This window comes from Micromonospora sp. NPDC023966, from assembly GCF_040639095.1.
Classification (GTDB): domain Bacteria; phylum Actinomycetota; class Actinomycetes; order Mycobacteriales; family Micromonosporaceae; genus Micromonospora.
In genome coordinates, this window is sequence record NZ_JBEZZJ010000003.1 from 1 (window position 1) to 115,343 (window position 115,343).

Sequence of the window (115,343 nt, forward strand, 5' to 3'; positions counted from 1 at the left end):
ACCCCACCCCCCCCCCCCGGGGGTTCCCGCCCCCGCGGGCGGGCCCCGCCCCTCCCCCGCGGGGGCGCGCCCCGGGGCCCCCCCCGCCGGCCAGGGCCGAGGTGTCAGTGACAGCATGAGCGATACCGTGCCGGGTCGTGGCGTCGAGAGTGCGGCTAAGGGCGCCCTGAAGATCATTCCAACCGTTCAGTACGGCCGGGCTGGTGGACAGGGCGCGATGCATGTTCGGAGCGACACGCAGCTGCTTCTCGGTGGCCTCGGGGACAGGCCGGGATCAGCTGCGAGTGATGCGTGTGACGTGCAGGCGCATGTCAACGAGCGTTGCCACGCGCTGACCTCCGGCGCGCCGCTCACGACGCCTCGCCGAGCAACTCCTGAGCGATAGTTTTGACATAACGAGGACTAAATAGTCCAGGAAAAGGCTCGTCCCACCGATGATCTCGCGGACATAGCACCCGGTCAGCCAACTGGCAGCGCATGCGCTCGTCGTTCACTATCATTCGAATGCGACATGACGCCGAATGGACTCCAGCGTCCCATTCAGCAGGGATTATCTGGCGCGCTGGATACACTTGAGCGATGAGCGACGAGCAGGTGGCTGCGCCGACGAATCGGCGGAGGATCAGTCAACGGGGCATCGCGACCCGAGAGCGGATCCTCGAGGCGGCGAACCGGCTGATGTTCGTGCGCGGAGTGAACGCGACGACCCTTGACGACGTCCGCGAGGCAAGCCAGACCAGCAAGTCGCAGCTTTACCACCACTTCGCCGACAAGCAGGAGCTCGTACGCGCGTTGGTCAAATATCGAGGCGCGCTTGTGCTTCAGCGCGAGCGCGGAGGCCTCGAACGACTGAGATCGTTCTCAGGGCTGGTCCGGTGGCGTAACGCGCTGGTCCAGGCCAACTCGCTGAACAACGGCAAATACGGGTGCGGCCTCGGGTCGATGGCGGTCGAGCTGTCCGATCAAGATGAGCAGGCTCGATCGATGCTGTTGGAGACGTTTGCGGCATGGGAGAAGCTGATCAGTGATGGCCTGCACCGGATGCGGGACAGCGGTGCACTGCGCCAGGACGCCGACCCGGAGAAGTTGGCCACGGGGTTGATGGCGGCTCTGCAGGGCGGCTACTTGCTGGCGAACGCCGCGCACAACGTCGCACCCATGGAAGTTGCGCTGGACATGGCGCTGGAACACATCAAATCGTTCCTCTCGCAGCCGTCCGGCGAGCCGACCCGTTAACTGAGCCCTTTTCATCGTGATCAGGCCGGTCACGGCGGTGTGAGCAGCCCGGAGATCGATGGCGGCGAGGCTGCAGGTGCGACAGCAGTCGAACCACGATCCGATGCCCCGACCGGGAGCCTCGCCGTGCTGTCTCACCCCGCCACGATCCCGCTGCGCCGTCTTCGATGAGCGCTCCAGCACGCCCGACGAGCGCCGACTGGCCAGGCGCCGGTCGGGCCGGGGGCGCTGCGTCGGGGGAGCAACGCGTGCAGGCTCGGTATCCAGCGAGCTGGGCGCTGGCCGCCCTCGGGTGAAAGTCGAACGTTTCCGTGCCAAGGTCCTGGCGCGACATGATGGCCGGCAGTAGGTGCCGGCCGTCTTCACCGCGGTGAGAAAGATGCCATCGAGTCGTTCCTCGCGTCGTTGGATCGCCTCGTACCGCGACCGCGGATCACTGAGCACCGATGTTCCTCACATTGTCCGGATTTGAGTCCCCCCAGTCGCGGGAGGGCATAGCCGCCCTGATGCGTGAACAGCGGCATATCCTAGCCTTAACGGACTGATGAGTCCATCTTTGGATTTGGCGATTGAGCGAGTTCAGCTGGGGGATCTTGGTCCCGATCGCAGCTTAACATGCCCAGGGTGATGGTTCGCGAGGGCCGAGCGGCTCTGGCGACGAGCGATCATTTGGACTATCCAGTCCGCAGAGGCTAGCCTGCGGAGGTACTCGGTCACGGGGTGACTACGCCCGGCCACAGCCCTCGCTCAGACTGCGGCTCGGCTGCTGCTGGATCCGCGTACCTGGACCCGTCACTACCAGGATCTACAGGAAGGCGCGGCTGATGGAAACCGATCAGGATCGTATCGTCGCATCCGCCCGAGCTGTCCTTCCGGCCAATGAGCGCCGGCGCACGGACATGATCACCCGCGGCTTCACGTTCGTCGCCGATGAACCGCACAACGGCGCAGTCGGCGAAGGCCCGACGCCGACGGAGTACCTGTTGATGGCGCTCGCGTCGTGCACTGCTCAGACGCTGCGGCAGTATGTCGACTACAAGTACGACACCGCCGGTGACATCACGGTCGAGATCGACTACCACGAACCCGAGCAGGAAGGCGCACAGCGCTACCTGCAGCGCACGATCACGCTGAGCGAAGAACCTGACCCCGACGATCTGAAGGTGATGCATGAGATTGCCGAGAGGTCCCCGGTGACCCTGCTGATTCAGTTCGCATGGAGCGTGAAGACCGAGTTCGTCGGGCCGCGCTGAACTCAGGCCGCTTGCTGCTCGGCTATCACGGCCGAGCAGCAGGCGGTTGTCGTTGCGCCCCAGGCGGCGGCAGTGTTTCCGTCGACCGCGACAGCTTGAACGCGATGCGGCGCATTGCATGCGGCGCAGGTCCTGGTCCTGGCGGACGGCCGGTGACTCGTGCCGGCAGCTCAGAACAGAGTCCGTGCGGTCGGCTCGGTGACCTGGAGCGTCTGCCGAGCAGGGCGAACTTGCCGGAGGTCGTATCCCCGGGGATCGGCAGCCCGTGGCGCTGCAATACCTGGTCCACCGGTGACCGGACGAGGTCGCGGTAATGACGGGGCGTGCGCGAGCCGTGCGCGTAGAGCTCGGCGTACGCGCGACGCAGTTCGGGATGCTGGCGGCGCAGCCAGGCGAAGAACAGGTCTTTGACGCCGCGCATCTGGTACGGCGGCGTCGGGAGAATGTTGCCTGCCCCTGCGTCGGCCAGAATGCCGATCAGCTCGTCGATCTGCTCGGTGCTGCCTTTCAGTTCGGGCAGGACCGGCGCGCGCTGGTCCTGCTGGCCTGCACGCTCGGCGACCGCTACGGCCGCACGCGAATCCTTTCGTGGGTATCGCCGGGTTCACCATCGCGTCGATCATGTGCGCGGTCGTCCCGACCATGAGCTCACCTGATAGTCGCCCGCATCCTGCAGGACATCGGCGGGCCTCGTCGCTTCCTCAGCAACAGCTGGGGCAAGCGCGATCAGTACTGAACCGAGCGGTCGCGTGCCCGCGTTGCGGCACGCGATCCAGCTATCCATGCTGGCCCGGCCAGCGCGTCGGAAGGTGACGTGTGACCGAAACCAAGATGAGCGGCCGAACGATCTGGAAGCGGAATCTAGCGCCACCGCTGCAAGCCTTTCTGCGGACTGAGTCCGGCAGCGCCGGCGTGCTCGTGGCCGCCATCGTCGCCGCACTGCTCTGGGCCAACATCGACCTCGACTCCTACGAAGCCGTCTGGCGCACCCAACTGTCCCTGCGACTCGGGCACCTCGAGCTCTCCCGCGACCTGCACACCTGGATCAACAGCGGCTTGATGACTTTGTTCTTCCTGGTCGTCGGCCTTGAGACGCGGCGCGAGTTCGACCTCGGCGACCTACGCGACCGGCGACGTTTCGTGCTGCCCAGCGTGGCCGGCGTGATCGGAATGCTGATCCCGGTGCTGATCTTCCTGGCGATCAACCACAGTGGGCCGGGCGCGCATGGCTGGGGTGTGGCCATGTCGACCGACACCGCCCTCGCGTTGGGTCTGCTGGCGCTGCTCGGTCGGGGCGTGCCCGACCGGGTCCGGATCTTCCTGCTCACCGTGTTCGTGGTCGACGACTTGATCGCACTCATCGTCATCGCCCTGGTCTACAGCGACGACATCAAGATGATGCCCATCGTGGTGGCCGTAGCGGCGTTCGCGGTCATGCTGGCCATCCGCGCAGCCGGCGTCCGACGTGGCTCGGCGTACGTGCCGGTCGCCATCGTGATGTGGGGCGCGCTGCTGGTCAGCGGAGTCGACCCGGTGGTGGCCGGACTGGCCATCGGGTTGACCGCGTTCGCCTACTCTCCCGGCCGAGCTGAGCTCGAGCAGGTCAGCGGACTGTTCCGGTCGTTCCGTGAGCAGCCGACGCCCAAGCTCGCGCGTTCGGCTTCGATCGGCCTCGCGAATACGCTATCGCCCAACGACCGCCTTCAGCGCATCTACCTCCCTTGGTCCAGCTATGTCATCGTGCCGCTGTTCGGCTTGGCCAACGCTGGCATCAGCATCGACGGTCCGTTCCTGGCCCGGGCGTTCGCGTCGCCTGTCACCTGGGGAGTGCTGCTCGCGTATGTCGTCGGCAAGCCGCTCGCCGTGATCGGCACCTCGGCGGGGCTCACCTGGATCTCACGCGGCCGTATCCGTCCGGCCGTGGGCTGGGCGGGCGTGCTCGGCAGCGGCACGATCGCCGGTGTCAGCTTCACGGTGTCGCTGCTGATCGCCAGCCTGGCCTTCACCGGCGACCAACTGGCCGAGGCCAAAGTCGGGGTGCTCAGCGCGGCGATCGTATCCTCGGCGCTGACCTGGATCGCGTTCCGCGTCACCAACATGTTGCCCAGTGACAAGCGCACCCGGGCGCTCTTCGGCGAGATGACGGAGCTGGTCGACCTCATCCCAGACGTCGACGAGACGCGGGACCACGTCCGCGGCCCAGCCGATGCGTCGGTAACGCTGGTGCAGTACGGCGACTTCCAGTGCCCGTACTGCGGGAAGGCCGAGCCAGTCGTCCGGGAGTTGCTGGGCCACGCCGACCTGCGTTACGTGTGGCGTCACCTGCCTCTGTCAGACGTGCACCCGCAAGCCCGGCTGGCAGCCGAGGCCACCGAAGCAGCCGCCGCTCAGGGCAAGTTCTGGCAGATGCACGACCTGCTGCTCGAACACCAGGACAAGCTGAACATCCCCGATCTAGTCAAATACGCCGGCGACCTCGGTCTGAATCAGAAACGCTTCCACGACGATCTGATAAGCCACGCCCACGCCGGCCGCATCGAAAGCGACATCGACTCGGCCGACAGCAGCGGAGTGTCCGGTACCCCGACGTTCTTCATCAACGGCCGCCGCCACTACGGCGCCTACGACATCACGGCCTTGACCGCCGCCATTCGTATGGCCCGAGCCCGGGCCCGCCTCGGCCGCGAGGCACCAGCGGACCCGGAAAATAAGCGCGTTCCGTTGGCTCGACAGCACGCCGGTCAGCCGGTACCAGTAGTGGATCAAGCACGGCCGGCAAGCCGCCGGGGGTGGCGACGATGAGCCCGTTCGGTTTGTGCAGATCCGAGCCGATCTTCACCGATGAGTTTCGAAGCGCCTACGCCAATAAAGGCGGTGACTCCTCCCGGCGGCCGCCGCGATCGCTGTCTTGATGTCCCCAGCGAGGCAGTGACCCGGGCCTTCTCCGGGCACCTCGACCTCGTTGCGGCCGCCATCATCGCCGAACGTTCTCCGGGCGGCGGTTCCACCACCCGGCAGCGGGTGGTGTTGCCGGAGGTGGTCACGCACCGTCGAGCCGGCCGGCACCTGCCCGGTGCCGACCGGTTCCGACGTGACCCCCGCCGCCTATCCAAGGCGCGCGAGGATCAGTGGCCCGTGGAGGCCCGCCCACCATCCGGGGGAGTCGCTCGCCCCCAAGGCGAGGGTCCACAACACCCACCGCAAACCCGGTGAACGTCAGTGGACACCGCACTACGTCCTGTCCTGCCGATCGTGCGGGTCGGCTATCCGGTACTCCCAGCCTTCACGCCAGGCGAAGTCGGCGTTGATCAGATCTTCTAGCGGAACCCCGTCGATCTGGTGGTCGAGAGCCCATCGGGTGGCGACATGTCCGATCACCAGGACACGCTGGCCAGCCCACCGCAGATACCGGTCATCGAGGAATCGACCAACCCGGTGTACGGCCTGCCGCCAGCTTTCGCCACCAGGGTAGGGCTCATCGAGATACCGATCCCGATGCTCGTGCAGCTCGGCGGCGGGCATGCCGTTGCGGTCGCCGTAGTCGCACTCCCGCAGCCGCCAGTCATGCAGGATCGGGATCTGAGTTCCCGAGAAGGCGATGTCGGCCGTTTCCGCTGCCCGGCGCAGATCCGAGACGAACACTGCGGCGATGCCGTCGTCTCGCCTGCGCTGGCCAAGCTCCGCTGCCAGCACTCGTCCTCGCGGGGACAACCGACCGGGCAGCCACCCGGTGGCGATGCCACGGTCGTTGTCCTCGCTCCAGGAGTGAGTCTCAAAAACGATCTCCGTCGACATGCGGCGAGGTTACCGGTGAGGTGAGAGCCCCGGGGGGGGGCAGCTGATTCGCGAGGCGCCGATCGACGAATTTTCCAGCTTCACTGACGCCGGCACCGCCAGCCGCGGTGGTCACGCGCTGGCCACGGCATTGACGCCGTCGCCCAGGTCGGCGGTCGCTTGAGCCCGTGCGGGCGCGAGTGTCTGTCGCCGGGTCAGGACCGGGTGCCGCGGGACGTCCATTCCTGCCGGTGGAGGTTGTCGAATCCGTCGAGCAGCAGGTCGAGGGCGAACTCGAACTCGAACTCGTCGTCACAGCCCTGGCCGACGACGGACCCCTGGTCGTGAGCGGCGGCCATTGCTATCTCGGCGATGTGGGGATACCTGCTGGCCAGTTCGCGGAATGCGGCCGCCTGCGTCTCCGGGTCCTCGGGCAGCGGTGAGGCGGGAAACAGTTCCTGGGTGAACCCCCACACCCGGCTGCCGAGAGCGTGCATCACGTGGTGGGTGAGGTCGACGGAGAAGCCGCCGGCCCGGAACATGCCGACGATCGAGTTCAGGTAGTCCAGCACGACCAGAGTGGGCTTCGGGCGGGACTCGATGACGCGCCACGACCAAGGGTGGCGCAGGAGGGCACGTCGCGCCGAAAGGATGCGCTGCCGGATCGCCGACTTCCAGTCGGTGCCGTCGGCCGGTGGGTCGATCTCGCCGACGATGACGTCGACCATGCCGTCGAGGAGTTCCTCCTTGTTGGCCACGTGCTTGTAGAGCGCCATCGGTACGACGCCCAACTCCTGGGCGAGGTTGCGCATGCTTACGGATTCGACGCCGCTGTGGTCGGCGAGCGCGACGGCGGCGTGCAGCACCCGGTCCCGGTTGAGGGGGGCCCGGCGTGTGCCGTCCAGTTGCTGAACCATCCGTCGCCTTCCCCTTGAAGCGGTCGCCACACGGTAGCGCCTCTTGACGGTGTACGCCGTACACCCTACTCTGACCACTAGGTGTACGCCGTACACCTCCGGGCAGGGGCGATGTGGCCGGCTGGACGGATGACCAGCAGATGAAGGGATGTGCCATGACCCCCTCGGCCAAGCGAGAGTGGCTGGTACCCGCCGGCCTGATCATGCTCAGCGCCGTTCCCGTGATCGCCGGCGCCGCCCGGGCCGCCGAACTCACCGGCGGTGCGACGGTCACCCCGGACAATGCCCGGTTCTTCGCCTCACCCGTACCCGTGCTGACGCACATCATCGGCGCCAGCCTGTATTGCCTCCTGGGCGCGTTCCAATTCGCCCCCAGCTTCCGCCGCCGCCGGCCCGGCTGGCACCGCCTCGTCGGACGGTTGCTGATCCCCTGCGGGCTCGCCGCCGCCCTGTCGGGCTTGTGGATGACGCTGTTCTATCCCCGCCCGCCGGTCGACCACGTGCTGGTGACCCCGATGCGGCTCGTCTTCGGCACGGCCATGCTCTGCTGCATCGTCCTCGGCTTCGCCGCCATCCGGCGTCGGGACATCCCCCGCCACCGCGCCTGGATGGCACGCGGCTACGCAATCGGTCTCGGTGCGGGCACCCAGGTCCTGACCCACTTGCCCTGGATGCTGCTGGCCGGCCAGCCGAGCGGGGTCGGCCGGGCGCTGCTGATGCTCGCCGGCTGGGTGATCAATCTGGCCGTAGTCGAATGGGCGCTGCGCAGGCGGCCGACCAAGCCAACCCGGAGCATCCAGCGCCTTGCCGACGCTCCCAGCGGCGTTCTTGCCCGCCAATGACGGGGATGTGCCGAGCTGGGGCGGCGCTGCCGCATGGACCGCAGCGACGTCGTCGCGGCCGTGACCGAGCTGGAGGAGAAGAGCTTCGTCGAGCGCCGACCCGGCGGACCGCCCGCGCAACACCGTCACGATCACCAGGGCGGGTACACAACAGCTCCAACGGCTAGACCGCGCCCTCGACACCGTGCAGGACGAACTGCTCGCCCCGCCGTCGGCCGCCGAGCGGCAGACTCTGGTCGCGTTGCTCCGGAAGTTGCTGACGCACCACGGCGGCGCGCCGACCTCATGAAGGACCTGAACAAGGTCCATCCGGAGGGTTTCGGCCCACCGGTCGGCTAGCTAGGTTAAGGCTGCTCGCGGCTCCGCCTCATCGGCCAGGTGGGAGTCGGCAGTAGGGCTCGGACAACGGCCGAAGCCTGGGCGGAGACCGCTCGGGTGTGCCAGCCACCGTCTCCGATCCGCCGCTGCCGCACGTCGGGCAGTACGGGGGAGATCGGAAGCACATGGCGTCGCAGGTGATGCCGCCGAATCTGACGGCGGCCAACGATCTGCTGCTGCAACGGGGACCATTGCCTCCGGAGGAGGTCGTGACCCTCCTGCGGGAGAGCGGCATCGTGGTCACGGCGGCCCGGCTGGCGAAACTGCCGGAGCGGTTCCCGGAGGCGTTCGTTCTCGACGAGCACGGCCGTCTCAGCGTTCCCTCCCAGGCCTCCGCCGACGTGGACGATCAGCCGACCGAGCGCCAACCGTCGAGGGTTCCGGCATGGCGGCGAACGCCGCTCCCCGCCACCATTTCGCTGGCCGACTGCGTCGTCCTCGCCGTGTCACCGCCGAACCCGCAGGGGGAGGTGACGGCGGCGGCCGTGCGGATGAGCGACGGGGAGTGCCAGCTCTTCCCCAGCGGGGCGGACCAGAGCGACCGGCTACGCCGGTTCGCCGCCGAGACGGCGTGCGTGGTGACGCACGACGACGACTGGTCGCGGCTACCGCAGCGCCTCGCGGAGTGCCTGCCCGACGTGCACATCGACCTGCGCCTGTTGGCGTTGCTGCAGGAGCCCACGCGGCCCGGCGCGCGGCTGGCCGAGCTGTGCGAGAGCTGGGGAATCGTCCGCGACGGTGACGACCTTGCCGCCGATGCTCGTGCCGAGGCTGCCTGCCTGCGCCTGGTCCTGGAGCAGATCGACGAATCGGAGCCGTCTTGGCAGCTCACCCGGGTCTGCCTGGCGGCGGCGGGTTCGCCGGTGGCACGGCTGCTTCCGGACGGTTCCCTGCCCGAGCGGGTGCATGACGGACTGACGTGCGCGCCGGATCCGTTGCTCGACGTCTCGGGTGAGGGGCACCGGTCGGCGCTCGAGGCGGTGCGCCAGGTGTTCGGCCGGCTGACCGGACAGGGCTACGCCGCGCGGCCGTCCCAGCGCGAGATGTCCACGGCGGTCGGCGAGGTGCTGGACGGCGGCGGGCTGCTCGCCGTCGAGGCGCCCACCGGCACGGGCAAGTCGCTCGCCTACCTCACGCCGGCTGCCGGGCGCGCCGGTGGTGCACGCCGTCCCGTCGTGGTCGCCACCGCCACCAAGGTCCTGCAACAGCAACTGCGCCGCGATGTGACCCGGTTGCGGGAGCAGGGGCTCTTCTCCGTTCCTCTGCGCCAGCTCTTCGGGGTCTCCAACTACATCTGCCCGCGAGAGGTCGCTGCTGCCCTCGACGGTTCCGGCGAGGACACCGACCCCGACCAGTGGCTGGCGCTCGCCGTCGCGATCCGGGGTCTGGCCGTCAGTCAGGTGGGGGTGTGGGACGACATCGCCGACCTGGCGTTCAGCCGCGGCCGCCCGACCTACGCCACCGCGCGCGACGTGCTGCGCACCGATGCCCGCTCCTGTGAGCGGCAGCGGTGCGCGTGGGTGGCGACCTGTCCCTTGTTTAAGCGGCTCGCTGGCATGGCCGAGCGTCCCGGCGTCCTGGCCGTCAACCACGCCTTGATCGCCGCCTGGGCTCGGCTCGCTCAACAGGGGGTGCGCAGTCCCGGCGATGTGCTTGCCGACGGGGCGGGCGACCTCGTCTTCGACGAGGCCCACGAGCTCGAGGATTCCCTGACGGCGGCCTGGACGGAGGCAATCGGCCGTCGCGAACTGCTCGGCCTGGCCAGCCGGCTGGACGGGCGGTCCGGCCTCGACCGTCAACTGCGCCGACTGGTTGCCTCGGGCATTGATCTCCGTGCCGGCCGCCAGTTCCCCGCCCTGGCCCGACGGTTGCGGCGGGATTGCGACAGCCTCACCTCCTCCGTCCTGCGTTACCTGCACGAGTACGGGGGGACGAGTCGTTCCGCCGTGCCCCGCAGCGGGGTGGTACACGGGCGCCCCGAATATCGACAGCTCGTCGAAGAGGCCCGCCAGACCGGCCGTGACCTGCGGGAGTTGCTGACCGAACTAAAGACGGTGGAAGCGGCCGCGCGAGCCCGCCTCGCAGATGTGGGCGACGGTCATCCGCTGCTGCGAAGCATCGTGTCCCGCCTCGCCGGGCTGACCCATGCGGTGACCGATGCCGGGGAGGTGCTGGGGCGGCTGCGGGACCTGCCCGATGAACACCTGTGGGTGTACCGGCTCTCCGCCGACCCGCCATCCGACTTTCCGGCCGGCCCCGAGGCTGCCGAGGAGCAGCTGGACTGGACCTTCGAGTGCATCCCCGTCGATATCAGTCCGGCCTTCGCGGACGCCGTCGTGCATCCCGCCAGAAGCGTCACGCTGACCAGCGCAACCCTCACCACTGGCGGCACCTTCGACTACCTCGCCTCCCGGCTGGGGATCCGGATCGAGGCGGGCAGCAGCCAGCCCGGGGTGTTCGACGGCCGCCAGCTGTCCAGCCCGTTCGACTACCCCGCGCAGTCAGCTGTGGTGCTCACCAGTCACCTGCCGGTCCCGGTGCCCAGCCAGGAACGGGAGTTCGTCGAGGACCTCGCCCGTGACCAGGTGGGGCTGCTGTCGCTGACCGGCGGCAAGTCCATGACGCTGTTCGCGGCACGCCGGCGGATGCAGGCGGTCGCGCACCTGGTGCGGCAACAGGACGACGCCCTCGCTGACCTCGGAGTGCGACTGCTGGTGCAGGGGGAAGCTGGCCGCGGGGAGATCGCCGACAAGTTCCGGGCCGATCCCGGCACCGTCGTGTACGGGTTGCGTTCCTACTGGCAGGGCTTCGACGCCCCCGGCGACACCCTGAGCTACCTGATCATCGAGAAGCCACCCTATCCCCACCCCGACGACGCGGTGGTCAGCGCCCGGGTCCGCGCCATCGCCGACCGCGGCGGTGACCCTTTCCTGGAGTACGTGGTCCCCAAGACAGCCGTCCTGCTCGCACAGGGCTTCGGCCGGCTGATCCGCACCGAGTCGGACCGCGGCGTGGCGTTGATCTGCGACCGGCGTATGCAGTCGCCGAGCAGCGCCAACCGGCTGCTGCTGTCCACGCTTCCGGGCCCGCAGCTTCACCACGCCGTCGACCGGGATGACGCCTGGCGCTACGCCCTGCGCTTCGTCACCGGCGAGGAACCGGACCTGAGCGCGGCGTTGGCGCTGGCGGGCAGCGAGGTCGATGCGATCGTGCAGCGGCTACGCCTGTTGCCGGGGGAGGACCCGGAGCCGAAGCTGCGCGAAGGCGCGCGACTGCTGTTCGGGGTGCAGGAGCTGCGGGCCGAGCAGCTGCAGCTGATGCTGGCGCACCTCGGCGGCCTCGACACGGTCGGTGTGCTGCCCACGGGCACCGGCAAGTCGCTGTGCTTCCAACTGCCGGCGTTGCTGCGCCCGCAGGACCGCGCGACCGTCGTCGTCAGTCCTCTTGTCGCGCTGATCAAGGACCAGCTGGACGACCTCCGCGGCCGTCGCGGCCTGCGCGGTGTCCAGGGCATCACGGGCAGCACGCCGGCGGCCGTCCGCAACGAGATCCTGCGGGACCTGGCCGGGGGCAAGGTGCGGTTGCTGTACGTGTCCCCGGAGCGGCTGGTGCGCGATCCGGTGCTGCGTGTGGCGCTGGAGCGGCAGGACCTGGCCGGCCTGGTTGTCGACGAGGCGCACTGCGTCAGCGACTGGGGGCATGACTTCCGGCCGGAGTTCCGTCAGGTTTCGCGGGCTGTCGCCCACCTCGACCGCGCCCCACGGATGGCGTTGACCGCCACCGCCACGCGCCCCGTGGCGCAGGACATCATCGCCACCCTCGAACTGCGTGACCCGGTCACCGTCAGTCGGCCCTCCGACCGTCCGAACCTCCGCTTCCGCGTCACCAAGGTGGCCGATGAACGGGAGCGGGCCCGCGAGCTGCTGCGTATCGCCACCGCCATGGGCTCCACGCCCGGCATCGTGTACGCGTCGCGGAGGGCGGTCACCGAGGAGATCGCTGCGCTCCTGCGGCGGGCCGGGCTGGCAGCCCGCCACTATCACGCCGGCATGGTGCCGGAACAGCGCGAGGCTGTCCAGGACGACTTCCTCGCCGGCACCACACAGATCATCGTTGCGACCAAGGCATTCGGGATGGGCGTGAATAAGCCGGATGTCGGCTGGGTGGTGCACTACGACCTGCCCGAGTCGCTGGACGCGTACGTGCAGGAAGCCGGGCGGGCGGCGCGCGTCGCCCAGCTGCGCGGCGACTGCGTCCTGCTCTACAGCGGCGGCGACATCGCCCGCCGCCGCGCTCAGGTGGCCAACACGGCCGAGGGCGACCGACGCGCCCAAGCGCAGCGGGTGCTGACGCTGCTGCGGGAGCAGCGCCGGCGGGGCGGGGACGTGGTGTTCCATTCGGAGGAGCTGGCCGAGGCGGCCGGTGTCGAGTCGGACGAGCTCAACGTCCTGCTGGGCTGGCTGGAACGCGCCGGCGCGGTGGAACAACTGCCGGACTGCTCGGCCCGCGGGACCGTGCACGTGGGTGTGCGGGAGCCGGAGAACGAGCAGCAGCGGCGCCGGTTCCGGCACATGTCCGTGCTGCTGCGCATGCGACCGCAGGTCGGCAGCCGCATCGACTTCGACCGGCTGGAACAGGAGCACGGCATCGACCCGGACGAGCTGGAAAACGATCTGGTTGCCTGGTCGCTGGACCGGCTCATCACCTTCTCGTCGTCGCAGCGGTACCGTCGCCTCCGGCTGCGGGCGCGTGAGGTCGACACCGCAGTGCTGACGCGGGAGATCCGCCGATGGAACGTCTGGCAGCGCGAGCAGCTCGACGTCGTCATCTCCTACGTCGGTGGCACGGAATGCCGTCGCGCCGCGATCGTGCGGTACTTCGGATTTCCCCCGTACACCTGCGGTGATCAATGCGAGCCGTGCGACGCCTGTGGGGGACGGTCGGCGTGGCATGATCTTCCCGCTTCGGCGGTGCCGGATCCGGAAAACCTCGTGAACGTCGAGCTCACCGTCCTGCAGGCCGTGGCGTGGGCGTCCACCCTGCGTACGGGCCGCTACGGCGCGGTCGGGCTGAAGGCGGCCGTGCTGGGGGCAGAGGTGTTGGCCGGGGGACATCCGATCGGTGCCGGGCTGCGTCGTTGCCCACAGTTCGGTGCGCTCCGGCACGTGCGCGGTGCCGAGCGGCGGTGGGACCAGGCGGCCGCTCGCCTGGTCGCCGAAGGGCTGCTGGCGCGCGACGAGGTCAGCAGGGACAGCAGGAGCTACACGAGCCTGGCGATCACCGATGCCGGGCAGGAACGGTTGGGGGGCCGTCGTGGGTGAGTTGGTCAGCGTCGAGCGCGTCATCACCGAACAGCTGCTAGAGACCGGGGAAATCTCCCTGGGACCGGTGGAACACACCCGCCTGCGGCTTCCCAGCCACTCCGCCGACCTGACGGTCGTGGTAGACGACGAGTCGCTCCCCGTGGCGTGGATCGCCGGCCGGCGGCGCCTGCATGGAGAGGCACTGGCCGAGTACCTGCAGGACACCGCGCGGGTGGGTGGCCTGCTGCGGTTGGAGCGCCGCGGCGAGGATGCGTTGCGGCTCGTGGTCTCCGCTCCGGGAGCGCGGCTGTCGACCGCCACCCCGCTGCCCGGCGTCGTAGTTCCGGCACCGGCTACCCCGATCGCCAAGGGCGCCGCTGCCACAGCGGCGGTCGCCCGGTCACAGCGCCGCGCGAGCACCGGCGGTCGCTACCGGCTGCGAAAGCGCGAGGAGTACGCCTGGCAGGGGGAGATCGGCTTCCTCAAGAGCGCCCGCAAGCACGCCGTCGGCGCGCTGAAGAACCGCGGCTGGGATCCGGCCGACGCGGTCGAGATGCGGTTGGAGGGGGAACGCCTGGCCACCCTCGACCAGTTCGACGAGCTGCTGGCCATCGACGCCGCGCACATCGAGCACATGCCGCACCAGGAGGCGGCGGCCCGGACCGTCCTGACCCGGATGGGTGGGCGCGGGATCCTCGCCGACGAGGTCGGTCTCGGCAAGACCGTCGAGGCGGGCCTGGTCCTCAAGGAGCTGATGCTGCGCGGCCTCGCGCAACGGGTTCTGATCATCTGCCCGGCGCCGCTGCGGGACCAGTGGCGCGACGAGCTGCGGGACAAGTTCGACGAGGACTTCACCGTGGTGGCCAGCGGCCTGGACGCCGCGGCCTTCGAGCAAGACCGGCTGATCATGACCCTGCAACTGGTGCTGCGCAACGCGGAGCGGTTCCGCAAACGCTTCGACCTGGTCATCGTCGACGAGGCACACCGGCTGTCCGGCGCGGGAGCGAAACGCACCCGCGAGACGGTCGGCGATCTCATCGCCAAAGCACCTCGGGCGCTGTTCCTGTCGGCCACCCCGGTGCAGAACAACCTGCTGGAGTTGTACCGGCTGGTGGAGCTCCTGCGGCCCGGCACCTTCGACTCGGAGCACGACTTCTCCCGCCGCTTCGTCGACCGGCGTGACCCGCGCCGGCCGGTCAACGCGGTGGAGCTGCGGAAGCTGATCAGCAGCGTGGTGGTGCGGACGACCCGGCAGCAGGCCGGGGTGGACCGGGTGCACCGGATGCCCCCGCAGGACCACGGCGTGGTGCTGACCCCGCCGGAGCGTCAGCTTTACGACCTCCTGCTGGACACGCTGCGCCATCGGATGACCGGGCCGGCCGACACCATGCGTCGGCGGCAACTCGCGCTGCGGCTGACCGCGTCTCCCCAGGCGGTGTCGCGCAGCGCCCTGCGGATGGCCGAGCGGGAGTCGGACCGGCAGTTGCGGCAGGTCCTCGCCGAGATCGGTCACCTGGCCGGGGACATCCGGCACACGTCCCGGGAGCAGACCGCGCTGAAGGTCGTCCAGCGCTGGCTCGACGAACACGGGCGGGTGCTCATGTTCACCCAGCACACCGACACCCTCGCCGGCATCCTGCGGCTGCTCGACGGCGCCGGCATCAGCGCCGCCCCGTTCCACGGCGGCATGACCCACGCCGCCCGAAGCACTTCCGTCGCCGAATTCCGCTCCGGCCGCGCGCAGGTGCTGGTCTCCACCGATGCCGGCGCCGAGGGGCAGAACCTTCAGGTCAGCAACTGTGTGCTGAACTACGACCTGCCGTGGAACCCGATGCGGGTCGAGCAGCGCATCGGCCGGGTGCACCGGCTCACCCAGACCCGTGACGTGCACATCGCGAACCTCTTCGCCCGCAACACCCTCGACGAGGCCGTCTACCGGCTGCTGCACGACAAACTGGCCATGTTCGAGCTGCTGTTCGGTCAGGTCGTGACGGTCCTCGGCGAGCTGGAAGGCACCCAGGACTCCAGCATGGAGAACCGGGTCCTCGAAGCCCTCTACGCCAAGAGCGATACCACCATGCAGCGCCGGCTCGACGAGCTGGGCACGCAGCTGGAGCAGGCCCGCAGCCGCGCTATGACCATGATGACCGCGGACGCCGGGCTCAGCGACTGGCTCGCCCAACGGCAGGAGGAGCGGCGCAAGCGCGCAGCCCAGCCGGAGGCGCGGGAACTGCTGCCGCAGGCGTCCAAGCGCCCGCGGCGCCGGCAGAAGGACCTCGAGCGGTTCGTCGGCCGCTTCCTGACCTCGGCAGGGGCGACGCTGACCCAACCCTCCGAAGGGTTCACCATCGCCACGCTGCCGGACGACCTCGCCACCGCCCTGGGTGGCCGCCGGGAACTGTTCCTCGCCTTCACCAACGCCGCCCTGGACCACCATCCGGAGGCGGAGCTCTGCGTCGTCGGATCCGAGCTCTTCGACGAACTGCTGGAAGTGCTGCGCGAACGCGGCGACCTGGCGGGCACGGTGGCCGCGATCCCCGACGTGCACCAGAAGCCGGCCCTCGCGCACAACCCGGACGTGCAGCTGGTCAAGCGCCACATCGAGCCGGCGGACGAGTGGGGTGCCCGCGCCACCTACCGGGTGCAGGAGGGTGCCACGAGCGGCAACCAGCAGCTGGTGACCGTCGCCGTCGGACCGGCGGTCGACACCAGCCGGCGCCGCGTGCCGCTTCCCGACGGGGCCGCCATGCCGGCGGCCCTGCCGGAGAAAGACGTCCTCGAGGGCGTCGACAAGCAGGCCGCCGTGCAGCTGCGGCAGACCCTGCGGGAAGCCCGGGAAGCCGAGCAGCGCCGGCAGCGGGAAGCGCAGGAAGCCCTCGTCGCCAACCTGGAGAAGCAGCTCGCCTCGGCGCAGAAGGCTTATCGCAAGCGCGGTGACTCTGAGGCGTACCTTGAGGTGTACGAGCGGGAACGCCAGCTGACCCGCGCGATCGAGGCCGCCCGCCGGCCCGCACCGAAGATCGTGGACACCGAGCTGCGCGCCGAGCTGCTGACCCTGGAGATGCACGGCTCGGATCGGCTCGTCGTGGTGGAACGCTGGGAGCACACCAGTGGCACGGTCCGCGAGCTGCGCTACCCGTGGAGCGGCAACCTGGCCCAGCACGGCCTGACCTGTGAGGCCACCGGGGCGCCGCTGCGCACGTTGGCGCTGTGCGGTGATGCGCATGTCGTGGACAGCTCTGCCTTGTCGCTGTGCCACACCTGTGACACCCACTGGTGTGACGCCTGCGGGCCCGAACGCGAGGTGTGGGCGTGCCGCGGCTGCGGCCGGGACGCCTGCGGGACTTGCCGTTCCGGTGGTGGCCCCCTCTGCGGCAGCTGCGCCCGTCCGCAGCGCGCCCCGGATCTCGACACCGATTGGGAGATCGGCTGGCGGCTCGGCGGGTCGGCCCACCTCCTCGTCGGGCAGCGCCACGCCGTATTGGTGGACGCACGGGGTGAACGACACACGTTGGTACCGCCGGCTGATGCCCACGACCCGCTCCGGATCCGGCTGCGCGGGCTGGCCCACCGGCTGCAGCTGCCCGCCGGCGCCGGTCTGACCGCGGCGGCGCCGAAGGTCCCGCACGGTCATCTGACGACCGGCAGTGTGTGGGCGACGGTGTCATCGTCGGCCTGGTGGACCTGGCAGCCCGAAAGTGGCGCCGGTGTCGACACCTCGGTGGCCGAGCTGGTGCCCGTACTTGCCAGCCCACCCGTCACCGCCGAGGACGAGGCCGGATTCACCGTGCTGCTGGCCGACCTCCGCGCCCGCGACGCGGTCCCGCCCGCCCCGGCCGTCGCCGCGATGCCGTTCGCCGTCGTGCAGCGGGTCGACATCCATGACGGGCAGTTCGTCTACCGAGAGCTCTGGCACGACGGTGACCGGGAACCCCAGCTCGCCCGCGAGGACCGCGAACCGCTGCAGGCCAGCCGCCACGACGTTGCGTCGTTCTGCCGGGCTGTCGCGCAGACCCAGGTGGGGCCGGTCAGCGTGGAGGTTGACCGACTGCACCGCTCCTACGTGTGCCTGCTTACCGACGGCTCCCGCAGCAGCACCCTCTTCGTCCCGGGGCTGCCCGGCGCGACGGTGCAGGCGGAGGAACATCTCGCGCGCCGGGTGATGGCCGCCGGTCTGCCCACGGACCGGGTGGTCGTTCGACACCCCTGGACCGCGCCGCCCGCCGCCGAACTTCGCTACAGCCCGGCGGCGGCGGACGTTCATGTGACGCGCACTGTGAAGACCCAGCGGGCGCTGGTGGAGCAGGAGATCGGCGACCCGGAGACTGGCTTACTCGGCCCGGATGCCACCACGGGAGAGTTCGCGGCGGCCCGCCGCGCCGACGACGATGCCCTCCGGCAGGTGCTCGACCAACTGGCGGAACCGGTCACGCCGGTCTCCGTCGCCGACTGCGTCACCATCGACGAGCAGTGGCACTCGTCCCACGGCGCGGCCAGCCGCCAGTACCTGGTCGCGCCGGCCGCGCCACTGAATGCGCGGCTGCTCGACTGGCGGACCCTCGTCGCTCCCGGCGAGACGATCGCGGTCACCCTGGCAGACGGACAGCCGGCCCGCGGACCGGTGTACGTCGACAGCGGCGGGCACCTGGTCGACAGCGAGCAGGTGGCCGGCTGTCCCGTCTGCGCGCGTGCCTACGGGCCGTGCTGCGGTGACGGCGGCGTCATCACCGACTGCGGGTCCTGCCGGCGGCCCGCGTGTGGCACCTGCCGGTCGAACGACCCGTCCATGGTGACACCGACCCGGTGTGATCGGTGCGGGGACCACTCCTGCGGCGAGTGCTCCCGTCACCTGCCTGTGCACGGGTGCCAGGTGTGCGGCCGTGACGTCTGCACATTCTGCAGCTCCGGCCCGGTCTGCCTCACCTGCCAGCATCTCGCCCCGGCCACCGCCGAGCAGGTTGCCGGCCTTCCCGCCGAGCTGTGCGCGGACGGCCTTGCCGTGCTCATCGGGGAGGACGATGGCGGCAGGGTGGCGGTGCTGCACGGCGCCACCCGCTCGGAGGTCGCCGTCGTATCGCCGTCGGGCGTGCATCGCTGGGAGACCGTCACCGGCGACGACGAAACGCTGCTGCGGGTGCGGCTGGGCGCCGCGCGGCTGGCCGGGCACGGCGAGGTGACTATCCGCGCCGTGTCTGCCGAGACCCCGCCCGGGCGTACCGACTCGCTGGTCCTGCAGCGCAGTCACGACACTATGTTCCAGTGGCTCGTGCAGACGGATGACCTCCGGCACGCCGGCAACGGCTCCGGCCTGGCGGCGCTGCCGAGCGCGGGGGACCTGGACGCCGAGCTCACCGACGCCTTCGACGCGGCACTGCATGGAGCAGCGGCGGACGTGCCGGTGCCGAGGCCGGCGTCGGTGAGCCGGCGGAAGGCGGTGCGACGGCTGACCGCCGCACTCCCGGCACCCAAGACCCGTACGGTCGCCAGCGCCTGCCGGCAGCATACCGAGACCAGCCTGGCTCTCACGCCCGACGGCCTCGTGCGTCGCCGGTCGGTCGGCAGCACGGTCTTCGAGGAGCGGGCGGACTGGCAGGTGCCGTTCGAGGCGCCGGTGTGGACCGGCGAGGGCTGGCGTCCGGCGCCGCGGATCATCGCCACCGCCGTGCTGGACGGTTGGGCCGCGATCGTCGCGGCCGTCGGCGCGCACGCCCTGCTCGCGCTGCGCCACGGCGGCGAGAAGCCGGTCTGGTACCGGCTCAGCGAGGACACCGAACAGGATCTGTACCGGGCGGTGCTCGGTGCCGAGCTGCTCGGTGAGCACGCTCTGGTGACGGTCGTTGACCACACGCCCGTCGACCAGCTCATCGGGCCGATGGTCCTGCGTGCCCGCCTGATGGGCCGTCGTACCGCACCGCTCGTGGCACGGCAGCCCTTCGGGCAGCCGCGGCGCAAGGCGCTCTCACCGGCGGCTGCCGTCGCCGCGATCGTTCCTCATGCCGCGCCCGCCGCGCCGGCGCCTGTCGCCGGCCTGCCCGAACCCGTGGTGCGGGAACTGCTGGCCCGCGTGGCGGCTCACCGGGTCGCCCAGGTGAATGTCGTCGTCGGCCTTCAGATGAACGAGCAATGGCAGTTGCCCAACGGGGAGTTGCTCGGCGTCCGGTACGAGGTGCCGGCGGGGCAGACCAACGGCTACGTGACCGACGCCGTCACCGGCCAGCCGCTCGCCCAGGCGGCGGCCTGCCGGCGGCACCACCTGGTCAACTCCCTGGAGCTGTGCAGCACCTGCCTGAGCGCCACCTGTGCCGTGTGCCCCGACGCGGTGCGGCCGTGTGCCCTGTGCGGCGGACGGCTTTGCGGCACCTGCGTCGCCGACTCCGACGGTCGATGCCCCACGTGCGCCCAGCTACGCAAGGTCGGGCTGTTCGAGCGAGGGAAGTTCGGCGTGTCGATGCGGGGTGCCGCCTGGCACGGCGCGGGCCGGCACGTGCAGGTCACGGTGCGCCGCGACAAGGGCGCCTGGACGCTGGACAGGTGGGACAAGGACGGGCGGGTCACCGTTCCTCTCGACGGTGACGCCTTGGCATCGGTCACGCGCCTACTCGGCGAAACCCCGTGAGCGGAAGCTGACGACCACCCAAGGGCATCACCTGCCAACAAGGAGCCATCCAGCGTGGGAGCAGCTTCCACGCCGGCGAGGGACGGACATGAGAGGGAAGGGCGTTGTCTCGGACAGAGCAGCCGTTTGCGCTGTGGATCGGACGGATGGAGAAGCAGACGGTCGTGGCGCTGCGACCCATGATTGTGCCGGGAAGCAAGAACGGTGAGGCGAGCAAACCCGGCGCTCCCTTCCGCACGGTCATCCCCGCCGACACCAAGCTCGCGCAGGGCCGAGAGCATGCGATGGTGGTGTTGCTGCTTCTCTCCGTCGTGGGAGCGTTGATCTCCTGCCTGGGTGGAGCGGCCTGGCCGGTCTCGATCGCACTGGTCGCCCTCGCCTTGATTCTCCTGATCGTGCTGGGAAACTCGACCTCCGGCGACGTGACGCTGCAGCGGCTGGAGAAATCGTTCCCCGACGAGCACGTCATTCTCCGCGACGCACACGGACGGGCCAGGTTCAACAAGATCGAGGGACTGGGTCGAAGGATCGACAAGAACACGGCGATGCTGCAGCAGATCATCCCTCGAGACGACGCCAACGACACGTTGGTGCACGCCCTGTGGGAAGGAGCTCGGTTGGTGGCCTGGCACCAGAACGTCCGAGAGACGATCGTCGAGCTGAGCAGACAGAACACCGCCACACTGCCCTCAGACAGCGCGGAGCTACGCCAGCAGACCGTCGAGCGCGAACGGACCATCGCGCTACGGGGGGACATCGAATCACAGCTTCAGGAACTGCACACCAGGCTGACGGCGCTGGCAGACGCCGGCGACGAGTTCATCCGGGAGCAGAAGGACCGCCAGGTAATCCGACACGCACAGGAGAGGCTCGCCAACAGCGGCACCTCCGCGATCGGCAGCCGACTGGGCATGGCGGATGAGCTGGCCGACCACACCCTCACGCTGCTGCAGGCGCACGACGAACTCACCGAGGCGTACGCGAACACCCCGTAGCGGCTCGTCAGCACGCCGCACGTCCACCGCCCGCAACCCGTGCCGGCGAGTGAGATATGCGAGCACGTCACCACCGCTGGGGGCGTCGTCGTAGAGCGCCAGCGCGACGGCAGTGGTCAGCCTGCGGGACGCGGCCACGATCGCCGCCTCGACATCGTTGTGCGACACGCCCCAGGCCACTCGCCGGCGCCACACGATCTGGTGGCAGGCCGCCTCCGCGAGTCGGGCGAAGCTCAGCCTACGCGATGTCGCCGCGGTGACCGACGTCCGCAAAAGAGCCTGAAAGTTGGTCACGTTCAAGTTGGTCGGGGACAACGCTTTGTTCACCACTAGGCCACTATGGAGGATGGGTGGCGCAGTAGCTTTCCTGCTGGCAGCAACTCCCATGGACGGGCAGTCAGTTGGTCGGGATCGCCAGCGAGGGGGCAGTCATGACAAGTCAGGTTCGCACTCGACGGAAGGTCGTGTGCGCGGTCGTCGCCGGTGTCCTCGCCGCCGGGTCGCCGGTCGCGTTCGTCAGCCCGTCGGCTTCCGCCGCGGACACGAGCACGTCCGCCAACGCCGTCATCGTCTGGGACCGCAACGCGCAGTCCGCGATCTGGGATGTGGCGGGCCAACAGCCGCAGGTCCAGGCGCGCAGCTTCGCGATGGTGCACGGGGCCGTCTATGACGCGGTCAACGCCATCGCCGGACGGAGATACCAGCCGTACCTGATCGCGCCGGCCACCAACGGCCGGGAGTCGGTGGACGCGGCGGTCGGGACCGCGGCCTTCCAGGTGCTCGGCTCCCTGTTCCCAGACCAGCAGGCGCGACTGAAGACGCAGTACGACGAGTGGCTGGCCACCATCCCCAACGGCGGCGCGAAGCGCGGTGGGATCTCGGTGGGCAGCCAGACGGCCGCCGCGATGATCGCCGCACGGCAGAACGACGGGGCGTTCGGCTACCCGGCCTGGCCGGTCGGCACCGAGCCCAGCCAGTGGCGGCCCACCCCGCCGACCAACGCCAACGACGGGTCATGGGTGGCGACGCTCAAGCCGTTCCTCATCCCCAGCGCGTCGATGTTCCGCTCATCCGGCCCGCCCGCGCTCACCAGCGAGCAGTACGCCCGGGACTTCAACGAGGTCAAGGCGATCGGCGCGGTCAACAGTCCGATCCGGACGGCGGACCAGACTCAGGCGGCGATCTGGTGGCACGATCGGCACCTGGGCGAGTGGGAGATCAAGCGCCAGCTCGCCAGGACGCAACGGCTGAACCCGCTGCAGACGGCGCGGATGTTCGCGATGGTCGACCTCGCGGAGGCCGATGCTACAACCGCCTGCTACAACGAAAAGGGCGCCTGGAATTTCTGGCGGCCGGTCACCGCCGTCCAGCTGGCCGACACCGACGGCAACCCGGCCACCGAGGGCGAACCCAACTGGATGCCGCTTCTCGTCACGCCGCCGCACCCCGACTTCACATCCGGGCACACATGCTTCACCGCGGCGAGCATGCTGGCGCTGAAGCACTTCTTCGGCCGGGACGACATCCCGTTCAGCGCCTACAGCGAAGCCTCGGGCACCACTCGGTACTTCGGCAGCTTCTCTGAGGCCATCGCCGAGGTCATCGAGGCCCGCATCTGGGGCGGCATCCACACCCGCACGGCCGACGTCGAGGGCGCGAAGATCGGCGCCAAGGTCACCGCTTACATGATTGAGAACTACTTCCGCCCGCGACGGTGACGCGCCGACCCCTCGCACTAGATGAGCACGGTGGTGACGACCGCTGGCCGGCCGGCTGCTCAATACCGCCCGTGCGGGCAGACGCATGAGGCCGGGTTGGTGGCGGAGTGGCGGAGCGTGACTATTCGTATGGCCGCCGGCCCGAACAGGCCCCAGCCGCCGAGTACGCCGAGGATCCCGAGCACCAACGACGCCGTCGCCATTGCCCGACGTCAGCGTCGGCCCTCCGACGACCTGCTGGGCGCCGGAGGGGAAGCCGCGGGTGTGGAAGACCAGGCCCGCGCCCGCGACGCCCAGGGACACGAGCGGTGACCCAGCGGTACGTCATCCACCTGCCGGTCGTCGCCGCCGACCCGGCGGCCGCCTGGGGCCCGCTGCTCGCCGAGGACGAGAACCGATGGCGGGCCTGGGCCGCCGAGATCGACGCGTTGCTGCCCTGCGAGCTATTCCAGACCATGCTCGATTACGCCAGCCCTCTTGGGCCTTCACGCTGAGGAGCTGGACCCCGCAACCGGCGCCCACCTCGGCAACTATCCCCAGACTCTGACCCACGCCGCGCTCGTCCAGGCCGCACTCGCGATCCGGGACGCCCCGACCAGCGATCCTGAGCCCGCCCAGGCCGCCGGAAACGCACTACCGCCAATCGCCTGGACCGGAGCTCTCCGACCTACCGTCGTCTACCGAGTCCGGGTAGGCCGTTAGGGACGATCGAACGGATCCGGCCCGGTAGGTAGTAGTTGCGATCAGCGACGGGAGTGCGGTCTTCGTCGCCGAACGGGTTCATGCCATCGAGGAACTCGGGCAATCCGAGTAGCCGGCAGGCGTGTTCACGGGTGGGGCCGCGGACTACAGCCAAGGAGGTTTTGTAGCGGTTCCGGCAGTGCCCGCAGGCGGCTGCGACAGTCGATGGGCCCGCCCCGAGCGGATAGCTCACCGGGGCCAACACTCTCATCGGGACATCTCTGCGGCAGAGGCTGCAGAGACGTGGGGTGTCCGGACGACAAACGACAGGCGCGGCGACATCACGAGCCATGCGGCTGGCATGCAGCAGGCTCAGGGGATGGATGATCGAACGCACCCGTGTGACACAGCTGCGACAGGCCACGAGAGCGACGGGCGGCATTCTCGGGGGCTCCAGAGAGATCGGCACGAGGGAGCTAACCGGCACGGGCTTCGCACACAACCCGCACGGTGGCACAGGCCGGGACCGTACCGTCCCCGACATCATGTGCTCACGCCTGCTGGAACCGTCCGACGAAAGATAGGCTGGTATCAGCTCGCCATCATGCTGCTGGTAACAAGCTGTGCATACTGCTACGACTCCACTGGCTACCGAGCGACCGCTGCGCGCGGTTGCTGGCGTCGAGCCCCGGCGCCGGCGAGCTTCTCGGACCGTTACGGCCCCAAGGTCCGATAGCCGCAACTGGCGCCGACAGTAGTGGCATGGGCGGCGAGGTTCAGGACTCGTCCGCCCCTGCGATGATGGCCGCACAATCGCACAATATCCCAGGCAGGCGCACTCTGAGGTTGACGAGTCATCGGCACCCGGGTAAGTACCGGACTGCACATACGCGCCTGCGACAACGGAGGCCGAGCCTCGGCAGGGCGGGACCCGATGGCGGCGGGCTCCACCGTGGTGGCGTCGATGCGCAGGTTGTCCATCCACTAGATGCCGTCGCCAGGCCCGTTTGGTCGCCATTCGGCTCCGGTAGCTACGCAGGCCGGAGCCCGCTCTCGGGGACGTCGACTTTGCGTTGTCCTGTTCGCTGTTTCTGGCAGACTGCCCTCATGACCGGTGGGTGGAGGCTGGAGCCGCCCCAGCAGTATCGGCGGGCGTCGTTCACGCAGAGGCTGCAGCTCCGCTGGCAGTGGATCCGGTACTTGCGCAGGGCTCGACGAACTCCCCGATAAGAATCGCGATCAGGCTATGTCCGGGACGCGATCGTGGCGAGGCCGCTGCTCCGGCTCATGCGGACAGCAATCTACGGAGCCGCTCGTCGAGGCTGATGAGCCGCTGCAGCGATGTGGGTGCGTCGGTGGCGAGGGTCCGCACGGTGTGCATGACAGCGTGCCGCAGCTCGATGAGCGGAGCAGAAACCTCGCTCTCCCACTTCGCTGCGCTGTAGTCACCGAACGCCCCGCGTAGCGCATCCGTCTTCTTCACGATCTTCAGCAGGTCGGTGAAGTCCATCGCCGCGACGATGTCGGCGACGACATCCTCGCGTTTCTCCGTGGCGAGTCGATCCCGGATCCGCTCCTGACGGGACTGCGGCAGTAGCAACAGAGCTTTCTCCTGGTCGGCGAACGACGCACGCGTCCGCTCTGCCAGATGAAGTTCGAAGGCACTGACCAGCAGATAAAAGTACGTACGCCCGGGCTGCTTGTTGAGGTCGGCCGGGCTGACGATCCCCACGAGATCGTGCCCATCGACGACGAACAGGAACTTGGCGCGGCGAAGGGCCGGCAGGAGGGTGGCCAGCGGTGTGTCGCCGGCGATGACCCGGGAGGCAGTCAGCGGGCGGATGTGCGCGGCGAGCGTCCCGGGCTGGTCGACCAGGTCCGTGCGGTGGACATAGCCGCAAATCTCCCCGTCCCGGGTCACGGGCGCAAAGTCGAAGCCGGCGTCGGCCAGGGCGTTGGCGACGTCCGAGGCGGGCGTGTCCGCGCCGTAGCAGAGGACGCGAGCGATCGGTGTCTGCAGGTGTCGCGTGCGGATCGCCGTCGCGATGTCGTCGGAATGCCCCTGGTTCATGTCGACAGTGTGTCGTGGCGGCGGCTGGGTCGACGATGGGGGTGACGGCGACGCGGCCCGGTCGTGCCTCACCGCCCGGCGCCGACCAGTCCGCCGGCCATGGGCGCAGCTATCCGGGTCTCTCGACGGCGGTCACATCAGCCGCCTCGTCACCGAAGAAAACCCGGACCGCAGTCAGCACTTCCTGCGCGTCGTTGGCCATGGCCGTGCGCGCCTGGACGAGCAGGACTTCGGGTTCGGCCTGCCGCTGTCGGTCGAGGTGGGCCAGCAACTGGTCGATGTCCGGCACGTGCCGTTCGCCGGTCAGCGCGCGGGCTGGTGGCCGGAGGTCCATGAGGTGGCAGAGCAGTCGCAGCGGCCGGTGCCCGTACACCCGGGTGCCGCTGGGCAGGGCGGGCAGGCCGTAGGTGAGCAGCCGCGTGACGGCGCCGTCGAGCAGCGGGGTCGCCCAGTGGGCGTTGTCGAACAGGCTGTTCGAGGTGGCCTGCGGCAGGCCGAGGTTGGCCACCACCTGGTTGACCTGTTCTGCCTCGGCGTCGGCGACGACGAACACGTGGGGTGAGATGCGGCTGCGGTGGAAGACCTTCGACCAAACACGGCCCGGCTCTGAAGATGTCACCGGGGCATTATGCGAGGCGTTCACGTGAGGGTCCCTCCTGGTCGTTCCGCTGACGAGCTACGTCTAGCAGGCGGCCGAGGGCTGCGCGGGTCCGGCCGGTTGCGGTGGTGAGGGCACCGAGCGGATCGGCATGCCGGCGGCCGGCCAGGTCGTCGTAGACCGCGAGCAGGTCGGACTCGAACCCGTCCGCGGTTACACCGCGGGCCTGGGCCAGCTCGGCGAGCCGACCCTCGATGTAGCGGCCCACCATCACCTGGTACGCACCGACGCTTGGCATGGCATGGAACTCCGCCACCATGTCGTCGACTTGCCGGCCCATCCGGTGCAGGACCGCCGACGTGATGCCGTGCCGGCGTACCTCGGGGGCTGCCTCGTCGGAGATGCGGATGACGACCTCGTCCGGTCCGTTGATCTCGTCCGATCCGGTGTCGCTGTTCCAGCGGGCCATGACGACAAAGCCGTCGTCCCGCCGGGACAGCTCGAGGGAATGGTCGGGCACGGCGTGGAGGGGATTCTTCTGGGACATGCATTCCTGTCTTTCCGGCGGCCTCGTAGGCGCCTGTTCCCGGGCCGCAGTGCCGGCCGCGTGTCACACCTGTTGTTCCGCCCCGGTTCAGGGTGTCGGGGTGGCGGCGCTCAGGACGCTGCCGAAGAAGACCATGACGGTGAAGAGGATCATGGGACCGACGAAGACGTAGCCCAGGACGAGGCCGGCGACCGCCATGCCGTGCCCCGACCGCATGCCGTGGCGGGTCTCCCGCAGGGCCAGGTGGCCGAGGATGACGGCCAGTACGCAGGGAAGGCCGAACAGGCACCAGCCGCCGAGTACGCCGAGGATCCCGAGCACCAGCGAGGCCGTCGCCATGCCGGAGGTCAAGATGGGCTGGACGCTGAGCCGCTGCACGCCCGGCGGGTAGCCACCGCCCTGGTAGGGCATGGCCGGGAGCGGCGCGTAAGCGCCGGTGGGCGCGGAAACCGGGGGATAGGGCCCCAGGACGGCGGGCAGCGGCGGCTGCGGGCGGGTGGGGTCGAGGCCGGGCTGCGGGTATGTCATCGGTGCGGTTCCGTTCTTCCGTCGAGGTGGGTGAGCAGGGCGCTCACCTCGGTGTGCAGGCGACGCAGCTCGGCGGCCGTCGGCGCCAGCTCGTAGCAGTGGTGGTGGGCGGCGGCCGACAGGGCCGCCCACGTGAAGGCGACCCGTCGGGCGACGGCGGGGCCGGGCCCGAACCGGCCGCGCAGCATCAGCTGCTTCGCCCGGCCCTGCCGGCACGCCGCCACCACCGGGCGGGTCCGCCGCCAGTAGGCGTCGATGCCGCCTTCGAGGGCGAGCCGGATCAGGCAGGCGCACGCCCGCGGCCACCAGCCGGCGGTCACCGCGGCCGCGCCGAGCGGGCCGGTGCCGCGCAGCATCTGGTCGGCCGCCGCCAGGCAGTGCCGGGGCGTCGGCGCGGTCACGACCGGACCTCAGCGCCGTTGCGGGGTCCGGGCACGGCAGCGTCGGGAACCCGCAGCGCCGCCGCGAGGTAGCGGGCGTCCGCGACCAGGACGGGCAGGTCGAACAGGTACGCCCCGTGCACGCCCTCCCGGCATGCCTTGTACGCGCCCACTACCCGCGACCCGTGCCGGCGACTCAGATAGCCGAGCACGTCACCGCCCCGGTCGGCGTCGTCGAACAGCGCCAGCGCGACGGTGGTGGTCAGCCTGCGGGACGCGGCCACGACGGCCGCCTCGATGTCGTCGTGCGGCACACCCCGGGCAACCCGCCGCCGCCACACGATCCGGTGGCAGGCCGCCTCGATCGCCGAGCGGCACAATTCCGCCACCACCGGCCCGCGCACCTCGGACGCGATCTCCTCGGTGCGGGCCAGCGCGTAGGCGTCGTCGAGGTAGCGGGTGACCGGGTCGGAGCCGGGCCGCAGGGTGACCACCGACCGCTCCGCGCGGGTCACCTCCACGATGCGGGACTGACCGAGGTCGAGGCGGGCGAGGGCGTCGGGCAGCCGGGTGTCGTGGGTGAAGACGACCACCTGCCGCTGCTCGGCCAGCTCGGCGAGCACCCGGGCCAGCCCGTCGACCTTGGCCGGGTCCATGCTCTGCACCGGGTCGTCGACCACGATGAACCGGAACGGGCTCTCCGGCGCGCAGCCGCGCGGCAGGAACGTCGCCAACCCGAGGGCGTGCATCTCACCCTGGCTCATCACCCCGAGCGCGGTGCCGTTGTCCGCGCCGTCCACGCTGACCGGGATCACCACCCGCCGTCGGGTGTTCATGCCGGCGAGGGTCATCGCGCCCAGCTCGACGTTGCTCTCCTGCCGCAGCTGCGCCCAGATCCGCTGCGAGTGCTCCGCGAACGGCGCCACCCGCTGGTTGCGCAGCTCCGCCCCGGTCTCCTTCAGCCACGCCCGCGCCGCCTTCACCCGCGCGAGGGCGCCTTCCCGCTCCGGCAGCGTCGCCGCCGACGCGATCCAGGCCCGCAGGGCAGCGGCCGCCGCCTGCCAGCCGGTGTCGCGCTGGCGGAGCAGACCCTTCGCGTATGCCTGGGCGGCCTGCGCGGCCGCGAGGACCGCCGGGTACCGGGCGGTTAGGTGGTCGGCCAGTTCCTCCGGCCCGCCCGGCGCGAGCCGCAGCGCCGTCACCGCCGTGTGTAGCTCGTCGACCGGCACCCCGTCGGCGGCGCCGGTCGGCACGTCCAGGTCGTCGATCAGGTAGTGCGCCCGCTGCAGCAGCGCGGTCAGCCGGGAAGCGGCGGCCTGGGCGGCGAGGGTCCGGTCGCGCAGCTCCGCCAGGGACGCGGCGGCGCTGGTCCGCCAGTCGCCGTCGAGGCGGCCCGTCGCGCAGACCGGGCAGGGCCCGTCACCCTGGTCGTCGTGGTGCTCGACGGCCAGCCGGAGCAGCTCGGCGCTGCGCAGCGACGCCCGCGACCGGCCGCCGTCGTGCCGGCGGGCCTCCGCGCCGGCCTCCCGCAGCTGCCCGGCGAGGCGGGTCACCTCGTCGGCGTCGGGCAGCTGCATCGCCGCCAGCCGCCGGCACAGCCGCACCGACTCGTCGTCGGTCGGCTCGTCCGGCTCGTCGAGGATCGCGGTCAGTGCCGCCAGGTCGGCCGCGCCCCGGGTGCGCAGCAGCGCGGCGGCCCGCCGGGCCCGGTCGTCGTCGATCCCGGCCAGGGTGTCGGTCAGGGCGGCGCGCTGTCCGCGTACCTCCTTGATGGTGGCGTCGACGGGGCGCGCGGCGGCCATCAGACGGCGATCGGCGTCGGTGATCGCCTCCAGGCCGAGGATCGCGGAGATGGCGTCGAAGAGCTGGCTCTGGGTGCCGGCGGTGAGCCGGCCCAGCTCGGCGGCGGTGAGGAACGGCCGGTACAGCTCCAGCGGCCGGGCCAACCCCAGCTCGGCGAGGTCCTGGTGGGTGCCGCGGGCGCTGGTGACCGCCACCTCGGCGTCGCCCAGCTCTGCCTCCGCCGGCCAGGAACGGACCACCCGAGTGGGCGTGGCCACCCCGTCGGCCCGCAGCTCGACGGCGATCCGGCACGGGTCGCCGGCGTGCAGGTTGCGCCACCCGGTACGCCACACGCTGTTGCGATCCGCCCAACGGGCGCTGTCCCCGGTCAGGGTCAGCTCCACCGCCTCGGCGAAGCTGGACTTGCCGGAGCCGTTGCGACCCACCACCACGGTCAGCCCCGGGGCGGGCTCGATGGCGAGGGTGCGCTCGGGGCCGACGCCGCGGAAACCGGCGACGGTGACCGAGGAGAGCCAGATCCGCTCCCGCGGCTCGTCCGCCGTCGGACGCTGCGGCTCGAGGGCGGTCGGCGCGCCGGCGAGCGCCGCGTCCAGGTCGGCCTCGCCGCTGAGTGCGGCGAGGACCACCTCGGCGGTGTCATTGGGTACGCGGTCGGCGGCGAGCCGGTCGAAGATCAGCTCGACCAGCGGTTCGGTGTGGTTCATCAGGCGACCTCCGGGGAGGGCAGGGAAGGTGGATGAGTCCGGCTCGGCCGGGTTCGCTGGCGGTGGTGGTGCGACGACGGTGTGCAGTCGCCTTCTCTGGAGTGATCGGCGTTCAGGCCGGCAGTGCAACAGGACAGTCGGGGCCGGTCGACGGCGTGAGCAGGCCGACGACGGCCTGTCGACTACCGCGACGACCCGCCGAGCCGACGGTCGGCGCGGCGCCCGGCACTCCGATCGGCTGGTGCGAGTGGAGTCCCGGACCGGCCCAGATGGCTCGTACAGAGGTCATCGTCTTCTCCTCCAGGCGCGTGGTGTCCGCGGGCCGATGACTCGTCGACCCGCCCGGTGGGTGGTGGGGAAGCTGGTGCGCTGTTGTGCTCTGTCGGCAATGGAGCAGCCGGCGGGCCCGGCGGATCGAGCGGCGGGCCGGGTCAGTGGGGGAGGGCTGTGTGCCAGTCGTGCAGGAAGGCGTCGACCAAGGCGTATGCCCGTGGGCGTACGTCGAAGGTCTCGTCGAGCCGACGGCGGGCCATGTGCGACAGGCCGTCGGCGGCCTCGTTGAGGGCGTGCCCGCTGTGCCCCTTGACATGCTGGAAGGACAGGTCCGGCCGGTGGCTCACCGTCTCGGCGAGCCGGACCAGCGTCGGCCGGTCGGCCCACCGGCGTTGGCGCAGGCTGTAGCCGGCCGGCATCGCCGACACCTCGCCCGCCTGCCACCGGCGCAGCCAGCGCAGGGCGACCATGCTGTCCAACAGCACCGTCATCCCTGCCGGCGCCTCCTCGTACGCCGAGAGCAGGAAGTCGACCGCGCGCAGCTCGTTGATCAGCACCCGGGAGGCGCCGGTCGGATCGAGCCGGCCGGTGCCCCGACCACGCAGGCCGTAGTGGCCGTCGCTGACCACGTACGCGATGCCGCCGGCCCGGCCCTTCAAGCTGGCGTCGGTCGCGGCGACGACCGGCGCGGACGCCGCCGACCAGCGTCCGACCCGGCCGCGACCACGCTCCTGGTCCGGCTGCGGCCGGCAGGCCGTGCCATGCGCGTCGGCGAGCCGCTCGGCGGTGTCCAGGAGCTCGCCGGCCGAATCGAGCTCGTCGTAGTTCGCCGCGGTGAGCGCGAGGGTGACCGCGTCGCCGATCCTCTGGCAGTCCGCGCAGGTGGTGGGGTGGGCGTAGCGGCGCAGGGGGAGAGCGCGGGTGTGCAGGATAGTGGGGAGCAGGTCCAGGGCGCGGAGGAACTGATCGGGACGCACGACGCCTCCTGACGTCTCGGGCGAGGGGAAGAGTCAGAGCACCTTGATCGAGTCGACGAGGAGCAACGGAACCGTTGTCTCGCCGCCGATCTGCGTGTCGTAGCTGAACGAGCCGAGCACCGAGACGTTGGCCCGGAAGATGTCGTCCTCGACGAGGTCCGCCAGGTCCGACTCGGAGCCGGAGAGCATGGTGTTGGTCTCGTAGTCGTACTCGTCGGGCATCCGCCGGTGGGCGACGTCGGCGCGGAACGTGTCGGTGCCGGTCGCCGCGTCGAACTGGGTGACCCTGCCGTAGACGACGTAGTGCTTGCCGAGGTACGCGTCCGGGTTCTTGGCGATCAGCTTCCACTGCCGGGCGCTCAGCGTCTTGTACGACGGCGGCTTTGGCCTCGGCGGCGGCGTGGTCTTCGTAGGCGACGGCACGGCGCTGGTGGGAGCCGCCGTGGTGGGGGCGGCGCTGGTCGGCGCGGCGGTCGTCGGCGCGACCGTGCTCGGGTTCGCGGAGGTCATGGTGGCGGTGGCCGTCATCGGCTCGTCGCTTGTCGCAGCGATGACGGCACCGCCGATGCCGAAGGCGATGACGAGAGCGATGCCGCCGACCGCCAACGGGCGAGCGCTGGAGCGCCGGACGGGAGCGGTGGGAATCGGCATCTCGGCGGGCGTCGCGTCCTCAGGTTGAGCGGCGGGCGGGCGGACGGCGGCCGCTTGGTCGGGCGGCGTCGGGTTGGTGGATTCGGTCATGGCGGCCTCCTCTGTTAACAGGTGCCGGGGAAGGGCGGGGCGGGCGATGCTGCCCGCCCCGCGCGGCGGATCAGGTGAGGGAGACGGTCACGCCGCCGGAGAACGCCGAGTCGTGCAGCTCGAGCTTGGTGAGCTTCACGTTCTTCGGGATGTCGAAGACGAACACGCCGGTCACCTGGTTGCCGGGGTTGATCTCTTCAAAGAAGGTGCTCTGCTCATCGTTGGCGTAGAGGCCGGCCTCGGTGTCCGAGGAGTACTCCGTGCCGTTCCCGGCGAAGGCCTTCTGGCTGCTGCCGTCCAGCGTCTGCGGCTCCTTGCCGATGTTCTTGACGTTGATGGTGATCAGGCAGAACTGGCCCTGGGCCTTGTCGCCGAGCATCGAGCTGCCCACCTTTGCGACGCCACACTTGGACGACTTGACGGTGAACTCGAACTTCCCGTCCCGGGCAGGCTGGCCGATCTTCGCGGTCTTCGGCTTGTCCTCGCCCTTGGCGCCGCCGGCGTCGGCCTTGCTGCTGGTGCCCTCGTCGGTGCTGCCCGCACCGCACCCAAGGGCGACGAGGCCGGTGGCGATCAGGGCCAGAGTGGTGGTCTTGCGCATCGTTTTCCTCCTGCTGTGAACGTGGCGATGTCAATGACAGCAGAACGTGTTAACACTGTCAACACGCATCTTGCTTGAGGGGTGTGACACTCTGCCGAGGCGCGCGAAAACTTGACCAATCACAGCAGCGGAGATCGCCAGGCTCACGGGAGGTGACCGTGCGGGAGCGGGAGCAACTGGCGCAAGCGGTACGCCGACTTCCCCGCCCCGATGGGCGGCACGATGGCCAGCCCGGGAGTTCGACCTGTTGCAGGTCGAGCAGTGCCCCCGCAGTCAAGGCAAGTTTCCCGAGGTGTCCCGAGCCGACCGGCTCTGGCGGCACCTCCCCGCGGCGTAGGAAGCCCTGCCGCGGCGCTCGCCAGCGTCGAGGGGTAGCTGGTGGCCCGGCAACGCGGCGAGCGACGAGCTCGCAGGAAGGTCGACAAGCAACCCGCCGGCCTGCTTCCCGAGGTCGACGCCTTGGTCGACGAGCTGGGTCCGCAGGGCGCCTTCGACGAGCTCTGGCAGAGCTTCTCGCCACCCGGCCCGGGTCGCCCCTTCGCCACCCCCGATGACCTGGCCGACCTGATGGCCCGGCTGGCCAATGTCGGTGGAGGCGCGGTCCTCGATCCGGCTGCCGGCATCGGTGCCACCCTCCGGGCCGCTGCCCGCGCCGGCTGTACCGCCACATACGGCCAGGAACTCGACGGGAACCTCGCCTGGCTCTGGCTCGCGCGACGCGAGGTACCCGGAGAGGTCCGCCCTAGCGACTCACTCCGCGCCGACGCGTCTTCGTGCTGACGACACCCAGATCCCTCAGCAGCAGCAGGAGATCGGACTACCGCAACTCAGCGTGGGCCAGTGGCAAAGCGCGAGAGTCCGCCGTTCCACATGCGACCGGCTGCCCACAAGTACCGTCGTGACGGCGTTTTACGCGAGGAGCCCATGGGGGAGCAGGTTCGGCCGCTCACATGAAAAGCGCGGCCTGCTGGTCGGTGTGGCAACGGTTGCCAACGCCACGCCCACCGAGGCCTACCGCAGCCGTGGTGGCGAGCGGGTTCCAGGCGCAAATGTCGGAGACCACGATCAAGCAGCATTGTCGCACTGCCCGCCTACGGCGTGGGTCCGAGCCTCGCGCTGCTCTACGCGGTGACCAGGCAGAGCGGGAGTCATCCGTTGCCGGCGAGCTTGAGACGGGTCAGGATGTCCCCGATCTCGCGGCTCTCCTCATGGTCCGGCCCGTACACCACGCACAGGTCCTCGTACAGCGGAAGAAGCACCTCGTTGGCCTGCTCAACGTTGCGTTCGGCGAGCAGGAGCATGCCAATGTCGCGGCGTAGTTCCAGGGCCGTGCTGGAGGCATCGCCCTCGACTGCCCGTACGTGTGCTAGAACCTGCCGGAACTGACGCAGCGCCGTGGTGGCCTGACCGAGTCCCGCCCGGCAGTGGGCCGCCTGCCGTAGGCAGGCCATCGCGTCGTCGCTGTTCGGACCCTCAGTACGTGCGAACGCTGCGGCGAGCGAGTCGAACTCCGGCAGCGCGTCACGGAAGTCGCCACCGATGACGAGGATCGCTGCCCGGCGCTGACGAAGCTGCAGGACGCGGGAGTTCTCCAATCCGAGTGCTGCGGCGGCAGGTTCGATGACGTGCTGCAGGGCCTCGGCGGCCTGGGCGTAGCGTTCATCGGCGAGCAGGTCGTTCGAGTGCGCTACTGCGTCGTTGATCGCGTGTCCCAGTGCCGTGGCGGGGACGGCGTCCGGCGCTTGGGACGGAGCGGCTGCGTCGTGGGTGATCCGGGGCGACGGGGCCGTGCGCGGCCGGGGTGAGTTGGGGCGGCGGTACAGAAGCGTCGGGTCCGGGATGCCCGCGGGCAGCTGCTCCGCGGGCGGCGGTGCGGCACCTGGCGGTGGAAGGAAGGGCAGCAGCCGTTCGTAGACGTCGTACGCGTCCCTGGGCCGCTGTTCGGGGCTCTTGGCCGCCAGTTCCAGCACCAACTGTTCCACGGACTCGGGTACGTCCGGGCGCAGCTTGCGCAGGGGCATAGGTACGTCGTAGACGTGCTGCTTCATGAGCTCGAACTCGTTGCCGCCCTGGAACAAGGGCATGCCGACGAGCAGTTCGTGCAGCAGGCAGCCGAGCGCGTACAGGTCGCTCTGGGGGGTGATCTGGGCGCCCTGGATCTGCTCGGGCGGCATGTACCGGTGGGTGCCGAGCGCTTGGCCGGTCGCGGTGAGGCGGGTGATGTCGGTGCGCAGGATGGCGGCGATGCCGAAGTCGAGAACCTTGACGGTCCCGGCATCGGTGATCAGCACGTTGTCGGGCTTAAGGTCGCGGTGCACCACGGGGATGGCATGGGCGTGGGAAAGCACCGTGCAGATCTGGGCGGCCAATGCGGCAGCCCAGGAGACCGGGAGCGGCTGAGCCGGCTTGATGTAGGCCCGCAGGGATGTGCCGCGCACGTACTCCATGACCAGGTAGACCCGGTCGTACGACTGGTCGAGCACCGCATCGTAGACCTGCGGGACGCCATGGTGTTGGATGCGGGCGGTGATGCGTGCCTCGCGACGGAAGCGCTTGGCGAACTCCTCGGCTTCTTCGGCGGAGGAGATGACGTCGGTACGGATCAACTTGACGGCGATTTCCCGGTCGAGAACCGCGTCGTAGCCCCGCCAGACCTGCCCCATGCCGCCGGAGCTGATCTGCTCGACCAACTCGTACCGGTCGGCGATCGGCTCTGGCCGCACTGCTACCCCCAAGTACCTCGCTCAGCACTATTGCGTTGACAGCTTTCCCGCTCGCACGTTGGCAGTCCAGAGCCGCCGGGTCACACCCCAGGCGGACGGAGACCCGGCAGCTCCGGTCGGTGGCGACGCTTCATGCCGCGCCGTCGACCACACCTTCCTGCTGACGGATCATCCGCCAGGCGGCGCTGCGGGCACTGCGGTTGAGGGAGCTGCGGAAGTCCGGCTCGCTGTTGCTGAAGTACTTGTTGCCAAGGTCCGCAACGGTGTCGAAGTGGTCCATCATCTTCTCCTCGAAGACCGGCTCGAAGACGTGCCCGAAGCCGTCCTCGTCGTTGGCGACCGCGGCAAGACGTACCTTCGGGTCGGCCATCGTCTCCTCGAAGGGCTTGATGACGTCCTGATCGGTGAAGTCGGTGCCGTACTTGTCGTTGAACTTGTCGATCAGCTCCGACAGCAGCGACTTCTCCGGGTCCTTCGCGCCGCCGGACCCGTCGCCGAAGCCGGGCAGTTCGGCGGTGCCCTCTGCGGCGAGGCTGACGTCGTGCTCGCCGGTCTTCTCCACCCGCAGGTGGCTCAGGTCGACCTCGCCGATGTCCAGGCCGCCGTCAGCGCCGCGGGGCAGCCGGTTGAGCAGGTGCCGGCCGTAGAGGTAGAGCCGTTCCAATTCAGCGTCGGCGTAGGGGACGATTTGCGACAGGAAGCTGTACTTGCGGACATAGTCGTTGAGGTTGGACCGGAACGCCTCAGCTGTCTCGTGGTCCTCCTCGTCGTCGCTGTCCATCAGCGCCGTGAAACGCTCCACGGCCGGCCCCATGTGCCGGTAGAGCTCGGCGTGCAGCTTCTCCCACTTCGCCGTGTTCCCGGCGGCCTGCTCCTCGGCCGCCAGGTACGCCTCGACGAACTCCTGCATTTCCGCCTCGACGAGCAACGCTGCCTGCATCACTTTGCTCTGCGCCGTGTATAGCAGGTTGGGGTCGGTGGGCAGGGTCTCGGCGTCCTCGTAGTACGGCCGGAACGACTCCTTGATCTCCTCGGCGTCGTTGACGAAGTCCAGCACCGCGAGGTCGGCCTGGCTCTTGCGCTCGGCTGTGCGGTTGAGCCGAGAGAGGGTCTGCACGGCGGCGATGCCGCGCAGCTTCTTGACGACGTACATGGTGGTGAGTAGCGGCTGATCGAAGCCGGTCTGGTACTTCTCGGCGACGACCAGGATCCGGTACTCGGGTTTGCTGCCGGCCTGACCGGTCTTGTCGTCGGCGCGGGTGTAGGCGAACTCCTTCGGCAAAGCGCTCTCCGACAGGCCGCCGTTCTCCTTGACCTCGGTGGTCTCCTCGCCCTCGTAGGTGAGGCTGCCGGAGAAGGCGACCAGCACGCCGGGGTCCGGGTAGCCCTGGTCACCGATGTAGCGCTTGATGGCGCGGGCCATCTGCACGGCGCTGTGCCGGGACGCGGTCACGACCATCGCCTTGGCCCGGCCGCCGAGCCGGCCGAGGGTGTGGGTGCGGAAGTGCTCGACGATGATCTGCGCGTGCTGGGCGACGGTGGAGTCGTGGGTCACCGCGTACCGGGCGAGAAGGGCATTCGCCTTGCTCGGGTCGACCTCCCGCTCGTCGGGGTTCTGGTTGACCAGCTTCCAGTACGTCTCATAGGTGACGTAGTTGCGCAGCGGGTCGAGGATGAACCCCTCGTCGATGGCCTGCCGCATCGAGTAGGTGTGGAACGGGTGGTACTTGCCGTCCTCACCACGGGTGCCGAAGAGCTCCAGCGTTTTCGCCTTCGGTGTGGCGGTGAAGGCGAAGTAGGAGAGGTTCGCCGCCCGCTGCCGCTTCCTGGCGTTGGCGGTGAGCTTCGCTTCGGTGTCGAGTTCGACGGGGGCGGTGGTGGCGCCGGCGTCGTCGGAGTCGGTGTCCAGCCCCAGATCGCGCAGCACCCTTCGTACGGAGGTGGCGGCGTCGCCGGACTGGGAGGAGTGCGCCTCGTCGACGATGATGGCGAACCGGCTGCCCTGGATCTCGGTGGGGTTGCGCTGGAGGTAGTCGACCAGGGCCGGGAAGGTGTGCAGCGTGACCGTGACGATTTTGCCGGTTTCCCGGGACAGCGCCTGGGCGAGCTGCTCGGATTTCGCCCCCTGCTTCTCGTCGATCTTCACGACCAGCCCGGCGGTCTGCTCGAAGCTGCCAACGGTCTCGCGGAGCTGGGCGTCGAGGTTCCGCCGGTCGGTGATGATGACAACCTTGTCGAAGACGGGGGAGCCGGGCCTGAGCCCGGTGGCCACCCCATCCGGGTCGAGGTCGGCGGCCTTCGTGTGGGTGTGCAGCGACGAGAGCCGGTGGGCGAGCCAGGCGATGGTGTTGGACTTGCCGGAGCCGGCCGATGCCATCACCAGGTAGTTATGGCCGGCGCCGTGCCGGGCGGCGTGGGCGGTCAGCCGCTTCACTGCGTGCCACTGGTGATACCGCGGAAAGATCACGGCCTTGCGGGTACGCCCGTCCGCGCCCTTCTCCTTGGTGAGGTGGACGAAGCGCTCCAGCAAATCGAGCCAGTTGTCCCGCTGCCAGATCTCCTCCCACAGGTACGAGGTGGCGTACTTGCCGGCGAGGGTCGGCGGCGGATTGCCCTGCCCGCCGGGCCGGCCGGGCCCGTTGGAGCCAGTGTTGAAGGGCAGGAAGCGGGTCGACTTGCCGCGAAGCTGGGTGGTGACGAAGACCAGGTCCGGGTCGACGGCGAAGTTCGCGACGACCCGCCGAGAAAAGATCAGCTCGGTGGGGTCGCGGTCGGTGCGGTACTGCTGCTTGGCCTGCTCGACGCCCTGCCCGGTGAGCGGATTCTTCAGCTCGGCGGTGGCGACGGGGATGCCGTTGAGGAAGAGCGCCAGGTCGAGCCGGTTGCCCTGGTCGGACTGCTTGGTCGCGTAGGCCAGCTCCTTGACGACCGTGAGCCGGTTGGCGCGGTAATCGTCGAGGATGTTGTCGGACTCTACAAGCGATGGCTTGAAGTACGCGACCCGGAGGCGGACGCCGTGGTCCTTGACACCCTTCCGGAGTACGTCCAGCAGCCCGTCATTGGTAATCGCCTTGTCGAGCTGCTTCGCGAAGCCGGCCTGCGCGGCGTTCTGGTCACCGCCGTAGTAGGTGACCAGATCGTCCCATTCAGCCTGTTGCGTGCCGTCGATGAAGCTGAAGAGTTGCGCGGTGTCCAGGCCGAGGTCGGGCCGGTAGTCGGAGTTGCTGCTTAGCTCCCAGCCGTTGTCGAGGAGCGAGGCGACGATGGCGTCGCCGAACACCGACTCGTGATGAACCGGGCTCATCGCAGCCCCTCCTCAGGTCCTCGGCCGGTGGCAGCCGAGACGTCGAACCGGCCAGTGACGGCGGCCGTGATTAGCGCTTGCCGTCGTTCGGTAATGAGCTTCCGATGCCTTGCAACCCGTGTCCGCAGAGCCTCATGCTTATCGAGCTCTCTCGATGCTCTGGCAGCAAGGGCAGTCTGCTGATCTGGGTCAGGCGTTGGTATAAGCACCCGCTTCAGGTCCCAGATGTTGATGCCCTTGATCGTGGCACCTGTCACCCTCTGTTGGATCTGGTAGACGACGGCCGGGGACTCAAGGACGAGGCGTAGCCAGGTCGGGCTTACGCGGGACCCGATAGATATCCTTGCCGCGTCCTGAGTTAGGTTCGCGCCGGTTAACTCGTCTGGAACGACAGCCACTTCACCCACGCTGCCGCGGATCGCGATGACGAGGTCTCCTCCTTTGAGGCGTGACCGAGCGTAACCTGCCTCGATTTCCCTCGTGGTTTTGTTCAAGCTGGCTGCGGAAAGGCGGTTTGCGGCCACATCCCCGCCCTTCACGATCGGCACGCCATTATCTACATTCGGCCCGGGCAGGACGATGCCGTACATGATCGGGCGAAGTTGATCGGTCAGGTGCATCAATGGAGTCCAGCGCCAACCGCCCAGAGATTCGCCTACACCAGCGCTCTGGCCGTTGAGAAGCGTTCCCAGGATGGCTCGCTCGCGCTCTTGAACGTCTCGGTCGAACTGAGCTAAGTGGCTGCTAAGTCGATCCATGCGGGCGGTCTCGGTGTCGAGAAAGTCGGCGATGCGGCGCTGCTCCTCCAACTCGGGGAGCCACATCCGATACCCGCTAATCAGTTCCCACGAGGTCCGAGGCATCTTCGTCCCGTAGGCCGTGGTGTTCGCCCATTCGATCCACGGCTGCGACAGCGTTAGGTAGAAGAGGAAGCGTCGGTCGACCTTCGGTCCGGGCCTAAGAACAAGAAGTTCGCCCGTTGCACTTCCCTGCGCCACCGGGAGATAGGATTTTGCCAGGTAGGGACGTAGCTTGCTGAAGAGGACATCGCCGTCTCGGTGCAGAACGCTGTCCTCAGCCTCCTTTGTTGGCAGTTCTGTGGCTAGGAGCCTGCCCGTTCGGCTCTCCAGGTCCTCCAAGCCAAGGAAGGGGAGTGGTGAACCGTCTGCCTTCTCAACAGGATTGGTGACGGCAGCCTTGACTCGCACTATAGTCACTCCGTCACCTCGGTGAGCAGTGACTGGATCTCGGCTTCCAGCGCCTTCAACTCGGCGTCGATCTCGGCGAGCGGGCGCGGCGGCTTGTAAACGTAGAAGTGGCGGGTGAAGGGGATCTCGTAGCCGATCTTCGTCTTGCTGTGGTCGATCCAGGCGTCCGGTACGTGCGGCACAACCTCGCGGCTCAGGTACTCATCCACGTCCTCGTTCAGCGGCACGTTCTCGAAGTCGCGCAGCTCGGCGTCCGGTTCGGGCGCGCCCTTGATGAGCTGCACCTCGCCCTCCGGATCACGCACGCCGATCGCGTCCCGTAGCGCCTTCTGGAACGGCGCGCCCGACGGCCAGAGCACGCCGGCCTCAGCCATCGCCGAGCGAACCGCATCCCACGCCGCCCGCTTCGTCGTGCAGACCTGACCGAGCAGCGGCTTCAACGCCGCCGTGAACGCCTCGACGTCCAGCGCCTTCTGGATCGGCTTCGACTCGCGGACCTGGGCCAGGGTCTCGGCGGTGATCTCGAAGCGGAGCTTGAGCGGCCGCTCGACGGTGATCCGGCGGTAGCCGAAGTCGTCGTTGTCGAAGACCTTCACCTTGCCGTGCTGCGGGTGCTCCGGGTCTTGCACGGCGTGCAGCGCGTCACCGTAGAGCCGGGTGATCTCGGCGATCTGCGCGGGCGTCAGATACTTGCGCTTGTCACCCAGCGACTTGCGCATCTTGGCGAAGTGCTCCCGCGCGTCCAGCAGGATCACCTTGCCCTGGTGGTCCGGCGACTTCCGGTTGGTCAGGATCCAGAAGTACGTCGAGATGCCGGTGTTGTAGAAGAGCTGATCCGGAAGGGCGACGATCCCCTCCAACCAGTCGTTCTCGATGATCCACTGCCTGATCCGGGACTCGCCGGACTCGGCTGCGCCGGTAAAGAGGGGCGAGCCGTTGAAGACGATGGCCACCCGGCTGCCGCCCTTGCCGTCGACTACCGGCTTCATCTTCGACAGCATGTGCTGGAGGAAGAGCAGCGAACCGTCGTTGATACGCGGCAGCCCGGCGCCGAACCGGCCGCTGAAACCGAGCGTCTCGTACTCCCGCTCGATCTCGTCCTTGACCTTCTTCCACTCCACGCCGAACGGCGGGTTGGCGAGCAGGTAGTCAAACTGGCCGCCGCGGTGGCCGTCGTCGCTGAACGAGTTGCCGAACTTGATGTTCTCCGGGTCCTGACCCTTGATCATCATGTCGGAACGGCAGATCGCCCAGGACTCCGGGTTCAGCTCCTGACCGAAGACCTGCACCGTGGCCTTCGGATTGTGCTGGGTGATGTGCTCCTCGGCCGCACTCAGCATGCCGCCGGTGCCGCATGCCGGGTCGAGAACGGTGCGCACCACACCGGGAACGGTGAGCGCGTCGTCGTCCGGGGCCAGCAGCAGGTTCACCATCAGCTCGATGACCTCACGCGGGGTGAAGTGCTCACCGGCCGTCTCGTTCGACTGCTCCGAGAAGCGGCGGATCAGCTCCTCGAAGACGTACCCCATCTGGTGGTTGGAGACGACCTCCGGTCGCAGGTCCAGGTCGGCGAAGCGGCCCACCACCTGGTAGAGCAGGTTGGCGTTGTCGAGGCGCTTGACCTGGGCCGCGAAGTCGTACCTGTCCATCACCTCCTGCGCGTTCTCGGAGAACGCGCCGATGTAGGCCAGCAGATTCTTCGCCGCGTACGCGGGGTCGTTGGCGATCGCCTTCAGTGAATATCCGCTGACGTTGTAGAAGCTGTGCCCCGAGGCCTTCCGCAGGAACTTGGAGACGTCGATGTCCTTGTCTTTGAATCGGTCATACGTCTCCAGGACCCTGTCCTTCGTCGGCGCGAGGACGCACTCCAAGCGGCGCAGCACGGTGAAGGGCAGGATCACCTTGCCGTAGTCGGACTGCTTGTAGTCGCCGCGGAGGAGGTCGGCGACCGACCAGGCGTGGTTGGCCAGTTCGGTGTGCTTGCTGGTGCTCAACGGATTCCTTCTGCTGTGCCGTCCGGGCTCCGGACGGGTGGGGGACCGGTATGCTCGTTCAATTCTCGACGCGCGTCAGGTCGAGGGTGGGGCAGTGTCTGGTGGGAGCAGTGCGCCGCCGGTGAGGCCGGCGGCCAGGGTGCGGGCCGCTTCGTCGGCGAGGCGGTTTGCGATGTCCGCCGCGACGCGGAGCGCGTTGAGTCGGCGGAACGCTTTGCCGTACCGCTGCTGTTCGGTGAGGGAAAGCAGGGGAATCCGCAGGCGTCGAGGGTCGACCCGGACCACAGTGGTGCCGGACGATGCGGCGCTGAGGTTGTCCTCGGCAGCCAGGAATCCGGCAAGGAACCACGGGTCGAGGCGGGCGGGGTCGGGGCGCAGGAGGTGGAGGTGCCGGCCGAGGAGATGACCGACGTCCCGGGCGTCGGCGACGCGCGCGCCGACGCCTTCGTGCAGCATCTCGGGAAGGATGACGTCTCCTGACTGGATGGTGATGTCCTCATCCGAGGGTTCCTCCTCGGCGGCGCCGGAGGCCGGCCGGCGCGACACCACGTCTCGGGCGGTGAGCGTCCGAGGCGCTTCGACGTCCTGCCCGGCGGGGGTAGAGCTGCGGCTCGCGCCTGGAGCGCGGAGAAGCATGAGGGCGTCACCCCGCAGGAGGTCAGCCACGCTGGCGGTGCGCCAGGACAGAGAAGTGGCGCCAGCCGGCGGCCAAGCCTGGCCACCGCTGAGGGTCACCAGGCCTGTCGCTGCGCGCCGCACCCGGCTGCGCAGCTCGTACGCCATCTCGGCGAGTTCGTCGGGCTTGGCGGGGACCGGGGCGGCCCGGATGTGGCGGGCGGGGCTGAGGTCGACCGACTCGTCGAGTAGGTCAATGACTGGGACGGCCCGCGCTGTGCTGGGGATCGGTTCGAAGTTGTCGGGGTGCCGGTCGAAGTCGTTCCAGGCATCGATCACTGCGCCGTGGAGCGCAGACCAGTCCGACGGCGGGCGCCTACCCGAGCTTTCCTCGGTCCCGCGGCCGTCGATGGCGGCGGCGTCCACCAAGAGAACCGCCGACGGCGGGGTCGGCTGCGGTTGCGGCCGTTCAAGCAGCCATAGCTGCAAACCGATGTGCAGCGGTTGGGCGACACCGACGGGTAAAGCGACGACGGCTCGTAGTGCTCCGCTGCGGACCATCTCGGCCCTGATTCGCCGCCCCGAGGGCCGAAAGGCGGAACCAGGTGGCATGAGCAGAACTGCACGGCCGCCTGGGGTCAGGTGCGCGAGACAGTGCTGTAGCCACGCGAGTTCCGACTCACCCTTCGGCGGCAGGCCGAACACCCATCGCGGGTCGTATGCCAGGTCCTCGTGGCCCCAGTCGCGATAGCCGTAGGGCGGTGCGCAGAGCACGGCGTCGGCGGCCAGCATCGGGAACGCGTCGCTACGTATGCTGTCGCCGACCCGGACCTGCGGCTTTGTTCCCTCGGTCTCTACGGCGAGGCGAGCGGCGGCTTGGGCGGCCACCGAAGGCACGATGTCCTGGCCGTGCAGCTCCCGGGCCCCGCGGGCCGCGGCGGCCAGAAGCAGCCCACCGGCACCACACGCGGGGTCGAAGACCTTGTCCGGGTATGACTCGCCGGGGCCACCGAGGAGATCGGCCATCAGATCAGCGATTGGCGTCGGCGTTCGATAGGCGCCACCGGCCTTGGTGTCGGTGACGTCGCCCTCGGCGAACACCTCCAGCGTTCGCGCCGCGCCTTCCTCGGCGACGCAGCGCAACAGCGTGCGAAGCAACTCGGCATCTTCGGGTTGATAGGCCAGTTCATCGGTGCCCGGGATGTCGTCGGCGTACGACCCGGTCGTCTGCTGCGCCCATTCGGACAGCCGGTCATCGGAAAGCCCGACAGCCTTGTCCGCCTCGGTGTCGGCAAGGCGACTCGCCGCGACAATGAGCGGGAGCAGTTTGCTTCGGTGGGCGAGGTCGGATGCGCTGGCGCGCAGGGCAGTGCGCAGATCGTCGGCGGGAGAACTGGCAGGCAACTGTCCGCGCGCGGCGAGCCAAGCCCGGACGGCGTCCAGGTCGTACGCCGGGCTGGCCTCCGTCCCACCTGTCGGGGTCGGGAAGTCCGGGTGACGCCGGCGCCAGTTGCTCACTGTGGCGCGCGTGACGCCGGCCATCCGGGAGATCTCGGCGGCGGTCAGCTGGGCGGGTTGCGGCATCGGCTGTCCTGTCGGTTGGCGCATGGTTCTGCTCCCCGCTCACTGTACACGATGCCCGAGCCGTTTAAACGCGTTGACATTGCTTTCACGCGCGGGTGTGCTACTGTTGTTTTCAGCGAGCCGAGCTTGTCCGGCGGCCGTCGATCCCCCTGCCCACCCGCCGAGCGTATGGGCGTTCCACCCCTTCAGGAGGGCCTCTTCGTGTCCATCACCATGCCCACCGCGCCCGTCGAGGGCATCCAGCTGACCGTCACCCCCTTCCGCACCGATGCGGTGATCGGCACGATCGGGCTGCCTGCGCTCCTGCAGCTCGTCCCCTCGCCGAAGCTGGAGGAGGACAAGCGCGCGATGAAGTTCTCGCCCGGTGCGATGCGCCGGCACGCCGAGATCCGCTCCCTGGTCCAGCGCACCCTCAAGTCGACCCAGAAGGGCCGCAACGTCGCCGGTTACGCCCGCTACATCGCCTCCGGCATCAACGGCGACTTCGGCTCCGGTTGGTCCACCCCGCCGATCACCTTGTGGCTCGCTGGCGAGCCCGGCGCGGTCAGCGACGAGCTCATCCCCGGCAGCGGCATCCGGAAGATCACCCTCCTCGCTGGCTCCCCGGTCGTCGCGATCGACGGCGAGACCCAGGTAACTGCCCTGCACGAGCTCTACGACGACCCGCAGGAGTACGGCACCACCTACGAGGCCCTCGGTGCGGTCCGGCTGCCGTTCGAGCTCTACTGGGGACTCAGCGTCGAGGACGCCCGGCAGATTTTCTACGACCGCAACGTCGAGGGCGTCCCGGTGGCGAAGAACCTCGCCATGTCCATGGACCAGCGGGACTTCGGCACCCAGCTGGCGCACCGCATCGCCGAGACCGTCAAGGTCGAGCACGACGGCAAGACGGTTTCCTTCGCCAAGCTCGTCCAGTCCCGCAAGCGGCAGCTCACCAAGACCGACCCCGAGCTGATCACTCTGTCTGCGCTGCGGGTCCTCGTCATCACCACCCTCTACGGCCGCGCCGGGCTCGCCCTGTCCTCGGCCACCGTCCGCGCCACGGACCTCCCCGAGGGGGCGACCGCCGAGCAGATCGAGCGCCGCGTCGTACCGCTGCTGTCGACTCTGATCACCAATCTCTACCCGCAGCTCGCCGCCCGGTCCGCGGCCTCCGCGCCGGCGGTCCTGGCCGGCATCGGCATCGCCGCCCATCAGACCACCGACTGGGCCACCGCGGGCATCCCGCTCACCGACACGGACCTGCTGAACCTCCTCTCCGGCATCCGGTGGGAGCGGGAGGCCCGCTACTGGGACGGCATCGCCGCCAGCGCCAACGCCGCCGGTGCCCTCAACTTCGGCGGCGGCGCCAAGGACTCCGGCGGCCGCGTCGCCGACGCCATCCTCTACCCCGACACCGAGAGCGGTCGCAAGATCCGCGGACAGTAACCCGCCCTGGCCCGCGCCACCCCCGAGACGCCGTGCGTCGCGCCACCAGCCACCCGCTGGTGGCGCGGCCGCCCGTCACCCCTCATCCCCCGTGAGGAGGAAAGACGTGACAGACGACCAGACCGGCACCGTCGACCAGCTCATCCTCGACCACCTCGACCACGCCAACCTGCCCGAGACCGCCGAGGACCTCATCATCGCCGCCCTGCTCGGCGACGAGGACCTCACTGCCGTACTCGGCGGAACCGCCCCGCGCCGGCCCGAACCACCCGCCGCAGACGAGGCGGCGTCCGAGCCGATCGGCACCTATCTCGCCAGCGTCGAGGTGACCGGCTTCCGCGGCATTGGCCCCACCGCCACCCTCAACCTCATCCCCGGGCCAGGGCTGACGATCGTCACCGGCCGCAACGGCTCCGGCAAGTCCAGCTTCGCCGAAGCCGCGGAGTTCGCCCTCACCGGCAACAACAAGCGCTGGGCCGGCCGTACTGCGGTCTGGCAGAAGGGCTGGCGCAACCTGCACGCCAGCACCGACCCGCGTATCCGCGTCCGGTTGGGCGTCGAAGGCCACCGCGACGGCGCCACCGTGGAATGCCACTGGGCCAACGACGCGAACCTTGCCGAGTGCACCACCTTCCTGCAGGCCACCGGCCAGCGCCGCCAGAGCGTCGCCGATCTTGGCTGGGCCAAGCCCCTGGAGCTCTACCGCCCGTTCCTCTCCTACTCGGAACTCGGCGGCCTCCTCGGTGGCAAGGACAGCGAGATGTACGACTCCCTGCAGCGAATCCTCGGACTCGGCCGTCTCGTCGAGATCGAAACGATGCTCAAGACCGCCCGCCGGGAGATGGACCAGCAGCGCAAGCGGGCCGCCGAAGGCCTCCCGGCCCTGAAGGCGGCGCTGGCGGAGCACCCGGACCCCCGCGCCCGCCTCGCCGAGCACGCCCTCACCGGCCGGCACGCCGATCTCGACCAGCTCGAAACCCTGACCACCAGCGGCGAAGCGGCCGACGACGCGACCGTCGTGCCGCTGCGCCAGCTCGACGTCCTGCACCTGCCCAGCCACACCGAACTCACCGCCGCAGTCGAGCAGCTCCGCACCGCGCTGCGCCAGATCGACGCCCTGGCCGGCACCCCGGCCGAGGAGGCCAGGGCACTGGCCGGGCTGCTCCGCGACGCGCTGCGCCACCGCGCCAACCACCCCGATCAGCCTTGCCCAGTGTGCGGGGGTCGCACCCTGGACGAGGAATGGGCCGCCCAGGCGCAGACGCAGCTACAGCGGCTGACGCGACGCGCCGAGCAGCTCGACGCCGCCCACCGGACCGAACGCGAGGCCCGACGCGCCCTGCGCCAGCAGGTGCCCACCCTGCCTGCCGCCCTGAACCTCGACCTCTCCTCCGAGCAGGTCCACACCGGCGACGCCCGGACGGCCTGGCAGAGCTGGGACGACCTGCTCGCCACCGCGGACTCCACCATGATCGCCGAAACCGCAATCGGCGCCTTCGGCGCCCTCGTCACCGCCCTCACTCCGGTGCAAACCGCCGCCCGGGACGCCCTGGAGCGTCGTCGGCAGGCGTGGCGGCCGGTCGCCGACCAACTCCGCACCTGGATCGACACCGAACGCGCCAGCCGGCACGCCGCCACCATGTTCACGGCCCTCAAGACCGCGATCGCCAAGCTGCTGGAGTTCGGAAAGGAGATCCGCGCCGACAAGCTGGCGCCGGTCGCGGCGGAGGCAACCACCATCTGGAACACCTTGCGGCAGGACAGCAACGTCCAACTTGGCGCGATCAAGCTGGCCGGCACAGGCACCACCCGCCGGGTCGACCTCGACGTGGAGGTCGACGGCGTACCCGGAGCGGCCCTCAGCGTCATGAGTCAGGGCGAACTGCACTCCCTCGCCCTGGCGCTGTTTCTTCCGCGCGCCACCATGCCCGAGAGCCCGTTCCGGTTCCTCGTCATCGACGATCCGGTGCAGTCCATGGACCCGGCCAAGGTCTACGGCCTTGCTCAGGTCCTCGCCCAGGTCGCGAAGCACCGGCAGGTCATCGTCTTCACTCACGACGACCGGCTCCCCGCCGCCGTCCGGCATCTGCAGCTCGACGCCCGGATCCTCGCCGTCAGCCGCCTCGCCCGCTCCCAGGTGACCGTCACCGGTGACCGAGACGGTGATCCCGGGCAGCGCTACCTCACCGATGCCCTGGCCATCACCCACGATGAGAACATGGCCGGCACCGTGCAGGGCACCATCGTCTGCAACCTCATCCGCGATGCCCTCGAGTACGCCTGCCACGAAAGGATCCGGATCCGTGGCTTCCGCGCCGGCACGTCGATCGCCGACACCGAAGCCGCCATCAGTGAGGCCGAGGGACTGCGCCCCACGCTGGCCCTCGCTCTGCTGGGCGACCGCAAGCGCGTCGGTGACCTGCCTGCCGAGTTGAGCAAGCTCGGTTCCACCGCCGCTCGTGTGGTCAAGGCGGCGAACAACGGCTCCCACGGCGGTGCCACCAGCGACCTCGCGGTCCTGATCGAGGAAGCACGGCACCTGGTGGGGAGGCTGTGCCGCCCATGACCCCCGAGCAGCTTCTCGACGAAGCCTCCACCCTGCTGCACCGTCCCAGCCGCAGTATGCGCCGCTGCTGGCAGCGCGGCTGCGCCTGCCTCACCCGCGTCGCACTCGAACAGGGATTGCGCATCTGCTGGGACCAGGTCGCACCCAGTCTCATCCGATGCCCGATGCGGCATCAACTGCTGGCCCTACCGGCCTTCGTCGATGCCTCGACGGCGCTCCTCGCGAGGACGGCATGGCACGGCCTCTCCCGCGCCATGCACCACCACGTGTACGAGCTGGCGCCTACTGTCTCGGAGCTTGAGGGCTGGCACCGGGACGTCACCCGCCTCCTACCGCAGCTCCGTGCCATGACTCTCGCGAATAACACCACCGACTCTGATTAAGCCGTTGCAGGCAACCCGTTGCACAGCGAAAACGACTTGTCGTTCCCCCGACCGGGGCGATGGCACGAACAGTCTTGGTGGCACTGGTAGGCCGATCGGGCAGGGCGCGGGCTGTGACCTGCTGCTCGTCTTGTGCCGACCACGGCTCACTTGCATAGTCGCTCTACGGCTGCGGCCGCGTTCTAGAGGGGAAGAACGTGTCACAAGCATCTGAGTTCCTCCGCGACCGGGAACTCGCCTGGGCGACAGCCCTGTCCGCCGTGTCGCTCGTCTCGGAAGTCGGCGCCTTGGAAGAGGAGGTCAAAGAGGTCATCCGCCTACTCGGCAGGGTCTGCGGAGACTCCGGCCTGTACGACCGCCGGCTGCTCGCCTATCGGTACCCCGCGTGCCTGGTCACCGGCCTCGCCGGCATCGGCGCCGTCGGCTACGAACACGGCAACTACTGGAGCGCCGTACACCAGCTGGCGCCGGGCAGGATCGACCAGAGCCTCTGGGGCGAGGTGTTCCGCGCTAACCTCGACCGCTTCAAGCTGGCCCGATTCCCGGGGCTTCCGCAGGTCAACGTCGGCGAGATCCTCATGCACGCCGGCGTCCCCGCGTACTGCATCGGCGACCTGCTGAACCTCCTGCTGCAGCGGCTGGCCCGCGATCCGGGCATGTCCGCGGAGCACTTCCTGGCCTGGGCACTGACCCCCGGCCGTGAATCCCGCCTGTTCGAGCTCGACAAGCCCGTGCAGCGCTTCATCCAGTACGGCGGCGACTACGCCGAGGACCTCATCGACCGCTGCATCGACCTGCTGGAGCGGCTCCGCCAGCCGGTGTTCCACGCAGACGGCCTCGGACTACCTCCACATCTGATCGCCAAGGCGCAGCACCTTGCCGAGTCGGGCCAGCTCGACTGGACCGGTGCGACGGACCGCGTCCAGTCGGGGACCCGGATCACGCAGGCGCGCCCCCATCTGGAACTTGAGCCCTTCGGACGCGGACTCCTGCTGTGGCTGCCCTCGGTGCCCGACGCGGCGGACGGCCACGTGGTGTGGCAGGTGCGCATCGACGGTGAGGCGCAGACCGTGGTCAGCCGGTCGATGTGGCCGGGCGTGCGGGAGACCGTACCCGCGACGGCACTGGCCATCGCACGTCCCGCGCGACAACTCACCGTCGAACTCGCCAATTACGACCAGGAACACGAGATCGAGGTGGTCGACCCCCGGGATCCGCTGCTGGTGTTCAGTGACGACGGTCGACGCGTACCGGCCACTGCCAGCCTGCCGCCGGAACCCGCCTGGCTGCTCTATCCCCACGAGACCGACGCCGGCGCACCGCTCGAGCTTCACGTCACCGGCGACCTGCACGATCTCGGCGACGTCCCCGCCCCCTACGGTTGGCTCGGCTGGACCCTCCGCCGCGTCGACCTTCGCCAGGTGGCCGAGGTGCGCCTCGGCAATGGCACGCCACGACGAGTCAAGGGCGCCCGACGCGCTCAGCTGCACCTCGACCCGCCACTGCCCGGCGTGTCCAGCCTCACCGGCGTCCCGGTCGTCACGGCCGCGCCGAAGCTGACCCTGCCCACCGACCCGGGTGTCACGACCGACTGGTCCATCCGCATCCGCAGACCCGGATCCGACCAGCTGATCACTGACGTCGTCACCGTCATCCGCGACACCACCATCGACCCCTGGCGTCGGCTGCCTCGACCCCTCGTCGGCACGTACGAGGTAACCGTCCGCGGGCCCCTCGGCCGCGGCCTGTCCCGCACCCTCGAGCTGGTCGAGGGCCTGAACGCCCGCTCCAACCCCTCCTGGCGGGAGATCCGCGCCGACGGTCTGGAACCGGCGACCGTGCGGGCCAGCGCCAGCCTGCACGGCCTGACCGTCACCCCGGCAATGGTGCAGTTGGGCCCGAAGGACGTCACCGCTGAGGTGCAGACCAACAGCGCCGCCGGATCAGCGACTGTGCGGGTGACACCAGCGCACATGGCGGTCCAGCGGCTCGGCGGCAGCGGCCGTGGTGCCTGGTCCCTGCAGCCGCTGCGTCTGGACAGCGAGACGATCGGCGAGGGGGAGCTCCTGGTTCGGCTTCCCGAGGTGGCAGACGCCCAACTCGTCGTCAAGGCCGCCGGTCGTGAGCTGCAAACCGTCGTCTCCGGTGCTACGTACGGGCAGCCCCTGGCACGGTTCGCCCTCGCCGCCATCGCCGACACCGTCGGCGTCCACGGCATCGCACAGCTCGATGTCCGCGTCGGCGGTCAGGACTTCCCGGTCGCACGCTGCACCCCGAGGCGCCTCGCCAGCTCCGTCTACATCGACAACGACCGGTTGATCCTCGTCGACGGCGTGCATGCAGAGGGCCTGGTCGCCGGTCTCTACCGTGTATACGCGCCGTGGCAACCCCCGCACGTCGTGACCTTCAACCAGGACTTGGTCAGCGATGCGCTTCCTGAGGAGGTCACCACCGCCGGGCCTATCGTGGCGCTGCTGCGCATGGAGGATCCGTGGGTGCCGGCAGAGTGGCCCGACTGGCCTGCGGCCGACAACGTTTTCGACATCGCCGACCGTGAGTGGAAGCCCAGCGGAGAGGACACCGCCGACGACGCCGTGTCGGGTTACCTGGCGGGAGCCGGCGACCTGCCCGACCACCCGGACATCGCACCGCTGCTGATCGACCTGTATCCCTGGGCAGACGGCCTGCGCGGCAGGGTGACCCGGGACGTCCGCAGCACCTCCGCCATCCTGCGGCGCTATCCCGCGCAAACTCTCATCGCGCTGACGAAGACCAGGACCTCGGCCGACCGGCTGGTCGCCCCACTCGTACACTCCGGTCTGATCGCCGCGCCCCCCGACGCGTACGTCGGGGAGCGTGACGCAACCAAGCTGTGGGGGATCAGCCCTCTGGCAGGCATGCTCGCCACGGCCCATCGTCTCGGCGAGCAAGACGGAAATGAGGAGCTACGCGAGCAGGTATCGGCAGTCTGTGGCGAGGTGGCGCTGCATCTGCTCGCCGGTGGCATCGACCCCTACCGGACGGTTGGCCGGTTCGATGAGTCGGCTCTCCGCCTGGCCGAGCTTCCGATCGAGGTACGTGACCGGTTGTGGAAGGCGATGCGCGTCGTGCCGGGGGGTCTGCTCGACGCCGACGAGCGTTTGACGGCAGCCCGGCAACTGTTCGATGTGCGGATACAGCCGGGCCTCGGCAGAGTCTCCAGCGCCGCCAGGGAGCTACTCCTCGTTTCGCGCGAACAGATCCACGCCGTCAGCGGGCAGCGCGTAACGGACGCAGTCCAAGCGCGAAAGCCAACCACAGGCTGGTGTGCACTGCCCGCGGTGTCGCTCGTCCTGGCTTTCGTCGCCCGCCTGGCTGCCCGTGGACACATTGGCTGTGAGCGGCTGCTGCCGCGCACCCTGCCGCATCACGCCACCCTCGCTCGCAGCGCACCCCGCCTCGTCACCATCGATCTTCTGCTTGCCGAGTTCACCCTGATCGGATCCGGAGCCGCCCGATGATCCTCGACCCCATTGCCACCAGTGACGCGGTCGTCGCCACCTACCGGCGCTACCTGCGCACGCTGGTGGAACCGAAGGACCCTCGTCTGGCGGCCGCCCTGGAAAGCGCGATCAGCGAGGCGATCAACCAGGAAATCACCAAGGGCCCCCTGCTCGAGGCGACACCGCCCTACGTCACCTCATCCACCCCACGTCAGCTCATCGACACCGGTATTCTGGATCCCGGGATCGCCACCCTCGGCAAGGGGTTCAACCTCGACCGACCGCTGTATCGGCACCAGGAGCGGGCGATCCGCAAAGCCGCCGCCGGCCGGAACCTGGTCGTCGCCACCGGCACCGGTTCCGGCAAGACCGAAAGCTTCCTCCTGCCGATCCTCAACCGCATCATGGCCGAACGCTCGGCAGGAACGCTCGGCGCCGGCGTCCGGGCACTGCTGTTGTACCCGATGAACGCGCTCGCCAATGACCAGATGAAACGGCTACGCGGCATCTTGGCCGAGGCGCCGGACATAACCTTCGGCCGGTACACGGGGGAGACCCGGCAAACCCGCCGCGAGGCGGCCGAGATATTCGAACGGCAAAACCCTGGCGAGCGTCCGCTGCCCAACGAACTGCTCAGCCGCGAAGACATGCAGCAGCGGCCGCCACACCTCCTGCTGACCAACTACGCCATGCTCGAATACCTGCTGCTGCGCCCCCTCGACATGGACCTGTTCGAAGGAGAACACGCCGGGCACTGGCAGTTCATCGTCGTCGACGAGGCACACGTCTACGACGGCGCCCGCGGCGCGGAACTGGCCATGCTGCTACGCCGCCTGGTTGACCGCGTCAACACCGACCAGCCGGTCCAGTGCATCGCCACCAGCGCGACCGTAGGCGGCGACATGAAAGCCGTCGCGGAATTCGCCGCCTCCCTGTTCCCGGCACGGTTCGAGTACGACCCGGCCGACGAAACCCGGCAGGACGTCGTCACCGCCGACCGTGTGGAACTCCCACCTGGACCGGAATGGGGACCCCTGCCCGCCTCGGCGTACGCCGAACTCCTGGACGCCGACGACCCCGCCGCCGCCATCCTGGCCCGCGCCCAGCAGCACGGGCACGCCACCGACGACCCGGCAGACGCCCTCGCCCGCGAGCAGCGCGTCCGCAGGCTCAAGGCACTCCTCACCCACGGGCCAATACCACTACCGCAAGCAGCACACGCACTGTTCGACACCGGCGATCAAACCGCCTCCGCCGCGATGGTCGCCCTAGCCAACAGCATCCACGACACTGACGGCGCCCCCGTGCTCTCCGCCCGCTACCACCTGTTCGCCCGCGCCACCGAAGGCGCCTTCACCTGCCTCGGACCCCACGGCCCGCACGTCAGCCTCACCCGACACGAGCGGTGCGAACGCTGCGGCGACGCCGCATTCGAATTCGGCACCTGCCGCCGCTGCGGCACGGTCTACCTCTCCGGCACCCTCGAACGGGTCGGCGCCCACGCCGTCTTCCGCTCCCGGCGCTCCCGAGATGAACAGCAAGTCTGGATGGCGCTGGTCGACTCCGTCGCCACCGACGAAGATGAAGAAACCATCTCCAGCGGCGCCCAATCCGCTGGCGAACTGGGTGGCATGTGCAGCCGATGCGGCGTCTTCCAGACCGGCCCAGCGACCACCTGTCCCCGCTGCCCGGACATGCCCATGCGCTAGGTGCGATTCCTTCGGCAACGGACCGAGGAACTCACCGCATGCCTGTCCTGCGGCGGACGCGGTGGCGGTCTGATCCGCCTCTTCTCCAGCGGAAACGAGGCCTCCGCCTCGGTCCTCGCCACTGCCCTCTACCAGAAGCTGCCCGTAGCGTCCGATCCCATTCAGCAAGGCCTGAAAGGAGGCGGACGCAAGCTTCTGCTGTTCAGCGACAGCCGACAGTCCGCGGCCTACTTCGCCCCCTACCTCGAAGATTCCTACCAGCGTATGCAACGCCGACGGCTGCTGCTCGAAGGCGCCCACGCTGCCGCCGAGACCGGCGACGAGGTCCGGCTGGAGGATGTCATCTACCACACCAGCCGGGCCGCCGACCGGTACGGCATCTTCGAACGCCGCCAATCACGACAGACACGCGAACGCCAGGTAGCCCTCTGGGCGCAGGTCGAAGTCGTCGGCGTCGACGAACGCAACTCCCTCGAAGGCCGCGGGCTCCTCGCCTGGGACATGTCCCGCGACCCGGCCTGGACCCCACCCCGGCCGCTGACCGCCCTCGGCCTCACCGCCGACGAAGCCTCTGCACTAGTCGGCGAGCTCGTCCGATCAATCCGCCTCCAAGGTGCCGTCGCCGCACTAGACGGCGTCGACCCCCGCGACGAAGCATTCGAGCCGAGGCTGGGACCAATCTACGTACGAGGCACGGGCGCCGACTCCCGCCGCAAGGTCCTCAGCTGGCTGCCCACCAAGGGCGTCAACCGCAGACTCGACTACGTACGCCGACTGCTCAACCGGCTCGGACACACCGCGGAACCCCTCAAGATCCTCGAAGGGGTGTGGCACCTCCTGACCAGGGGACCACAGTCGGAGTGGCTGATCGCCAGCACCGAGCGCGGCATCGGCCAGGTCTACCAACTCGACCCCGCCCTGATGGCCTGCACCGTGGTCACCGGTGATAGCGCACTCTGGCAGTGCTCCACCTGCCGCAAACTCACCCCGTTCAACGTCCGCGGCACGTGCCCGACCATGGCCTGCGACGGCGACCTTGAACAGTGGACGCAGCTAGCCGCCAACACAGATACCGATCACTACCGCAACGTCTACCGGGACATGAACCCGGTACCCCTGCGCGTCTTCGAACACACCGCGCAGTGGACCAGCGAGCGAGCTGCCGAAATCCAACAGCAGTTCGTCCGAGGCGAAGTCAACGCTCTGTCCTGCTCCACCACCTTCGAACTCGGCGTCGACGTCGGCGAACTCCAAGCCGTGATGCTCCGCAACATGCCACCCACCACCGCCAACTACGTCCAGCGTGCTGGCCGCGCCGGCCGACGCACCGACGCCGCCGCGCTCGTCGTCACCTACGCCCAACGACGCTCACACGACCTCTCCCGCTTCGCCGAACCCAACCGAATGATCGCCGGCGAAGTCCGCGCACCCTACGTACCCCTCAACAACGTGCGGATTGATCGACGGCATGCTCACTCCGTGGCCCTAGCCGCCTTCTTCCGCCATCAGTTCCGCACCTACGGCACGGTGTGGCGGACGGCCGGAGAGTTCCTTCTGCCCGACGACTACGGAATTGCGCCCGTAACGCTGGTCCGCGACTTCCTGACGCCCGTGCCCGCGGACATCACGAGGTCACTACGCCAGGTCCTACCCACCGACGTACAGGTCAGCATCGGCGTCGACTCCGCCGCCTGGGTCGAGCACCTGCTCGACCTCCTGGAGTCCGTCCGAGCCGAACTCCAACAGGACGTCGACACCTACGAACACAAGCGGCAGGAGGCTTTCGCCGCTCGCAAGGACGACCAGGCTGCCCGCTACAGCCGGGTCATGAAGACCATCACCGCCCGAGAGCTCCTCGGACTGTTGGCCAACCGCAACGTCCTGCCCAAGTACGGCTTCCCCGTCGACACCGTCGAACTACGGCTGGCTTTCGCCGATGCCCAGCAGGCCAAGCAGCTGGAACTTTCCCGTGACCTCTCCTCAGCCATCTACGAGTACGCGCCCGGCGCGGAGGCCATCGCCGGGGGATTGACCTGGCAGTCCGCCGGCGTTTACCGGCTCCCTGGACGGGACTTGGAACGCCGCTACTACGCCATCTGCGACGGCTGCGGCCACTACCGCGACTCCATCGACCGCCTCGACCAGGCCTGCCCGGCATGCGGCGCCGCACCGGTCGGCGCTCCCCGCCAGTACGCCATCCCGGTCTTCGGTTTTGTCGCCGCCCGCAACAGCGCCCGGCGGCCCACCAGCGCCCCTCGACGTGCCTGGCACGGTGCGACCTACGTCGTCTCACCTGGCGCTGAACTCTACGAAGACAAGCTGAATTTGACAGGTGGCACCGTCAGTGTCAGGGCCGGCGCTAGAGGCGAGCTCATCGCAATCAGCGATGGAGCGCTTGGCCGCGGCTTCTTCATCTGCGCGACCTGCGGCTTCGGGCGCCCCACCATCGACGGACTGGCGAGCCACCAGAGCCCGCTCAGTGGCCGAGACTGCCGAGGCCGGATGGAGAACCTATCCCTGGCCCATCAGTACCAGACAGACGTCCTCGAGCTGAGCCTGGAAGGGACAGTCACGGACGGCCTCGACGACAACGCTTGGCGGTCAATTGCGTATTCCCTGGTGGAGGGAGCCGTCCTTGCCCTCGAGATCAGCCGAGACGACATCGACGCAACGATGTACCGGACCGAGACCGGACGAAGCGTCATCATGCTGTACGACACCGTGCCCGGCGGTGCCGGGCACGTGCAGCGGATCGCCGAGCGGCTGCGCGACGTGCTCGACCAAGCGGTGCGACGGGTCCGCGACTGCGAGTGCGGCTCCGAGACCAGCTGCTACCGGTGCCTGCGAGTCTTCCGCAACGAGCGATACCACGAGCAGCTGCGCCGCGGCGTCGCCGCCGACGTACTCGGCCGCCTGCTCGGCAAGCCCAACCGGCCACCGGCGGGCGCTCTCCGCGTCAGCCTCTCCGACATCACGCCTGCCCTCACCGCGATACGGCGGTTCCTGGTGACCGAGGCGCCGGGGGAGGTGTTCGAGCCGGTGGCCGCCGGCCAGCTCGACCTCTACGAGGGGCGCATCGTCCTTGCAAGCCGCGACGGCAAGGCCGGAGTGGGACGGCTGTGGCTCCGGCGTGACGGCACTGGCGTCATCGGTGCAGGGCTGCAGCCGACCGCTGGCGCGCCGTTGGACGACGGGGCGGACGACCTCCTCCTGGTAGGCGTCGCAGTGCTGTGAGCTGAGCCTGCAGCTGGTGGTCCTCGGGCAGCCGCTGGGGCGTCGAGGAATGCTTCCAAACCGCCAAGAGACAAGTCGGTCTCGACGAGTACCAGGTCCGCCGCTACGACGCCTGGTACCGCCACATCACCCTGGCCACGCTCGCTCACGCCTTCCTCGCGGTCACCGCCGCCGCAGTGAGAAAAGATCCCACCTCCGCGACGACGGCCTCATCCCCATCACACTCGCAGAGACCCGTCGTCTGCTGGCACACCTGATCACGAGCGGCGCGGCCGCGACTTCATCGATCGATGGTCACGATGGCGCCGCAGGCACCAATGCCGGGCAAAGAACAGCCACTACCAGCGAAGACGCGCATTCGGCAAACCACGGCTGTCGTACTAGCCGAACTGCGTTCCCTTCTCTGTGAGCAGCAGGAGGCGATGCCGCCACGGTCGCCGGACCTGTTCCCGCGGCGGCAGCAGGTCGTCGCCACACTCGCCGCAGACGTCGGGGAGGTAGACGATGCCCACCGTCAGATCAAGGCGCTCCGGCAGGACGTCTGTCTGGAGTACGGATTGAAGTCGGCCGCTGTCGCCGATGTTGACGCACTGTTGCTTCACCTTGATCGGCTGAGCGACGGCACCCGACGCTAGCAGCCAAGCATCTGCGTGCGTCGACTCCTACGCCTTTCGTGCTCCTCGGAGGCCCCGCTCATTGGTTCCGGGCTCGACGCCCGGCACAGTGCACCTACCTGAGGACGGAAACAGCCTGGCGTGGATCGCGCCGGCCGAGGGAAATTCGTCGCCGTACTCGTCGCTGCGGTGGCGACGGATCTCGTTGATCGTGAGGAACGATCCCGGCGCCAGGCCGAAGAAGGCCGAGACGATGTGCGCGCCGATGTCCCGACGGCCTGAACCCTGGCGTGACGACGAGGCAGCGGGCGCGGAGTGGGCGACGGCGTCGACCTGCTCAGTCCGCTGCTCCAGCGGAGCGGCCGGCTCCACCCCGAGCAGTTGCAGCAGACGCTCCCGCATGAGCGCCCGGCGCTGGTCGTAGAACGATAGGAAGTCTGACAGCGGCGGGAGGTCGGCGAGGTCATTGCGCACGAGATAGCCCGACCGGGCGGCGGCATCCGGATACGCCCGTCGAACCCACTCCGATGGCAGAGCCGCCCGCTTGTCAACGTTTTCGGTGCCCTCCAAGAGCTGCAGATTGGCCAGCCTGTCCACGCGGTCTAGGTAGGTGGGGATGTCATCCTCAGGAATCCCCGCTGCGCGCAGCCTCGCGGCGGTGAACCTGCTCTTCGGATATACGTGATCGAGGTGGAACGCGTTGCGCACGTCGATGCCCGGGTAGAGCAGCGCCAACAGGGAGAACGTCTTTGTTGCGCCATACTTCAAGTCCAGCAGGTCGTCCAGTTCGAGCGGGTCAAATCGCAGGGCCTTGCCCTGTCGGGACAATTCTCGCTCGAGTGATGCGCGAGGGAACCCATTGCGTGCCTCCGCGTCCAACACCGCCCGAAGCCCGCCGAGCAGAGTGTCGAGGCCGCTGCCCCAGGTTCCGCTCTTGATGACAGTTCGCAGCAGCCAACGACGGACCTCTGACCGATCCTCGGCATCGGCGGTACGGCGCAGATAAGCAGAATCGAGCCGTCGGAGATGCGCGTAGTGGGCGAGCGGGATGATCACACTGCTCGCAGGTAGGGTAGCCGTGGAGAAGCCGAAGTCGCTCAGGAGTTGAGCGGCGAGCCGCAACGCACGCTCGATGTCATCCCAGCCCTCTTCCATGGCGAGCATGGTGTGCCGGTCGAAGTTGTCGACCTTGAAGCGGATGTCGCGCTTGCCCAACAGAACCAGGCCGCTCTTCAGCACGCTGTTCTTGTCGAAGCTGAAGCCCTGCCCCACACGGTTGAGATCATCGACGAGCTCGTGGATCTCTTCCCTCGCGTCACGGTGTCGCCATTGGGAAGTGGCGATGCTCAGCAGCAGATCACTAAAGGAGAGGGGGACGGCGCCGCTGTTGACCCGAATGAAGATGTTGAGGACCTTTTCCAGGCTCTGATCCTCCTCCTCGAAGTAGTTGATAAGCGTGTGTCGCTTCACCACTTCGTAGAGCTTGAACAACACCCGCCCGGCGGAGTTGGGCAGCTCATGCCGCGCGGTGATATCGAACACCTGGTCGCCTTCGCTGATGTCGCGAACGTCGGAGACAGGAAACCAGAAGGTGCTCTCGTCGCGGAACGCAGCCTCCTCTACCGTCAGAAATCGGAAATGGTAAGCGAGCTCCAATTCGTCGTCATCACCGCGGGCAAGTAAGTTGATGTACAGCTTCTTGGTTGGGTAGGCGAGCGGGTTGTTCGCCCGCATCCTTGGTAGCTTCTCGGCGTAGGAGCCGCGGAGGCCGATGTTGAGGGCCGTCAGCCGCTGCTGACCGTCTAAGATGGCGGTCACATCGCGGCCGCGCTCGACGTCCAACGTGGGGCAGTGGGGTGAGTTCCTGGCGTGATAGGTCCGGACGAAGTCGTAGAAGGTGTATGACTTGACCTTGTCGCCGTTCACCTTCCAGAAGAGGAAGGACCCGATCGGATAACCGCGCATCAAGCTGTCAAAGAGCTTGCAGATCCGATCGGGGCCCCAGACGAACTCCCGCTGGATCGCGGGAAGAACGTAGTCGTGTCGCGTCATCCGCTCCAAGGCGGTGGCGATCGTAATGGGCGCCTGGAACGGCACGAGACCTCCTGATCGACGGGTTGGGAGCCGAGGAACGAGAACCTGTGGGTGATCAGTATGGCCGCTCGTAAGCGATCTGGTTGTCCCGCTGCTACCGCTGTATCGAGTCCGGGCCAACCCGCTTCGCATTGATTGCGCCGACGAAATCCCGCCAAGCATTGGCAAGGAAGACCAGGGCTGGTCCGACGGCGTCTTTGGAGTCGCGTACGGCGACGATGCCGGGGAGGTTGGTGGCGACCTCGACGCAGTTGCCACCGTTGTCGCCGCTGCGGGTGCTCTTGCGCCAGACGGCGCCGGTCAGGTCAGTCATGGCGCATCTCCCCGATGACCCTCTTGATCATGTCCCTCGATTCTGCCTCACTTAACGCCAGGACATCCAGGCCCGCCCAGGCGTTCTCATAGGCGCGCAGCTCCTCAGGCTTGTCGAGGTAGAGCGCCCCGGTGAGGGACTCGCTGTAGACGACAGACGGCTCGGGGACTCGACCTCCCTTGCTGGCGGGGAAGTCGAGGATGACGAAGGAGCCGGCGACCGACCCAGGATGAGGGCCGGCTGCAAGGGGCACAACGCGCAGGGAGACGTTTGGTAGTTCGGAGGCTTCGAGCAGGCGAGTCAGTTGGCCGGTCATGACGCCTGGTCCGCGAACTGTCCTCCGGAGCACGGCCTCAGAAAGCGCCGTGTCCAGACGTGGAGGCTGCGGCAGTCTGCGGGTCAGCAGAGTTTGCCGCTGGAGTCGCACCTCGACGGCGCGCTCGCGCTCCTGAACGCTCAGCCGACTGCCTGGCTGGTAGAGGGCGAGGGCGTAGGCGCGAGTCTGAAGCAGTCCGGGTATCAGGTTGTCGCCGTACTCCCGTAGGTGCGCGGCGGCAGATTCCAGGCCGACGTACAGCTCGAACCAGCTCGGCACCGCGTCCCCGTACGCGTGCCACCAGCCCTTCGACTTCGTCTCCGCGGCCAGTCCTTTCATCGCCTCGGTCAGCTCGGCGGAAATCCCGTACAGCTCGCACATTGCCTTGACGTCGAGCACCCGGACTGCGCCCAGGCCGCACTCGATGCGCCAGATCTTTTGTCGGCTGTATTCGAGAGCCTCGGCGGCGGCGTCGAGAGTTACGCCGGCCTCGGTTCGGTACTGGCGCAGCAGCCGGCCGAGCTGCCGGCGCGGCACGGTCGATCCAATGTCTTCCGCCATCCGGCCACCCCTTGGTTCCGTCTTGCAACACTTCGTGACGCCGCCATGCAACCTCTACCGGTTGCAGTAAAGAAAGTCAATGCATCTGGCGAGAAATACGTGATGGAACGTTGCATTGCCGCTCCAATGTGTCCCAAGCTGGCTATCAATGGCCGTGCTGCCGTACTGCGGATGGGAGCTGCGGTGGCAGGGCCGGGTGGGTCCGCTCGTGCGGGGAGGGCGGGTGGCCCCACCCATCCACGCCCGATATAGAGGAGGCCAGCGGCATGAGTGTCCGGAACCAGCGACCGACCCCGGGGAGCGGAGCAACCTACCGCTCCGGCGGGTACACCAGTCTGCTTCCCTGGCAGGTGCGCGAGCGCCGCTTCAAGCCGGTCGGGCTTGGACGTCGCGGCCTCGATCCCGACGACGTATACACCTTCCTCGACCAGGTCGCCGGCGACATGGCCGCCGTCTACGCCGCCCTGGCCGCCAGCCGCCGGGAGACCGCCGTCATCAAGGACGCGCTGCGCCGCTGGCAGTCCGACCAGGCCCGCGACCGTGACGCCCGGGGACACGACCAGTGACCCAGCGGTACGTCATCCACCTGCCGATCGTCGCCAAAGAACTGCCCGCCGCACAGCGCCTGGCTCGAGTCCTCGGCCGCTGGGTGCTCGTCCTACCGCAAGCCGAGCCCGGCGGGACCACGGTCTCGACAGAGGACGACTAAAACCTGCGCCACTGGGTCTTCTGCGATGCGCTCATGCCCAGCGGGCAGCGCTGCCTGATCCGAGCCGACCACGACGGTCCTTGCTCCCGCCGCCTCCGCCGCTGAAGGCCGTGCGGCCATCATGCCCTACCAACGTGATACCGGGCGCTAACCCCGGCATAGCGAGGATGGCAGCTGACCCGCTTTCTCGTTACGGTTGCCTTCGTTCGGGCGCGGGTCGCAGATCCAGAACGTCGGGAACGCCCACCTGGCTGGTCTCCCGTCGCCGCAGCAGGTTGAGCAGGTCCTCCTGCCGCGGCTGGCCGAACGCCAGTCGGTACCTCACCAGGTCGACCTTGAGTCGGTCGAGCTTTCCCTGGTCGCGGCTGAGCGGGTACGGCAGGACGTGTCGTTCGATCTTCGCCGGGCCTGGGAACACCCAGTACGGCGCGAAGTCTCCCAGCTCGCCGGAGACAGCTCGTGCCGCGTCGTAGAGGGCCTTCCACACGTCCGGCCCAGGGGAGCGCAGGGCGTCGGCGCGGTGGGCGGCGGCGACGTTGCGGCGGACGGCGTGGCCGCCGAATCGGTGCACCCGCCCTTCACGCTGCTCGAAGTCGACGGGGTTGGCGGGGGTGTTCCAGTGCACGACCGCCGAGCACCACTGGTGGAAGTCGATGCCCTCTTGGCCGGCGCTGGTGGTGGCGACAACGAACGGCCAGAACGGGCTGTTGAAGGCCCGGCGTACGGCGACCTTGCGGTCGACTTGCGATTGTTCCTCGCCGCGGCCGCCGTAGCGCAGCGCGAACCGACCGGGCAGCTTGATCGGCTGCCGGGGGTGGTGCGGGTCAAAGGCAACGTAAGTTGACGGACGGCTGGCGATAGCCTGCCGCGCCTCGTCGGCGAGTTTCCACAGCTCCTCGTCGTTGAGCGGCGTGTCCGAGGCCGTGCTGCGCAGTGTGTGCAGGTGCTCGTCGAGGACGGCCTGCAGACCGCCGGCCGCGCAGTACCGCAGCACCGCCTGCCAGTAGACCTGGCCCATCGCTAGGCTTTCGAGTAGTTGCGCGGATTCGGGCCGGTTGAACAGGGAGCGCAGCCCGTTGGCCAGCAGCGCGGCGGCGCGCCAATGTCCGGCGAGTGTGACGGCGCTGCCGGGGTGGATCAGCCGCGACAGCGCCCGCCAGGCGATGTTGCCGGGGCCGTGCAGGCCGATCGCCGTGACAGTGTCGAGCATCCCTTCCGGCTGGCCCGCTGCCGGGTAGCCGGTCTGGCCGGCCAGCTCGCGGGCGCGGGCCACGTGCCGGTCCAGACCCGTGGCCGGCCCCTCGTCGTCGGCGGACGCTTCCCCCATGGCCGCGGCGGCGTCCTCGACGCCGGGATCGCCGCCCGGCCACCGGAAGACCAGCTCCCACGGCTCCGCCGGACCGGCCTCGGTCGTTGCCAGCCGGGCGGCCACGTGCGCGCGTAGCCGCTCCCGGACCTCCCGCTCGATGACGGCGAGCGTCGGGGTCTCGTCCGGCCGTTGCCGGGCTACGTCGAGCGGGTCGCACAGGGCTGCCAGGGCGGGATGCGGCCAGAACAGGGCGAGCGCGCTCATCGCCGCCGGACGATCGTGCTCCATCCGGTAGTCGAGGTGGCGGTGCCCTTCGCCGGCGCGGCCCAGCCGGCGCTCGGCTTCGTAGCTGAGCAGTCCTGCTACGGCGGTGGGGGTGGCGTTCCAGGAGGAGAACAGTAGCCGCTTGGTGATGCCCTCCCGCGCCGCCGTCGCGAACGGTTCACCGAGCGCGTGATACGGCAGCGACGGCGGTAGCCACAGCAGCTGCCACCAGCCGCGGTCGACGGTGTCCGCGGCGAGCTGCCGCAGCCGACTGTTGCCGAGATCGACCGGTTCTCGGCGGCTGATTGCGTCGGCGTCCAGCAGCTGCGCGGAGGCCAGCAGCGCGGGCACCTCCGGGTGCGGACGGTCGTCCAGCGCCGCGCGGACCTTGTCGCCCAGCTGGTAGCCGTCGAGGAAGTTCAGGAAGTATGGGGCGGACTTCCAGTACTCGACAGTCATCGGGGCGCCTACCGCCTGGGCGATCTTGCGCATCGCAACGTAGCTGCGCACGTCCCGGACGTCGAGATCGTCGGCAAGGCTCAGCTGTTCGCGCAGCATCCCGTCCTGGCCCAGCATGGGCCGCTCGGTGCGGCACATGACCCGCAGCAGCAGGCCGCGCAGCCAGTCACGCAGGTCGCCGCAGGGCTCGCCGCGCACCAGCGCCTCCCGGTACGACTCGAACGCCTTGGTCACGTCAGCGTGCCACGGCTCGTCGTCGCTGAGGAATCGCAGCACCTGCCGGAAGTCGGCGTGGTGGTCCTCGCCGGCGGCGGCCTCCTCGGCGAAGGTGAACGGCTTGTACGGGGTGGCCGACAGCAACAGCACCCGGGCGGCCCGGTAGTCGAACAAATGCCGGGCGAGCTCGGCGCCCTCGCCGCCGTTCGGGTCGAGCAGTTCCCGGAACCGCTGGAACTCGTCGAGAATGATCAGGTCGGGCTCGAGAACCTCGACGCCGGCGGTGGCCAGCGCCGTACGCAGGTCGCCGGTGAGCTTGCGGGCGGTCTCCCGCAGCGCATCGGGCAGGACATCGCGCCGGCCGATCCCGTCGAGCAGCGCCTCGAACTGGTGGAGCAGGCCCCGCCGCCGGGCCTGACGGAGAAACTCCTTGGTGATGGTCCGGTCGAGCTTCCCGCCCAGGTGTTCGCGCAGCCGGTCGCACCGCTCCTTGAACCGTTCGGGCTTGGCTACGCCCGCCTGCAGTGCCCGCAGCGCCGCCCGTCCTCGCCACCCGTCCCAAGAGCTCGCCTGCTCCAAGATTAGAAACAGCAGCGCCCGTTCTTCCGCCGTGCCGGTCCGCCAGCCCTGGTCGAAGGAGGTGCCGGGGGTGAACGCGACCAGGTTGATCGGCTTGCCGGCGCGGGCGGTCGCGGCATTGAGCTGGTCCGCGTGCTTGGCGAGCAGGGTGAGCCGGCTGGACAGGGTGACCGTCTCGTCCGGGGTGACCCGCAGCCGGTCGATGTTCTGCCGGGCGACGTCCTGGTTGGAGCAGACGTAGATGACGTCGACCCGCTCGACGCTGTCATCGTCCTGCAGCCGCTGCAAGGTCTGCGCGATAACGCCTCGCGCGACGACACTTTTGCCAAGCCCGGTCTCGTCGGCGACCAGGAACCGGCGGGCTGGCTCGGTGCCGAAGTACCGATCGATGACATGGGCGACGGTGGCGCGCTGGAAGTCCTTCAATCCGGCCATGACCGGGCCGGCGTCGTACCGCTTCACGAGCGCACCGCCTCCGTCATCGTGTCCCGCGCCTGCGTGATGACCCGCCACAGCTCGATGAAGCCGGGCGGCAGCAGACGCTCGCCGTTACCGCCGGCTTCGATGCGGGTGACCAGCCGAGCCAGCTCGTCGAGCTGCTCCGGCCGGTCGACGAGAGCGTTGAGCAGCAGCTCGAGAATTCCGGTTGCGCCAAGGCGCCAGGCGCCGTGCCCACCAGCCTCGCCGGCGATGGCGGCGACAGCCTCGGTCCCGAGGCCGAGCATGAGGAGCAGGAACTGCAGGAACTTCTCCGGCGTGTCGATCTGCGCGGCGATGACATGGTCGAGCCGGTGCGCGGGATCGCCGACCAGAGCAGCGAGGACCACCGTCTGTTCCCGACCGGTGCTGTCCTCCACGCTGACCACGACGAACGGGGTGATGTCGACCAGCGCAAGCCCGCTGAACGCCGCGCCCATCGGCTGTCCCGGCGCAAGCACCACCGCCTCCCCGCGGCGGGTGTGCAGCTGCGCGGTAATCCGCACGCCCGGCACATCGGGTAGGGCGTCCTCGGACGTCAGCCGAAGCTGGTAGCTGTCGGCCTCGGAGGTGACGGCGGCTGACAGCGGAATGGCGGCGATGTCGCGGATCAGCTCACGAAGACCGGCCGCCTCCGGCTCCGGTTCGGCAGCGTCGTGGCGTTCGTAGGGTTCGAGGATCTCCCGGAAGCCCGCCGTGGGACCGAGCAGAGCGTCGATGCCCCACTGGGTGCGGCCACCGACCAGTTCCACGAGCAGTTCGACGTTACCGCCGAATGCCGCGTCGGTGGCGTTCGCCGATCCCAGCAGCACCCGCGCCTGGTGGCCCTTCTCCACCACGTACAGCTTCGCGTGCAGCCCGGCGAGCACCTCCTGGCCCGACGGCGCGCCTTCCGCCGGTAGGCCGGCCAGGGAATTGATCACCAGCGCCTCGGATCCGGCCAGGCTCTCGTCAGGCAGGCAGTCGAGCGTCTCCTGCCGGCTCACCACCGCCAGCTGGCTGCTTGGTGCGCACCGGTCCAGACCACCGGCTGTGCAGAAGGGCGAAATAACCAGGTTACGCGTACCGACGAAGTCCGGGGGGCGAGCGTTGGGCACGCCGAGCGCGTGGAAGTACATCTCCCGCGCGCCCTCGGGGCGCTCCCACTCCGCGCGGCGCAGGTCCTCGGCCAGCGCCTCGACCGCCGCCAGCCGGTGAGACGGCAGCGGCGCGACTGCCAGCCGCGTCGCCTGTCGCAGCAGTTCGTACAGGGGCCGGTTGTTCCGGGCCGGCCGGGTGCCGATCGTACCGTCCAGGCGCAGGCACACATCCCAACTGCGATCCTTGGTCAGATTGCGGCTGAGCACCAGCAGCCGCACCGACGTCTCCCCGGTCGCCTCGTCGTGGAAGCGCAGCGCCCACAGCTTCGGATGGAACAGGTGACCCGGCTTGGGCCGGCGCACCTGGTGCACAATCGGCTCCACGAACGCCAACAGCGCAGAACTCGTCGGTGGCACCGCGATCTGCCCTGCCTGACAGAACACGTCGATGCGGTCGGCGCAGTGCCGCACACCCTCCATCACCGCGATCGGGTCCGTCGACTCGCGCAGGCCGTGCGCGGCGAAGGCCAGCGGGGCGACCAGCAGGCTCTCCAGATCGAGGGTGAACGTCAACGCCACAGCCCGGGACAGCCGTGCGCCTGGCGGCGGGCGCAGAGCGTCGAGCAGGAGCGCGCGGGAATCAGGCGCGAGCACCGGCAGGCTCCGGCAGGTCAGCGGTGCAGCCGTCGTGGATGTCGACGAGGATCCGGCGAACCTGCGGCCAGCGGAACACCAGCTGCCGGCTGCCCGACGCGCCGCTCCAGGTGCGCAGCAGCTTGTCGTTGACCAGCCGCGACTGGCTCTTCTTCACCGACCGTTCCCGCTCGGCCACCAGATTCCGCAGGCTCTGGTCATCGGCGGCATCACCTGCGGCTCCGCTGGTGACCGCGTCGAGCCAGCGGTCGATGAATCGGCGCGCGGCGAGATTCGCCGCGATCCGCGGGTTCTGGTGGATCAGCTGATCCCACATTCCCGACCGGTCCCAGCCCTTGAGGCCGCGCTCCGCCGACACCCGATCGTCCCAGCCCTTCAGCTCGTTCCGGTACCAGTCCACCGGCTCCTCGTGCTCGGTCAGACCTGCCGCCTGATACCGCTCGGCAATGAGCAGGTTGTACAGCAGCGCCGCACCGTGGATCGCCAATGAGAACCGGGCGGCATCCCGCACCAGCGATCCCATCGGCTCCGGGGCAACGAGAGCCGCCGGTTCATCCCACGGCGCCGTACTTTCCCAGCCGGGACGGTTCTCGGGCTGGAGCAGGTATGCCAGCAGGGTGCTCGGCGCCGCGGTGAGAAGCCGTTCCCGCAGCCATCGGGCCTCGCCGGGGCTCAGCCTCAGCCCACCCGCAACCTCCGTAGGAAAATTCGCCGGGGGCGGCGGCAGGGTCGGGTGCCAGACTCCGCCCGACCGCTCGGTCAGCTCATCGGCTTCAGCCGGGCCCGATGTCAGCGGGCCGCCGGGTGCGCTGTCGTCGGCGCCAGTTCTGATGCCGTAGCGCAGCAGCGCCGCCGCGTAGATGCTCGACGGCAGCGTCCGCACACCCGCCCCGGCCCGCCGTCCGATCACACCCTCCGTGTCGTCCCGGCGCAGCAGAGCGTCGATCACCTTCCGCTCGTTGCGATCGACCTGGGCGGCGAAGCGGTCACCGCGCAGCCCTCGGCGCTGCGCCTCCTCATAGCACCAGGGCACTATCAGCAGATACCGGGCCCGGGTCTGGATGACCGACGTACCGGGGAAGAGCAGGTCACTGAACGCGTCCCGGACCTGGCCGATGCCCAACTCGTCCCGGCTCTCCGTGTCGCTGAACAACTTCAGCAACTCGCGCAGGCGTTGCTGGTCCTCGCGGGAGCTGTCCAGCCAGCTCAGTCCCGAAGCCATAGATACCTTCCGCTCATACCCTTGCTAGGGCGAAGACGGCACCGCGGACAGGGGCAACAGCTTATTTGAATCCGTTGCGGGATGCCGCCCGCTGTGGAAGGTACGGCTCAGCCGGCCTCTCGATCGCTCCACCACGCCGCGTCCTGATAGTCACTCGTTCGTCGCCTCCGGCCCGCCCGGCAATAAGCCGCACCCGTCGTCAGCACTGCACTACCGTAGGTGCGGCTGATCCTGTCCGGGATGACCCGTTCGATGGTCGTTATCCGACGTTCGGGTAGTGCCGGCCGTCCGGGCGCAGCGGGCGATCTTCCGACGTGCCAGGCCGAATCGTGCGGCCGCCGGGCGCCGACATCGCCCCGAGATTCGGGTGTATCCGCTGTCCAGCGACCCACAACCTGCGACCGACGGCGAAAGAGGCCGTCGTTTATGCCGGCATTGACCGTGGAAGACGCCTATCACCCGCCCGCGTCCGCTGAGGGTTCCGGCACCTCCGCGCGAGAAACGCATGCCTGGCCAGAGCACCGAAACCTTCCCGCCCAGGCCCCCGGCCGACCACCAGGCTGAACCAACAAACAGCGCCCAACGCCACGACGTGCACATCAGCCCACGCGCGAGAACGAAACCGAAGACATCGACTACTCCCCGCCCACGCTGCACGGGTTAAGATCAAGCTCAGCAGATGCGGCTCGAAGCGCAACTCTGCGCTAGGACGTGTCCGGCGTGGACGTGTCGGGCAACACGAGGCCACGAGGTAGTCCAGAATCGTGGCCACGGCTACCACCTGTTCTGTTCTTCGTATCCTTGCAGGGAACGTAGGGATCATCAGGTGGCGGCCGGTTTACGTCTTCACGACACGCTGAATCCGCACAGGATCAGCGCGACGCACGGGCGCTGAGTTTGAAAAAGAAATTCAGCTGACATTGCAATTCGGTTGTCCACGGCGATCCAGTTCGTCTCCCACGTCTTCCCGCCGTCGTCTGAGAAGGCCTGTTCGAACCTCGCCTTGTCCGGGCCCTGCCGGAAGATGAGGAAGCGCACCTTGATCGCGCGTCCCCCGAGCTGGTCGTCGCCGTAGAACTCGCCCACACCGTCGTGGAACCGGCCGTACACGGACGGGGTGAGCAGTCCATCGCGGAGGTTCACGAAGGTCAGGCTCCAGCGCCCCGCCTGGGGCTCATAGAGGCGCAGATTGAGGCCCTCGATCCGTCCGTTTGGCCCCGAGACCTTGAGTTCGACGACATTCGCCCGCTGGTCCAGCAGTGGGCGCACGACGCTCGTACCCTCGAAGTGGAGCCATTCATCCTCGGACTCCGAGAGCGGATCGGCGAGCACCCGCACCTTGGTATGCCAGGCACCGATCTCCCAGTCGAAGTCACGTTGGCCGTCCTCGGCAGCCGCCGAAGCCCTGAGGGGAGCCGCCGCCGCGTCGCCCGACGCCGCTATCGCAGTCAGTATGAGAAGCGAGAGGCACGGGACCAGGATCCGTATGTATGGCATCGTGATCTTGGTGTGAAGGTTCATGATTCGACTATCTGAGCGGAGCACGCCCATGAACAAGAAGGCACCTGCAGGTAACCCCTCACCGTCGCGCCCCAATCCTCTACCCGGCTGCCCAATGGCCGCGGCGTTTGCCGCGGTCGGTGGAAAGTGGAAGCTGACCCTTCTGTACTGGCTCGCCCATGGCGAGTGCCACTTCGCCGGCCTCCGCCGTCTGGGCGCGCCGATCACGCCCAAAGTGTTGGCCGAGCAGCTGCGCGAACTCGAGGCTGACGGGCTCGTCGAGCGCGTCGTGACCGGACCCATCCCGGAGCCGGTCATCTACAGGCTCACCTCCTACGGCATCACGGTTTTGCCCGTCGTGGAAGGCGTCCGGGTCTGGGGCGAGGCGCACCTTCAGCGCACTCACGGCCACGCCACACCCGACGAGTCGATGCGCTGCACGCACGCAATCGCGTAGGCCCGCGGCTGGCCGGGGACCGGCGCTGCCTGCTCCGCACCGACCAGCTCTCCGGAGAGCAAGTTTGACGCCATTACGCCGGCAACCACCGCCGTCATGGCGTCAACGCCCAGGTCGTCGCCGACGCCGCCGGCCGCCTGACCTGGATCTCACCCGCGCTGCCCGGCTCAACCCACGACCTGACCGCCCCCGCGAGCACGGGATCATCGACGCGCTCACCGAGGAGCAGGTGATCACCATCGCCGACCGACAAGGACTACCGCGGCGCCCGCGGCACCGTCATCGTCCCCTTCTGCGCCCGGAACCTGCCCGAGCCCATGCGCAAGGTCAACCGATCCCACGCCAACGTCTGCGCCATCGGCGAACGCGCCGTCGCCACCGTCAAGACCTCGAAACTCCTGGCCAAGCTGCACTGCTGCCCACGCCGCGCCCCCCGCTACTCGCCGCAATCCTCGTCCTTCAACTCGTCGAGGAGCAACGCTACTCAGGTTGAGAAGAGTTCAATGGCATCGATGTCAATACCACGGATGGTCAGGTGGGCACTAGCCGGTACTCATGGCGCGCCTTTACCAGCTCAAGCAGTTCGTCGAGCCGGTCGTAGGTGCCCGATGAGCGACCAGTCCGGCATCTCCCAGTACCGGAACAGCTGTCCACTGATCTAGCCACCTTGAGGGTCCCCGCACCGGCGAGTACGGGGACCCGATGGTCGTGTCAGCGCACCGCACCGGACGTCAGGCCGCCCACTAGGTGGCGCTGGAGCAGCACGCAGAGGACCACGATGGGAGTGATCGCGACGAGCGAGGTCGCCGCGATCGTGCCCCAATCGGGACCGCTGTCGGTGACAAATGAACTGACCAGCACCGGAAACGTCTTGGCCTTGTTGGTGGTCAGAATCAACGAGAAGAAGAACTCGTTCCAGGAGAAGATCATGCAGAACGCGGCCGCGGTCGCGATCGCCGGTCGCAGCAACGGCAGGATGACGCTCCAGAAGGTGCGCAGCGGGCCGGCCCGGTCCATGGCCGCCGCCTCAAAGATCTCGCGCGGGATCTGGCTTACCGCCGGCTGGATGATCCAGATGGCCAGCGGCAGGTGAAACGCCGTGTAGACGATGATCAGCGCGAAGACCGTGTCGATTAGCCCGCTGGAGCGCATGAGCACGAACAGCGGGATGATGATCGCGAACGGTGGCAGGAAACGCAGCAGCAGGAAGCCCAGGCCGATGTGCCGCCCGGCGTCGCCGGGGAAACGGTGCGAGGTGAGCGCGAACGCGGCCGGCGTCGCCAGCGCGAGCGTCAGGATCGTCGAGACCGCGGTGGCGACGAGGCTGTTCGCGAAGTACGGACCGACCGTGCCGCCGAAGAAGACCTCGCGGAAATGGTCGAGGGTCGGGTGGGACGGGAGTATCCGTGGCGGGAAGACCAGGATCTCGGAGTTGCGCTTGAACGCCGTGCTGATCATCCATGCGAACGGCAACAGGGTCGCGAAGAGCAGGGCCGCGATCGCGACGAACCGCAGCGCGGCAAGGCTGAGGCGAGCTACCGGGTTCATCAGGTCAACCTCTTCTCGACACGGCGCACGAAGCCCAGGTAGAGCAGAGCGAAGACGGACAGCGCGACGGTGACCGTGATCGCGACGGCCGATGCGTAGCCCTGGTCGAACTCGGCGAACGCGTTGCGGTACAGGTAGATGGCGATGGTCTGGGTCGAGGTGCCCGGCCCCCCGCCGGTGAGGGTGTACGGGAGGTCGAAGGTCTTGGTCGCGTCCAGCGCGCGCAGCAGGATGGCGACCAGCGTGACCGGCAGTAGCAGTGGCAGCGTGATGTGCCGGAAGATCCGCAACGCGCCGGCCCCGTCGAGGCGGGCCGCTTCCCGCACTTCCTCCGGGATGCCGAGCAGACCGGCGGAGATGAGCATGAACATGAACGGCGTCCAGTGCCACACGTCTACCAGGATGAAGACCCACAGGGCCTTCGAGGGGTCGCCGACCCAGTCCATGTTCTGCGTGCCGAAGATGGCGTTGAGCCAGCCGAACTGCGGGTTGAGCAGCGCCCGCCAGCTGATGCCGATGACCACCGGGCAGAGCATCATCGGGATCGCGAAGACGACCCGCAGGGTCTGGCTCATCCGCGAGACGGTGCCCTGCAGCAGCAGTGCCAGCGCCCAGGCGAGGACCAGCTCCACGGAGATGCTTACCACGATGAAAATCGCGGTGACTCGCAGCGAGTTCCAGAACGCCGCGTCGTGCAGCATTTCGACATAGTTGTCGAGGCCGACCGCTTCGGCGTCGCCGGCGGCTCCGAGGTTGGTGAAGCTCAGGTAGACCGTCCGCACCAAGGGGTAGATGACGAAGCCGAGGCAGACGGCGACCGCAGGCGCGAGCAGCCAGAAGTGCACGGTCGGCACGCGGAGCTGGCTCCGCCGACTTGGCTTCGGGGCAGAGCCCGGATCGGCCGGCGCGGTCGGCCGGACCCGGGCTTGCGTCGTCGACATGTCAGCTACTTCCCGTTGTTGATCTTCACGTACTCGTCGGCCATTTCCTGGGCGGCGGCGGCCGCGTTCGGGATCTGGCCGGCCAGGAAGCGGGACGAGACGTCGGTGAACATGGTGTTCAGCTTGCCCGCGGTCGCGCCGCTGGGCCGCGGCGCGGCGGTCTCAAGGGCGGCCCGGACACCCGTGGTGTAGAACTTGTCCGCGACGTCGCCGGCCTCGTACGTGGCGCCCTGCACGGGGCTCTTGCCGTACTGGACGAAGCAGTCGTGATCGGCCGCCGCCGACGACATGAAGGAGGCGAACTTGTAGGCGTTGTCCTGGTCGGAGGACGACTTGGCGACTGACAGGCCCCAGCCGCCCGCTTCGCCCTTGCCGCCCGGGATCGTGGCGACGCCGACCTTGCCGTACACCTTGTTCTCCGGTGTCTGGTCAGTGATCTGTGACAGGACCGTCGTTGGCATAAGCTCGGCCATCGCGACGTTGCCGGCCGCGAACTGGGCGCTGACCTCGACGAAGGTCGCCTGGCGGGCACCCGCGGGCGACAGCTCGGTGGCGTCACGCTTGAGCAGGTCGAGCGCCTTGGTGGCGGTGGCGACATCGAGCGTGCTCCGCGGTGTGCCGAGCACAGCGCCGCCAAGGCCGTAGTAGCGGTTGTTGAACGCCGACTGCACGTTGGCGTCGCCGGCCTTCACGGACGTGCCGTACACGCCGGGGTAGTCCGGGTTCTTGTCGAAGAACTTGGCGACCTTCTCGTAGTCGTCCCAGGTCTTCGGCGGCTCGAGCCCGGCCTTCTGGAGCAGGTCGGTGCGGTAGAACAGCGTCTCGGCCTGGGCGCTGAACGGCACCGCGTATTGCTGGTTCTCGAAGGTGTAGCTCTGCGAGACCGATGGGATGACACCGGACAGCGACTGGTCGGCCTTGAGCTTGTCGGTCAACGGGGTGAGGAACGGCGCGAACTCGCCGGTCCACTGGTACGCGACCATGATGACGTCGTAGCTGTCGGCGCCGCTGGACAGCGCGGTGAGCAGTTTGTCGTGCAGCGTCGGGTAGCCCTCGTGGATGACCTGCACCTGGACGCCGGTCTCCTCCGCGAACTTCTTGGCGTAGCCCTCGGCGCACGGGTCGTACGCGCCGCCGGACAGGAACACGGCGGTCAAGCCGTCGCCACCGGACTCATCGCCGCCACCCCCCGCGGTGCTGCATGCGGACAGGGTCAGCGCGAGGGCTGCGCCGGCGGCGAGGACCGCCGAACCGACGCGACGGGAACGGGTTCTCTTCATAGGGGTTCGATCCTCTTCCTCGAAACCGGGCGGCCGTCGGACGGTGGCGGCCGCTCGGTGTGTGGTCAGGTGAGAGTCGGTGCGGTACGCGGGGCGAGGTCGACCCGCTCGAACCAGGTCTTGAATTGCCCGACCGTCTCCGGGGTGTAGGTGACGGATGGCAGCACGAAGACGTTGCCGGCGCGCTCGTCCGGGTCCATGCCGCGGAGCGTGAGCGCCTCGGGTACGCCCAGCCGGACGAGGTCGGAGATGGCGGCCGCCGCGTAGAAGCCGAAGTAGTACTCCTGGATCCATGTCGACGCGGCTACCGCGCCGTCTGCCAGCAGCGCGACCGTCTCTGGCAGCATGTCGAAGCCGACGACGGCGACGCGGCCGCGGCGGCCGAGGGCCTCGACGGCGCGGGCCTGCACGATCGGGTGGTAACCGTAGACGCCGAACATCCCGGTCGTCTCGGGGTTCCGGTCGAGGAGTTCCCGCGCGGTCTCGAAGGCGCAAACGGCGTCCTCCCCGTCACTGGGCGCGTCGACGACGCGGATGCCGTGCTCGGCCATGACCGCGTGGAATCCGGTCCGCTTGCCGACTGCGCCCGGTGCCTTGGCGGACCCGGTCTGCACGATGACCGTCGCACCGGGGCCGACGAGGGCAGCCATCTGCTCACCCACCCGGCGTCCGGCGCGTTCGGGGGTTTCCATGCCGACGAAGCAGAGCCGGCCGCTGCGGGGGGCGTCGAGGTCGAACGCGACCACTGGGACGCCCCTGCCCGTCGCCTCCGACACGATCTCGTCGAATGCGTCGACCCGGGTGGCGACGAACGCGAGCGCGTCGACGCCGGAATTGAGCTGTGCCCGCATCATCGCGACCTGGGCGTCGACGTCCTCGTGGGTGGGCGCGTCGATCGCCAGGTCGAGGGCGAGCCGGTCGGCGGCGTCACGCCAGCCGGCGTTGACCATGTCCCAGTACGGGTTGCGGTTCTTCTCGGTAATCCCGACACGCAGCGGCTTCATCGACGGCTCCTAGGCATCGGCGGCAGGCACGGCGACCGCCGTGAGGTCCAGGCCGTCGATCCCGAGACCCGGCCGGTCGTTGACGTACGCCTCGCCCTTGTCGATCCAGACGCCGCCGCCGGTGACGATGTCGTTCTCGAGCAACAGGTGGCAGGCGACACCCGTGTAGAGCGGCGCTTTGGAGGCCAGCGCGAGGTGCGCGACGGCGGTGTTCGCCACCCGCATCTCGTTGATCTCGTCGACGATGTAGGAGACGTTGGCCGCCTCCGCCATCTTGATCATCTGCAGGCAGCGCTGGATTCCGCCTACTCGGCTGATCTTGAGGCTGACGATGTCGGCGGCCTCTGCGTCGAGGATCCGGCGCAGGTCGGCGGCGGTACGGATGCCGTCGTCGAGCATGATCGGGATGTTGGTGGCGTTGCGGATCCGGGCCGCGCCACGGATGTCGGCGCCGTCGATCGGCTGTTCGAGGATCACGTTGCGGGGGTGTACGGCCCGGCGTTCGAGGACGGTGACCACTTCGAGTGTGTCCTTCACGCTCCAGCCCTGGTTGACGTCGAGGCTGAGCACGATCCCGTCCGGCACCCGGTCAAGCAGAGACTCGACCAGCGGGATGTCATACCCAATGTCGCCGCTCATCTTCTGCTTGAACGCCCGGTAGCCCTGGGCGACCAGGTCCATCAGGTCATCCGCGGTGCCCTCGTAGGTCGCCGGGGTGATGTGGGTTTTGAGCGACTCGTGGACGCGCCCCCCGAGCAGCTGGTAGACCGGCACACCGAGAATCTTGCCCGTCAGGTCGTGCAGGGCGATGTCCAGCCCCGCCTTGGCCGCGATGTTACCGACAGGCGAGAGGCGGTCGACCGCCATGTTGATCTTGGTGATTTGCCGCGGGTCCTGCCCGATAATCGCGGGGGCGAGGTATTCGATGCCAGCGATCGTGGCGCCAGCGGTCTCGCCGTAGATGCCTGGCGCGTGTGCTGCCTCGCCGATGCCGACCGTGCCGTCGTCGGTGCGTATCTCGATGATGACGTTGGTCTGCTCCGCCGGCTTAGGGTAGTAGCGCTTGTCGGCCTGGTACTCCGGCCGGTACTTGATCGCGACGGGCGTGGTGACGACTTCTGTGACCTGCATCGAATCTCCGTATTGGGTGCTGGAGATGTCAGTTAACGTTAACGTTGCGGCCGCCGTCAAGGCCCTCGCGCATCGGAGAGGTAACGTTAACGTAAGGTGGCTGGCGGGGGCGCCGTGGTTTCCCGGACGATCAGCTCAGGCTCGACGAGCGTGTCGACCGTCGGCGGGGTGGAATGGCCGATCTTCGCCAGCGCGAGCCACAGCGCACGCTCACCGATCAGCGCGAAGTCCTGCCGCACAGTGGTCAACGGCGGCGAGTAGTAAGCGGAATCCGGGCCGTCGTCGTAGCCGACGATGCTCAACTGGCCTGGCACCTCGACGCGGCGCACCCGAGCGGCGCGCAGCACCCCCAGAGCCATCTGATCGTTGGCGGCGAACACCGCCGTGACGTCGGGCTGGTCGAGCAGCCGCAACCCTGCCTCGAAACCGGAGCGGGCCGTCCAGTCGCCCTCGATCGGTGGAGGCACCGGTCGACCGGCCGCTTCGAGAGCGGTCCGCCACCCTTCGATGCGCTGCTCAGTGCCGGTCCAGCCCGCGGGACCCGACACGTGATGGACGGTTCGGTGCCCGAGGCCCAGCAGATGCTGGGTCACCGCGGCCGCGGCGTGCTGGTGGTCGACCGCCGCCACGGACATGCCCACGTCGGTGGGCGCCCACACGGCCAACGTCGGCAACTTACCGGGCAGGTCGCGCAAGGACTCGGCGCTGGAGCTCAACGGCGAGATGATGACGACGACAGCCACCGGCACCTGGCTCAGCTGCGCCATCGCCTGCTCCAGCGTGGCTCTTGTGATCGTGTTGAGGCTGATGACGTTGACGGCGTAGCCCGCGGCCCGGGCGGCCTGCTCGACGCCGAACAGCGTCACGGCGGGACCGTAGAGAGTGGTGGCCAGGCAGATGATGCCGACCGCGCTGGCCTTGCCCGTTTTCAACGCCCGGGCCGAGGTGTTCGGCTGGAAGTTGAGGTCCTTCATAACCTGACGGACCCGCTCACGCGTCTTGTCGCCGACGCCCGGTCGGTCGTTGATGACCCGCGACACGGTCATCATCGAGACGCCGGCCGTGCGCGCCACCTCAGCGATACCGGCGACGCTCCGGTCGGTCTGTCGGCGACGCTCGCCGGCACGCGTATGGTCCGCCGTCATGAGCTGACTCTAGCCATCGGACCGCTCGCCCATCGCTACCACCGTCACCGTCGGAGGAACCCCTTCGGCTCCATCAGGAAGTCCGCGATGTAGCCGTCGTGCGGTACATGCGGCGCGTTCCAGTAGGTGGGGTACGCACCGGCGTACACGTTGCGCACGGTCGGTTCGGCGAGCAACCGCTCGATCAGGCCCTCGTCGTGGCTTAACACGGTCAACGCCAGCGTCTGCCGCAACGGGGCGACTCCGTCCGTCCTCGACCACGGGAACACCCAGACGCACGGGAACGGGAGCTCGACCGGTGCCGACGCTGCGGGATCGGCGGCCAGGAACACCGCGGGGCGGACAGCGGCGCTGCCGTCACCGAACTCGTCGATGATGCCATCCGCGCCGAGAATAGTGGCGGCGCCGGCGGCGGTGTCCCAGACGAACCGCTCCAACCGGCGGGCCGCGTCGACCGGCTGCACGGGGAGGATGGCCGAGTCGTCCTCCGGGGGAAGCGACGGTAGTGATCCCAGCCGCTCGGCGAGCGCCTCGGCCAGCCCTGCGGCGTCGCCCTCGACCATCACCGCCGTGGTATTGGTGCATCCGGTGCCACCACCGCGGCTGACCGAGTCGGCGACCAGGTCGACGTAGTCACGCCAGTCCACGTCGGACGCGATGAGGATCTTCGATCGACCGGGCCCCTGCGGCAGGACTGTCGGGTCCTTCGCGTACTTGGCGATGACATCGTCGCCACCGTAGACCATCGCCCGGTCCGCGCCGCGCAGCATCTCGTCCGCGGCCACGTAGTCGCTCGGCAGGTAGACCACCCGGTCGTGACCGAACCCCGCCTGCCGCAGGGCGGCCACCAGCCGGTGGGACGTGACTGGCTCACGGCGGGACGGGCGCACGGCAACCCGGTATCCCAACGCCAGTGCCTGAACCCAGTCGGCGTGCACGGCTGGGTGGTTGCCCGCAGCGTGCACCGCCAGCACGTCGCCGCGGCGCACCCAGACAGCGGTGCCAGCCTTCGCCCGCGGGTCCTGGATGTCGGTGGCAACTCCGGCTGGACGGGCGAAGGCAGTGTGCATGTCCGCGTCGGCGCAGTACCGGGCGATCTTGTCGGTCGCTGCACGGACCGTCGAGATGCCGAGGCCGGATATCCCGCTGACCAGTCGCAGGTAATCGTTCGCGGTCAGGCCGCCTACCTCGTCGGTCCGGAACGCGGATCCCGCGGCCCGGAGGGCCGCGATTCTCTCGTCGACCGACGACAGCGGGCCGCGTCGCAACTGTGCGACCGCCCGTGCGACCTGGGGCACCGGCGCGAGGCTCAGCTGCGCCACCGGCTTGCCCCGCACGTCCGAGACCGGAACAGGCGTACGCGACCGATGGTCGCCCGACGGCCCGAGGATCGGCAGGTCGTGCATCAGTAGACCCCCTCGACAACGCGGGCGCCGCCGAACTCGGGCAGCGGCTGAACGTCGGCGAAGGAGTCACCCACCTGACCCGGCGACGCGGGCTCGACCCGGATCGCGGTGTCCCGCTCGCTGTTGTTGGGAAGCATGAAGGACCGGGAGACGTGGTTGACGACCATCTGGCCTCGTTGGCCGTGGTCAGCGCCCGCCACGGACACCGTGACGTAGGGAGCCATCGTGGGATCGAACACGCAGGGGTCGTCGTGTCCCAGGCCCGCGCGTTCGCAGCCGCCGGCGCCCAGGGCCATCGTCGTGCCGTATCTGCCGCGGATCACCGCGTCGGGGAACAACTCGGTGCGGTAGAAGGCTCGGCTATCGGCGTCCATGTGCGCACCGCCCCAGAAGATGTGCCTGATCTTCGAGGCGATGAGGTCGACGACATCGTCCCGGCGGACCAGCCGGGCCAGAAGTGGTGGCGTGATGCGTAGTGTCTCGACGTGCTGGGTATGCAGCACGTCGGCGATCTGGTCGATCACGTGTTCGACGTAGGCGTTGACGTCACCGGCCTGCTTCTTGACCCATCGCGGGTCGAGGTCGACGGCGAAGACCGGGATGCCGTCCCCGTAGGCCCAGGCGGCCCGCTTCATCTGGTCCAGCGCGCCGTGTGGTCCGCTCGGAAAGGCGCAGAGCCAGCCCGCGGTCCGGGACACCCCGGCGTCGGCGAGCAGGGCCGCCTCGGCATAGGCCATCCGCTCGGCGAAGTCGCGAAGCAGCGGGATCCGCTTCGGCGATCCGGTGGTCCCGCCACTCTCGATGACACCGACGACGTCGATCTGTCCCTGCAGGCCCTTGGGAATCAGCCACTCGACCGGGAGGTCCCGCAGCTCGTCGGTGACGTTGGGAAACAACCGCAGATCGGCCCAGCTCTTGACGTCGGCGCGCGGGTCGAAGCCCAGCGACGAGGCCCGGCGCAGCCAGAACTCGCTGCCGGTCGCCGGGCCGAAATGCCACTCCATGGCGGCGCGCACGAGCTCGTCTGGGTCTGGCAGGACGTGGTGGGGCAGGTCGAGGACACGAAGGGGTTCTGCTGGCATGCCCACGTTCTCTCTGCTTGTCGGTCAGCTGGGTTAACGTTAACGTAGACCTTCGTGCCAGTAACCGTCAAATGTGAGCTGCGACGCTGGAGCCAGTCTCATCCTGCGTAGGGGTCGCTTCGACGTGGTGCAGGATGAGGATGGGCTGCACGCTCGCGGTGGCGCGGCGCGGGCAGCAGCGCAGCTCTCAACGCGCAGCCGAGGGTGCCCGCGTCCGCGTCGCCCTACGCGACACACTCCGTGCTAACCCCGCCGAATTCCCCTCGGGCAACAACTGCCCGCCTCTGGCGCTGGACGCACACCGCCGCGTCCGGCTCAAGCCCGACCTCAGCTACTGGCCACGCGGCCAGTGCGCCTTCATTGGCGACGTCAAGTACAAGAGGGACACTGGACCCGGGCATAGCAGTGATCTATATCAGCTCCTCGTCTACGCCACCGCCGCCCAACTGCCAGCGGCCACCCTCGTCTACGCGGACGGACCACCCGAACCCCACACCCATCTGATTCCCACCGCCAAGGTGCACCTCTACGTCCAACACCTCGACCTCACCAAGCCGCCCAAAGACCTGCTTGAACAGGTAGAACGTCTGGGTCTTCACCTCACGACCCCAGATGCAAAAGGCCCAAGCGCCGCCTGACAGGCTCAAGTGCGGAATTCGCTGAAGGCATCGCAACTGCCGGTGTATGACGGCGACGGCTATCGCGGCGTCCTGACCACCAACGCCATCGCTCGGTGGCCCGCGGACCAGTTGACCAGGAACACCGGGATCGCGGGAGGAAGAGCCGGTCTCGCAAGTGCTCGCGTTCGCCGAGCCGGGGGAGGACGCCCTCCTGGTTCCCAGGACGATCACGGTGGTGGATGCCATCGACAAGCTCAGCCGAGGCAGGCAGGCCGGGCAGTTGAGCGCGGCGCTCATCATCACTCAGAACGGGAACAGCAAGCAGAAGCCGCTGCGTCTGGTCGCTCCGTACGACCTTCCGCTACTGACCGCAGCCCTCGCCGTCACCTGATTCTTCTGGTCCCCCCCCCGGAAGGCTGCGCCGCCGCTGGCCCCGGCTCATCGGCCGGAGCCAGCGGTGCGAGCGGCGGGAGAGCCGGGAGTCAGCCGGCGAGCGGGCTGAAGCTGCGGCCGTCGAGCACGTTGATGAGCTCGTCGTCGCGGGTGACCTCGTAGCCGCGCTCGCGCAGCTCCGCCACCAGCTCGCTCTCGTGGTCGATCGGGATCTCGAGGAAGTCACCGTTGTGCGCGGTGAACTGGCGCTTGCCGAACCGGTCCTGGAGGTCCTCGGGGAGCAGCTCTAACGCGCGCTCGGTGACCATCCGGGGCCAGTCGCCCTCCATGACCGTTCCCAGCTCGTTGATGTCGAACGGCTTGCCGTCGGCGTAGTCGTCGTCCTCCGGCTCGTAGCACTCGGGGCCGGCAGGGTTCCACAGGTGGGTCATCTGGACCTGGCGGGCTTCGCCCCACGTGCGGGCGGCGGCCAGCGCCTTGATCTCTTCGGCCTCCTCGGTGGCGGTGTTCGCGTCGGCGAAGGCCAGGCAGTCGTGCAGCTGCGCGTGGCCGTAGACCAGGCGCCGGGGGTTCGGGTGGTGCGTCTTCATGGCGCACATCCTGCCGAAGGGGTACGACATCCAAGATCAGGTGTTGATGCGGCGATTGAAAGCGGGATCGGCCAGGGTAAACGGCCGGATGGACCAACAGATGATCATGAAGGATGACGCTAACCTGCGATCCGGGCAAACGATCCTGTCCGGACGGACCAGCCACCGGCGGCGACTCAGCTCTGCTTGAGGAAGTGGTGGTGGACTCGCTGCTCGCCGACATGACGGCACACGACGTCGGCGACGGTGCCGACGAAGCGATCGGCACACGGCCGGGGAGGATCCGCCGGTCGGACGACCGCTAGGCTGACCATTCCCGGCCTTGCCACCTGGAGAAACGCCAATGTCCGACAGCGTCTTCGCGCAGTTCACCGCCGACGACGGCCAGCTCGCAGTCGCGCTGCTCGTGCAGCCGGCGATCAACGCCGCCCTGGTGCACAACCGGGTACCGCTGGTCCGCCACCTCACGCTGGTCAACCGCGGTACGGAACCGCTGGCGGACGTGACCCTGACGCTGGAGCTACTCGGCCCCGACGGTGCGCTCACCGAGCCGTGGACGCGTACCCTCCCGGCGCCGCTGCGGCCCGGGGCGAGCACCGGCTGGGACGACTTCCGGGACGTCACCCCCGACCGCGCGCTGCTCTACCGCACCGATGAGGCGTTCCCGGTCGACTACCGCCTCACCGTCGAGGCGGATGGCCAGGCCTTGACGCTGGTCGCCCCGTCAAGAGTGCTCGCACATAACGAGTGGTTCAACAGCCCGGCCCTCTACGACAGCCTGGCCGCCTTCGTGCAGCCGAACACCCGGGCGGTCGAGGCGGTGCTGCGGTCGGCGGCGCAGCTCCTGCTCGCGCGTACCGGCTCCGGCTCGCTGCAGGGCTACCAGGACGGCTCGGAACGGGGGGCGCTCATCGCCGGCGCCGTGTACGAGGCGCTGCGCCAGCTCGAGATCACCTACCAGACCCTGCCGGCGTCGTTCGAGAACAGCGGCCAGAAGGTGCGGACGACGGCCGCGGTGCTGGACGGGCGGCTCGGCAACTGCCTCGACCTCTCCGTCACCTATGCCGCGTGCCTGGAGGCGGCAGGGCTGCACCCGCTCATCTTCATCAGCGAGGGGCACGCCTTCGGCGGCTTCCTCCTCGAGGAGGAGCGGCTCGGCGCTGCGGCGGTCACCGAGACCAACCTGCTGATCTCGATGGTCGACTCGGGCCGGGCGGTGCCGGTCGAACTGACCCGCATCGGACCCGGCGCCCAGTCGGCGACCTTCACGGAGGCGGTACGGGTCGGCCTCAGCCACTTCCGCGGGGAGGGCCACCGCCTGCAGGGCGTCGTCGACGTCCACCTTGCCCACCGCTCCGGCATCCAGCCGCTGCCCTCGGCCGACGAGCTGGTCGCGCCCGCGCCCGTCGACGCCGAGATGACCCCCGACGCCAGCGCGTCGCTCGACCTCCCGCCCGGTGTGGCCGCGGCGAAGCTGCGCCAGCTTGCCGACGAGGGCGACGAGGTGCCGCAGCTCGCCGACGGCTCCCCGGCGCGCATCCAGCAGTGGCGGAAGTCCCTGCTCGACCTGAGCCTGCGCAACCCGCTGCTCAACCTGCCCAAGCGCGGCCGGGGTCTGGACCTGCACGTGCCGGCCGGTGCCCTCGCCCTGCTGGACGACCTCATCCATGACGGCCGCCAGGTGCAGGTGATCCCGCAGGACGACATCAGCCACGTGCACGAGCTGGCCGGCGCGCGCCGGGCGCAGGACCTCGACGTCGAGATCCTCACCCGGGAGCTGCGCACCGACCGGCGGGTCTACGGCGCGGTCACCGAGGCCCGCTACAAGACCGCTATGCGGGCGCTGCAGCGCGAGGCGCGCACGATGGAGCAGGAGACCGGCAGCAACTACCTCTACCTGACCATCGGCACCCTGGTGCACACCAAGACCACCGGGGGAGAGGCGTACGCGCCGCTGTTCCTCCTGCCGGTGCGCATCGAGGGCGGCAGCGGCCGCCGCCCGTACGCGATGGTCATCGACGGCACCGAGGTGGCCAGCCCCAACTACTGCCTCATCGAGTGGCTGCGCGTCAAGCACGGCGTGCGGATCCCGGAACTGGAGCAGCCGGTCCTCGACGAGCATGGCATCGACATCGCGAAGACCCTGGCCGCGATCAACACCGGGCTGGTCGACAACCGGCTGAACTACCGCATCGACGAGACCGCCAGCCTGCGGCTGCTGCAGTTCTCCACCTTCCAGATGTGGCGGGACCTCGGCGACCACTGGCCCCGGTTCATGGAGAACCCTGTGGTCCGGCACCTGGTGGAGTCCTCCGGCGCCACCTTCGATGACCCGGCCCGCCCGGTCCACGGCGCCGACGTCGCCGTGGACGAGGGGGAGCTGCACTTGCCGATCCCCGCCGACGGTTCCCAGATGCAGGCGATCGTGATGGCCGAGCGGGGCCAGTCCTTCGTCCTCGAAGGGCCGCCCGGCACTGGCAAGTCGCAGACCATCACCAACATGATCGCCCGTGCGGTCGCCGCTGGCCGGTCGGTGCTGTTCGTCGCCGAGAAGCAGGCCGCCCTCGAGGTGGTGAAGCGCCGGCTCAAGCACATCGGCCTAGGACCGTTCGCGCTGGACCTGCACGGGCGCAAGCAGTCCCTCAACGCCATCCGACAGCAACTGCGCGACGCCCTCGACCAGTACGACCTGGGCAGCGACGGCGACTGGACGGCCGTCGAGACGGCCTACCGGACGCGGCTCGCCCCGCTGGCCGAGTACCCGGCGCAGGTCCACACCGCCAACCCCGTCGGGATGTCGCTCTGGTCGGCCTACGAGCAGGTCCTCGCGTACGGCGACGGCCCGGCCGCCCCGGTTCCGGTGAGCTACCTGCACGCACCCGCCGAGGTGCGCGCTCGGGTGGAGACGACGTTGCGGGAGTTCCCGGCGGCCGCGCGCTCGGCGCGGGTTCGGCCCGAGCATCCCTGGGCGCTCAGCGGCTGCCGGACCCTCGACGGGCTGCACGGCGCGGCCGTCACCGAGATCGCCGCCGAGCTCGAACGCCTCCGCGCCGACCTCGCCGCCCACCCCCACCTCGTCGGGCTGCTGGGGACGCTGCCTACCCCGGAGACCGTCACTGAGCTGCAGGCCGGTGCCTGGCTCGCCGTACGCGGAATGCTGCCCGACCGGGAGACCACCTTGCGCGCCGGCGACCGGCGGTGGGACGAGGCGGCGGCCCGGCTCCAAGGGGAGCTGGCCGCCTTCCACCAGGGCTTCGCCGGTGAGCTCGCCACCTTCCGGCCGGACGTGTTCGCCCGTCCCGAGCTGGCCGCCTGGCACGCCGAGGCCCAGGAGGCGGCGAAGAAGCTGCTCGGCAAGCGCAAGCGTCGGCAGGCCGTCGTCGACAAGCTGGCCGTGCACCTGGTTGCCGGCGCGGCGCTCGACGTCGAGCGGGTCGAGGTGACCACCGGTCGCCTGGTCGCCGCCCAGGCGCAGGCCGCCGCGCTGCACCAGCACGCGGTCGCGCTCGGCGGCCTACGAATCCTGGCATGGCAGCCCACGAACCGGGACGCACAGCAGCGGCTGGCGGAGGCGGTCGAGGCGACCCGGGCCAGCCGCACGCTCCTGGCCCGGCACCCGCAGGCCTGGGATCTGTTCCAGCGCGGCGTGTCCGACGTCGACGCCGCCCTCCTGGACCGGGTCGCCTCCCGGTGGCGGGCCTGGCGCGGGGTGCTGCGTTCCGGAGAGCCGGAGCTGGCCCTGTGGTCGGCCGGCTCGCACTGGGTCGACGCCTGGCAGCGGGACGGCGCGACCTGGCTGCATGACCTGCGCAGCGAGGAACTCTTCCCGCTGCGCCGCTGGGCCACCGTCCTCACCCACGCCGACGTGCTCGCCTCCGCCGGCCTCAACGACTACCGGGACCAGCTGCTGCGCGCCGAGGTGAACGGACAGTTCGCCGAGGAGGCGTACCGGCGTGGTGTAGCCGCCGCGTCCCTCGGCGAGAGGGTACGGGCCGGCGGGCTGCAGTACTTCGACCCGGAACTGCACGACGACGAGATCGCCCAGTTTGAGACGGCCGCCGGTGAGCTGCGGTCGGCGCTGCCCGAGCGCCTGCCCTCGGTGCTGGTCCGCCGCCGCCCGTTCAGCCCGACCGAGCGTCGGGGCCGTTTCGCCGACTTCGCGGCGGAACTGCGCCGCAAGCGCGGCGGCCGGTCCTTCCGGGACCTGTTCGAGCATTACCCAGACGCCGTGCTGGCGTTGACGCCGTGCGTGCTGGTCAGCCCCGCCTCGGCGGCGAACTTCCTGGCACCGGGAAGCCAGCGCTTCGATCTGGTTATCTTCGACGAGGCGTCGCAGATCCGGGTCGCCGAGGCGATCGGCGCGATGGGGCGGGGCAGTGCCGTGGTGGTCGTCGGTGATTCCCGGCAGATGCCGCCGTCCAGCATCATGCAGGCCAGCCACACCGTTGACGACGTCGACGAGGGCGACGGCCCGGTGCTGGAGGACCTGGAGAGCATCCTCAGCGAAGCCGTCGAGTCGGGGCTGCCGCAGCGGTGGCTGTCCTGGCACTACCGCAGCCACGACGAGTCGCTGATCGCGTTCTCCAACCGGTACTACTACGACAACAAGCTCTCCAGCCTTCCGTCGCCGGGGATGAGCAGCTCCGCTGGCATCACGTGGCGGCGGGTCGACGGCCGGTACGACCGCGGCGGCTCGCGGACCAACGACGTCGAGGCGCAAGCCGTCCTCGCCGACATCACCCGGCGGCTGCACGACCCGGCCACCGCCGGGCAGTCGATCGGCGTGGTCACCTTCAACATCCAGCAGCGAGACCTCATCCTCAACCTGCTGGAGGAAAGCACAGACCCGATCATCCGCGAGCAGCTCTCCGGCGCGGTCGCCGAGCCGATCTTCGTCAAGAACCTGGAGAACGTGCAGGGCGACGAGCGGGACGTCGTCCTGTTCTCCCTGGCCTTCTCCACCAACCCGGAGACCGGCCAGCTTCCGCTGAACTTCGGTCCGCTCAGCCAGTCCGGCGGTGAGCGGCGGCTCAACGTGGCGATCACCCGGGCCCGCCGGCAGGTGGTGCTCTTCTCGTCCTTCAACCCGTCGGACATCGATCTGTCCCGCACCTCGGCGATCGGCACCCAGCACCTGCGGGCGTACTGCGAGATGGCCGCCGCTGGCGCCGACCGGCTGGGCGACCTGACCACCGACCGGGCCGAGCGGCGCAGCCGCATCCGCGACGAGGTGGCCGCCGCGCTGCGCGACCGCGGCCACGAGGTCCACACCTCGCACGGCCTGTCCGACTTCACCGTGGACCTCGCCGTACGCCGGCCGGGCTCGGCACGCTGGCAGGTGGCCGTCATGCTGGACGGCCCCGAGTGGAGCGCCCGCCCGACGGTGGCCGACCGGGACCTGGCGCCCGCCCTGCTCCGGACCATCATGGGCTGGCCGGAGGTGGTGCGGTTCTGGCTGCCGGCGTGGATCCACGACCGGTCCGCGCTGCTCGACCGCGTCGACGACGCCGTCGCAAGGGCCGATGCTCCAGAGCCGCCTGCGCCGGCGGAGGCCGTCGCGGCTCACGGCACGGTCGAGTTGCCGTCGCCCCGCACGGCCGAGGACGTCGAGCAGGTCCACCTGGTCGAGCTGTCGGGTCTACCCCTTGCGGAGGACACCGAGCCCGCCACGGGAGTAGCGTCGGCACCCGTTACGGGCCTCGCCATCGCCTCCGCGCCGGCCCCCGTCGCGAGCGCGCCGCCGGCGACAACCGGCGGCATCGACGTCAGCCCCTTCGTCCCGTACGCCCCGACGCCGCTCGGCGACCAGAGCGACCTCGACCTGCTCGCCAGCGACCAGCGGGTACGCGGGCTCGTCCGGGAGGCGCTGCGGGAGATCATCGCGGCCGAGGGACCGGTCGAGCAGCACCGGCTCGCCCGCCTGGCCCTGGCTCGGTTCGGCTTCCTGCGGACACGGGAGGACCGGCGCCTCGCTGTGCTCGCGCTCGTCGACAGCCGCCGGCTGTACGGCCATCCCACGGTTGGGCGGTACGCGTGGCCCGAGGGGACGGATCCGCAGACGTACCGCGCGTACCGGGTCACCCAGGCGAGCAACGACCGGGCGTTCGAGGAGGTGCCTCCCGAGGAGGTCGCCAACGCGTTCGTGCACGTTCTGCAGGACGTGCCGAGCGTGGACGAGGAGCGCCTGCTGCGCGCGGGGCTGGAGCGCCTCGGCTACCGACGGCGCACCGACAAGATCGACAAACTGCTCCGGTACGGCTTGCACGTCGCTGTGACCAGCGGCCGAGTCCGGTTCGACCGAGAGGGACGCCTCACTCTGGGTTGACGTGAGTCGTCAACGTGACCGTGCCTGGGCGAAGCCCTGGCCGTCCACGCCGGCCGGCTTTCGCTTGTCTCATGGTGCACCGCGCTCGTCCAGCCGAAGACCTATCAGCATGCCAGCACATAAGTGATGGTCGCTCATGCCCGGCGCTCGATCGCCTCTGAGCGGCAGGGAATGCACCTGCCAGCAGGTTGGCCAATGTGCCCCGGACGTGAGCAGCGGCGGCCACCGCCGGTCATCGGCCGGGCCGCGCCGCCACGCTCGGCGTAACCCGGAACGCGGGTCTGCTTCTTCTGCGGAGCAAACCGGTCGGAAACCGGTGCCCGCCCGTCTTCCATTGATTGTTCTTCAAAGCTTCGGGCGACACCCTGGCTGTCACCCCCGCTGGCCGAATCTGTCGCCCTGCCCTGCTGATTTGTCAGCCCAGAGGCAGTTCCCGTCCTCCGATCTCCGATGACGAGGCGGTAGACGCGGGTGGCGATCCCGGCGACCTTGGACACGGCCAGGCGGCCGAGTTGCACCAGCTTGCTGAGGCATCGCTGCACCGTCCGCTCTGAGCAGCCGGCGTAGTTCGCGATGGTGGCGACGGAAGGCCAAGCCTTGCCCTCTTGGTTGGCGTGTGCAGCGATTGCGATGGCCACGGCCCGCTCGTTCTTCCCTAGGTCTTTCGTCGCGAGAAGAGCGCCCTTAACGGCAAGACTCATTGGCCTCGGACCTCCTACGTCCGTCGGGGCCACGGGCGGGTGTTCTGCACCGACGCGGCCGAGCTTCGTCTGGCATCCCGCGCCGTACCAGCGAGGGGTCTAGTGATCCACGCTCACCTATCGCTCAAGGTCAAGTCGCAGAGGAGATGTGGGCATCCCAACCGGCTGCCGACTGCGTCCGAATCAAACTCGGCGAGGAGCAACACGCCCGAATCCCGAGCGTGCTGAGCGTTGGAGATCGGCCAGGCGGCGGGCGGGGAAGGGCTACCCACGGACGTTCCGGGTCCTAGGACGCGCTCAGCTCGCGCAGTGGAGGCGGTTGGGCAGGCGACGTTGTGCGAGGCTGAGAGGGCTCGCCGTGCAGCTGGCACAGCGCGCCTTGCCGCTGCGGTTAGGGCAAGGGCTGATGTTCGTCCCGTACGCGGTTGAGCAACTGGTTGGCCTGCCGGCGGCCGTTGAGGGTGAGAAGCCGGACGTGAGGTCCGTGTTCCCGGACAAGGTTCTGTACCCGGGGTCGCATACTGCGTCGGTACCCGAGGATGTAGCGGACGAAGTCCAGGTGATCCGGTCGTAGACGCCATCCCGGTGGTGCTGCCCGCCTCGGTAGCGCCAGCGCCGCTGCTGATGCCCCACAGGCAGGCGGCGGTGGGGTTACGGCTTCCGCTCGGCAACGTAAGAACCGCGAGCCGGCAACGTCACGACCAGACCCCGCTCCCGGAGCAGGCGGACAGCCGCCCGCACCGTTCCGCGACTGACGCCGTACTCCTGCTGTAGATGAGTCTCGCTTGGGACCGGCTGGCGGGGCTTGAGCTTCCCGTCCTCGATCTGCCTGGCGAGGAGGTCTGCGAGCTGGATGTAGAGCGCCACCGGAGACATCTCGTCAACCATGAGCCGGACCTTATGGACGCACAGCCTGAGCAGGCCGTGGGGTACGTACAGAACGTCTAGGACGGGCTGTACGAGTCGGACGAGTTGGATTACCTTTGGTAGGCGTACCAAACCACACCCAGGAGGGATCTCATGAGACTCTGGCCCTTCAAGCGCCGTCCGCTACCAGTCGACCGGACCGGCCCAGCGACCGCCTACCCGAACCGTTCCGGAGCCCTCGGTCCGCAGGCCGTCTCCGAGGTCCAGGCCCGCCGCAACGCCGGCCGTCCGCACTACTGGGCAGTCGAGCCAACGATGGAATACCAACGCACCCCGCTCCTCACCCTCGGCCAGCAGCACCGTTCTCAAGGTCGGGCCGAGTGATGGGGGAGAAGTGGCTCACGCGAGTCCCGTTCCCAGTCGTCCTCGCCTCGTACTGCATCGAGTTCCATGAGCGGAACCTGTGCGCGATGTGCACTGACTCCGGATGTCCGCGGCTCGATGACGCCGCGCTAATCCTCGACCGCTACCGAGCCGATCGCTTGGAGCGGTACCGGCTCCGTCGAGCGGAGTAAGGGCCGAGCCTCCGCAGGGCCTCTCGAGTGGCCTTGGACGAGAGCTGGCTGTAGATCTCCATCGTGATCAAGGCGTCCCGCCCAGCGGGCCGCTCGCGCCGCCGAACCAGGCCGGGCCGCTGGCCCGCCTTCCCCCTCCAGCGTGTCGGTTCCAGCCGCCGACGGCGCGAGCCCAACTGTGGATGCGTCATGCAACTCGGCCGAAGAGTTCATCAAAGACGATGGCCGGGCCGGCTTTGGTGCGTTCGTCGCGCGGTGTCGAGCCTGACGGAACGGCGGAAGCAAGGAGTGGGATTGCTTTAGAGCGCCTCCGGCGCCCGGACGACAACGGATGAGGGGGCCCCAGTCCGTGGGGCGTATATAGTAATGCCAATCCGCCCGCTATTCAAGCCAAGCAGGCCGGGGTAATAACCTCGTACACCTTGTCGCCCCGTTCTGCTCGGCGACTGTTCTTCGGAGGCAGACAGTGATGATGGCTTGAATCAAACATGCCCGCCGACGTTAGGCACCACGTCCAACGGAACGTGTCATCGCAACCCCGTGCGACTGAGCCGGTTCTATCGCCACGCATGCTTCGCAAGCGTTCGTGCCACGGAATGAACAAATCTACTTACGCTTTCGCCCCGATTGGCGACGTGCTCGGGAGTGTCGTTTCCTATGGCGTCCTTGAAGCTTGCGGTGCTTGTGTGGACGGCGGCCCCGCGGAGGTGTACAAACTCGTATAGATCAGTGCTCGCCATTGGCGGCAACTGCGTTAACTCTTGGACACCATATCCGCTCACTCGCTTAAAAGCCTTGGGTGTAACCGACACGCCGATTGGATGTAGTAGCTTCTCCACATATTTAATTCCTGCCCCGTGATTCCCATCGATGAGATTCTTAAAGTACGTTCCGGCGCCTACGCTATCCCAAACGCGTAGGAGTTCCTTACGGTTCGATGCGAAGAGCTTCTTGCTCGGAATTAGTTCGAGATTCGGCATTTTGGACTCAAAGTCACCTTTGTAGTAGAGCACGCAATTGACGAGTATTGGACTGCATTGGTACCTAACTGTCCGCTCTCTGGCGTTTCGCAGGACTTTCCTGACCATCTCTTCGAGTGCGTGCTCTGCCTCCGCATGCAACAGCCCGATATAGGCCGCTGAGACGTCCAGTGCCTCGGGGGTCCATGTCGAGATGCCCATGAACGGCCTTATGAAACGGGTGGTAAGAAACTGCTGGCGCCGGCCACACTGTTCCGCCAGGCGATGTAACTCGCGCGACTTCACGGGGAGCGCTCCTACAGAGCTTCCAAGGCGGAGGACTCTGCTAATTCAGTTAGGTTCTCGTAGCCGAGTGCCCGGCCAAGCCGGCCGGCCCAGAAATCAATTCTTCCTTGCACTGCGTCTCGGCTCTTCGTCGTCGCCTCGGTCCAGCTGCGGAATTTGCCACTGCGGTTAGATAGAGTCGTGAACGTCTCTCTTACGACTGCTGCGGACTCAAGCGCAGCCTCGCGGACCTCGGCATCACGAAGGGTAAGGATCATCATGTCAAAAACCGCTCGATTGAATCTGCCGGTAGCTTGCCCGTCTTCGATCCTCTGGAACGCGCTGCGGCCAAAAATTTCGAAGGTTGCGACGATTGCCTCATCGATGTTTTCTGCAAGATCATCGAGCTGCCGCTCAACCCGACGGTCCCAATTCTTGTTCAGGGTCCGGGTGGCAGCGTCCAAGAAGCTCTTGAGGTTGCCGCGATATCTGTTGAAGAAGCATGAGAAGGCAATAGCTCGAAGTAGAAGTTCGGCGTCCCGGAGCCGATAATCCGGCTCGCTGATGTTGAGAATTTTCTGAATGCCCCTGGATCTAGCGGATCGAACATCCAAGTAGTCAGTGAAGGGTCCAGCGATTAGTGATCGCCGAAGTTCGTGGGTGGATAAAGGGGTCACCTGGCTATTCAGCCTATGGAAGACGAACTGGAGAACCTCGTCCTTGATCCAATTCCGCATGACTACGGTGCGAATCGGAAGGTTCTCGAAGCGAGAGAACTCCTGAATAGCCGTGATCTCCTGGAAGCCCTTGCCGTTGAGATTCGGCAAGGTTTGCAGGCCCGTCAAGCGCAGCGTCTCCTCGATAGCAAAGCGCTTGAGCGTCCCCAGCCGCTGCTTCCCGTCGATCACGATGTACTGATGCTGGCCTGGGCTCGACTTCGGCAACTCGGCCAACGTAATTGGCGGCACCGGACAACCTAGAAGGAGTGACTCGATGTAGAGGGAAGCTTTTTGGTCGTTCCAAACTGACCTACGTTGGAACGGCGGATCGACGTCGAAGACGTCGCGTTGCATCTGCTCCGTCAGGGCGCCCGTCGTCCAGTCGGTAGTCCAGACCACTGTTTCGGGCAAGTACTTGCGGGTCGCGTCGCGGAGATCGTCCTCCTGAACGTCGTCTTGCCATTCCATGCCTGGCTCCGATCACAGCGGGCGGATCAGGGAACTTTACCCACCAGAGGCGTGCCAAGGGCAAGCCCTCGCCGTCTCAGGGCAGGGGCGCCTCACCGGCAGAGTTTTACGGAGTGCCAGCGACGCGGGTAGATGTCCTTCCGCACCTCCGGTCAGGTCCGCATCGGACGTGCCTTATCGAGGCCTCGGATCAGAAGGCCCCCGGCGCCGGTTTGAGAGGTGTTTCTCGTAGGTCCCATCGCCTACCGTAGTGCGGTGTCCTCCTCGGCTTCGCAAGGGCGTTGGTGCCATCGTCGGCTCGGTCAATGCTCGGTAAGCCGCTGTCAACGCAGCTGCTGCGGCGAGGGCGATACCGGTGCGGTAGCGGAACCAGGCGCGACGGCCGACCTCAGCCACCCGCAGCTGATCGCCGTCACCGACAACGTCAACCAGGCCAAGGGCGACCAGGACCCCTCCACCTGGCAGCCGCCCCTGTCGTCCTACCGGTGCACCTACAGCAAGATGTGGATCACCGTGAACTACAACTGGGGGCTGACCCTGCAGTCGTCGGAGAAGTCCGCCCTGCAGAGCATGCTGAACACCTGCAGCTCCTGACGCCCCATCGAGTCCGCGCGCTCATAGCCCCCAAGTTGGCCGTCGGGCGGGCTGCGACTGGAAAGCAGTGCGGTCTTCCGAAGCGAGGTGGCATATTGCCGGATGCCAGTGACGTGGTCGACGGGCGGCACGCTCAGTCCCAGGCTTGCCGCCTCTTCCGCCACCACTGCCGACTGCGACGAAAGTGGCGGTTGGCCGAGCCACCTGGCCGCGCCGTCGGCAGGGTGGGTGCCGGCCATTCAATAGCCTTGGATCTATGGCAGGGAAGTTGCGTGCCCCCGGCGGGGATCTAGGGGAGGGACGTATGGAACCGTGGACCTTGGCGCAGGTCGATCAGTGGCTTAACTGGGTGCACGACCGGCACGACGAGTTCGACTACCGCTACATCTACTTCGCGTACTTGGCCGCTCGTGCTCCTGATCCGCGTGACGACGAGATCACCCTGACCGTTGAGCCCGACGGTGGTGTCGTATTGCAAGCGGGCAACGACGATCGTGGACTGCGGCTGGCGAACGACGACGAGTGGACCCAGTTCGTCGATCACCTGCAGCGGCGGTACTGCAGAGACCGATACCCGAGCATGCAGGAGTGGGAGGAAGCCCAGCACGCGGACTTCCTCGAAGAAGCCCAGTGGCGGTTCGGACGGTAATCCGCATTCACCGGCAGCGACGCCCGCACCAGCGAAGGTAGGCGGTTGGCGCGGCGGTCAAACCGGCCACGACCAGAGCGGATTATTGCCGGCAGGGTCGGCGCCAGCGTCTTCACCGTGACGCTTAGCGGGTCTTCCTGGTCGCCCGCTTGCGGGGCGGCGTCAACAGCTCGGCGATCGCGGCGATGGCGGACGGCACCAGGCGGTAGTAGGCCCAGACTCCGCGCTTCTCGCGCTCGAGCAGCCCGGCCTCGGTGAGGATCCGGAGGTGATGGCTGACGGTCGGCTGGGAGAGGCCGAGCGGCGCGGTGAGGTCACTGACGGACGCCTCGCCTTCGGGAGCGGACTGGATCAGGCTGAGCAGTCGCAGCCGGGCTGGGTCGGCGACGGCCTTCAGCACTCCTGCGAGCCGTTCGGCGTCGGCCCGCTTGATCGGCTCACCGGCAAGCGGCGAGACAGCAGGTGCAGCGGTTTTCGGGGTTCCCACGTCATGCATCGTTACACCAACACCATCAACAGGCTGGCGGAACCCGGTACCCGGCCACGGATGGTCCGCGGGTAGGGCTCGCCAGGTACCGGCCGCGTCCGCGCCGGGGGTGTGGGCGTCGGCCCCAAGTATCGCGAAAACGACGCTGGCTGGCCCCAGACCACGGAAAGCGGCAGCGGCCCCGGTTTCCTTTAGGGCGCTGAGCGGATGCGCTCCGCGTCAAACAGGTGTACCTCGATTGATGATCATTCGCCGGCAGATGCTTGCGCTTCGTAGTTGATTACGTGCATCCTGTTGGGCTGGGCGAGCCCGAGGAGGCGCAGTGCCGGACCCCGTGTCCCCAACCAGTCCCGCCGTCAGACGACTGACCCAAGGCCTCGTGGCGCATCTGCTCACGCAGGTCAAGAGCAGTGAGCTGCCGGATCGCGACGCAATCGACGAGACCAACGTTTACTGGTTTCGTAGGCCGCCGCAAGAGAAGGCGAGTGGTCGCGGACGGATCATCATGCAGGTCACCTACCCTCCACCACCTGAACCCCCTGTACCCCCGACAGCGCTCCGCGGCCTGCTGAACGCCACCGAGTACGGCAACGCCGAAGGCTCGCCACCCCCGCTCGCGGAAACTGAAAGCGGGCTTTCAGCCGCTGGTCCGGCAATCTCCGATTCCCTGCGACGGGAGTACGAGGCCTGGCTCGCCGTATGGACGAAGTGGGCCGAGCACGAGCGCAGCATAAAGGAGCAGCGCGCCACCTACGCCTACCTGGAGAGACTGCAGCGACTGGCACAGCAACGCGGCGACGCCGAGGAGCTTGTGCTCGGTGTCGGTCTCCTTACCTCCAGCGCCGCCGGCCGTTGGGCTATCCGCCGGCACCTCCTGATCTGGAACGCGGCCATTGTTGAGGATCAAGCTACCGACAGCCTGCAGATCGTCTTGCCCCTCGACCAGAGGATGAAGATCGAGGACCAAGACTTCCTCACCTCCCACGACGGATACCGCGCCAAACACTTTGGATCGCCCTGGTTTGACACCGAAGCGCAGCTGCACCCCTTCTCGCCGGAGGTCGTGCGGCTCTTGCAGCTGTGGCGGCGCCGTTGCTGGGACCGGACCCTGCACCTTGCTGACGATCGGTGGGAACCACCGCTTCTCGACGAGGCCGATACAACACGGCTGACCCTCGCTCCAGCGCTATTCCTTCGTCGCCGGGACCGCAAGGGATTGGAGCGGGTCTATCGCAGCATCGCCGACAGCCTTGAGGGCGTGGACGCTCCAACTCCCCTCGGTCTGGCGCAACTGGTGACCCCGATCGAGGCAACGCAGCGCCGCAACTGGCTCATGGACGAAGGCCGTGATCGCCCGGTCAACAGCGACGATCCGTTGTTTCCTCTCCCCAGCAACAGAGAACAACGTCGGGTGCTGGCCAAGCTCAGCGACGACACGACCGTCGTCGTGCAGGGCCCACCGGGCACGGGCAAAACCCACACGATCGCCAATCTCATCTGCGCGCTGCTCGCCGACGGCCAGAGGCTGCTCATCACGAGCCAAAAGGACCAAGCGCTACGCGTGCTCCGCAAGAAGCTTCCCGAGTCGGTCAGGCAACTGTGCGTACTGATGACGGGCATGCAGCGGACCGGCACAGACGAACTCGACCGCAGTATCACCGCACTGTCGGAACTGTCCTCCACGATCACCGTCGACGAACTACGCACCGACATCACCCAACTTCGGGGACAGCGCGCAGATCTCCACGCTCGGCTCGAGCGGGCGATCCATGAGCTGGGCGGAGTTCGCGAGCAGGAGTACACGACGCACCCGCCGATCGCCGATGGCTACGGCGGCACCCTGGCGCAGATCGTCGAACAACTGGGCGCTGGCCGCGATCAGCACGCTGGATCGCCCCACTGCCCGCCTCCGCTTCCGGTGACCCGCCCCTGTCGAACGACCAAGCCCAACAGCTATGGCGGCTTCTCACCACCGCCACGCCACAACGCGCCGCACGAGCAAAGCAACTCATCCCCGACTCCGAGCAAATCCCCCACGCCGCGGACGTCGCCGCGATGATCGCCACCATCGCTGACGCCGAAAGGATCCTCGGCTGCGACCGCACCGCCTCCGCATGGTCACTCACCACCCTTGATGACCCCACCCTTACCGAGGTCCAGCGCCACGTCGCGGTTGCCACCGACACTATGGCGGCCTGCGGCCTGCCCGATGCCATCAGCGACTGGGACCCCGCAGACTGGCGGCGCGGTGCCGCTGAAGCGCTCCTGGCCCGGCGAAGCCCTGCCTACTGGGAGGCCCTGTTCGCCGAACTGCGAGAAGCAGAGCCCCACATACGTGCTCTGACGGCTCTAAACGACTGCGACATCGACCTGGGCCCCACACCCCTGACCGCAGCTCACCTCAGCCGCCTCTCCGGCCAAGCGAAGCGTCTGCGCAGGCACCTGGCAACTGGCCGACGTCTACGCCGCTACCTGCCCCCACGTGCCCAGCTCGACGCCACCGACCTCCTGCAAAGTTGTACGGTTGACGGGTCCCCACCCGCCACCGCCTCCGAGCTGACCGCGCTGTCCACCTACCTTCAGGCCGAAACAGCCGTCAGCACCGCCTTGGAGGCATGGGCCCAGATCGGAGTTCCGACCTTCCAGGGGCCGCTCCGCCGTCGAGTGGCACATCTGCACGACATCTCACACAACGCCTCCGCCCTGCGTACGCTCGCCGCAGCCCGGGACACTGTCGAGCGCCTCCTGCGCAGCCACGGGATTCGCTTCACAGTCCGCTGCCTGGAAGACTGGGACCTCCTTGTCCGCGTCGGCCAAAACCAAACGACTATCACCGGGGCGCGACAGGCAGCTGCGGCCATGGCTGGCCTCACCAACACCGTGCAGACATGGTGCCGAAACCCAGACGTCGCCCCCGAAGTCGTCGATCTCAACGCCGCTCTCAACCGTGGCGACATCGACCGCTACGCCACAGTCCGCCGACAACTGGATCTGGCCAGGAGCGACAAGGACGCACAACACCGATGCCACCAGCTGCTCCAGAGGCTCTCCGCCGCTCACCCGACACTCGCCAACCAACTCAGCGAGAACGTCGACGATCTCACCTGGGAGAGTCGCCTCAACGACATCGAAGCAGCATGGGCCTGGGGCGCTGCGGCCGCCTTTTGTGAGAACGTTCGGCAGACGGACACCGAGCAGATCCACGAGCAGCGCATCGATGAAATTGAACAGGAACTCAACCGTGTCACCGCAGAGCTAGCTGGCAAACAGGCTCTGCAGCACTGCCTGGAACGCATGACCGAGCAACAGCGCCAAGCCCTCCAGTCCTACAAGACCAACATGGGCGCCTACGGTCGTGGGCAGGGCAGAAGCAAGGACCGGTACCTCACCGCAGCGTTCGACGCGATGAAGCACGCCCAGCAAGCCGTCCCGGCCTGGGTCATGCCCCTGTCAGCTGTCACCGACACCGTCCCACCGCAACCAAACACCTTTGACGTCATCATCGTCGATGAAGCCAGCCAAGCCAGCGTCGACAGCCTCTTCCTCCTGTGGCTGGCACCACGAGTCATCGTTGTTGGCGACGAGAAGCAGTGCGCACCCGGCGCCAACTACCGGAAAAACAATGACTCCGAGGCCGTCCAGGACAGCCTGGACCAGCACCTAGCGGACATGCCACTCAACCTCCGTAACGGCTTTCTCCCTAGCTCCAACCTCTACGAACTCCTCGCCTCCCGCTTCTCCGACGTCGTTCGGCTCTCCGAACACTTCCGATGCATGCCCGAGATCATCGGATGGTCCTCCGCGCAGTTCTACGACAACAGGCTTATCCCTCTACGCCAGTTCGGGGCCGACCGCCTCGACCCCCTCCGAGTCGTGCACGTCGACGACGCCGTGGAGGAAGGGCAAAGGGCAACCCTTCGTAACCAGGTCGAAGCCAACGCCATCATCGATCACGTACAGAAGATCATCGACGACCCGATGTACCGCAACAAGACCATCGGCATCATCGCGCTGCAGAGCGGCAAACAGACGCAAGTTATTGAAAAGCTCCTCTACGAGCGGGTCGACCCGGCCGACATACGCCATCGACAGATTCGAGTCGGTCAACCGCCGGACTTCCAAGGCGACGAACGCGACGTCATCCTGCTGTCCATGGTCGTAACGAAGGCCAGGAAAGCCCTCACCGGCCGCACTGAGCAACGTCGGTACAACGTCGCCGTCAGTCGCGCCCGTGACCAACTCTGGCTGTTCACGTCGGTCTCGCCAGCGAGTCTGAACCCCGCCGACCTCCGCCACTCCCTGCTGACCTACATGCTCCACCCTCCGGCGACCCTCACGGTCGATCCGAATCTCGACGATGTCACTCCCAACACTCGGACAGACCCCTTCACATGCCTGCTGCAGCAATGCGTCTTCCTGGAGCTGCGCCGCCGCGGCTACGCCGCAGTACCGCACTACCCGGTCGATCGCCGAGCCATCGATCTCGTGGTCGTTGGCGACAACGGCCGGCTTGCTGTCGAGTGCGACACACCGTCGCGGAACCGACAACCCAAGCAGGTCCACCAGGAACTACACCGCGAGCGAGAACTACGCCGAGCCGGCTGGCAGTTCATCCGCATCCGAGACAGCGAATACCTGCATGACCCCGCTGCCGCCCTCGAACCTCTCTGGCAGCAACTACAGCAACGAGGCATCGAACCCCGGTCGCTGCCCGCAGCACCACGCCAGCAGCCACGTTGGAGACCAGCAGCCCTGTCCGACGACGAAGACGACCTCTAGGAGACCCGCGTGCTCGAAGGCATCGACGACAACATCCTCGATGAGATCGCCCGAATCGCCTGCGGCGGCGACGACTATCCCGTGTACCGGCGTGGGGCCGAGCTGCCCAAGCTTCTCCAACAAGCCGGCTGGGACAACGTCGCGCCATACAACGGCGACCAGCGCCGAAGCTGGCTCACCAACCAACTCCGTCAACGTCGAAACACGCCCGGGGCCATCGATGCGGTCGTCTGCCGCCTTGCCGACCAACGTGAGTACGTTCATCGCAACGAGCCTCTCGCCGCCGCCGAGGTAACCAAGCTGCTCAACAGCGTCCTCGTTATCGAAGGATTCGAGATCGCACACAGCCAGGGGCGACCCGTCATCCGCCCCTACAAGCAGCCAGAGGACCAAAAGCAACAGTCACCAGACGTCATGCTCCACGTGGCCATGGCAGACATCGTCCGCGACACCGACCTCGCCGTGGTCCTTGAAAGCCGACTCAACGAGGCACGCATCTGCGACCGCAACGGTGCCTACGCCAGTGCGATCGTCATGCTCGGCAGCCTTCTGGAAGGCGTTCTTCTCGACGCCGTCAAGGCCCGCCTGCCCAACTCTGACAAACCTCTCGATAGATGGACCCTGCACGATCTGATCGAGACCGCCCATATGGAAAAATGGATACAAGCCGACGTCCGCGGCTTCGCTGGAAAACTCCGCGAATACCGCAACCTCGTGCACCCCAACGCCCAGGTCAAAATCGGCCATGCCCCGGACCGCGATACCGTCAGCATGTGTTGGCCCGTCATCAACGCGGCCCTCAATGACTTGGCGGCCACCGCAACGTGACACCGAGGCCCAGCCTTGGTCTTTGGGACGGTCTCTCTCCGACGACAGACTGCTAACATCACGGCATGAGCACCCATGCTGAGCATGGGCGCCGCAAATTCGTGTACGAATCCCCGCTCGGACACCAGTATTCGTGGACATCCACGCGAGATGGCCTCGTATGCGGGCCGCGAACCAAGACGTGTCATGTGTGGATCCCGGCGTCGGGGTCCCATCCCACCTGCGCTGACCCCTCCCGGTTCGTTATGGCGGGGCATAGGTGAGCTGCGTCCGGCCGCGCCCCCGCCGGCCCGACGAGCAACTCGTCGATGCCCTCGTACCCATCCCGCTGCCCGTCGCGGCAACGATCAAGGCGCACAGCGAGGACATGGCGAGAATGCCGATGTGCAGACCCCAACCGACGTCTTAACGCAGGCCGTCGAGGTGCAGGATCTGTAGCCGATCATGGGCGATGTCGCCAATGTGGGCGCCTGAACCGGTGGCCCATCCGCCTGCGCGGACAGTGTCGGCGCGGGGAATTTCGATCCAGGTCCAGAGCACGAGCACGATGCCAAGGAGGGAGAGAGTGGGAGGCGCCCATCGTAGGGACACCCACCTTGGCGGCTGACGATCGATGCGGGCCAGCAGGATCGCGGCGACGGCGGAGGTCGCGCTGAGCATGATGCCGGCGCTTCAGGCGGTCGACGCGGCCCATGCCGACGCGCTGTTGGTCTCGTAGCTGTTCACCCCGTTCGTGGAAGCGGCCCAGCCCGACTGGAACGAGGGAAGAAAGCCGCTTAGCAGGACGGCCAGTGTGGCGCCGCCGATCGCCGGCTCATATCGCGAACGAGCGGTGGCTGTGCCTGAGCCGGGGCTGAGGTCGTCAGTCGTCATCGTCGTCAGTGTCCCTGGGAGGCTGCCACCACCACATCCGCAGGATGTTCCCAACCGGCCAGTCGGGCGCCGCGCCGGCCAGGCCCGGGCGGCGGGGAGGTGAGGACGAGAAGTGGTCGGCCAGGTCGTGTCGGTTGGTCGCGGCGAACCAGCCGCGGACCTGGGGACGGCCGGCGAGAAAGAGCAGCGCGACCGCCACGAGCATCTTGGCGACGTTGACCGCCCGCAATCACCAGGGGAACGGCTGGAACAGGGTCAGGCCGGAGCCGAGCAGCACGACCACCGAGACGAGGACGACCTGCCGGTACGCCTTGCGCTGGCCCACCTGCAACCCGTGAACCACCCGCAGGTAGGCGAGCGCGACCAGCGCCACGGGCAGCACGCGGGACCAGGCCGAGGAGCGCATCGTGTTCCGGGCGGCGGTCAAGTCGGTGCCGTCGGGCAGGTCGAGGTGGGCGAGCTGGTAGTCCAGCAGTTGCTCCTGGAAGGCCAGCATCAAGCCGGCGAGCAGGGCGCTCAGGGCCAGGTTGGTGAGCATGAGCACGATCATGCGGCGGACGTGCGGCGGCCTGGCCGTAGCGGCGTCGGGATCGGTGGTGGAAGCGTCCGCTGTCGTCATCGGCACGGATCGGATCCCACGACGTCTTCCCGCACTGCCCCAGTTTCCCGCAAGTTCGCTCAGCCAGTGAACTCGGGACCCGGCGGCTGTTAACGCAGATGGGCATATCCCCGGCGGACCTGCTGATGGCTGCGCTGGATCGACGATCGGCAACTCCGCATGCACCACGCTATGTCGGGCGGGACTCGCCATGCGATAGCCGCGTGCGGCATGGATCACCATCGTCATGATGCCCGTCCGCCTCAACTGCGGCGGTCACCTGTCGCGCGGGGCTGAGGATTGGGCAGACCAGGGTCGCGGCATGGTGGGCAGCCGCATCCCGTGCGGCGGACGCAGTCAGTGCGCCCTTGCGGACTGAACGAACGGCGACGGCAGGGGAGTCCCGCCACGCATGGCGATGCTGTGGCGCCGGGCCGTCCGGGCCTGGGTTACCTGCGGAAGACCGGCCTGTGTCGTTTGCGGCGGTTTGCGGGGCCTCAGTCGACAGCAAGCAGGCGCCGTGGAGGCGCTCGCGTCTGGTTCGAATATGGGATGCGGCCGTGCCCGTACGAGTGGATGCTGTCCTGTTGGCGTGACGGGAAGGTGGAGGGTGGACGTGTTCGCTGAGTTGACGAAGCCGGATGAGCGTACGCTGCGCTTCACCTCGATGGGACTGAGCCTTGGTGGGCTTTTACATCAGGATGATGCTCTTGCCTTTCAGCGCTCACAGATCGCTGGCGCGGTGCTGACCGATGCGGTTCCCGTCGATCTGCGGAAGAGCTTCGAGCGACTGCGTTACCAGCACAGCTTGGGGGTGGTCGACTACGAGCAGTTCACCGTCGTTGCCGACGCCGCCGTCGGCCTCTACGAGCCCGCTCTGCGCGCCCGATTCATCGAGTTTTATCGCGGTCAGGCGATCCCGTTCACCGACGGAGAGGGCCGACTGCAGCCGGTGACCAGCGACAGTTACGACGACATCGCCAAGCATCTGCGCCAACGCAAGCTCCGTCTGCCCGACGGTAGCGGTGAGCCAAGGCCCTTTGGAGGCATGCTCACCGACCTGTTGGCATGGGCGCGCCAGCACCGGCTTCTGCGGGGACAACGGGCCCGACAGGGCGAGAATGCGATCGTCAAGATGCGCAACTACCTCGCCCACGCGCGACCGCACCACATCCACACCCCAGTCGACGCGACGCTCGAGCTGCGTGCCCTCGCCGAGTTCATCAATCAGCTCTGGGGCGTCGCTACTGTCGGCGGCAGGTGCTACCCGGCGCCAGTCCGATGCGAGACGCTCGCGGTCGGCTGGAATCCGACCACCGGCGTCCAGGAGTTCACGCGGGCGGAGAACCTCACCCCCGATGAGGATCCCACCACTCGATGGATCCTGTACCGCGGGGTGCTTGACGGCTACGAGGCCGAGCGTTTCGACTCCCGATACGTCACGACCCGTGTCCCGACCCAATACCTGTGGGGGCCAGGCGCTGCCGCCGACGCAGTTGCCTGGTTGGCCACCCACCATCCCGCTAGCGACGAGATCGACCCGATCGACGGGCTCTACCTCGTGCGCCATCACGGCAACCACCTATACCTACCCCAAACTCCCCAGGTTTTCGCCGCGACCCCGTCGAAGCAGCGACCCGGACGCTGGCACCTGCTACGCGCGGACGTCGGCAACGACGCCTTCGCCTGCGTACGCGCCCGCGTCAGCCCGAACGAGAACCACAACAGCTGCCGCTGCCCCGTAGAACGGCTGGCGCGAGGGACCTGGAACAGGGTTCACACGGAACTGCGCCAGATCCAGCCCACCCTCGTGCCACACCTCCCTGCCGACGTCCGGGCGCCATCGCCAATGCGTTGGCCCCGCGCGGTGGAGATTCCGGCCTGACCGGGCGATCGAAACGGCGCGAAGCGCGAGGCACCAGCAGCCAGGAGCCGACCTACGACCTCCCGGTTGCGGTCGCGCGAGACGGGCAGGCAATGGCGTCGCCTGGGCTACGCCTCGTCGCGGTCATCGAGGCCGTCCATCAGAGTTACGCCGTTTCGTAGCAGTCGGTGACGCGTGGATCGCGGTAGATGAGTGCGCCGCTGGCATCATGGGGGCATGAGGCTCGGTTTCAAGATGGGCACCGCGGCGGTCCTGGTCGTGGTCGGGGCGGTCGGAGCAGCATGGTTGCTGTTCGGCGAGGGACTCGACCGGGCGGAGAAGTGGGTTTCGATCGTCGGCGTGTGCGTCTCTACGGCCCTGAGCGCTGGCGGATTGCTCCTCAGCTGGTTTACGTGGCGGCAGACCCGGGCGGGCAACAGTGCCGCCCGGGCCGTGACCGCGCGGGGGATCGGCGCAGTGGGCGTCGGGGGAAGCAGCAGCGCCGAGATCCGCACCGACGTGTCTGGCGTGGCAGTGCCGATGTCCCCGCCGCCCGGCGGAAGTACCGACGTCCACGCGGGCGGGACGGGTTCAGTTGCGGTCGGCGGTGACAGCACCGCGCCGATCAGCACCCGCGTGACCGGTGCGGACGTCCGGCCTCGGCCATGACCTTCTGGCGACGCGGAAAGGCCGCTTCCGGCACGCCGGAGGTGGTCCGCGTTGAGGCATCCGGGGCCGGAGCGGTCGCGGTCGGCGGCGACAACAACGCACCCATCACGACCACGGTGATCATGCCGGGCAGCGGTCGTCCCGGTGTTTGGCTGGAGACGGACCGATTCTTCGTCCTCGAGAGCGGCGCCGGCCTGTACTCGCACGACTGGACGTTGGTTGGCCGCGGGCCGGAGCTGCGCGGCCTGATGGACTGGCTCACCGGGGATGGGCAGGGCGTCGCCCTACTCGATGGCCGAGGTGGGATCGGAAAATCGCGTCTCCTGCGTGCCTTCGCCGCTGCCGCGGCAACGGAGCACGGATACGTGGTGCGCTTTCTCGATCGGTCGGTCTCGGTGCAGCCGGAGGACATCGAGGTGCTGCCCCCTGCGGACCGCCTCCTGGTAATCGTGGACGACGCCCACGAGTCGTCGGCCGTCGCCACCACAGTCGTCGGCATCCGCCGGGCACGGCCGACGGCGAGGATCCTGCTGGCGACGCGACCATACGGCGTGGATCACCTCCTGAAGGATCTGCGCACCGCCGGACTTCACCGGACCGACGTGCCGCACTGGCGGCTGGGAGATTTGTCTCTCGCGGAGGCGACCGAGCTGGCTGGCGCGGTGCTAGGAGCGGCGCACGACGAGGACATGGCGCGCAGGCTCGCCGCGATCGGCCATGACTGCCCGCTGATCATCGTGGTGGGCGGGGGACTCGTCCGGCAGGGCAAGCTCGACGCCGACAGGGTGACGAACGACGACCTGCTGCGGGACGAGGTCATGGCGAACTTCGCGAAGGCGCTCACCGCGGATGCCACGGTCGCCGATCCCGTCCTCCGGCGCGAAGTGCTGCATGCGATCGCGGCCCTGCAGCCCTTCCGGCTGAACGAGCCGGAGTTCCGGGCGGCGGCCGAGGCGCTGACCGGCAAAGCGTTCGATCAGATCCTGCCCCAGCTGCGCGAGTTGGAGAACGCCGGAGTCCTGCTGCGCCGAGAGAACGCGGTGCGGATCGTGCCGGACCTGCTTGGCGACACCCTTCTGGCCGACGCCATCGTCGACATTCACTCGGGAGCTGGCACCGGATACCTCGAGCGCATCCTCCGGGCGGTCGACGGCGACGCGCTCCTACATCTGGTGCTCAACGCCAGCCGGGTGGACTGGAACGTCCGTCATACGGCACCGGAGCCGCGGCCCTCGCTGGTGGAGGCGCTCTGGAACGCCCTGGTCGGGCGGTTCGACGGGGCGGATCTCGAGGAGCGGCTGGCCCTGCTCCGGCGACTGCGAAGGGTGGCCTTCTACCAGTCGGCTGCGTTGTTGAAGATCTGCCAGCTCGCATACAAAAGTTGCAGGGCGCCTGATGGCGATCTTCAGTTGAGGGACAAGATTAGGGCCGCGCTGCCGCCCGTACTTGAGAAGGCGGCGCTGGATCTGGGGACCTTCTCCCCTTCGGTCGATCTGCTCTGGGAACTGGCCGGGCAGGATGAGCGAACGGACCGGCGAGAGCCGGATCATCCCGTCCAGATCCTCAAGGACTTGGCCGAGTTCAAGCGATGGAAGCCGTCGACGTTCAACGCCCGGATGGTTGAGGCGGCAAAGCGGTGGATCGCGGCGAGCCGGGGCGGCAGACCCTCCGTTTCGCCACTGGACGTTCTTCAGCCATTGCTGGCGACGGAGGCCACCGAGGAAGAGTCCGACGGGATCACGCTAACCCTGAAACAGTTCCAGCTGAACCACGCGGTGGTGTCACCGCTACGACGGGAGGTCGTCGAACTCGTTTTAGCGGAGTTGACGTCCGCGGATCCCTGGGAAGCCGTCCGCGCTGCGGAAACTCTGGAAAAGGCCCTGCAGTACCCCCACGGGTTCTACGGACACACCGTTCCCGTGGAGCAGCAGGACGAGTGGACACCTGACTTCCTGGAAACGCTCGGCCGGCTCCGCGACCTGGTCACCACCCAGCCGATCGAACCCGTTGTCGCCCTCGCCGTTCGGCGGAGCCTGTGGTGGCACGCCCGCCATGCGCCCGGGGCGACGAGGGCGGCGGCGAAGGCAGTCTTGGAGGCGCTCCCGGACTCGATCGAGTACGAGATCGCAGTGGCTCTTCATGATGGTTGGGCTGACCTGTTCGATGACGTGGACGACTTCCACGAGGCGCAGCGGATGCAGGCTGAGCATCTGGAATCTCTCGCTCGCCGGGCCCTCGCGACATGGTCGGAGAGCTCTCTGCTCGAGGAACTCGCCGCTGGCCTGCAGGCGGAGCAGGATGCCGCGCTGACCGGTCGGCAGGCGAACCCGGAGCCGTTCGCTCACGCCCTGATGCGGAACCGGCCCTCCCTCGCGCAGGCTCTCGTGGCGTCGGTGATTCGCGAGCCCGAAAGCCCGGTGGCAAGGCTGCTTCCGGTCGTCTTGCAGGAACTCCTGCAGAGCAACGCCGACGCCAGATGGGAAGCGGTGAGCATGTTGCTGCAGCGCGATCACCTCACCCTGACGCGGCTGACGGCGAACGGCCTAAGCCGCTACCGCGGCGACCAGGGGCCGGTGGACGCCCGGGAGCGAGAGACACTCCGCCAACTGCTGCTTCATGAGGACGAGACGACCCGGTGCCTGACGCTGCAGGCGGTGCGGTGGATCGGCGAGTACGACCGGGCCACAGCCGCGGAACTGGTCCTATCGGTCTCCTTCGAGCACTCTCCCGCAGTGGCCGAGGAGGTCCTGTCCGCCTTCGGCGGGCACGGCTATCTGTCGTACGACGATGTCGACGACGCGGCCCGCGAACGGCTACTCGCCGGCATAGCCGGGCTCGCCACCATCGAGAAGCACGAGATCCAGGAATTCCTGGCCGGCCTCTCGGCGGTGCACCCGGAGGCGGTCATGCAGCTGCTGAAGCGCCGGGCGACACCGAGCGCGGAACCACGAGCCGGCGGGTACCGCGCCTTCCCCGACCACTGGCAGGAGAGGCTCCGGTTCCGCGGTACGACGCGCTTCGGCGAGTTCCTGTGGGACGCCATAGAGTGGGTCGCCGAGAATATCGACCGCGCCCGCAACGATGACTGTGCTGCACTCTTCGCGGCCGTGGCGGTCACGTTCGACGACATCGTCCGGGAAACGCTGGACCGGGCCCTGGCAACCGACGCGGTGCACCACATCAGGGCGGTCGGCGTGGTTCTGGCGCGCGCGCACCGCACGTTCGTCTGGGAGTACCCCGACTTCGTCGTCCGGGTACTTCGCGTCGCGGAAGAGCATGGCGACCAGTGCCGCCGGGACCTCCCGCGCGGCCTTCACCGCTCGGTGCTCCGCGGCGGATGGGGAGGCGCCGCCGGTGAACCGTTCCCTCAGGACGTCGAGCAGCGCGACCGAAGCCGGGCCGTCGCGGCAACGCTGGCGAAGGGCTCGCCGGAGCGGGCGTTCTACGACGAGTTGGCCGAGACGGCGGAGACCGCCATCCGCTTGGACATCGACCACGAGCGCCGCACCCTGGAGCACCGCGACTGGTGAGGTGCCGTCGGGAACGACGGCACCTCCGGTGAGCGGCCGAACTCAGCCCGGGTGAACGTCGCGAGGCGGCTCGTCTCGAAGGAATGCCCGGTGCTGGCGTGCTGGTAGGGGCGTTCAACCCCCGAATGCCCCTACCAGCGAATGAGCTACTGGTCGTGCCGGTGCCCGCTCCTCGGGTTGCGCTGGTTGAGGATCGCCGTGGTGAGATTCATGAACGCGGCGGTGAAGCTGAGTAGGTGACCGCTGCTCTGGATGATGTCCAGCCATTGCTGCATGGGGGAATGGCCCGGTGTAGTTGTGGGGCCGGCCGGACCCTGTCTAACGATTCCAGTGCAGCGTTCGGCTGGGCCCTCCGGCCACGGCGTCGGAGGAACCCGGACAGGGTGAGATTGGCACGTTCGGCCGTGACCTGGGGTGATGAGACAGCGGACACGTGCATCTACGCTGTCCGCCGGAGGGTGGCGAGGCTCAGGTGGACGGCGGGTGGGCGCAGCGGCGCAGGGGCCCGGGGGTGATCCATCTTGGTGAACACCGCGGAGGAGCTATCCGCCTGCCTGGAGGCCTTGCGCCGGCGGCGCGGGCTCTCGTACGAGAGGATGGCGGCGGCAAAGAACCTGCCACCGAGACCGGGCGGGCGGCGGCTGGAGGCATTGGCCAAGTGGACGATCGGGGAGATCGTGACGGGGAAAGCGGATGCCGTCGGAAGGAGGAACTCCTCACTATCCTGGCCGTCTGCCAAGGTCGCGCCCGCCGATGAGCCGCAGTGGCTGGCTGCATCGGAGAGGGCTAGGCAGTGTCTTCAAAGGTTTACAGCCATTGGAGTAGCGCGGCGATGGGGACGGTGGGCCGGTACGACGTGGCGGTCTTGTCGTAGCGGGTGGCGACGCTGCGGCACTGCTTGAGCTGGTTGAAGCAGCGTTCGACGACGTTGCGCTGTTTGTAGAGCTGCTGGTCGAACGTCGGCGGCCGGCCGCCGCGGCTGCCTCCCCGCCGGCGGGTGGCCTGCTGGTCGGCGCGTTCGGGGAGGTTGTGCCTGATGCCGCGTCGGCGCAGGTCGGCCCGGATGGTTTCGGAATTATAGCCCTTCTCCGCGATGACGTGGTCCGGCCGGACGCGGGGCCGTCCGGGCCCTGAGCGCTCGACGTGGAGGGCGGCCATGACGTGCGCAAATCGGGTGCAGTCATTGACGTTGCCGCCGGAAAGCACAAACGCCAGGGTCTAGCCAAGGCCGTCGCAGGCGAGGTGAACCTTGGTGGTCAGTCCACCTCGACTTCGACCGGGGGCGTGATCTTGTGGTTCGTCCGTTTCACAGCCCCCCTTAGCGCCGGCGGCGTGCTGGTGGGCCCGCACGATGGTCGAGTCCACGGACACCACCCAGTCGATGTTCCCGGCCGCGTCTGCGTCGGCTTGGACCCCGGCGAGCATCCGCGCGAACGTCCCATCGAGGGCCCACCTGCGGAAACGGCTGTAGATCGACTGCCAGGACCCGTACCGGGCCGGCACCTCTCGCCACGCCGTCCCGGCCCGGATTTTCCACACGTTCCCGTTAAGCACCCGCCGGTCATCGGCCCGAGGCCGACCACCGTTCAGCGCCGACGGCAGGTACTTCGACAGGGCTTCCCACTCGACGTCAGACAACTCGTAGCGGCGTCCCACGTGCCACATCCGACACCAAGATCCTTTGAAGACACTGCCTAGGCGCGCGGCGTGGGTCAGGCGCCGGTCACGCGCCGCCGCGTGCTGAGAAACATTGTCCGCAAGCCCGATGCGCTGCGGCGTTCGCGGTGGCCAGCCTGGACCGATGTACTCCTCGAGTCTCCCAGCCGGTGTCGAATCCCCTGCCAACGTGCAGGGCGCAGTCGGTAGTGCCGTCTACCTGAACGCCGTCGCCGCCGGGTGTGATGTTCATCCCGCCTGGCAGCGGCTGTTATCTCCTCCGCGCAGCGTGGGCGTCGCGCACGGAGGGGGTGTGCAGTGGAAACGAACATGAACTCCAACATCTGGCAGGGCGGCACCGCCCCGGGAGGGCGCCCATTCTTTAACGAGACCGCCCGCGAGTATCAGGACGTCCGCCCTGGCTACGACAGTGCACTGGTCGAGCGCGTCCTGCACTACGCGGGCCGTCCCGCTGCGGCGGCCGAGATCGGTGCAGGCACGGGCAAGGCGACTGAGGCGTTTGTTGCCGCCGGGCTGTGTGTCCGCTGCGTCGAGCCCGATGCGTCGATGGCCGCCCAACTCACACAGCGCTTCGGCCGGCGCGACGTAATTGTAGACGTGCGGAGATTCGAGGAGTGGGAGCCCGCGGAGCCACCTTTGCTAATCTACGCGGCCCAGTCGTGGCACTGGCTCGACTCAGAGCGGCGCTGCGCTCGCGCGGCGTCGCTGCTTGCCCGCGGGGGAGCCCTGGCGCTGTTCGGGCACCGCTACCTTCTGGCGGATCCGGAGGTCGCGGCGGCCGTCGACCCGGCGTATATGGCTCACGCGCCGCACCTTCTCGGCGACCCTGAGGCGAACCGGGTGCCGGCGGCCCGCTACTGGTACACCACGGAACTCGCTGGGTCGGGCTGGTTTGTTGACGTCGAGGCCGACGACTTCTCGCAGGTGATCCGCTTTGATGTGGAGACGTACCTGCGTCTGGTATCGACATTCTCCTCGCATCGTGTGCTTGGTGACCGTGCGCTGGCGGCCCTAATCGGCAGACTGCGCCGCGACTTTCGGGGCCTCGACCACATCGACGTCGAACTCGCCACCGTCCTGACGCTGGCGCGCCGCCCCAGCCACGACCGACCGAGTTCGTCACGGTCCGGGTCGGCGCTCGCCCGGCGGCGGTCGATGCGCCTTTGACGCCATACGTCAGCCGACCGAGTGCGGAACCCGCACCACGAGACGTTGGGCTGGCCTTCGGGCCAGCTGCGGATGTCCAGGCCGACGTTGATCAGGTGGGCGTCGTCCCGGTCTCGCTGAGAAGAACGCCGACGCCCGACGCAGGATCTCGTCCTCCCGCTCTAGGAGCTTGCTGCACTTGCGCAGCTTCCGCAGCTCCGCGGACTTGCTGCTGGCGGTACCGGGCGGACCCCCTCCTCCACGTCGGCGAGCCGGAGCCCGCGGTGCACGCTCGACTCGGAGATCATGAAGCCTCCGCCCTCTGCGCGAGCGCCTCACCCTTTCGGGGCGACCGCGACCACGCCACGACGGAACTCCGGCGGGAACTCTTTCGGCATGGCAGAAATCCTTCCAGTGAGGATCAGACCCTCACGGATCAGGAGTCAACGGAACCAGGCGGAGTCCCTGCCGACCGAAACGCCCGAGGTTGAAGAAAGAGCTCAGGCCGAGGCAAAGTCAGATCATGGACAAAACGATCTCCGCGTAGGGGCGACATGCCACGCTCCCAGCACCGGGCGCAACCTACCCGGACAGTATCGATACAGCGGAGCCCATAGGTCCGGCGCAAACCGGCGGACGCCCGGAGCCCGATCCGCCGCGAGGTGAGCATGAAATCTTTCCGTGCGGCTGCGCCTAGGCCATCCGAAAATCCAATCATTGACATTATCTGGAACACGACTCTTGTCTGCCCGTGGGATTGCGCCATGTGCTGCGTGGACGCGGTCCACGTATCAGTGGTGAGAGATCGATTGGTGATGCGCAGCGACGGGCTGCGCACCGAGTCCCGAGTCGTGAGGGATCCGCAGGCGGGCAGTCCGTACGACCAGGCGCTTCGGGTACGCCAGGAGCAGGGAATGGAGTTGGATCTGGAAGGTAAGCGACGGGTCCTGCGTCATCTCGGCGACCACCGAGTCAAGCTTGATATATCAGGCGGCGACCCGCTCTCTGTCAAGGAGAACTATGTGCTGTTGCGGGAAGCCTCTGAATTGCTGGGGCGTGACCAAATCACTCTCACCGCGACGGGTGCCGGTCTGGCCACCTACGCCGTCTCGGAGATCGTCCCCTACGTTGGCGAGTTGAACTTCACCTACGACGGCACCAGCCTCCAAAAGGGTTCGTTGCGTCCGGCGACCTACGCGAAGGGAAACCTGCGCAAGGCGCGGCAGTTCGCCGATGCCGGGGTCCGCGTTCGCGGCGAGTGTCCCTTAACGGTTCACAATAGTCAGCCGCAGGTACTGCGCCGGATCTACCAGGACCTGCACGACGCCGGTGTAGAGACCCTTCTGGTAATGCGGCTCTTCCCGGTTGGTCGGGGCGTCTCGACGTCCGCAGCAACACCGAACCCCGGAGGCTATCGTGCCGCGATCGACACGCTCCGGCAACTGGAGCGGGCGAATGGGAGCCCGAAAGTGAAACTGCAGTGTGCTCTCAAGCACCTCGACGGCTTCTCGGCAGGCGAGAACCCGTGCGACGCCATAACTCAGAGCTTCGGCCTCACACCGCAGGGCATCCTGCTTGGGTCGCCGTGGGCAGTCGATGCGGTCGGAAGGCCGATGGACGACGCGTGGGTACTCGGCAACCTGGCTGACCAGCCCCTCAGCACGATCCTCCTCAGTCACAAGGCGGCGAATCTGCGGCGGCGGGCCGATGAGAATCACGGCCACTGCAAGATCTTTTCATGGCTCAACGGCAGGTCCCGGTCGAGCGTCGATCGGATCTTCGAAAAGAGTGATCCGCTCTACCGAACACAGGCCCAATTCCGTGCCGACGGAACGGCGTGATGACGCTATCAAGCGGTCGCCCGCAGCGCGTCAGGCCAGGACCTAGCGCGCTGTCGGCCACCTCGCCCCTACCGTCAGCGGCGGTTTCCCATACCTGGCTCCGGCATCCGGAGACGCGAGCTCTGCTGTTCCTGACCTCTCTTGCGGTCGCGGTAGAGGTGGGGCTCTGTGTCTTCATGCTGTCACGGACGTTTCCGTTATGGACGATCGGCAGCGTCATGGCCGCCTACCATGCGGGATATCTCGCCGCACGTGGCAGGACCGGACGGTGGCTCGGGAGTCACAGCCGGTTGGGCACGTGCACCTTCCTGGCCGCAATGTCGATCGTTCTCGCATTCCCCGCCGCCAGTCCTCTGGCGATCACAGCCTTCGGATTCTCCGTCTTCGTCCAGTCATGGCGTCGCAGGATCAAGCCGCTCTCCACGCTTCGGGTCGGGCAAAAGAATGCGGGGAAGGCCGCAGGCATGGTGGCGGCAGCCCTATTCGCGGCACCCGCCGTGCTGGTGGTCTGCGTGGTCGTCGCGCTCGCGGCCGGCACCGCGTTCCTTCCCCATGGGCCAGTACCCCCGGTAGCCCTCGGCGAAGCAGCGGCGGCTCCGGCGACAGGATTCCCAGACTTGCTGTTGTGGACGGAGGCGCTGCATCACGCGCACTACTTCGCTTACTGCTACGTCTTCTGGAGCCTGACGACGCTGGAACCAGCGCTGGTTGGCCCGCTCTTCATCATGGGGTGGGTCTTTTATTTCGCGCTGGAAGCGTCGCTGCGTGGACGACGGCGGCTCTTCCGGCCGGTGTGGTTCGTGCTCGGGCACGTCCTCTGCGCCGCGGCGCTGGCGGCCATCACCGCCGTCAACGACAACCTATTGGTGCTGGCAATGTGGGTGATCACCGGGATCGGGGGCGGCAGCGCATACATGCTAGGGAATGTGCCGGCCATCGGGGACCGCGAACTGTTCGAGGACAGCGGCCATGTCCTTGGGTGTCTTGTTTGCGTCGCCGCCGTCGCGTTGACTGGTAGCGCTGCCGCAGCGACTGCGGCCGGGGCGACACTGGCGGTCTTGGCGGCGGTGACAATGCACCTTTCTATGCGCGGGAGGCGCACGTGATAAAGGTCAAGGAGAGCCAGGCGAAGACGATGCTGGTGCGGTCAAAGCTGCCTGATGCAGATTTCGTCGTCAACCCCTATACCGGGTGCCGGTTCGGATGCGGATACTGCTACGCCAGCTTCATGGGCCGGTTCGTGGGCGAGCCCATTGAAGCGTGGGGCGACTACGTTTATGTCAAGACGAACGCCGTCGAAGTGCTCACCGCCGAGTTGGCTAGGCTGAATCCGGCCTATCGGGACAGCTCGGTGCTGCTTAGTTCTGTGACCGACCCGTATCAGGCTGCGGAGGCCAAGTACCAGCTCACTCGTGGCATTCTCGCGGCCTTCGGTGACAACGCCTATCCGGGCACTGTATCACTGCTGACGAAGGCCCCGATGGTCACGCGGGACATCGACTTGCTATCTCGTATCTCGAGGGCCGAGGTCGGCATGACGGTCACCACGACCGACGATGCAATCAGCCGATGGCTGGAAGTGCGGGCGCCCGTCACAAGCCGCAGACTTGAGGCGCTCCGGGCGCTGCGTGATGCGGGCGTGACGACGTACGCCTTTGTGGGGCCGCTGCTGCCCCATTTTCGGCTCCGGCCGGATCTCCTCGACGACCTGTTCAAACAACTCAGCGAGGTCCAGGTCGGATCGGTATACGTTGAACATATCAACCTGCGCGGGTATATCCGGTCCCGTCTCGGCCAGTTTCTGGAAAGCCAGCCCCGAGAGGTCCGGGACATTTACCGCGCAGCGGATGGCGCCGAGCATCGCGCTAGCCTCGACCGCATCGTCGCCGACATCGTCGACCGATATGGCATCCGCCTGCGGCTCGATCAGGTAATCCATCACGATACGACCATCCCGGGAAGGGGCAGCGATGACGCCTGAGCGGCGCGACGGGCCGGCTTCCGGCACCGGTGATTCCCTCGCGACGGAGGCCGTGGTCGCGGCCCTGCGGGAATCGTGCCCGTTCAACCGGCGTCAGCGCCCACGGGATCTTGTAGCTGCGCTGGAAGCCGAGGTCCGCGAGCTCGCCGCCGCGATCGACGAGGGATCGCTCCGAGACATTCGGAGCGAACTCGGAGACGTGCTGTTCACGGTCGTCTCGCTGGCGGCGGCGTACGCAGACGTCGGCGCCTTCGATCTCGCGGACGTCGACCGGGCATCCGCCGAGAAGATGATCCGGCGGCATCCGTACGTCTTCGCCGGCGAGCCGGATCCGGGCCCGGCCGAGGCGGCGCGGCAGTGGGCGGAGCAAAAGGAAGCCGAGGAGCGCGACCGGCTCGCCGACCGTGCTGGCGTCGGACTCATCCTGCACGCCCACGGAGTTCCAGAGGTGACCTCGGGCGTCCTCCTGCGAACCGCCACCGCGCTGCTCGGACCGGGCGTAAGCAGCGTAGCCGGCGCAGAGCAGAAGGCTGACCACCCGTACGCTGCGGCGCCGGGCTCCGCTGGGCCGCCAGCGCAGCTTCGGTTGGAGTTCCCGGCGCCGCTCATCGCACCTGACACCGCAGCACCAATCGTCCATATCGCAGCTGCGTCGAACCCGGACGCCATCGCAGTGGCATACGGCCACAGCGAGCATGGGTTCGCGGCTATCGCGGCGTTTACCTCGGACAATCCCGACCCTGTCCGGCTCCGAGCCGACGCCGGGAAGATCCTTGCAACCGACCGTGTCGAAGTCTTCCTGACCGAGGTGCAGCATGCCCGCTGAGAACCTAACCAACGCCAGGCAGATCGCCGTTCTCGGATCAGCCGGCGACCTCGCGACCGCCACTGAACTCGATCACGCCGCGGCCGTCGGCCGGGAACTGGCGCTGCGAGGCATCACCTGCCTCGTCGGCGGGGACGACGGGGTGATGGGTGCCGCCGCCCAGGCCGTCAAGGACGCAGGCGGTAAGACCGTCGCCCTGCTGCCGCGCGGAGGTTCGCTGGGTACCCCGTCCCGGTTCGACGTAGTGATCGACACCGGCCTCAGCTGGGTCCAGTTTGGGGACTCCCTCATCAGATCCTGTCGTGGAGCGGTCGTAGTCGGGGGCGGCGCCGGCACCCTCGCGCAACTATCCATGCTCTACCTGTCGCAGCGGCCGGCGGTCTTCCTCGGATCGGAGAGCGTCCTCGCCGGACAGTTCGGCAACGGATGGCTGGACGGGAGGTGCCTCATCGAGTTCCCGGTCCGCGACGACGCGCCAGCCGCCCTCGACTTGCTGATCTCCCTCACGGAGCGGGACCAGTCGCCGGAGGAAGTCCTGGCGACCGCGCGAGCCCTGCACTTCGCGAGCTACCCGTTCGGTGACCGCGCCGCCTACCTCGACAGCGGCGAGCTCTACCGCTTCGCCGCGATACAGCTCGTCGGGGAGGGCGACCCAGTTCTGCGCACCGACGCCTACGCCCGTATGTACGACTCGCTCGGCGACCACCAGTACTACTGCGTGGGTGACTTCTTGGCGGCTGCCGTCCATTATCGGGCGGCCCGCGCACGACTCGGTCCTGCCCCCGCAGACCCTGCGTTCGCCAACTACCTCGAGGCGATCATGCTGGAATCCGTGGCGTTCGCGCTGCACGAGTTCGGGGAGCATCAGCTAGCCGCTACCGCAGCGACTGCCTCAGCGCGGCGGTATGCGGCCGGCATCCCGCTGTCAGACCAGTCCGAGCATCCGTACCTCAAGCATTCCTCCGACGGCCTA

General features: G+C 68.2%; 79 protein-coding genes and 7 pseudogenes (1 of these 86 running past the window's edge). 42 read left to right on the forward strand and 44 right to left on the reverse strand.

Going from position 1 to position 115,343, the window contains the following annotated elements; genetic code table 11:
• Positions 1-579 precede the first annotated feature (579 nt).
• Positions 580-1,236, forward strand: coding sequence for a TetR/AcrR family transcriptional regulator (locus AB0F68_RS06505; RefSeq protein WP_357333348.1), 657 nt, complete (start codon positions 580-582; stop codon positions 1,234-1,236).
• Here the strand turns inward: AB0F68_RS06505 and AB0F68_RS06510 are convergent.
• Positions 1,193-1,680, reverse strand: a pseudogene (locus tag AB0F68_RS06510) (Ada metal-binding domain-containing protein). The gene AB0F68_RS06505 and the pseudogene AB0F68_RS06510 sit on opposite strands and share 44 nt — an antisense overlap.
• A gap of 380 nt (positions 1,681-2,060) precedes the next feature.
• Here AB0F68_RS06510 and AB0F68_RS06515 point away from each other — a divergent pair.
• The 3 genes from AB0F68_RS06515 (at position 2,061) to nhaA (ending at position 5,291) form a co-directional block, all read left to right on the forward strand.
• On the forward strand, positions 2,061-2,489 hold the full coding sequence (locus tag AB0F68_RS06515) for an OsmC family protein (protein WP_357333349.1): 429 nt from the start codon (positions 2,061-2,063) through the stop codon (positions 2,487-2,489).
• A gap of 334 nt (positions 2,490-2,823) precedes the next feature.
• Positions 2,824-3,135: a hypothetical protein gene (locus tag AB0F68_RS06520; protein WP_357333350.1), complete on the forward strand. Its 312-nt coding sequence runs from the start codon at positions 2,824-2,826 to the stop codon at positions 3,133-3,135.
• A gap of 170 nt (positions 3,136-3,305) precedes the next feature.
• Positions 3,306-5,291 carry a Na+/H+ antiporter NhaA gene (gene nhaA, locus AB0F68_RS06525; RefSeq protein ID WP_357333351.1) on the forward strand — a complete coding sequence of 662 codons (1,986 nt, stop codon included), beginning with the start codon at positions 3,306-3,308 and terminating at the stop codon, positions 5,289-5,291.
• Positions 5,292-5,720: 429 nt separating this feature from the next.
• Here the strand turns inward: nhaA and AB0F68_RS06530 are convergent, their stop codons facing one another.
• Positions 5,721-6,284 (reverse strand): histidine phosphatase family protein, encoded by a 564-nt coding sequence (locus tag AB0F68_RS06530; RefSeq protein ID WP_357333352.1) that lies wholly within the window; start codon positions 6,282-6,284, stop codon positions 5,721-5,723.
• Positions 6,285-6,478: 194 nt separating this feature from the next.
• The gene (locus AB0F68_RS06535; RefSeq protein ID WP_357333353.1) at positions 6,479-7,180 is read right to left on the reverse strand and encodes a TetR/AcrR family transcriptional regulator C-terminal domain-containing protein; all 702 of its coding nucleotides are present in this window, start codon (positions 7,178-7,180) and stop codon (positions 6,479-6,481) included.
• A 155-nt stretch (positions 7,181-7,335) separates the two neighbouring features.
• Between AB0F68_RS06535 and AB0F68_RS06540 the strand changes: the two genes are divergently transcribed.
• The 6 genes from AB0F68_RS06540 (at position 7,336) to AB0F68_RS06565 (ending at position 23,526) form a co-directional block, all read left to right on the forward strand.
• Positions 7,336-8,022 (forward strand): DUF2306 domain-containing protein, encoded by a 687-nt coding sequence (locus AB0F68_RS06540; RefSeq protein ID WP_357333354.1) that lies wholly within the window; start codon positions 7,336-7,338, stop codon positions 8,020-8,022.
• Between the two features lie 503 nt (positions 8,023-8,525).
• A complete protein-coding gene (locus AB0F68_RS06545; protein ID WP_357333355.1) occupies positions 8,526-13,721 on the forward strand; it encodes a RecQ family ATP-dependent DNA helicase in 5,196 nt (1,731 codons plus the stop codon).
• A gap of 67 nt (positions 13,722-13,788) precedes the next feature.
• Positions 13,789-20,319 (forward strand): SNF2-related protein, encoded by a 6,531-nt coding sequence (locus tag AB0F68_RS06550; protein ID WP_357333356.1) that lies wholly within the window; start codon positions 13,789-13,791, stop codon positions 20,317-20,319.
• Positions 20,320-20,465: 146 nt separating this feature from the next.
• Positions 20,466-21,314 carry a hypothetical protein gene (locus tag AB0F68_RS06555; protein ID WP_357333357.1) on the forward strand — a complete coding sequence of 283 codons (849 nt, stop codon included), beginning with the start codon at positions 20,466-20,468 and terminating at the stop codon, positions 21,312-21,314.
• Between the two features lie 431 nt (positions 21,315-21,745).
• Positions 21,746-23,032 (forward strand): phosphatase PAP2 family protein, encoded by a 1,287-nt coding sequence (locus AB0F68_RS06560; protein ID WP_357333358.1) that lies wholly within the window; start codon positions 21,746-21,748, stop codon positions 23,030-23,032.
• 308 nt (positions 23,033-23,340) lie between these two features.
• Positions 23,341-23,526, forward strand: a complete 186-nt coding sequence (locus AB0F68_RS06565) for a hypothetical protein (RefSeq protein WP_357333359.1) — start codon at positions 23,341-23,343, stop codon at positions 23,524-23,526.
• Between the two features lie 1,472 nt (positions 23,527-24,998).
• Here the strand turns inward: AB0F68_RS06565 and AB0F68_RS06570 are convergent.
• The 9 genes from AB0F68_RS06570 to AB0F68_RS06610 form a co-directional block, all read right to left on the reverse strand.
• On the reverse strand, positions 24,999-25,784 hold the full coding sequence (locus tag AB0F68_RS06570; RefSeq protein WP_357333360.1) for a CBS domain-containing protein: 786 nt from the start codon (positions 25,782-25,784) through the stop codon (positions 24,999-25,001).
• Between the two features lie 109 nt (positions 25,785-25,893).
• Positions 25,894-26,427, reverse strand: coding sequence for a hypothetical protein (locus tag AB0F68_RS06575; protein ID WP_357333361.1), 534 nt, complete (start codon positions 26,425-26,427; stop codon positions 25,894-25,896).
• Positions 26,411-26,902 carry a hypothetical protein gene (locus AB0F68_RS06580; protein WP_357333362.1) on the reverse strand — a complete coding sequence of 164 codons (492 nt, stop codon included), beginning with the start codon at positions 26,900-26,902 and terminating at the stop codon, positions 26,411-26,413. The genes AB0F68_RS06575 and AB0F68_RS06580 overlap by 17 nt, the downstream gene beginning before the upstream one ends.
• A gap of 114 nt (positions 26,903-27,016) precedes the next feature.
• A complete protein-coding gene (locus AB0F68_RS06585; protein WP_357333363.1) occupies positions 27,017-27,457 on the reverse strand; it encodes a DUF4190 domain-containing protein in 441 nt (146 codons plus the stop codon).
• On the reverse strand, positions 27,454-27,858 hold the full coding sequence (locus AB0F68_RS06590; RefSeq protein ID WP_154226444.1) for a hypothetical protein: 405 nt from the start codon (positions 27,856-27,858) through the stop codon (positions 27,454-27,456). The genes AB0F68_RS06585 and AB0F68_RS06590 overlap by 4 nt, the downstream gene beginning before the upstream one ends.
• On the reverse strand, positions 27,855-30,344 hold the full coding sequence (locus AB0F68_RS06595) for an AAA family ATPase (RefSeq protein WP_357333364.1): 2,490 nt from the start codon (positions 30,342-30,344) through the stop codon (positions 27,855-27,857). Before AB0F68_RS06595 ends, AB0F68_RS06590 begins: the two co-directional genes overlap by 4 nt.
• A 431-nt stretch (positions 30,345-30,775) precedes the next feature.
• On the reverse strand, positions 30,776-31,594 hold the full coding sequence (locus AB0F68_RS06600; protein ID WP_357333365.1) for an RNase H family protein: 819 nt from the start codon (positions 31,592-31,594) through the stop codon (positions 30,776-30,778).
• A 33-nt stretch (positions 31,595-31,627) separates the two neighbouring features.
• Positions 31,628-32,335 carry a hypothetical protein gene (locus AB0F68_RS06605; protein WP_357333366.1) on the reverse strand — a complete coding sequence of 236 codons (708 nt, stop codon included), beginning with the start codon at positions 32,333-32,335 and terminating at the stop codon, positions 31,628-31,630.
• 70 nt (positions 32,336-32,405) lie between these two features.
• A complete protein-coding gene (locus tag AB0F68_RS06610; RefSeq protein ID WP_357333367.1) occupies positions 32,406-32,936 on the reverse strand; it encodes a DUF4352 domain-containing protein in 531 nt (176 codons plus the stop codon).
• Between the two features lie 378 nt (positions 32,937-33,314).
• On the opposite strand from AB0F68_RS06610, the gene AB0F68_RS06615 reads away from it, so the two are divergent.
• The gene (locus AB0F68_RS06615; protein ID WP_357333368.1) at positions 33,315-33,716 is read left to right on the forward strand and encodes a hypothetical protein; all 402 of its coding nucleotides are present in this window, start codon (positions 33,315-33,317) and stop codon (positions 33,714-33,716) included.
• A 368-nt stretch (positions 33,717-34,084) separates the two neighbouring features.
• On the opposite strand, the gene AB0F68_RS06620 is transcribed toward AB0F68_RS06615, so the two are convergent.
• The 5 genes from AB0F68_RS06620 to AB0F68_RS06640 all read right to left on the reverse strand — a co-directional run bounded on the left by AB0F68_RS06620 (position 34,085) and on the right by AB0F68_RS06640 (position 44,364).
• Positions 34,085-35,626, reverse strand: a complete 1,542-nt coding sequence (locus AB0F68_RS06620) for a protein kinase (RefSeq protein WP_357333369.1) — start codon at positions 35,624-35,626, stop codon at positions 34,085-34,087.
• A 163-nt stretch (positions 35,627-35,789) separates the two neighbouring features.
• Entirely contained in the window at positions 35,790-38,963 is a 3,174-nt protein-coding gene (locus tag AB0F68_RS06625; RefSeq protein WP_357333370.1) for a type I restriction endonuclease, read from the reverse strand.
• On the reverse strand, positions 38,960-40,180 hold the full coding sequence (locus AB0F68_RS06630; protein WP_357333371.1) for a hypothetical protein: 1,221 nt from the start codon (positions 40,178-40,180) through the stop codon (positions 38,960-38,962). Before AB0F68_RS06630 ends, AB0F68_RS06625 begins: the two co-directional genes overlap by 4 nt.
• On the reverse strand, positions 40,177-42,165 hold the full coding sequence (locus AB0F68_RS06635) for a class I SAM-dependent DNA methyltransferase (protein ID WP_357333372.1): 1,989 nt from the start codon (positions 42,163-42,165) through the stop codon (positions 40,177-40,179). The genes AB0F68_RS06630 and AB0F68_RS06635 overlap by 4 nt, the downstream gene beginning before the upstream one ends.
• Before the next feature lie 75 nt (positions 42,166-42,240).
• The gene (locus AB0F68_RS06640; RefSeq protein ID WP_357333373.1) at positions 42,241-44,364 is read right to left on the reverse strand and encodes an N-6 DNA methylase; all 2,124 of its coding nucleotides are present in this window, start codon (positions 44,362-44,364) and stop codon (positions 42,241-42,243) included.
• 201 nt (positions 44,365-44,565) lie between these two features.
• Here AB0F68_RS06640 and AB0F68_RS06645 point away from each other — a divergent pair, with 201 nt between their 5' ends.
• From AB0F68_RS06645 to AB0F68_RS06680, 8 genes and pseudogenes are all read left to right on the forward strand, one after another.
• Positions 44,566-45,792, forward strand: a complete 1,227-nt coding sequence (locus tag AB0F68_RS06645) for a DNA sulfur modification protein DndB (RefSeq protein WP_357333374.1) — start codon at positions 44,566-44,568, stop codon at positions 45,790-45,792.
• A 106-nt stretch (positions 45,793-45,898) separates the two neighbouring features.
• Positions 45,899-48,358 (forward strand): AAA family ATPase, encoded by a 2,460-nt coding sequence (locus AB0F68_RS06650; RefSeq protein ID WP_357333375.1) that lies wholly within the window; start codon positions 45,899-45,901, stop codon positions 48,356-48,358.
• A complete protein-coding gene (locus tag AB0F68_RS06655; protein WP_357333376.1) occupies positions 48,355-48,741 on the forward strand; it encodes a hypothetical protein in 387 nt (128 codons plus the stop codon). The genes AB0F68_RS06650 and AB0F68_RS06655 overlap by 4 nt, the downstream gene beginning before the upstream one ends.
• Positions 48,742-48,938: 197 nt before the next feature.
• The gene (locus tag AB0F68_RS06660; RefSeq protein ID WP_357333377.1) at positions 48,939-52,241 is read left to right on the forward strand and encodes a hypothetical protein; all 3,303 of its coding nucleotides are present in this window, start codon (positions 48,939-48,941) and stop codon (positions 52,239-52,241) included.
• Positions 52,238-53,932: a DEAD/DEAH box helicase gene (locus tag AB0F68_RS06665; protein WP_357333378.1), complete on the forward strand. Its 1,695-nt coding sequence runs from the start codon at positions 52,238-52,240 to the stop codon at positions 53,930-53,932. Before AB0F68_RS06660 ends, AB0F68_RS06665 begins: the two co-directional genes overlap by 4 nt.
• Positions 53,933-57,166, forward strand: coding sequence for a Zn-binding domain-containing protein (locus tag AB0F68_RS06670; protein ID WP_357333379.1), 3,234 nt, complete (start codon positions 53,933-53,935; stop codon positions 57,164-57,166).
• A gap of 23 nt (positions 57,167-57,189) precedes the next feature.
• A pseudogene (locus AB0F68_RS06675) lies at positions 57,190-57,550 on the forward strand (IS701 family transposase); the annotation flags it as partial.
• Positions 57,457-57,801 carry a hypothetical protein gene (locus tag AB0F68_RS06680; protein ID WP_357333380.1) on the forward strand — a complete coding sequence of 115 codons (345 nt, stop codon included), beginning with the start codon at positions 57,457-57,459 and terminating at the stop codon, positions 57,799-57,801. The pseudogene AB0F68_RS06675 and the gene AB0F68_RS06680, both read left to right, overlap by 94 nt.
• 27 nt (positions 57,802-57,828) lie before the next feature.
• Here the strand turns inward: AB0F68_RS06680 and AB0F68_RS06685 are convergent, their stop codons facing one another.
• The 3 genes from AB0F68_RS06685 to AB0F68_RS06695 form a co-directional block, all read right to left on the reverse strand.
• Complete coding sequence (locus tag AB0F68_RS06685; protein ID WP_357333381.1) at positions 57,829-59,877, reverse strand: DUF262 domain-containing protein; 2,049 nt, start codon at positions 59,875-59,877, stop codon at positions 57,829-57,831.
• A 91-nt stretch (positions 59,878-59,968) separates the two neighbouring features.
• Positions 59,969-60,187 (reverse strand): DUF397 domain-containing protein, encoded by a 219-nt coding sequence (locus AB0F68_RS06690; RefSeq protein WP_357333382.1) that lies wholly within the window; start codon positions 60,185-60,187, stop codon positions 59,969-59,971.
• The gene (locus AB0F68_RS06695) at positions 60,180-61,064 is read right to left on the reverse strand and encodes a helix-turn-helix transcriptional regulator (RefSeq protein ID WP_357333383.1); all 885 of its coding nucleotides are present in this window, start codon (positions 61,062-61,064) and stop codon (positions 60,180-60,182) included. The genes AB0F68_RS06690 and AB0F68_RS06695 overlap by 8 nt, the downstream gene beginning before the upstream one ends.
• Positions 61,065-61,330: 266 nt before the next feature.
• Between AB0F68_RS06695 and AB0F68_RS06700 the strand changes: the two genes are divergently transcribed.
• Complete coding sequence (locus tag AB0F68_RS06700; RefSeq protein ID WP_357333384.1) at positions 61,331-61,630, forward strand: DivIVA domain-containing protein; 300 nt, start codon at positions 61,331-61,333, stop codon at positions 61,628-61,630.
• Positions 61,627-61,878 (forward strand): annotated as a pseudogene (locus tag AB0F68_RS06705) (hypothetical protein). The gene AB0F68_RS06700 and the pseudogene AB0F68_RS06705 overlap by 4 nt, the downstream one beginning before the upstream one ends.
• Positions 61,879-61,963: 85 nt before the next feature.
• Here AB0F68_RS06705 and AB0F68_RS06710 read toward each other — a convergent pair.
• The 3 genes from AB0F68_RS06710 to AB0F68_RS06720 all read right to left on the reverse strand — a co-directional run bounded on the left by AB0F68_RS06710 (position 61,964) and on the right by AB0F68_RS06720 (position 68,032).
• The gene (locus AB0F68_RS06710) at positions 61,964-65,062 is read right to left on the reverse strand and encodes a helicase-related protein (protein ID WP_357333385.1); all 3,099 of its coding nucleotides are present in this window, start codon (positions 65,060-65,062) and stop codon (positions 61,964-61,966) included.
• The gene (locus tag AB0F68_RS06715; protein ID WP_357333386.1) at positions 65,059-66,729 is read right to left on the reverse strand and encodes a phospholipase D family protein; all 1,671 of its coding nucleotides are present in this window, start codon (positions 66,727-66,729) and stop codon (positions 65,059-65,061) included. Before AB0F68_RS06715 ends, AB0F68_RS06710 begins: the two co-directional genes overlap by 4 nt.
• Before the next feature lie 67 nt (positions 66,730-66,796).
• Entirely contained in the window at positions 66,797-68,032 is a 1,236-nt protein-coding gene (locus tag AB0F68_RS06720; protein ID WP_357333387.1) for a DUF6361 family protein, read from the reverse strand.
• A gap of 449 nt (positions 68,033-68,481) precedes the next feature.
• On the opposite strand from AB0F68_RS06720, the pseudogene AB0F68_RS06725 reads away from it, so the two are divergent.
• Positions 68,482-68,696, forward strand: a pseudogene (locus AB0F68_RS06725) (transposase); the annotation flags it as partial.
• Positions 68,697-68,878: 182 nt separating this feature from the next.
• Here AB0F68_RS06725 and AB0F68_RS06730 read toward each other — a convergent pair.
• Positions 68,879-69,553 carry a hypothetical protein gene (locus AB0F68_RS06730; protein WP_357333388.1) on the reverse strand — a complete coding sequence of 225 codons (675 nt, stop codon included), beginning with the start codon at positions 69,551-69,553 and terminating at the stop codon, positions 68,879-68,881.
• Positions 69,554-69,581: 28 nt separating this feature from the next.
• On the opposite strand from AB0F68_RS06730, the gene AB0F68_RS06735 reads away from it, so the two are divergent.
• A complete protein-coding gene (locus tag AB0F68_RS06735; protein ID WP_357333389.1) occupies positions 69,582-69,989 on the forward strand; it encodes a helix-turn-helix domain-containing protein in 408 nt (135 codons plus the stop codon).
• An 86-nt stretch (positions 69,990-70,075) separates the two neighbouring features.
• A pseudogene (locus AB0F68_RS06740) lies at positions 70,076-70,222 on the forward strand (hypothetical protein); the annotation flags it as partial.
• Between the two features lie 478 nt (positions 70,223-70,700).
• On the opposite strand, the gene AB0F68_RS06745 reads toward AB0F68_RS06740, so the two are convergent.
• The 8 genes from AB0F68_RS06745 to AB0F68_RS06780 all read right to left on the reverse strand — a co-directional run bounded on the left by AB0F68_RS06745 (position 70,701) and on the right by AB0F68_RS06780 (position 79,526).
• Positions 70,701-71,537 (reverse strand): carbohydrate ABC transporter permease, encoded by an 837-nt coding sequence (locus AB0F68_RS06745; protein ID WP_357333390.1) that lies wholly within the window; start codon positions 71,535-71,537, stop codon positions 70,701-70,703.
• A complete protein-coding gene (locus AB0F68_RS06750) occupies positions 71,537-72,391 on the reverse strand; it encodes a sugar ABC transporter permease (protein WP_357333391.1) in 855 nt (284 codons plus the stop codon). The genes AB0F68_RS06745 and AB0F68_RS06750 overlap by 1 nt, the downstream gene beginning before the upstream one ends.
• A 92-nt stretch (positions 72,392-72,483) precedes the next feature.
• Complete coding sequence (locus tag AB0F68_RS06755) at positions 72,484-73,758, reverse strand: extracellular solute-binding protein (protein WP_357333392.1); 1,275 nt, start codon at positions 73,756-73,758, stop codon at positions 72,484-72,486.
• Positions 73,759-73,823: 65 nt separating this feature from the next.
• The gene (locus AB0F68_RS06760; protein WP_357333393.1) at positions 73,824-74,762 is read right to left on the reverse strand and encodes a substrate-binding domain-containing protein; all 939 of its coding nucleotides are present in this window, start codon (positions 74,760-74,762) and stop codon (positions 73,824-73,826) included.
• A gap of 9 nt (positions 74,763-74,771) precedes the next feature.
• Positions 74,772-75,893, reverse strand: a complete 1,122-nt coding sequence (locus AB0F68_RS06765) for an enolase C-terminal domain-like protein (protein WP_357333394.1) — start codon at positions 75,891-75,893, stop codon at positions 74,772-74,774.
• An 86-nt stretch (positions 75,894-75,979) separates the two neighbouring features.
• Positions 75,980-77,038 (reverse strand): LacI family DNA-binding transcriptional regulator, encoded by a 1,059-nt coding sequence (locus tag AB0F68_RS06770; protein ID WP_357333395.1) that lies wholly within the window; start codon positions 77,036-77,038, stop codon positions 75,980-75,982.
• 44 nt (positions 77,039-77,082) lie between these two features.
• Positions 77,083-78,444, reverse strand: coding sequence for an aldehyde dehydrogenase family protein (locus AB0F68_RS06775; RefSeq protein WP_357333396.1), 1,362 nt, complete (start codon positions 78,442-78,444; stop codon positions 77,083-77,085).
• A complete protein-coding gene (locus tag AB0F68_RS06780; RefSeq protein ID WP_357333397.1) occupies positions 78,444-79,526 on the reverse strand; it encodes a hypothetical protein in 1,083 nt (360 codons plus the stop codon). The genes AB0F68_RS06775 and AB0F68_RS06780 overlap by 1 nt, the downstream gene beginning before the upstream one ends.
• Positions 79,527-79,666: 140 nt before the next feature.
• On the opposite strand from AB0F68_RS06780, the gene AB0F68_RS06785 reads away from it, so the two are divergent.
• Positions 79,667-80,164 carry a hypothetical protein gene (locus AB0F68_RS06785; protein WP_357333398.1) on the forward strand — a complete coding sequence of 166 codons (498 nt, stop codon included), beginning with the start codon at positions 79,667-79,669 and terminating at the stop codon, positions 80,162-80,164.
• Positions 80,165-80,321: 157 nt separating this feature from the next.
• Positions 80,322-80,537 carry a hypothetical protein gene (locus tag AB0F68_RS06790; RefSeq protein ID WP_357333399.1) on the forward strand — a complete coding sequence of 72 codons (216 nt, stop codon included), beginning with the start codon at positions 80,322-80,324 and terminating at the stop codon, positions 80,535-80,537.
• 91 nt (positions 80,538-80,628) lie between these two features.
• Here the strand turns inward: AB0F68_RS06790 and AB0F68_RS06795 are convergent, their stop codons facing one another.
• Positions 80,629-81,129 (reverse strand): hypothetical protein, encoded by a 501-nt coding sequence (locus AB0F68_RS06795; protein ID WP_154226468.1) that lies wholly within the window; start codon positions 81,127-81,129, stop codon positions 80,629-80,631.
• Here AB0F68_RS06795 and AB0F68_RS06800 point away from each other — a divergent pair.
• Positions 81,128-81,319 (forward strand): hypothetical protein, encoded by a 192-nt coding sequence (locus AB0F68_RS06800; RefSeq protein ID WP_357333400.1) that lies wholly within the window; start codon positions 81,128-81,130, stop codon positions 81,317-81,319. The two genes, AB0F68_RS06795 and AB0F68_RS06800, sit on opposite strands and share 2 nt — an antisense overlap.
• 153 nt (positions 81,320-81,472) lie before the next feature.
• On the forward strand, positions 81,473-87,454 hold the full coding sequence (locus AB0F68_RS06805; RefSeq protein ID WP_357333401.1) for a DUF4011 domain-containing protein: 5,982 nt from the start codon (positions 81,473-81,475) through the stop codon (positions 87,452-87,454).
• Between the two features lie 134 nt (positions 87,455-87,588).
• Here the strand turns inward: AB0F68_RS06805 and AB0F68_RS06810 are convergent, their stop codons facing one another.
• The 4 genes from AB0F68_RS06810 to AB0F68_RS06825 form a co-directional block, all read right to left on the reverse strand.
• Entirely contained in the window at positions 87,589-88,155 is a 567-nt protein-coding gene (locus AB0F68_RS06810) for a helix-turn-helix domain-containing protein (RefSeq protein WP_357333402.1), read from the reverse strand.
• A gap of 651 nt (positions 88,156-88,806) precedes the next feature.
• Positions 88,807-89,043: a GntR family transcriptional regulator gene (locus AB0F68_RS06815; RefSeq protein ID WP_357333403.1), complete on the reverse strand. Its 237-nt coding sequence runs from the start codon at positions 89,041-89,043 to the stop codon at positions 88,807-88,809.
• Positions 89,044-90,154: 1,111 nt separating this feature from the next.
• A complete protein-coding gene (locus tag AB0F68_RS06820; protein ID WP_357333404.1) occupies positions 90,155-90,862 on the reverse strand; it encodes a hypothetical protein in 708 nt (235 codons plus the stop codon).
• Positions 90,863-90,873: 11 nt separating this feature from the next.
• Entirely contained in the window at positions 90,874-92,028 is a 1,155-nt protein-coding gene (locus AB0F68_RS06825; RefSeq protein ID WP_357333405.1) for a DUF262 domain-containing protein, read from the reverse strand.
• A 384-nt stretch (positions 92,029-92,412) separates the two neighbouring features.
• Here AB0F68_RS06825 and AB0F68_RS06830 point away from each other — a divergent pair.
• Both AB0F68_RS06830 and AB0F68_RS06835 read left to right on the forward strand, forming a co-directional pair.
• Positions 92,413-92,622, forward strand: a pseudogene (locus AB0F68_RS06830) (hypothetical protein); the annotation flags it as partial.
• A 304-nt stretch (positions 92,623-92,926) separates the two neighbouring features.
• Complete coding sequence (locus AB0F68_RS06835) at positions 92,927-93,271, forward strand: hypothetical protein (RefSeq protein WP_357333406.1); 345 nt, start codon at positions 92,927-92,929, stop codon at positions 93,269-93,271.
• A gap of 124 nt (positions 93,272-93,395) precedes the next feature.
• Here AB0F68_RS06835 and AB0F68_RS06840 read toward each other — a convergent pair whose 3' ends face one another.
• Positions 93,396-93,767, reverse strand: a complete 372-nt coding sequence (locus tag AB0F68_RS06840) for a metalloregulator ArsR/SmtB family transcription factor (protein WP_357333407.1) — start codon at positions 93,765-93,767, stop codon at positions 93,396-93,398.
• A gap of 370 nt (positions 93,768-94,137) precedes the next feature.
• On the opposite strand from AB0F68_RS06840, the gene AB0F68_RS06845 reads away from it, so the two are divergent.
• Genes AB0F68_RS06845 through AB0F68_RS06855 form a run of 3 tightly spaced genes read left to right on the forward strand, consistent with a single transcriptional unit; the run spans position 94,138 to position 99,365 of the window.
• A complete protein-coding gene (locus tag AB0F68_RS06845) occupies positions 94,138-95,817 on the forward strand; it encodes an AAA domain-containing protein (RefSeq protein ID WP_357333408.1) in 1,680 nt (559 codons plus the stop codon).
• Positions 95,814-98,537 carry an AAA domain-containing protein gene (locus tag AB0F68_RS06850; protein WP_357333409.1) on the forward strand — a complete coding sequence of 908 codons (2,724 nt, stop codon included), beginning with the start codon at positions 95,814-95,816 and terminating at the stop codon, positions 98,535-98,537. The genes AB0F68_RS06845 and AB0F68_RS06850 overlap by 4 nt, the downstream gene beginning before the upstream one ends.
• Before the next feature lie 9 nt (positions 98,538-98,546).
• Positions 98,547-99,365: a hypothetical protein gene (locus AB0F68_RS06855; protein WP_357333410.1), complete on the forward strand. Its 819-nt coding sequence runs from the start codon at positions 98,547-98,549 to the stop codon at positions 99,363-99,365.
• Positions 99,366-99,770: 405 nt separating this feature from the next.
• Here the strand turns inward: AB0F68_RS06855 and AB0F68_RS06860 are convergent, their stop codons facing one another.
• From AB0F68_RS06860 to AB0F68_RS06875, 4 genes are read right to left on the reverse strand one after another with little or no spacing between them, the layout of a single operon-like run.
• Positions 99,771-100,025 (reverse strand): hypothetical protein, encoded by a 255-nt coding sequence (locus AB0F68_RS06860; protein ID WP_357333411.1) that lies wholly within the window; start codon positions 100,023-100,025, stop codon positions 99,771-99,773.
• Positions 100,026-100,037: 12 nt separating this feature from the next.
• Positions 100,038-100,238 (reverse strand): hypothetical protein, encoded by a 201-nt coding sequence (locus AB0F68_RS06865; RefSeq protein WP_357333412.1) that lies wholly within the window; start codon positions 100,236-100,238, stop codon positions 100,038-100,040.
• Entirely contained in the window at positions 100,228-100,443 is a 216-nt protein-coding gene (locus AB0F68_RS06870; protein WP_357333413.1) for a hypothetical protein, read from the reverse strand. The genes AB0F68_RS06865 and AB0F68_RS06870 overlap by 11 nt, the downstream gene beginning before the upstream one ends.
• Before the next feature lie 24 nt (positions 100,444-100,467).
• Complete coding sequence (locus AB0F68_RS06875) at positions 100,468-100,857, reverse strand: hypothetical protein (protein ID WP_357333414.1); 390 nt, start codon at positions 100,855-100,857, stop codon at positions 100,468-100,470.
• 589 nt (positions 100,858-101,446) lie between these two features.
• Between AB0F68_RS06875 and AB0F68_RS06880 the strand changes: the two genes are divergently transcribed.
• The 3 genes from AB0F68_RS06880 to AB0F68_RS06890 all read left to right on the forward strand — a co-directional run bounded on the left by AB0F68_RS06880 (position 101,447) and on the right by AB0F68_RS06890 (position 106,899).
• On the forward strand, positions 101,447-102,721 hold the full coding sequence (locus tag AB0F68_RS06880) for a hypothetical protein (RefSeq protein WP_357333415.1): 1,275 nt from the start codon (positions 101,447-101,449) through the stop codon (positions 102,719-102,721).
• A 216-nt stretch (positions 102,722-102,937) separates the two neighbouring features.
• The gene (locus AB0F68_RS06885) at positions 102,938-103,369 is read left to right on the forward strand and encodes a hypothetical protein (protein WP_357333416.1); all 432 of its coding nucleotides are present in this window, start codon (positions 102,938-102,940) and stop codon (positions 103,367-103,369) included.
• A complete protein-coding gene (locus AB0F68_RS06890; RefSeq protein WP_357333417.1) occupies positions 103,366-106,899 on the forward strand; it encodes a hypothetical protein in 3,534 nt (1,177 codons plus the stop codon). The genes AB0F68_RS06885 and AB0F68_RS06890 overlap by 4 nt, the downstream gene beginning before the upstream one ends.
• A gap of 146 nt (positions 106,900-107,045) precedes the next feature.
• On the opposite strand, the gene AB0F68_RS06895 is transcribed toward AB0F68_RS06890, so the two are convergent.
• Together AB0F68_RS06895 and AB0F68_RS06900 are read right to left on the reverse strand one after the other, a co-directional pair.
• Entirely contained in the window at positions 107,046-107,174 is a 129-nt protein-coding gene (locus AB0F68_RS06895) for a hypothetical protein (RefSeq protein ID WP_357333418.1), read from the reverse strand.
• Between the two features lie 532 nt (positions 107,175-107,706).
• A pseudogene (locus tag AB0F68_RS06900) lies at positions 107,707-108,564 on the reverse strand (IS5 family transposase).
• A 321-nt stretch (positions 108,565-108,885) separates the two neighbouring features.
• Between AB0F68_RS06900 and AB0F68_RS06905 the strand changes: the two are divergent.
• The 6 genes from AB0F68_RS06905 to AB0F68_RS06930 form a co-directional block, all read left to right on the forward strand.
• Positions 108,886-109,743 carry a hypothetical protein gene (locus tag AB0F68_RS06905; RefSeq protein WP_357333419.1) on the forward strand — a complete coding sequence of 286 codons (858 nt, stop codon included), beginning with the start codon at positions 108,886-108,888 and terminating at the stop codon, positions 109,741-109,743.
• Between the two features lie 893 nt (positions 109,744-110,636).
• Positions 110,637-111,563 (forward strand): hypothetical protein, encoded by a 927-nt coding sequence (locus AB0F68_RS06910; RefSeq protein ID WP_357333420.1) that lies wholly within the window; start codon positions 110,637-110,639, stop codon positions 111,561-111,563.
• Positions 111,564-111,880: 317 nt separating this feature from the next.
• Positions 111,881-112,669 (forward strand): hypothetical protein, encoded by a 789-nt coding sequence (locus AB0F68_RS06915; protein WP_357333421.1) that lies wholly within the window; start codon positions 111,881-111,883, stop codon positions 112,667-112,669.
• A complete protein-coding gene (locus tag AB0F68_RS06920) occupies positions 112,666-113,544 on the forward strand; it encodes a radical SAM protein (protein ID WP_357333422.1) in 879 nt (292 codons plus the stop codon). Before AB0F68_RS06915 ends, AB0F68_RS06920 begins: the two co-directional genes overlap by 4 nt.
• On the forward strand, positions 113,534-114,370 hold the full coding sequence (locus AB0F68_RS06925) for a MazG nucleotide pyrophosphohydrolase domain-containing protein (RefSeq protein WP_357333423.1): 837 nt from the start codon (positions 113,534-113,536) through the stop codon (positions 114,368-114,370). Before AB0F68_RS06920 ends, AB0F68_RS06925 begins: the two co-directional genes overlap by 11 nt.
• On the forward strand, positions 114,360-115,343 hold the 5' portion of the coding sequence (locus tag AB0F68_RS06930; RefSeq protein ID WP_357333424.1) for a hypothetical protein. 231 nt of this gene lie beyond the right edge of the window; 984 of the gene's 1,215 nt are visible here — the first part of the coding sequence; its start codon is at positions 114,360-114,362; its stop codon lies off the right edge, out of view. Before AB0F68_RS06925 ends, AB0F68_RS06930 begins: the two co-directional genes overlap by 11 nt.

Bases quoted from the DNA above. Each gene is read 5' to 3' on its own strand.
- AB0F68_RS06505 (WP_357333348.1), top strand. From the start codon at position 580: ATGAGCGACGAGCAGGTGGCTGCGCCGACGAATCGGCGGAGGATCAGT.
- AB0F68_RS06515 (WP_357333349.1), top strand. From the start codon at position 2,061: ATGGAAACCGATCAGGATCGTATCGTCGCATCCGCCCGAGCTGTCCTT.
- AB0F68_RS06530 (WP_357333352.1), bottom strand. From the start codon at position 6,284: ATGTCGACGGAGATCGTTTTTGAGACTCACTCCTGGAGCGAGGACAAC.
- AB0F68_RS06535 (WP_357333353.1), bottom strand. From the start codon at position 7,180: ATGGTTCAGCAACTGGACGGCACACGCCGGGCCCCCCTCAACCGGGAC.
- AB0F68_RS06540 (WP_357333354.1), top strand. From the start codon at position 7,336: ATGACCCCCTCGGCCAAGCGAGAGTGGCTGGTACCCGCCGGCCTGATC.
- AB0F68_RS06545 (WP_357333355.1), top strand. From the start codon at position 8,526: ATGGCGTCGCAGGTGATGCCGCCGAATCTGACGGCGGCCAACGATCTG.
- AB0F68_RS06555 (WP_357333357.1), top strand. From the start codon at position 20,466: ATGGAGAAGCAGACGGTCGTGGCGCTGCGACCCATGATTGTGCCGGGA.
- AB0F68_RS06560 (WP_357333358.1), top strand. From the start codon at position 21,746: ATGACAAGTCAGGTTCGCACTCGACGGAAGGTCGTGTGCGCGGTCGTC.
- AB0F68_RS06570 (WP_357333360.1), bottom strand. From the start codon at position 25,784: ATGAACCAGGGGCATTCCGACGACATCGCGACGGCGATCCGCACGCGA.
- AB0F68_RS06585 (WP_357333363.1), bottom strand. From the start codon at position 27,457: ATGACATACCCGCAGCCCGGCCTCGACCCCACCCGCCCGCAGCCGCCG.
- AB0F68_RS06595 (WP_357333364.1), bottom strand. From the start codon at position 30,344: ATGAACCACACCGAACCGCTGGTCGAGCTGATCTTCGACCGGCTCGCC.
- AB0F68_RS06605 (WP_357333366.1), bottom strand. From the start codon at position 32,335: ATGACCGAATCCACCAACCCGACGCCGCCCGACCAAGCGGCCGCCGTC.
- AB0F68_RS06610 (WP_357333367.1), bottom strand. From the start codon at position 32,936: ATGCGCAAGACCACCACTCTGGCCCTGATCGCCACCGGCCTCGTCGCC.
- AB0F68_RS06625 (WP_357333370.1), bottom strand. From the start codon at position 38,963: ATGAGCCCGGTTCATCACGAGTCGGTGTTCGGCGACGCCATCGTCGCC.
- AB0F68_RS06640 (WP_357333373.1), bottom strand. From the start codon at position 44,364: ATGCCGCAACCCGCCCAGCTGACCGCCGCCGAGATCTCCCGGATGGCC.
- AB0F68_RS06655 (WP_357333376.1), top strand. From the start codon at position 48,355: ATGACCCCCGAGCAGCTTCTCGACGAAGCCTCCACCCTGCTGCACCGT.
- AB0F68_RS06665 (WP_357333378.1), top strand. From the start codon at position 52,238: ATGATCCTCGACCCCATTGCCACCAGTGACGCGGTCGTCGCCACCTAC.
- AB0F68_RS06680 (WP_357333380.1), top strand. From the start codon at position 57,457: ATGGTCACGATGGCGCCGCAGGCACCAATGCCGGGCAAAGAACAGCCA.
- AB0F68_RS06690 (WP_357333382.1), bottom strand. From the start codon at position 60,187: ATGACTGACCTGACCGGCGCCGTCTGGCGCAAGAGCACCCGCAGCGGC.
- AB0F68_RS06695 (WP_357333383.1), bottom strand. From the start codon at position 61,064: ATGGCGGAAGACATTGGATCGACCGTGCCGCGCCGGCAGCTCGGCCGG.
- AB0F68_RS06700 (WP_357333384.1), top strand. From the start codon at position 61,331: ATGAGTGTCCGGAACCAGCGACCGACCCCGGGGAGCGGAGCAACCTAC.
- AB0F68_RS06720 (WP_357333387.1), bottom strand. From the start codon at position 68,032: ATGGCTTCGGGACTGAGCTGGCTGGACAGCTCCCGCGAGGACCAGCAA.
- AB0F68_RS06730 (WP_357333388.1), bottom strand. From the start codon at position 69,553: ATGAACCTTCACACCAAGATCACGATGCCATACATACGGATCCTGGTC.
- AB0F68_RS06735 (WP_357333389.1), top strand. From the start codon at position 69,582: ATGAACAAGAAGGCACCTGCAGGTAACCCCTCACCGTCGCGCCCCAAT.
- AB0F68_RS06745 (WP_357333390.1), bottom strand. From the start codon at position 71,537: ATGAACCCGGTAGCTCGCCTCAGCCTTGCCGCGCTGCGGTTCGTCGCG.
- AB0F68_RS06755 (WP_357333392.1), bottom strand. From the start codon at position 73,758: ATGAAGAGAACCCGTTCCCGTCGCGTCGGTTCGGCGGTCCTCGCCGCC.
- AB0F68_RS06760 (WP_357333393.1), bottom strand. From the start codon at position 74,762: ATGAAGCCGCTGCGTGTCGGGATTACCGAGAAGAACCGCAACCCGTAC.
- AB0F68_RS06765 (WP_357333394.1), bottom strand. From the start codon at position 75,893: ATGCAGGTCACAGAAGTCGTCACCACGCCCGTCGCGATCAAGTACCGG.
- AB0F68_RS06770 (WP_357333395.1), bottom strand. From the start codon at position 77,038: ATGACGGCGGACCATACGCGTGCCGGCGAGCGTCGCCGACAGACCGAC.
- AB0F68_RS06775 (WP_357333396.1), bottom strand. From the start codon at position 78,444: ATGCACGACCTGCCGATCCTCGGGCCGTCGGGCGACCATCGGTCGCGT.
- AB0F68_RS06780 (WP_357333397.1), bottom strand. From the start codon at position 79,526: ATGCCAGCAGAACCCCTTCGTGTCCTCGACCTGCCCCACCACGTCCTG.
- AB0F68_RS06785 (WP_357333398.1), top strand. From the start codon at position 79,667: ATGGGCTGCACGCTCGCGGTGGCGCGGCGCGGGCAGCAGCGCAGCTCT.
- AB0F68_RS06800 (WP_357333400.1), top strand. From the start codon at position 81,128: ATGGCGCACATCCTGCCGAAGGGGTACGACATCCAAGATCAGGTGTTG.
- AB0F68_RS06795 (WP_154226468.1), bottom strand. From the start codon at position 81,129: ATGAAGACGCACCACCCGAACCCCCGGCGCCTGGTCTACGGCCACGCG.
- AB0F68_RS06805 (WP_357333401.1), top strand. From the start codon at position 81,473: ATGTCCGACAGCGTCTTCGCGCAGTTCACCGCCGACGACGGCCAGCTC.
- AB0F68_RS06810 (WP_357333402.1), bottom strand. From the start codon at position 88,155: ATGAGTCTTGCCGTTAAGGGCGCTCTTCTCGCGACGAAAGACCTAGGG.
- AB0F68_RS06815 (WP_357333403.1), bottom strand. From the start codon at position 89,043: ATGGTTGACGAGATGTCTCCGGTGGCGCTCTACATCCAGCTCGCAGAC.
- AB0F68_RS06825 (WP_357333405.1), bottom strand. From the start codon at position 92,028: ATGGAATGGCAAGACGACGTTCAGGAGGACGATCTCCGCGACGCGACC.
- AB0F68_RS06835 (WP_357333406.1), top strand. From the start codon at position 92,927: ATGGAACCGTGGACCTTGGCGCAGGTCGATCAGTGGCTTAACTGGGTG.
- AB0F68_RS06840 (WP_357333407.1), bottom strand. From the start codon at position 93,767: ATGCATGACGTGGGAACCCCGAAAACCGCTGCACCTGCTGTCTCGCCG.
- AB0F68_RS06850 (WP_357333409.1), top strand. From the start codon at position 95,814: ATGATCGCCACCATCGCTGACGCCGAAAGGATCCTCGGCTGCGACCGC.
- AB0F68_RS06860 (WP_357333411.1), bottom strand. From the start codon at position 100,025: ATGCTCAGCGCGACCTCCGCCGTCGCCGCGATCCTGCTGGCCCGCATC.
- AB0F68_RS06865 (WP_357333412.1), bottom strand. From the start codon at position 100,238: ATGACGACTGACGACCTCAGCCCCGGCTCAGGCACAGCCACCGCTCGT.
- AB0F68_RS06870 (WP_357333413.1), bottom strand. From the start codon at position 100,443: ATGCTCGTGGCGGTCGCGCTGCTCTTTCTCGCCGGCCGTCCCCAGGTC.
- AB0F68_RS06875 (WP_357333414.1), bottom strand. From the start codon at position 100,857: ATGACGACAGCGGACGCTTCCACCACCGATCCCGACGCCGCTACGGCC.
- AB0F68_RS06885 (WP_357333416.1), top strand. From the start codon at position 102,938: ATGAGGCTCGGTTTCAAGATGGGCACCGCGGCGGTCCTGGTCGTGGTC.
- AB0F68_RS06890 (WP_357333417.1), top strand. From the start codon at position 103,366: ATGACCTTCTGGCGACGCGGAAAGGCCGCTTCCGGCACGCCGGAGGTG.
- AB0F68_RS06895 (WP_357333418.1), bottom strand. From the start codon at position 107,174: ATGCAGCAATGGCTGGACATCATCCAGAGCAGCGGTCACCTACTCAGC.
- AB0F68_RS06905 (WP_357333419.1), top strand. From the start codon at position 108,886: ATGAACTCCAACATCTGGCAGGGCGGCACCGCCCCGGGAGGGCGCCCA.
- AB0F68_RS06910 (WP_357333420.1), top strand. From the start codon at position 110,637: ATGGAGTTGGATCTGGAAGGTAAGCGACGGGTCCTGCGTCATCTCGGC.
- AB0F68_RS06915 (WP_357333421.1), top strand. From the start codon at position 111,881: ATGTCGATCGTTCTCGCATTCCCCGCCGCCAGTCCTCTGGCGATCACA.
- AB0F68_RS06925 (WP_357333423.1), top strand. From the start codon at position 113,534: ATGACGCCTGAGCGGCGCGACGGGCCGGCTTCCGGCACCGGTGATTCC.